The 112,283-nt window shown below is 70.1% G+C and carries 112 protein-coding genes and 5 pseudogenes (2 of these 117 cut by a window edge); 58 read left to right on the forward strand and 59 right to left on the reverse strand.

Features of this window, described 5'->3' with window-relative positions; all coding sequences use genetic code 11:
* Both NLX86_RS12745 and NLX86_RS12750 read left to right on the forward strand, forming a co-directional pair.
* Positions 1-1,179 carry the 3' portion of a thymidine phosphorylase gene (locus tag NLX86_RS12745; protein ID WP_254371765.1) on the forward strand. The gene continues 99 nt to the left of window position 1, outside the view, so 1,179 of the gene's 1,278 nt are visible here — the last part of the coding sequence; its start codon lies off the left edge, out of view; the stop codon is at positions 1,177-1,179.
* 77 nt (positions 1,180-1,256) lie between these two features.
* Positions 1,257-1,619, forward strand: a complete 363-nt coding sequence (locus tag NLX86_RS12750; protein WP_254371766.1) for an STAS domain-containing protein — start codon at positions 1,257-1,259, stop codon at positions 1,617-1,619.
* On the opposite strand, the gene NLX86_RS12755 is transcribed toward NLX86_RS12750, so the two are convergent.
* The 3 genes from NLX86_RS12755 to NLX86_RS12765 all read right to left on the reverse strand — a co-directional run bounded on the left by NLX86_RS12755 (position 1,515) and on the right by NLX86_RS12765 (position 4,693).
* Positions 1,515-2,510, reverse strand: a complete 996-nt coding sequence (locus NLX86_RS12755) for a sigma-70 family RNA polymerase sigma factor (protein WP_254371767.1) — start codon at positions 2,508-2,510, stop codon at positions 1,515-1,517. The two genes, NLX86_RS12750 and NLX86_RS12755, sit on opposite strands and share 105 nt — an antisense overlap.
* Positions 2,511-2,606: 96 nt before the next feature.
* Positions 2,607-3,302, reverse strand: coding sequence for a L,D-transpeptidase family protein (locus NLX86_RS12760; protein WP_254371768.1), 696 nt, complete (start codon positions 3,300-3,302; stop codon positions 2,607-2,609).
* Between the two features lie 110 nt (positions 3,303-3,412).
* Positions 3,413-4,693 carry an MFS transporter gene (locus tag NLX86_RS12765; protein ID WP_254371769.1) on the reverse strand — a complete coding sequence of 427 codons (1,281 nt, stop codon included), beginning with the start codon at positions 4,691-4,693 and terminating at the stop codon, positions 3,413-3,415.
* Between the two features lie 62 nt (positions 4,694-4,755).
* Between NLX86_RS12765 and NLX86_RS12770 the strand changes: the two genes are divergently transcribed.
* Entirely contained in the window at positions 4,756-5,709 is a 954-nt protein-coding gene (locus tag NLX86_RS12770; RefSeq protein WP_254371770.1) for a LysR family transcriptional regulator, read from the forward strand.
* A 37-nt stretch (positions 5,710-5,746) separates the two neighbouring features.
* On the opposite strand, the gene NLX86_RS12775 is transcribed toward NLX86_RS12770, so the two are convergent.
* Positions 5,747-6,511 (reverse strand): dienelactone hydrolase family protein, encoded by a 765-nt coding sequence (locus NLX86_RS12775; RefSeq protein WP_254371771.1) that lies wholly within the window; start codon positions 6,509-6,511, stop codon positions 5,747-5,749.
* Positions 6,512-6,613: 102 nt separating this feature from the next.
* Between NLX86_RS12775 and NLX86_RS12780 the strand changes: the two genes are divergently transcribed.
* The 3 genes from NLX86_RS12780 (at position 6,614) to NLX86_RS12790 (ending at position 8,689) form a co-directional block, all read left to right on the forward strand.
* Positions 6,614-7,768: an adenosine deaminase gene (locus NLX86_RS12780; RefSeq protein ID WP_254371772.1), complete on the forward strand. Its 1,155-nt coding sequence runs from the start codon at positions 6,614-6,616 to the stop codon at positions 7,766-7,768.
* Positions 7,769-7,891: 123 nt separating this feature from the next.
* On the forward strand, positions 7,892-8,137 hold the full coding sequence (locus NLX86_RS12785) for a hypothetical protein (protein WP_254371773.1): 246 nt from the start codon (positions 7,892-7,894) through the stop codon (positions 8,135-8,137).
* 255 nt (positions 8,138-8,392) lie between these two features.
* Positions 8,393-8,689 carry a hypothetical protein gene (locus tag NLX86_RS12790; protein WP_254371774.1) on the forward strand — a complete coding sequence of 99 codons (297 nt, stop codon included), beginning with the start codon at positions 8,393-8,395 and terminating at the stop codon, positions 8,687-8,689.
* Positions 8,690-8,701: 12 nt separating this feature from the next.
* Here the strand turns inward: NLX86_RS12790 and NLX86_RS12795 are convergent, their stop codons facing one another.
* Both NLX86_RS12795 and NLX86_RS12800 read right to left on the reverse strand, forming a co-directional pair.
* Positions 8,702-8,914: a PspC domain-containing protein gene (locus tag NLX86_RS12795; RefSeq protein WP_254371775.1), complete on the reverse strand. Its 213-nt coding sequence runs from the start codon at positions 8,912-8,914 to the stop codon at positions 8,702-8,704.
* Positions 8,915-9,004: 90 nt separating this feature from the next.
* Positions 9,005-9,559 carry a VanZ family protein gene (locus NLX86_RS12800; RefSeq protein WP_302061278.1) on the reverse strand — a complete coding sequence of 185 codons (555 nt, stop codon included), beginning with the start codon at positions 9,557-9,559 and terminating at the stop codon, positions 9,005-9,007.
* An 86-nt stretch (positions 9,560-9,645) separates the two neighbouring features.
* Here NLX86_RS12800 and NLX86_RS12805 point away from each other — a divergent pair, with 86 nt between their 5' ends.
* Entirely contained in the window at positions 9,646-9,960 is a 315-nt protein-coding gene (locus tag NLX86_RS12805) for a hypothetical protein (protein ID WP_254371777.1), read from the forward strand.
* Positions 9,961-9,979: 19 nt separating this feature from the next.
* Here the strand turns inward: NLX86_RS12805 and NLX86_RS12810 are convergent, their stop codons facing one another.
* Positions 9,980-11,371 carry a sporulation protein gene (locus tag NLX86_RS12810; protein ID WP_254371778.1) on the reverse strand — a complete coding sequence of 464 codons (1,392 nt, stop codon included), beginning with the start codon at positions 11,369-11,371 and terminating at the stop codon, positions 9,980-9,982.
* A gap of 299 nt (positions 11,372-11,670) precedes the next feature.
* On the opposite strand from NLX86_RS12810, the gene NLX86_RS12815 reads away from it, so the two are divergent.
* The 3 genes from NLX86_RS12815 (at position 11,671) to NLX86_RS12825 (ending at position 15,294) form a co-directional block, all read left to right on the forward strand.
* Positions 11,671-13,437, forward strand: a complete 1,767-nt coding sequence (locus NLX86_RS12815; RefSeq protein ID WP_254371779.1) for an asparagine synthetase B — start codon at positions 11,671-11,673, stop codon at positions 13,435-13,437.
* Positions 13,438-13,465: 28 nt separating this feature from the next.
* Positions 13,466-13,903 (forward strand): NUDIX domain-containing protein, encoded by a 438-nt coding sequence (locus tag NLX86_RS12820; protein WP_254371780.1) that lies wholly within the window; start codon positions 13,466-13,468, stop codon positions 13,901-13,903.
* A 71-nt stretch (positions 13,904-13,974) separates the two neighbouring features.
* Positions 13,975-15,294 (forward strand): UDP-glucose/GDP-mannose dehydrogenase family protein, encoded by a 1,320-nt coding sequence (locus NLX86_RS12825; protein WP_308409587.1) that lies wholly within the window; start codon positions 13,975-13,977, stop codon positions 15,292-15,294.
* Positions 15,295-15,573: 279 nt separating this feature from the next.
* On the opposite strand, the gene NLX86_RS12830 is transcribed toward NLX86_RS12825, so the two are convergent.
* From NLX86_RS12830 to afsQ1, 3 genes are all read right to left on the reverse strand, one after another.
* Complete coding sequence (locus tag NLX86_RS12830) at positions 15,574-16,188, reverse strand: hypothetical protein (RefSeq protein ID WP_254371781.1); 615 nt, start codon at positions 16,186-16,188, stop codon at positions 15,574-15,576.
* A complete protein-coding gene (locus NLX86_RS12835) occupies positions 16,185-17,672 on the reverse strand; it encodes a HAMP domain-containing sensor histidine kinase (protein WP_254371782.1) in 1,488 nt (495 codons plus the stop codon). The genes NLX86_RS12830 and NLX86_RS12835 overlap by 4 nt, the downstream gene beginning before the upstream one ends.
* A 112-nt stretch (positions 17,673-17,784) precedes the next feature.
* Positions 17,785-18,462, reverse strand: a complete 678-nt coding sequence (gene afsQ1 / locus NLX86_RS12840) for a two-component system response regulator AfsQ1 (protein WP_254371783.1) — start codon at positions 18,460-18,462, stop codon at positions 17,785-17,787.
* Positions 18,463-18,686: 224 nt separating this feature from the next.
* Here afsQ1 and NLX86_RS12845 point away from each other — a divergent pair, with 224 nt between their 5' ends.
* Positions 18,687-19,445, forward strand: coding sequence for a SigE family RNA polymerase sigma factor (locus tag NLX86_RS12845; RefSeq protein WP_254371784.1), 759 nt, complete (start codon positions 18,687-18,689; stop codon positions 19,443-19,445).
* 306 nt (positions 19,446-19,751) lie between these two features.
* Here the strand turns inward: NLX86_RS12845 and NLX86_RS12850 are convergent, their stop codons facing one another.
* Positions 19,752-20,450 carry a uridine kinase gene (locus NLX86_RS12850; protein ID WP_254371785.1) on the reverse strand — a complete coding sequence of 233 codons (699 nt, stop codon included), beginning with the start codon at positions 20,448-20,450 and terminating at the stop codon, positions 19,752-19,754.
* Between the two features lie 54 nt (positions 20,451-20,504).
* On the opposite strand from NLX86_RS12850, the gene NLX86_RS12855 reads away from it, so the two are divergent.
* Positions 20,505-20,897, forward strand: coding sequence for a hypothetical protein (locus tag NLX86_RS12855; RefSeq protein ID WP_254371786.1), 393 nt, complete (start codon positions 20,505-20,507; stop codon positions 20,895-20,897).
* Between the two features lie 50 nt (positions 20,898-20,947).
* Here NLX86_RS12855 and NLX86_RS12860 read toward each other — a convergent pair whose 3' ends face one another.
* From NLX86_RS12860 to deoC, 3 genes are read right to left on the reverse strand one after another with little or no spacing between them, the layout of a single operon-like run.
* Positions 20,948-21,835 carry an aldehyde dehydrogenase family protein gene (locus NLX86_RS12860; protein ID WP_254371787.1) on the reverse strand — a complete coding sequence of 296 codons (888 nt, stop codon included), beginning with the start codon at positions 21,833-21,835 and terminating at the stop codon, positions 20,948-20,950.
* On the reverse strand, positions 21,828-23,264 hold the full coding sequence (locus NLX86_RS12865; RefSeq protein ID WP_254371788.1) for an aldehyde dehydrogenase family protein: 1,437 nt from the start codon (positions 23,262-23,264) through the stop codon (positions 21,828-21,830). Before NLX86_RS12865 ends, NLX86_RS12860 begins: the two co-directional genes overlap by 8 nt.
* A gap of 5 nt (positions 23,265-23,269) precedes the next feature.
* Complete coding sequence (gene deoC / locus NLX86_RS12870) at positions 23,270-24,259, reverse strand: deoxyribose-phosphate aldolase (protein ID WP_254371887.1); 990 nt, start codon at positions 24,257-24,259, stop codon at positions 23,270-23,272.
* Positions 24,260-24,390: 131 nt separating this feature from the next.
* On the opposite strand from deoC, the pseudogene NLX86_RS12875 reads away from it, so the two are divergent.
* Together NLX86_RS12875 and NLX86_RS12880 are read left to right on the forward strand one after the other, a co-directional pair.
* Positions 24,391-24,504 (forward strand): annotated as a pseudogene (locus tag NLX86_RS12875) (class F sortase); the annotation flags it as partial.
* Positions 24,505-24,519: 15 nt separating this feature from the next.
* Positions 24,520-25,164 carry a PH domain-containing protein gene (locus NLX86_RS12880; RefSeq protein WP_254371789.1) on the forward strand — a complete coding sequence of 215 codons (645 nt, stop codon included), beginning with the start codon at positions 24,520-24,522 and terminating at the stop codon, positions 25,162-25,164.
* Positions 25,165-25,182: 18 nt separating this feature from the next.
* On the opposite strand, the gene NLX86_RS12885 is transcribed toward NLX86_RS12880, so the two are convergent.
* The 4 genes from NLX86_RS12885 to NLX86_RS12900 all read right to left on the reverse strand — a co-directional run bounded on the left by NLX86_RS12885 (position 25,183) and on the right by NLX86_RS12900 (position 29,787).
* A complete protein-coding gene (locus NLX86_RS12885; protein WP_374213873.1) occupies positions 25,183-26,430 on the reverse strand; it encodes a hypothetical protein in 1,248 nt (415 codons plus the stop codon).
* 213 nt (positions 26,431-26,643) lie between these two features.
* Positions 26,644-28,302 (reverse strand): phospho-sugar mutase, encoded by a 1,659-nt coding sequence (locus NLX86_RS12890; RefSeq protein ID WP_254371790.1) that lies wholly within the window; start codon positions 28,300-28,302, stop codon positions 26,644-26,646.
* 107 nt (positions 28,303-28,409) lie between these two features.
* The gene (locus NLX86_RS12895; protein ID WP_254371791.1) at positions 28,410-29,234 is read right to left on the reverse strand and encodes a purine-nucleoside phosphorylase; all 825 of its coding nucleotides are present in this window, start codon (positions 29,232-29,234) and stop codon (positions 28,410-28,412) included.
* Positions 29,235-29,349: 115 nt separating this feature from the next.
* On the reverse strand, positions 29,350-29,787 hold the full coding sequence (locus tag NLX86_RS12900) for a gamma-glutamylcyclotransferase (protein WP_254371792.1): 438 nt from the start codon (positions 29,785-29,787) through the stop codon (positions 29,350-29,352).
* 130 nt (positions 29,788-29,917) lie between these two features.
* Here NLX86_RS12900 and NLX86_RS12905 point away from each other — a divergent pair, with 130 nt between their 5' ends.
* Positions 29,918-31,357 carry an NAD(P)H-quinone dehydrogenase gene (locus NLX86_RS12905; protein ID WP_254371889.1) on the forward strand — a complete coding sequence of 480 codons (1,440 nt, stop codon included), beginning with the start codon at positions 29,918-29,920 and terminating at the stop codon, positions 31,355-31,357.
* 145 nt (positions 31,358-31,502) lie between these two features.
* Positions 31,503-32,471 carry a DeoR/GlpR family DNA-binding transcription regulator gene (locus NLX86_RS12910; RefSeq protein ID WP_308409588.1) on the forward strand — a complete coding sequence of 323 codons (969 nt, stop codon included), beginning with the start codon at positions 31,503-31,505 and terminating at the stop codon, positions 32,469-32,471.
* A 14-nt stretch (positions 32,472-32,485) separates the two neighbouring features.
* On the opposite strand, the gene NLX86_RS12915 is transcribed toward NLX86_RS12910, so the two are convergent.
* Both NLX86_RS12915 and NLX86_RS12920 read right to left on the reverse strand, forming a co-directional pair.
* Entirely contained in the window at positions 32,486-33,070 is a 585-nt protein-coding gene (locus NLX86_RS12915) for a TetR/AcrR family transcriptional regulator (RefSeq protein ID WP_254371793.1), read from the reverse strand.
* Between the two features lie 168 nt (positions 33,071-33,238).
* The gene (locus NLX86_RS12920; RefSeq protein ID WP_254371794.1) at positions 33,239-34,993 is read right to left on the reverse strand and encodes a biotin carboxylase N-terminal domain-containing protein; all 1,755 of its coding nucleotides are present in this window, start codon (positions 34,991-34,993) and stop codon (positions 33,239-33,241) included.
* Between the two features lie 402 nt (positions 34,994-35,395).
* Here NLX86_RS12920 and NLX86_RS12925 point away from each other — a divergent pair, with 402 nt between their 5' ends.
* Positions 35,396-35,824 carry a hypothetical protein gene (locus NLX86_RS12925; protein ID WP_254371891.1) on the forward strand — a complete coding sequence of 143 codons (429 nt, stop codon included), beginning with the start codon at positions 35,396-35,398 and terminating at the stop codon, positions 35,822-35,824.
* A 39-nt stretch (positions 35,825-35,863) separates the two neighbouring features.
* Here the strand turns inward: NLX86_RS12925 and NLX86_RS12930 are convergent, their stop codons facing one another.
* The 6 genes from NLX86_RS12930 to NLX86_RS12950 form a co-directional block, all read right to left on the reverse strand.
* Positions 35,864-36,466: a nucleoside triphosphate pyrophosphatase gene (locus NLX86_RS12930; protein WP_254371795.1), complete on the reverse strand. Its 603-nt coding sequence runs from the start codon at positions 36,464-36,466 to the stop codon at positions 35,864-35,866.
* Between the two features lie 36 nt (positions 36,467-36,502).
* Positions 36,503-36,937: a PIN domain-containing protein gene (locus NLX86_RS12935; RefSeq protein WP_254371796.1), complete on the reverse strand. Its 435-nt coding sequence runs from the start codon at positions 36,935-36,937 to the stop codon at positions 36,503-36,505.
* The gene (locus tag NLX86_RS12940; protein ID WP_254371797.1) at positions 36,934-37,176 is read right to left on the reverse strand and encodes a ribbon-helix-helix domain-containing protein; all 243 of its coding nucleotides are present in this window, start codon (positions 37,174-37,176) and stop codon (positions 36,934-36,936) included. The genes NLX86_RS12935 and NLX86_RS12940 overlap by 4 nt, the downstream gene beginning before the upstream one ends.
* A gap of 44 nt (positions 37,177-37,220) precedes the next feature.
* Positions 37,221-37,349: a morphogenic membrane protein MmpB gene (gene mmpB / locus NLX86_RS34425; protein ID WP_302061281.1), complete on the reverse strand. Its 129-nt coding sequence runs from the start codon at positions 37,347-37,349 to the stop codon at positions 37,221-37,223.
* Between the two features lie 135 nt (positions 37,350-37,484).
* Positions 37,485-37,691 (reverse strand): acyl-CoA carboxylase epsilon subunit, encoded by a 207-nt coding sequence (locus NLX86_RS12945; protein ID WP_254371798.1) that lies wholly within the window; start codon positions 37,689-37,691, stop codon positions 37,485-37,487.
* A gap of 14 nt (positions 37,692-37,705) precedes the next feature.
* Positions 37,706-39,301, reverse strand: coding sequence for an acyl-CoA carboxylase subunit beta (locus NLX86_RS12950; RefSeq protein ID WP_254371799.1), 1,596 nt, complete (start codon positions 39,299-39,301; stop codon positions 37,706-37,708).
* A gap of 106 nt (positions 39,302-39,407) precedes the next feature.
* On the opposite strand from NLX86_RS12950, the gene NLX86_RS12955 reads away from it, so the two are divergent.
* From NLX86_RS12955 to hutH, 5 genes are all read left to right on the forward strand, one after another.
* On the forward strand, positions 39,408-40,271 hold the full coding sequence (locus NLX86_RS12955; RefSeq protein WP_254371800.1) for a biotin--[acetyl-CoA-carboxylase] ligase: 864 nt from the start codon (positions 39,408-39,410) through the stop codon (positions 40,269-40,271).
* A 107-nt stretch (positions 40,272-40,378) separates the two neighbouring features.
* The gene (locus tag NLX86_RS12960) at positions 40,379-41,554 is read left to right on the forward strand and encodes an adenylate/guanylate cyclase domain-containing protein (RefSeq protein ID WP_254371801.1); all 1,176 of its coding nucleotides are present in this window, start codon (positions 40,379-40,381) and stop codon (positions 41,552-41,554) included.
* Between the two features lie 259 nt (positions 41,555-41,813).
* A complete protein-coding gene (locus NLX86_RS12965; RefSeq protein WP_254371802.1) occupies positions 41,814-42,614 on the forward strand; it encodes an enoyl-CoA hydratase/isomerase family protein in 801 nt (266 codons plus the stop codon).
* A gap of 252 nt (positions 42,615-42,866) precedes the next feature.
* On the forward strand, positions 42,867-44,015 hold the full coding sequence (locus NLX86_RS12970; protein WP_254371803.1) for a sensor domain-containing diguanylate cyclase: 1,149 nt from the start codon (positions 42,867-42,869) through the stop codon (positions 44,013-44,015).
* An 83-nt stretch (positions 44,016-44,098) separates the two neighbouring features.
* Positions 44,099-45,667 (forward strand): histidine ammonia-lyase, encoded by a 1,569-nt coding sequence (gene hutH / locus NLX86_RS12975; protein ID WP_254371892.1) that lies wholly within the window; start codon positions 44,099-44,101, stop codon positions 45,665-45,667.
* A gap of 4 nt (positions 45,668-45,671) precedes the next feature.
* On the opposite strand, the gene NLX86_RS12980 is transcribed toward hutH, so the two are convergent.
* Positions 45,672-45,941 (reverse strand): hypothetical protein, encoded by a 270-nt coding sequence (locus NLX86_RS12980; protein WP_254371804.1) that lies wholly within the window; start codon positions 45,939-45,941, stop codon positions 45,672-45,674.
* A 108-nt stretch (positions 45,942-46,049) separates the two neighbouring features.
* Between NLX86_RS12980 and NLX86_RS12985 the strand changes: the two genes are divergently transcribed.
* The 6 genes from NLX86_RS12985 to NLX86_RS13010 all read left to right on the forward strand — a co-directional run bounded on the left by NLX86_RS12985 (position 46,050) and on the right by NLX86_RS13010 (position 54,492).
* A complete protein-coding gene (locus tag NLX86_RS12985) occupies positions 46,050-46,373 on the forward strand; it encodes a hypothetical protein (protein ID WP_254371805.1) in 324 nt (107 codons plus the stop codon).
* A gap of 120 nt (positions 46,374-46,493) precedes the next feature.
* A complete protein-coding gene (locus NLX86_RS12990; protein ID WP_254371806.1) occupies positions 46,494-47,756 on the forward strand; it encodes an Ig-like domain-containing protein in 1,263 nt (420 codons plus the stop codon).
* Between the two features lie 148 nt (positions 47,757-47,904).
* Entirely contained in the window at positions 47,905-49,362 is a 1,458-nt protein-coding gene (locus NLX86_RS12995) for an ABC transporter permease (protein WP_254371807.1), read from the forward strand.
* Positions 49,363-49,409: 47 nt separating this feature from the next.
* Positions 49,410-50,093: an ABC transporter ATP-binding protein gene (locus tag NLX86_RS13000; protein ID WP_254371808.1), complete on the forward strand. Its 684-nt coding sequence runs from the start codon at positions 49,410-49,412 to the stop codon at positions 50,091-50,093.
* 142 nt (positions 50,094-50,235) lie between these two features.
* Positions 50,236-53,595: a S8 family serine peptidase gene (locus tag NLX86_RS13005; protein WP_254371893.1), complete on the forward strand. Its 3,360-nt coding sequence runs from the start codon at positions 50,236-50,238 to the stop codon at positions 53,593-53,595.
* 114 nt (positions 53,596-53,709) lie between these two features.
* Positions 53,710-54,492 carry an antibiotic biosynthesis monooxygenase gene (locus NLX86_RS13010; protein WP_254371809.1) on the forward strand — a complete coding sequence of 261 codons (783 nt, stop codon included), beginning with the start codon at positions 53,710-53,712 and terminating at the stop codon, positions 54,490-54,492.
* Positions 54,493-55,144: 652 nt separating this feature from the next.
* Here NLX86_RS13010 and NLX86_RS13015 read toward each other — a convergent pair.
* The 8 genes from NLX86_RS13015 to NLX86_RS13050 all read right to left on the reverse strand — a co-directional run bounded on the left by NLX86_RS13015 (position 55,145) and on the right by NLX86_RS13050 (position 60,131).
* On the reverse strand, positions 55,145-55,609 hold the full coding sequence (locus NLX86_RS13015; RefSeq protein WP_254371810.1) for a hypothetical protein: 465 nt from the start codon (positions 55,607-55,609) through the stop codon (positions 55,145-55,147).
* Between the two features lie 81 nt (positions 55,610-55,690).
* Positions 55,691-55,915 carry a DUF397 domain-containing protein gene (locus NLX86_RS13020; RefSeq protein WP_254371811.1) on the reverse strand — a complete coding sequence of 75 codons (225 nt, stop codon included), beginning with the start codon at positions 55,913-55,915 and terminating at the stop codon, positions 55,691-55,693.
* Between the two features lie 263 nt (positions 55,916-56,178).
* Positions 56,179-56,382: a hypothetical protein gene (locus tag NLX86_RS13025; RefSeq protein ID WP_308409589.1), complete on the reverse strand. Its 204-nt coding sequence runs from the start codon at positions 56,380-56,382 to the stop codon at positions 56,179-56,181.
* A gap of 59 nt (positions 56,383-56,441) precedes the next feature.
* Positions 56,442-57,290: a helix-turn-helix transcriptional regulator gene (locus NLX86_RS13030; RefSeq protein ID WP_308409591.1), complete on the reverse strand. Its 849-nt coding sequence runs from the start codon at positions 57,288-57,290 to the stop codon at positions 56,442-56,444.
* Positions 57,272-57,781: a DUF6879 family protein gene (locus NLX86_RS13035; RefSeq protein ID WP_254371812.1), complete on the reverse strand. Its 510-nt coding sequence runs from the start codon at positions 57,779-57,781 to the stop codon at positions 57,272-57,274. Before NLX86_RS13035 ends, NLX86_RS13030 begins: the two co-directional genes overlap by 19 nt.
* Complete coding sequence (locus tag NLX86_RS13040; RefSeq protein WP_060178883.1) at positions 57,768-57,974, reverse strand: hypothetical protein; 207 nt, start codon at positions 57,972-57,974, stop codon at positions 57,768-57,770. Before NLX86_RS13040 ends, NLX86_RS13035 begins: the two co-directional genes overlap by 14 nt.
* Positions 57,975-58,251: 277 nt before the next feature.
* Positions 58,252-58,926: a peptide-methionine (S)-S-oxide reductase MsrA gene (gene msrA, locus NLX86_RS13045; protein WP_254371896.1), complete on the reverse strand. Its 675-nt coding sequence runs from the start codon at positions 58,924-58,926 to the stop codon at positions 58,252-58,254.
* A gap of 98 nt (positions 58,927-59,024) precedes the next feature.
* A complete protein-coding gene (locus tag NLX86_RS13050; RefSeq protein ID WP_254371813.1) occupies positions 59,025-60,131 on the reverse strand; it encodes a hypothetical protein in 1,107 nt (368 codons plus the stop codon).
* Positions 60,132-60,182: 51 nt separating this feature from the next.
* Between NLX86_RS13050 and NLX86_RS13055 the strand changes: the two genes are divergently transcribed.
* The gene (locus NLX86_RS13055; RefSeq protein ID WP_254371814.1) at positions 60,183-61,328 is read left to right on the forward strand and encodes a cystathionine gamma-synthase; all 1,146 of its coding nucleotides are present in this window, start codon (positions 60,183-60,185) and stop codon (positions 61,326-61,328) included.
* Positions 61,329-61,792: 464 nt separating this feature from the next.
* On the opposite strand, the gene NLX86_RS13060 is transcribed toward NLX86_RS13055, so the two are convergent.
* The 4 genes from NLX86_RS13060 to NLX86_RS13075 all read right to left on the reverse strand — a co-directional run bounded on the left by NLX86_RS13060 (position 61,793) and on the right by NLX86_RS13075 (position 63,415).
* Entirely contained in the window at positions 61,793-61,984 is a 192-nt protein-coding gene (locus NLX86_RS13060; RefSeq protein ID WP_254371815.1) for a DUF1059 domain-containing protein, read from the reverse strand.
* 84 nt (positions 61,985-62,068) lie between these two features.
* On the reverse strand, positions 62,069-62,320 hold the full coding sequence (locus NLX86_RS13065) for a hypothetical protein (protein ID WP_254371816.1): 252 nt from the start codon (positions 62,318-62,320) through the stop codon (positions 62,069-62,071).
* On the reverse strand, positions 62,317-62,808 hold the full coding sequence (locus tag NLX86_RS13070; protein WP_254371817.1) for a sigma factor-like helix-turn-helix DNA-binding protein: 492 nt from the start codon (positions 62,806-62,808) through the stop codon (positions 62,317-62,319). Before NLX86_RS13070 ends, NLX86_RS13065 begins: the two co-directional genes overlap by 4 nt.
* 43 nt (positions 62,809-62,851) lie before the next feature.
* A complete protein-coding gene (locus NLX86_RS13075; RefSeq protein WP_374213877.1) occupies positions 62,852-63,415 on the reverse strand; it encodes a MarR family winged helix-turn-helix transcriptional regulator in 564 nt (187 codons plus the stop codon).
* 164 nt (positions 63,416-63,579) lie between these two features.
* Between NLX86_RS13075 and ilvA the strand changes: the two genes are divergently transcribed.
* The 3 genes from ilvA to NLX86_RS13090 all read left to right on the forward strand — a co-directional run bounded on the left by ilvA (position 63,580) and on the right by NLX86_RS13090 (position 66,965).
* The gene (gene ilvA, locus NLX86_RS13080) at positions 63,580-64,809 is read left to right on the forward strand and encodes a threonine ammonia-lyase (RefSeq protein WP_254371819.1); all 1,230 of its coding nucleotides are present in this window, start codon (positions 63,580-63,582) and stop codon (positions 64,807-64,809) included.
* 336 nt (positions 64,810-65,145) lie between these two features.
* Complete coding sequence (locus NLX86_RS13085; protein ID WP_254371820.1) at positions 65,146-66,111, forward strand: ATP-binding cassette domain-containing protein; 966 nt, start codon at positions 65,146-65,148, stop codon at positions 66,109-66,111.
* Positions 66,108-66,965 (forward strand): ABC transporter permease, encoded by an 858-nt coding sequence (locus tag NLX86_RS13090; protein WP_254371821.1) that lies wholly within the window; start codon positions 66,108-66,110, stop codon positions 66,963-66,965. The genes NLX86_RS13085 and NLX86_RS13090 overlap by 4 nt, the downstream gene beginning before the upstream one ends.
* A 75-nt stretch (positions 66,966-67,040) precedes the next feature.
* Here NLX86_RS13090 and greA read toward each other — a convergent pair whose 3' ends face one another.
* Complete coding sequence (gene greA, locus NLX86_RS13095) at positions 67,041-67,535, reverse strand: transcription elongation factor GreA (protein ID WP_254371822.1); 495 nt, start codon at positions 67,533-67,535, stop codon at positions 67,041-67,043.
* Between the two features lie 142 nt (positions 67,536-67,677).
* Complete coding sequence (locus tag NLX86_RS13100; RefSeq protein ID WP_254371823.1) at positions 67,678-68,088, reverse strand: DUF4307 domain-containing protein; 411 nt, start codon at positions 68,086-68,088, stop codon at positions 67,678-67,680.
* A 108-nt stretch (positions 68,089-68,196) separates the two neighbouring features.
* Here NLX86_RS13100 and mca point away from each other — a divergent pair, with 108 nt between their 5' ends.
* Entirely contained in the window at positions 68,197-69,072 is an 876-nt protein-coding gene (mca, locus tag NLX86_RS13105) for a mycothiol conjugate amidase Mca (RefSeq protein ID WP_254371824.1), read from the forward strand.
* Positions 69,065-69,331 (forward strand): hypothetical protein, encoded by a 267-nt coding sequence (locus NLX86_RS13110; protein ID WP_254371825.1) that lies wholly within the window; start codon positions 69,065-69,067, stop codon positions 69,329-69,331. Before mca ends, NLX86_RS13110 begins: the two co-directional genes overlap by 8 nt.
* A 379-nt stretch (positions 69,332-69,710) precedes the next feature.
* Here NLX86_RS13110 and NLX86_RS13115 read toward each other — a convergent pair whose 3' ends face one another.
* Complete coding sequence (locus NLX86_RS13115) at positions 69,711-72,950, reverse strand: tetratricopeptide repeat protein (protein ID WP_254371826.1); 3,240 nt, start codon at positions 72,948-72,950, stop codon at positions 69,711-69,713.
* A gap of 343 nt (positions 72,951-73,293) precedes the next feature.
* Here NLX86_RS13115 and NLX86_RS13120 point away from each other — a divergent pair.
* From NLX86_RS13120 to NLX86_RS13165, 10 genes and pseudogenes are all read left to right on the forward strand, one after another.
* A pseudogene (locus NLX86_RS13120) lies at positions 73,294-73,833 on the forward strand (DUF255 domain-containing protein); the annotation flags it as partial.
* 56 nt (positions 73,834-73,889) lie between these two features.
* A complete protein-coding gene (locus NLX86_RS13125; RefSeq protein WP_254371827.1) occupies positions 73,890-75,548 on the forward strand; it encodes a recombinase family protein in 1,659 nt (552 codons plus the stop codon).
* Positions 75,549-75,709: 161 nt separating this feature from the next.
* Positions 75,710-75,952, forward strand: coding sequence for a hypothetical protein (locus tag NLX86_RS13130; protein ID WP_254371828.1), 243 nt, complete (start codon positions 75,710-75,712; stop codon positions 75,950-75,952).
* Positions 75,953-75,962: 10 nt separating this feature from the next.
* The gene (locus NLX86_RS13135; RefSeq protein WP_374213874.1) at positions 75,963-76,481 is read left to right on the forward strand and encodes a DUF6879 family protein; all 519 of its coding nucleotides are present in this window, start codon (positions 75,963-75,965) and stop codon (positions 76,479-76,481) included.
* A gap of 12 nt (positions 76,482-76,493) precedes the next feature.
* Positions 76,494-77,342 (forward strand): helix-turn-helix transcriptional regulator, encoded by an 849-nt coding sequence (locus tag NLX86_RS13140; RefSeq protein WP_254371830.1) that lies wholly within the window; start codon positions 76,494-76,496, stop codon positions 77,340-77,342.
* A gap of 552 nt (positions 77,343-77,894) precedes the next feature.
* Positions 77,895-79,985, forward strand: coding sequence for a thioredoxin domain-containing protein (locus NLX86_RS13145; RefSeq protein ID WP_254371831.1), 2,091 nt, complete (start codon positions 77,895-77,897; stop codon positions 79,983-79,985).
* 285 nt (positions 79,986-80,270) lie between these two features.
* Positions 80,271-81,533 (forward strand): glycosyltransferase, encoded by a 1,263-nt coding sequence (locus tag NLX86_RS13150; RefSeq protein WP_254371832.1) that lies wholly within the window; start codon positions 80,271-80,273, stop codon positions 81,531-81,533.
* The gene (locus NLX86_RS13155) at positions 81,530-83,179 is read left to right on the forward strand and encodes a glycosyltransferase family 39 protein (RefSeq protein WP_254371833.1); all 1,650 of its coding nucleotides are present in this window, start codon (positions 81,530-81,532) and stop codon (positions 83,177-83,179) included. Before NLX86_RS13150 ends, NLX86_RS13155 begins: the two co-directional genes overlap by 4 nt.
* A gap of 59 nt (positions 83,180-83,238) precedes the next feature.
* Positions 83,239-84,408 (forward strand): glycosyltransferase, encoded by a 1,170-nt coding sequence (locus NLX86_RS13160; protein WP_254371897.1) that lies wholly within the window; start codon positions 83,239-83,241, stop codon positions 84,406-84,408.
* 65 nt (positions 84,409-84,473) lie between these two features.
* The gene (locus tag NLX86_RS13165) at positions 84,474-86,846 is read left to right on the forward strand and encodes a galactose oxidase-like domain-containing protein (protein ID WP_254371898.1); all 2,373 of its coding nucleotides are present in this window, start codon (positions 84,474-84,476) and stop codon (positions 86,844-86,846) included.
* Positions 86,847-86,934: 88 nt separating this feature from the next.
* On the opposite strand, the gene NLX86_RS13170 is transcribed toward NLX86_RS13165, so the two are convergent.
* Positions 86,935-87,552 (reverse strand): TetR/AcrR family transcriptional regulator, encoded by a 618-nt coding sequence (locus NLX86_RS13170; RefSeq protein WP_254371834.1) that lies wholly within the window; start codon positions 87,550-87,552, stop codon positions 86,935-86,937.
* A 17-nt stretch (positions 87,553-87,569) separates the two neighbouring features.
* Entirely contained in the window at positions 87,570-88,259 is a 690-nt protein-coding gene (locus NLX86_RS13175; protein ID WP_254371835.1) for a hemolysin III family protein, read from the reverse strand.
* Between the two features lie 219 nt (positions 88,260-88,478).
* Between NLX86_RS13175 and NLX86_RS13180 the strand changes: the two genes are divergently transcribed.
* The 3 genes from NLX86_RS13180 (at position 88,479) to NLX86_RS13190 (ending at position 91,107) form a co-directional block, all read left to right on the forward strand.
* On the forward strand, positions 88,479-90,302 hold the full coding sequence (locus NLX86_RS13180; protein ID WP_254371836.1) for a phosphoenolpyruvate carboxykinase (GTP): 1,824 nt from the start codon (positions 88,479-88,481) through the stop codon (positions 90,300-90,302).
* A 122-nt stretch (positions 90,303-90,424) separates the two neighbouring features.
* A complete protein-coding gene (locus tag NLX86_RS13185; protein ID WP_254371837.1) occupies positions 90,425-90,700 on the forward strand; it encodes a hypothetical protein in 276 nt (91 codons plus the stop codon).
* Positions 90,697-91,107 carry a PIN domain-containing protein gene (locus NLX86_RS13190; protein WP_254371838.1) on the forward strand — a complete coding sequence of 137 codons (411 nt, stop codon included), beginning with the start codon at positions 90,697-90,699 and terminating at the stop codon, positions 91,105-91,107. Before NLX86_RS13185 ends, NLX86_RS13190 begins: the two co-directional genes overlap by 4 nt.
* A gap of 79 nt (positions 91,108-91,186) precedes the next feature.
* Here NLX86_RS13190 and NLX86_RS13195 read toward each other — a convergent pair whose 3' ends face one another.
* Entirely contained in the window at positions 91,187-91,567 is a 381-nt protein-coding gene (locus NLX86_RS13195) for a hypothetical protein (RefSeq protein ID WP_254371839.1), read from the reverse strand.
* A gap of 74 nt (positions 91,568-91,641) precedes the next feature.
* Entirely contained in the window at positions 91,642-92,853 is a 1,212-nt protein-coding gene (locus tag NLX86_RS13200) for a pyridoxal phosphate-dependent aminotransferase (RefSeq protein ID WP_254371840.1), read from the reverse strand.
* Between the two features lie 1,148 nt (positions 92,854-94,001).
* On the opposite strand from NLX86_RS13200, the gene NLX86_RS13205 reads away from it, so the two are divergent.
* Together NLX86_RS13205 and NLX86_RS13210 are read left to right on the forward strand one after the other, a co-directional pair.
* The gene (locus NLX86_RS13205; protein WP_254371841.1) at positions 94,002-94,427 is read left to right on the forward strand and encodes a hypothetical protein; all 426 of its coding nucleotides are present in this window, start codon (positions 94,002-94,004) and stop codon (positions 94,425-94,427) included.
* A gap of 101 nt (positions 94,428-94,528) precedes the next feature.
* Positions 94,529-94,819, forward strand: coding sequence for a hypothetical protein (locus NLX86_RS13210; RefSeq protein ID WP_254371842.1), 291 nt, complete (start codon positions 94,529-94,531; stop codon positions 94,817-94,819).
* A gap of 155 nt (positions 94,820-94,974) precedes the next feature.
* Here NLX86_RS13210 and NLX86_RS13215 read toward each other — a convergent pair.
* From NLX86_RS13215 to NLX86_RS13235, 5 genes and pseudogenes are all read right to left on the reverse strand, one after another.
* Positions 94,975-95,196: pseudogene (locus NLX86_RS13215) on the reverse strand (toxin Doc); the annotation flags it as partial.
* A complete protein-coding gene (locus tag NLX86_RS13220; protein ID WP_254371843.1) occupies positions 95,197-95,478 on the reverse strand; it encodes a hypothetical protein in 282 nt (93 codons plus the stop codon).
* Positions 95,466-96,401: a hypothetical protein gene (locus tag NLX86_RS13225; RefSeq protein WP_254371844.1), complete on the reverse strand. Its 936-nt coding sequence runs from the start codon at positions 96,399-96,401 to the stop codon at positions 95,466-95,468. Before NLX86_RS13225 ends, NLX86_RS13220 begins: the two co-directional genes overlap by 13 nt.
* A 186-nt stretch (positions 96,402-96,587) precedes the next feature.
* A complete protein-coding gene (locus NLX86_RS13230; RefSeq protein ID WP_254371845.1) occupies positions 96,588-96,851 on the reverse strand; it encodes a DUF397 domain-containing protein in 264 nt (87 codons plus the stop codon).
* A complete protein-coding gene (locus NLX86_RS13235) occupies positions 96,848-97,642 on the reverse strand; it encodes a helix-turn-helix transcriptional regulator (RefSeq protein WP_254371846.1) in 795 nt (264 codons plus the stop codon). The genes NLX86_RS13230 and NLX86_RS13235 overlap by 4 nt, the downstream gene beginning before the upstream one ends.
* Positions 97,643-97,735: 93 nt before the next feature.
* Between NLX86_RS13235 and NLX86_RS13240 the strand changes: the two genes are divergently transcribed.
* Entirely contained in the window at positions 97,736-98,137 is a 402-nt protein-coding gene (locus tag NLX86_RS13240) for an ATP-binding protein (RefSeq protein WP_254371847.1), read from the forward strand.
* A 4-nt stretch (positions 98,138-98,141) separates the two neighbouring features.
* On the opposite strand, the gene NLX86_RS13245 is transcribed toward NLX86_RS13240, so the two are convergent.
* Together NLX86_RS13245 and NLX86_RS13250 are read right to left on the reverse strand one after the other, a co-directional pair.
* Positions 98,142-98,972 carry an arylamine N-acetyltransferase gene (locus tag NLX86_RS13245; RefSeq protein ID WP_254371848.1) on the reverse strand — a complete coding sequence of 277 codons (831 nt, stop codon included), beginning with the start codon at positions 98,970-98,972 and terminating at the stop codon, positions 98,142-98,144.
* Positions 98,973-99,159: 187 nt separating this feature from the next.
* Entirely contained in the window at positions 99,160-99,531 is a 372-nt protein-coding gene (locus tag NLX86_RS13250; protein WP_254371849.1) for a DUF3703 domain-containing protein, read from the reverse strand.
* Between the two features lie 60 nt (positions 99,532-99,591).
* On the opposite strand from NLX86_RS13250, the gene NLX86_RS13255 reads away from it, so the two are divergent.
* Positions 99,592-99,927, forward strand: a complete 336-nt coding sequence (locus tag NLX86_RS13255; RefSeq protein ID WP_254371850.1) for a helix-turn-helix transcriptional regulator — start codon at positions 99,592-99,594, stop codon at positions 99,925-99,927.
* Positions 99,927-100,646 carry a cation transporter gene (locus NLX86_RS13260; RefSeq protein WP_254371851.1) on the forward strand — a complete coding sequence of 240 codons (720 nt, stop codon included), beginning with the start codon at positions 99,927-99,929 and terminating at the stop codon, positions 100,644-100,646. Before NLX86_RS13255 ends, NLX86_RS13260 begins: the two co-directional genes overlap by 1 nt.
* Positions 100,647-100,729: 83 nt before the next feature.
* Here NLX86_RS13260 and NLX86_RS13265 read toward each other — a convergent pair.
* Positions 100,730-101,844 (reverse strand): annotated as a pseudogene (locus NLX86_RS13265) (amidohydrolase family protein).
* A gap of 11 nt (positions 101,845-101,855) precedes the next feature.
* The gene (locus NLX86_RS13270) at positions 101,856-103,154 is read right to left on the reverse strand and encodes an alanine racemase (protein ID WP_254371852.1); all 1,299 of its coding nucleotides are present in this window, start codon (positions 103,152-103,154) and stop codon (positions 101,856-101,858) included.
* 244 nt (positions 103,155-103,398) lie between these two features.
* On the opposite strand from NLX86_RS13270, the gene NLX86_RS13275 reads away from it, so the two are divergent.
* Positions 103,399-104,160 (forward strand): IclR family transcriptional regulator, encoded by a 762-nt coding sequence (locus tag NLX86_RS13275; RefSeq protein ID WP_254371853.1) that lies wholly within the window; start codon positions 103,399-103,401, stop codon positions 104,158-104,160.
* Positions 104,161-104,360: 200 nt separating this feature from the next.
* On the opposite strand, the gene NLX86_RS13280 is transcribed toward NLX86_RS13275, so the two are convergent.
* Entirely contained in the window at positions 104,361-105,707 is a 1,347-nt protein-coding gene (locus NLX86_RS13280) for a M14 family metallopeptidase (protein WP_254371854.1), read from the reverse strand.
* 152 nt (positions 105,708-105,859) lie between these two features.
* Here NLX86_RS13280 and NLX86_RS13285 point away from each other — a divergent pair, with 152 nt between their 5' ends.
* Positions 105,860-107,224, forward strand: a complete 1,365-nt coding sequence (locus tag NLX86_RS13285; protein ID WP_254371855.1) for an Nramp family divalent metal transporter — start codon at positions 105,860-105,862, stop codon at positions 107,222-107,224.
* On the opposite strand, the gene NLX86_RS13290 is transcribed toward NLX86_RS13285, so the two are convergent.
* The 3 genes and pseudogenes from NLX86_RS13290 to NLX86_RS13300 all read right to left on the reverse strand — a co-directional run bounded on the left by NLX86_RS13290 (position 107,181) and on the right by NLX86_RS13300 (position 110,016).
* Positions 107,181-108,269, reverse strand: a complete 1,089-nt coding sequence (locus NLX86_RS13290; protein WP_254371856.1) for a PDDEXK nuclease domain-containing protein — start codon at positions 108,267-108,269, stop codon at positions 107,181-107,183. The two genes, NLX86_RS13285 and NLX86_RS13290, sit on opposite strands and share 44 nt — an antisense overlap.
* Before the next feature lie 146 nt (positions 108,270-108,415).
* Positions 108,416-108,664: pseudogene (locus NLX86_RS13295) on the reverse strand (chitinase); the annotation flags it as partial.
* Positions 108,665-108,729: 65 nt separating this feature from the next.
* The gene (locus tag NLX86_RS13300; protein WP_254371857.1) at positions 108,730-110,016 is read right to left on the reverse strand and encodes a transposase; all 1,287 of its coding nucleotides are present in this window, start codon (positions 110,014-110,016) and stop codon (positions 108,730-108,732) included.
* A 92-nt stretch (positions 110,017-110,108) separates the two neighbouring features.
* Here NLX86_RS13300 and NLX86_RS13305 point away from each other — a divergent pair, with 92 nt between their 5' ends.
* The 4 genes from NLX86_RS13305 to NLX86_RS13320 form a co-directional block, all read left to right on the forward strand.
* Complete coding sequence (locus tag NLX86_RS13305; RefSeq protein ID WP_254371904.1) at positions 110,109-110,252, forward strand: hypothetical protein; 144 nt, start codon at positions 110,109-110,111, stop codon at positions 110,250-110,252.
* A gap of 352 nt (positions 110,253-110,604) precedes the next feature.
* Positions 110,605-111,459 (forward strand): hypothetical protein, encoded by an 855-nt coding sequence (locus tag NLX86_RS13310; protein ID WP_254371858.1) that lies wholly within the window; start codon positions 110,605-110,607, stop codon positions 111,457-111,459.
* Positions 111,460-111,467: 8 nt separating this feature from the next.
* On the forward strand, positions 111,468-112,178 hold the full coding sequence (gene cpaB / locus NLX86_RS13315; RefSeq protein WP_254371859.1) for a Flp pilus assembly protein CpaB: 711 nt from the start codon (positions 111,468-111,470) through the stop codon (positions 112,176-112,178).
* Positions 112,179-112,185: 7 nt separating this feature from the next.
* Positions 112,186-112,283, forward strand: the 5' end (the start) of a protein-coding gene (locus NLX86_RS13320; protein WP_254371860.1) for an AAA family ATPase. 1,183 nt of this gene lie beyond the right edge of the window; the window shows 98 of its 1,281 coding nt (coding positions 1-98); the start codon lies at positions 112,186-112,188; the stop codon falls past the right edge of the window.

Consider the following 112,283-nt stretch of genomic DNA (forward strand, 5'->3'; position numbering starts at 1 on the left):
GCCGACGAGCAGATGTCGGCGCTGGCGATGGCGATCCTGCTCAACGGCATGAACCGCGTCGAGATCGCCCGCTGGACCGCCGCGATGATCAACTCCGGTGAGCGGATGAACTTCTCGGCCCTCTCCCGCCCCACCGCCGACAAGCACTCCACCGGCGGCGTCGGCGACAAGATCACCCTCCCGCTGGCGCCGCTGGTCGCCGCCTGCGGCGCCGCGGTACCGCAGCTGAGCGGCCGCGGCCTCGGCCACACCGGCGGCACGCTCGACAAGCTGGAGTCCATCCCCGGCTGGCGCGCGCTGCTCTCCAACGCCGAGATGCTCGACGTACTGGAGTCCACCGGCGCGGTCATCTGCGCGGCGGGCGACGGGCTGGCTCCCGCCGACAAGAAGCTCTACGCGCTGCGCGACGTCACCGGCACCGTCGAGGCCATCCCGCTGATCGCCTCGTCCATCATGTCCAAGAAGATCGCCGAGGGGACCGGCTCGCTCGTCCTGGACGTCAAGGTCGGCACCGGCGCCTTCATGAAGAACATCGAGGACGCCCGCGAACTCGCCGCCACCATGGTCGGCCTCGGCACCGACCACGGGGTGAAGACGGTCGCGCTGCTCACCGACATGTCCACGCCGCTCGGCCTCACCGCCGGCAACGCCCTCGAAGTACGCGAGTCCGTCGAGGTGCTGGCGGGCGGCGGCCCCGCCGACGTCGTCGAGCTGACCCTCGCGCTCGCCCGCGAAATGCTGGACGCGGCCGGCCTGAAGGACGCCGACCCCGCCAAGGCGCTGGCCGACGGCTCCGCCATGGACGTCTGGCGCCGGATGATCGCCGCCCAGGGCGGCGACCCGGACGCGGCCCTGCCGGTCGCCCGCGAGCAGCACGTCGTCCACGCCTCGTCCACCGGCGTGCTCACCACCCTGGACGCGTACGCCGTCGGCGTGGCGGCCTGGCGGCTCGGCGCGGGCCGGGCCCGCAAGGAGGACCGGGTGCAGGCGGGTGCGGGCATCGAGCTGCACGTCAAGCCCGGTGCCACCGTCACAGCCGGCCAGCGCCTGATGACCCTGCACACGGACACCCCGGAGAAGTTCGAGTACGCCCTCGAAGCTCTGGACGGCGGTGTGCTGGTAGCCCCCGAGGGCACGGCCTTCACGCCGAACCCGGTCCTGCTGGAGCGCGTCTCCTGACGCTTCCTGCGCACGCCCTCCGGGCGGGACTCGTCACAGTGCGATGAGTTCCGCCCGCCCCGCGGGTCTCCCCTCATGTGGATCCCACCCGACGAGGATTCCTCGTCATCACCGGCCCGGTGACCCGCGCCGATGTGCCGCACCTGTGCGCCCAGCTCCTGGCCCTGCTCGACGACACCGGCGGCCGCGGCGCCAGGGTGGTGGACTGCGACGTCGGGGCGCTCACCGCGCCCGACCTCGCCGCCGTCGATGTCCTGGCCAGGCTGCAGCTCACCGCCCGTCGGGCGGGGTGCCGGATCAGGCTCCGGCACCCCAGCGGGCGGCTGCGGGCGCTGCTAGCCCTGGTCGGGCTGGGCGTCGAGGTGCTCGGGGAGGCCGAAGAGCGGGAACCACCGCTCGGTGTCCAGGAAGGCGTTGAGCCCGACGATCTTCCCCCCTGAGATCTCGATGACCTGGAGCGCCCACGGGTCGTGGCCGTCGCCCGACTCGCTGACCCGGTACTGGCCGAAGGCCGGCAGGCCGTTCGCCACGGTCGCAACGAGCCGGGAGCCCTTGCAGCCGATGCCCTGATTGAGGTGCCAGGCACGGATGTCGGCCGGGCCGCGCAGCCACAGCTCGAACGGCGGCATGGACAGCGTGGCGTCCTCGTGCAGCAGTGCGGCGAGCTGGTCCATGTCGTACCCCTCGAAGGCGGCGACATAGCGCGCCAGCAGCTTCTGCTGGTCCTCGTCGAGGGGGTCGGCGGTGTCGCTCTCGCGGATCTCGTTCGCCGCGAGGGTGGCGCGGGCCCGCTGCAGTGCGCTGTTCACCGAGGCGACCGAGGTGTCGAGCAGCTCGGCGACCTCGTTCGCCTTCCAGGCCAGCACCTCGCGCAGGATCAGCACCGCACGCTGCTTCGACGGCAGATGCTGAAGCGCGGCGACGAAGGCGAGCCGGACCGACTCCTTCGCCACGGCCAGGTCGGCCGGGTCGGCGGTGGCCGGTAGCACCCGGCCGTCCGGCACCGGCTCCAGCCAGGTGACCTCGGGCAGGCTGTTGAACACGGCCGTGGCCTGCGCCTGCGGGGCCGACAGATCCATCGGACGGGCCCGGCGGTTCCCGGCGTTCAGCATGTCCAGACAGACATTGGTCGCGATGCGGTAGAGCCACGACCGCAGCGAGGAGCGGCCCTCGAAGCGGTCGTAACTCCGCCAGGCGCGGACGAGCGTGTCCTGGACGGCGTCCTCCGCCTCGAAGGCGGAGCCCAGCATCCGGTAGCAGTAGCCCGTCAGCTCGACCCGGTGCTTCTCCAGACTGGAGTCGAGGTCCGGTTTCGTTGCGAGATCACTCATGGAGGTCCACCCCTGTAACCCATTGGCACCAGCGATTCGGAACCTACACGAGGGCTCTGACAACGGCAGCCGGAACAGGCTTCAGCCTCTACAGCCTCACGTACCGGGCTTGCGTCCGTACACGAAGACGTCGTCGCCGTTCTTCAGCAGGTTCCAGTACGCCTTCGCGTCGGCCGGCCGCATGTTCACGCAGCCACCCGAGCCGGGCGGGTTCCACATGCTCTTGTTCGTGGCGTGGAAGGCCTGCCCGCCGTCGAAGAACTGCGAGTGCGGCATCCACACCTTGTAGATCGTCGACCAGTGGTTGAGGCTGCGGTAGTAGATCTTCTTCGCGCCGGTCCGGGTCTCGGTGCCGTTCTTCCCGGTCCGTACCGGCACCGGCCCGTACTTCAGGGTCTTGCCGTCCTGGATCCAGCTCAGCTGCCGGGTCAGGTCGACGCAGGCGATGCGGCCCTTGTTCACCGGGCAGGTGCCGGCCTTGTTGGGGTTGGTGCCCGCCGCCCGCTGGGCGAGCATCGTGCTCATCGTGCGCCAGGTCACGGGACCCGCGTAGCCGATGGTGGGCGTGATCCCGTGGGTGGCCTGGAAGGAACGTATCGCCTTGCAGTCAGCGGCCGACTGCTTGCCGTCCACCGGCCGGCCCAGGAACTTCTCGACCTGCTGCTGGTGCGGCCCGGTGCTGGTGGTGCACGTCGCGGCCTGGGCCGGCGTGCTGCTGATGGCCACCGTCACCGGCACGACCAGTGCGGCGATCCCGGCCGCCACTGTCCCTCTCCTGCGCATATGTCCCATTTCGCCCCGTCCCTCCCGCGCATGCATGACGTCCTGCGAGCTAGACATACGAAACGCAGGTGGAGTTGCACGGAAAGCCAGGGCAATTTCCCGGGATTCGTGGTATTTGATCAGCGCTGCGCGGCGGCAAGCACCAGCCGGCGCTCCGCCCGCGCGGACCGCGTGCCGTACAGGGTGATCGAGACCACGCCCAGGACGGCCAGCAGGCCGAGCAGCACCGTGGCCTCCCAGCCGCCCGCATGGAAGGCGACCGCGCCGAGCGTGCCACCCGCGCTGGAGCCCAGGTAGTACGCGGACTGGTAGAGGGCGGAGGCCTGGGCGCGGCCGGTCTTGGCCGTACGGCTGACGGACGACGAGGCGACCGCGTGCCCCGCGAAGAAGCCCGCGGTGATCAGCACCAGGCCCAGCAGTACGGCCGCCAGCGCGTCGGCGAGCGAGAGCAGCAGGCCGGCCGCGGTGGTGGTGACCGCGAGGTACAGCGCGCCCCGGCGGCCGGTGCGGGCGACGAGCTTGCCGGCCGCGGCCGACGAGACAGTACCGACCAGGTAGACCAGGAAGATCGAGCCCACGATGCCCTGCGGCAGCGAGAACGGCTCCTCCACGAGCCGGTAGCCGATCACCGTGTACACCGCGCCGAACACGGTCATGAACAGCGCGCCGATCGCGTACAGCCGGCACAGCAGCGGGTCGGCCAGGTGACCGCGCACCGTCCGGGCCAGCGTGCGCGGGCTCAGCGAACCCGGCGTGAAGTGCCGGGCCCTCGGCAGCAGCAGCCGGAAGACCACCGCGCACAGCACGGCCAGCAGTCCCACCGCCGCCAGCGCCGCGCGCCAGCCCCATGCCTGGGCCACCCAGCCGGTCAGCACCCGGCCGCTCATCCCGCCGATGCTGTTGCCCGCCACAAACAGGCCGATCGCGGCGACCAGCGCCTTGGGCCGTACCTCCTCCGCCAGGTACGCCATCGCGGACGCCGGCAGTCCGGCGAGCGCCGCGCCCTGCACGGCGCGCAGCGCCACCAGCCAGCCGAGGTCCGGCGCGAAGGGCACCAGCAGGCCGACCACGACCGCCACCGTCAGGGACACCGTCATCATCCGGGCCCGCCCGAACCGCTCGGACAGCGCGCTCAGCGGCAGGACACACAGCGCCAGCGCGCCCGTCGCCGCGGACACGGTCCAGCTCGCCTGGCCGGCCGTCACCGCGAAGTCGGCGGAGACGGCGGGCAGCAGGGCCTGAGTGGAGTAGAGGAGGACGAAGGTCGCGACCCCGGCGGCGAAGAGCGCGAAGCTCATCCGGCGGTAGCCGGTGATGCCCGGGGCGAGTCGCGGTGAGTCGGTGGACGGTGAGCCGGAGGCACTCACGGTGGTGAGTGCCCCGGTACTGGCAGGAGGCATACGTCGAAGGTAGGCTGCGCGGTTTTATGCGTCCAATGCATGGAACGGCGATAATCGTTCCCATGGTGCATGATCACAGCTCACAGGCGCGCGTGTCACTGAGTAGTTACGAAGAAGACATTGTCGCGGTCCTCGCGCCACGCCTCGCGTACTTCGCCGGCGTCGCCCGTCACGAGCACGTCACCCGCGCCGCGCAGGAGATGTCCGTACCGCAGTCGACGCTCTCCCGGGCGATGGTCAGGCTCGAACAGGACCTGGGCGTCGACCTGTTCGCCCGGCACGGCCGCACGGTCTCGCTGACCCCCGCCGGCCGTACGTTCCTGAAGTCCGTACAGCGGGCGCTCGCCGAGGTGGAGCGAGCCGCCGAGACCGTACGCGCCGACGCCGACCCGGCGGCCGGCAAGGTCGCCTTCGGCTTCCTGCACACCATGGGCTCCGAGACCGTCCCGGGCCTGATCCGCGCCTTCCGCGTCGACCATCCCAGGGTCCGTTTCCAGCTCGTACAGAACTACGGCGAGGCGATGATCGAGCGCCTCCGGGCCGGGGACCTCGACCTCTGCCTGACCTCACCCGTCCCGGACGCGCCCGACCTCGTGGCCCGCCGCCTCGACGAACAGCGGCTGCGGCTGGTCGTACCCGACGACCACCGGCTCGCGACACGCAAGCGCGTCCGGCTGGCGGAGGCCGCCGAGGAGACGTTCGTGACCCTGGAGCCGGGCTACGGCCTGCGCCGCATCACCGACGACCTGTGCGCCGAGGCCGGCTTCAAGCCGCGGGTCGCGTTCGAGGGCGAGGAGGCGGAGACCCTGCGCGGCCTGGTGGCGGCCGGCCTGGGCGTGGCGCTGCTGCCTCCGCCCGCGGTGGCCCGCCCGGGAGTGGTCGAGCTGACGGTGACGGCCCCACGGGCGGTACGGGAGATCGGCGTCGCCTGGCTGGACGGCCACCCGGACACCGCCCCCGTGGCGGCCTTCAAGCGCTTCCTGCTCTCGCGCCGGGGCCATCTGCTCCCGGAGTGACCGGCGTACGCGGTGACCGCCGTGCGGCATACGTCTCTCAGCCCCGCAGAGAGCGGCCGAACCCGCCGGCCAGCGGCATCCGCAGGCCGAGCGGCGGCGGCGCGGCCAGCGCGTCCGCGACGGGCCGCGAGTACGAGCGGGAGTACACCGCGCCGAGCACGAAGTCGGCAGCCAGCGCCAGGACTTCGGCGCGGTGCTGGTACAGGCTGTGGCCGTCGGAGTGGACCTCGAAGCGGCAGATGTCCCGGCCGGCCTTCTTGGCGCGCTCGGCCAGCCGGTAGGAGAGTTCGGGGTCGGTACGGGCGTCGTTCGTCCCGTGCACGATCAGCACCTGGCGGTCCGAGAGCTGCTTCACCGGTTCGGGCGAGGCGGCGACATCGTCCTCCGGCAGCCAAGGGGCCAGTGCCAGCGCCGAGTTGACGGCCGGGTGGCCGGCGGCGTGCAGCGCGGCCCGGCCGCCCATGTCGTATCCGGCGAGGCAGACGGGCACGTCCCCGTACCGCCGTACGACCTCGTCGGCCGCCCACTCCGCGTCCCGGGCGAGCTGCGCCCCGGGCCCGTTCCAGCCGCGCGAGCGGTAGCGGACGACGTGCGCGACGAGCCCCTCGGAGCGGCCCGCGCGGGCCAGGGCGCGTGCCAGCGGGCGTACGTAGGCGTGGGAGAGGGGGGAAGGGCGACGGCTCGACTCGGGCTCGCCCCCGGGGAGCAGCAGGGCCACCCCGGTGACGGTGGAACCGGTGCCGGCCGCGCTGATGGCCCGCCCCAGGCGGGCCCCGCGCGCCGACGGCGCAAGCAGTGCCATGACAGAACAGTCTCAGAAGCGCAGGTGTACTCCACCCGTCCGCAGGGTCACTGTTACGTATCGACAAGAGCGCTCTACGCGCGTAGGCGGTAGAGTGCCGAGATGACGAGCGAGACCCCGAACCTCCCCACCGCGGACCAGATCCGCCGTTCCCCCAAGGTGCTGCTGCACGACCACCTCGACGGCGGGCTGCGCCCCGGCACGATCATCGAGCTGGCCCGCGAGACGGGCTACGAAGGACTCCCCGAGACCGACGCCGACAAGCTCGGCATCTGGTTCCGCGAAGCCGCCGACTCCGGATCGCTGGAGCGCTACCTGGAGACCTTCGCGCACACCTGCGCCGTCATGCAGACCCGCGACGCGCTCGTCCGGGTCGCGGCCGAGTGCGCCGAGGACCTCGCCGAGGACGGCGTCGTCTACGCAGAGGTGCGGTACGCCCCCGAGCAGCACCTGGAAGCCGGCCTGACCCTCGAAGAGGTCGTCGAGGCCGTCAACGAGGGCTTCCGTGAAGGCGAGCGCCGGGCGAAGGCGAACGGCCACCGCATCCGCGTCGGCGCCCTCCTCACCGCGATGCGGCACGCCGCCCGCGCGCTGGAGATCGCCGAACTCGCCAACCGCTACCGCGACAACGGTGTGGTCGGCTTCGACATCGCGGGCGCCGAGGCGGGCTTCCCGCCCACCCGGCACCTCGACGCGTTCGAGTACCTCAAGCGCGAGAACAACCACTTCACCATCCACGCGGGCGAGGCCTTCGGCCTGCCGTCGATCTGGCAGGCGCTGCAGTGGTGCGGCGCCGACCGCCTCGGCCACGGCGTGAAGATCATCGACGACATCGAGGTCGCCGCCGACGGCAGCGTCAAGCTCGGCCGCCTCGCCTCGTACGTACGGGACAAGCGCATCCCCCTGGAGATGTGCCCCAGCTCCAACCTCCAGACGGGCGCCGCGGCCTCGTACGCCGAGCACCCGATCGGCCTGCTGCGCAGGCTGCACTTCCGGACCACCGTGAACACCGACAACCGGCTGATGAGCGGCACCAGCATGAGCCGCGAATTCGAGCACCTGGTCGGGGCTTTCGGCTACACGCTCGACGACATGCAGTGGTTCACCGTCAATGCGATGAAGTCCGCGTTCATTCCTTTTGACGAACGACTCGCGATGATCAATGACGTGATCAAGCCCGGCTATGCCGAGCTGAAGTCCGAATGGCTGTTCAGGCAGACCGCTTCGACCAGCGGTTCTGTCGCCGCTCAGGGCTGAGCCTTACGCAATATGAGCGGCCGGGAACGTCAATTCCCGGCCGCTTTCCCGTTTTGCGGGCGGTGCTCGGGGCTGGCTACGTTTCGGAGCCGCTCAAATTCCCCGTCGCAAGGACGAGATTCGATGAAGCAGTCAGCCGCCAAGACCCTCGGTGTCGCCGCTCTCGGCGTCGCCTTCGCCGCAGCCGCCGCCGGTACCGCCTCCGCCGCCCCGGCGCTCCCGGACGCCACCGGCCTCCTGGGCGGCGTCACCTCGACGCTGCCCATGCAGACCGCCAACCTGCCCACCGACGACGCCCTCGGCGGGGGCACCGACCCCCTCAAGAGTCTGCTGGGCGGGGTGCCGGTGGCCGGTGGCCTGACCGGCTGAGCGGTTCCGCGTTCGTACGCGGGTTCCGTACGCGGGTTTCGCACGCAAATGCGGTGGGGCGTGCACCTCGACGAGGTGTGCGCCCTGCTGTGTCGTGTGCCAGGATCGCCGCTCAAGCAGGGGCAGACACACGGGCTGTGAGGCTCTCCAACGAGAGCAAGGCGCCGTCGGCACCCGACGGCCAGCCCCGGGCGGACAAGGACGGCCGGCCCCGGGCGGACAAGAAGGACTGCCAGCCAGCCGCTCGCCGACATCATGGGCGACAAGCCGGACCCGGCCGCGCGCGAGACCGTCAACCGGGGCCTCGGCTCCCAGAAGCAGCTCGGCCTCGCCATCTCCGCCTCGCTCAGCGCGTACGGCGAGGCCGGTGCGAGGAAGCTCATCGCCGGCCTCAAGTCGGCGGTGGCGGCGTGCGGTTCGGGATTCACCGCCACCGTGCAGAAGCGGACCGGTACGTACACGGCCGCCAAGGCCAGGGACTTGGACGTCGCGGGCGACGAGTCGGTCAGCTACACCCTCTCGGCCTCCGCCTACGCCAAGACCCTCGGCTGAGCCTGCGCCCGGTTACCACGCCGCCTTGGTGGCGGTCTTCCCGGTCCTCTCGGACGGCAGCAGCGCCCACAGCGCGAGGTAGACGAGGAACTGCGGTCCCGGCAGCAGGCACGAGACCAGGAAGATCACGCGCATCGTGGTCGCGGAGGTGCCGAAGCGCCTGGCCAGCGCTGCGCACACGCCGCCGATCATGCGTCCGTCGCGGGGGCGAACAAGAGCGGTCATGGTGGGCTCCTTACGCGAGCTTCGCGGGAGCCGCTCGGTGTGCTCCCGATGCCTCCATCCTGGCGGTCGCGAAGCGGGCAAAGCGTCGCTCTACGGGGCGATCCCGACCCTGGGAATCGTCGGGGTCGCCCCCTGAGGTGAGTCCCCCCGGGGGACGGCGGCCGAGGGGTGCCGCTGCTGCCTGCGGCGGAGCCTGGCCCGCATCGCCGGTACGACGGCCAGGTGGGCCAGGGCCACTCCGGCGGTGTTCAGCAGCAGCGAGTCCACGTCGACGACCTGCCCCGGCACCCCGGTCTGCAGCAGTTCGATGCCGAGCGAGATCAGGGCACCGGCCGCGACGGTACGGGCCAGCGAAGCCAGCGGCGAGACGGTGAGCCTCCCCCCGGCCAGCGGAAGCAGCACCCCGAGCGGGGCGAGCAGCAGCAGCCCCTCACCGATGCGACGCGCGGCCTCCAGCGGCCCGTAGGCGAGGTCGGCCTTGATCCCGGCGAGCGGAGTCAGATTCGCCGCGGTCATCCACGGCACGTCCAGCGGGCGCAGCGTGAGCCACCCGACCATCACCAGATGCGCGGAGAGGAGTACGACCCCCGCCGCGCGGAAGCGGATGACGGCACTGCCGCCCGAAGCACGCTGCACGCCCCCCAAGACGCACCGACCGGCGGGATCGGTTCCGCCTGGCGCGCCCCGGGGCCGGTGTTATCTGTAGGAGGTGCTCTACGCACTGCAACAGCATGACCTGCGGCATCAGAAGATGGAGCTGTCGGCGATCCGTCCGATCGTCAAGCGGCTGGCGGGGACGGAGTGCCGGACTGTCCTCGAGCACGACAAGTCTGCGGACGGACCTGGAACTTGCCAGGCAGCAGATCACCGCGCTGCGGGCCGAACGGGACCAGCTGAAGGCCGCTCTGCAGCGGCACCTGGGCCAGCAGCTCGACCAGATCGCGGCCGCCGACCTCGTAGCACGGGTGAACGAGCTCACCCGTCAGCACGAGGAACTGACCACCGACGGGGACACACTGCGGCAGGAGAAAGCGACCGGCAGATGAGTCCTGATCCTCGAAACCGTCAGGCGGCGACGCCGAGTTCCTTCCTGGTCCGCTGGACGAACTCGCGGACGGCCGGCTCACGCCACCAGGGGGCGAGGGCGGCGTTGAATTCGCGGACGTAGTCCAGGGCCCGGCTTGACTGGACGCGGGTGAGGATGCCGACGGAGCGGTGGCCCAGTTCCAGGCCGTGGTCGAGGTCGCGGTCCTGAAGGTGGGCGGTTCCGACGATGGCGAGCCGCATGCCGACGGAGCGGGTGAACACTCCGGGCGGCATGGCAGCGGCCTGCTGGTTCCAGGCGAAGGCGGCCTTGGGATTCTTCAGGTCCCGGAAGACCTCGGCGGCATCGGCCGACAGGCGGGCGTGGTGATAGAAGTCGATCCAAGCGGGTTCAGATCCGATGCCGGCGTCCGCCTGGCCCAGGAGGTCCTCGGAGGCGGCCAGAGCCCGTGAGGCCGCCCTGGGATCGTTCTCACGCGCATGGGCTCGGGCCTCGATGAGCTTGGTGAACGCCAGCACCCTCGGGGCGGCATGGCCCTTGGCCCGTTCGAAGGCGCCCTGGGCCATGTCGATCGCTTCGCTGGCGAACCCTCGCAGCAGCGACTGCATCGCCATGGTGGTGAGCACATAGCAGCCCAGCTGGATGTCCCCACCCGCGCGGGCCAGGCGGAGGGCCTGGATGAAGTGCCGCTGGGCGGCTTCGTGCTCGCCGACGTCGAACGCGGTCCAACCTGCCAGCCGGGAGAGCTCAGCGGTCACGGAGAACAGCTCCCGGCCGACCTCGTCGGTGAAGGAGCCTTGCAGCATCAGGGCGGCGCGTTCTTGCAGACAAGTGGTGACGGAGTTGGCCTTCCAGTTCCCGCCGCCATACTTCGAGTCCCAGCGTCGGGCGTCATCTGCGGCATCCCGCAGTTCGTCGAGGTCCGCCCGGCCGACCTGTTTCCCACCACGGTGGTGGGCGGTGTCGTCGGCGGGTGTGACCAGCCACCGGGTGACGGGGATGGTGAAGGCGGACACGGCGAAGCCGGATCCGGTGAGGAAGTCGCGGCGGTTCACGGAGCTCCAGAACGAAGTGGCAGCGCGGACTGCGTCGGCGGGATCTCGCGGGAAATCCAACCCCATGTTCGTGTCCGGTGTCTCCGCCTCGCCCATACCGATCTCCGCGAGGCTGACCGGACGACCGAGCCGTTCGGCGAGGGCCTGCGTGATCAGCTTCGGCACCGGCCACTTCGGAGTCATGCCGCGGCGGCACCAGTTCGCGACGGAGGTATGCGAGTAGTCCGTCTCCAGGCCGGCTGCCTGGGCGAGCTGGTTGACACGCAGAGCCAGGGACTTGTGGCTTGCGCCAGAGGCTTCGATGAGCCGGGCCAGGTCCATGTTGGGCGGACGAGTCCGGCGGGCGGTCGACGCCACGACCTTCTCCCTTGACCGGGTACTGGAGCGTTACGCACACGAACCCGTGTTTGAGCACGGAGTCGTACGTGACTGAGCACGAAGAGCCGTACGCAACACGTGTGTTGGGTCACCGAGGGTATTGCCTGGCGGGCCCGCAGTGAACCGCGTCTGTGAGTTGTGAGCCCCCTTGCGAGCCCTCCCCCGGCTTCCCCCGGCCCGCTGAGATGAGAGCCCAGGCCGCCGCCGGGACGGACAGGGATTCCTCCCGGCGGCTGCCGCCGCCAAGGCACCACCACTCACACTCGGGGGTGAACCAGATGTGCGGAATCGCAGGACTGGCCGGAGGCGACGCCATCCGGCACCAGACCACAGTCCAGGCCATGGGGCTGTCCCAGCACTACCGCGGCCCGGACGGCACCATGCACGCCGCCGCCTCGGACGGTCGGGCAGTGCTGGCCATGAACACGCTGCTGATCGTCGACCCGCAGGCCCATCCCGGGCCCTACCTCGACCGCGAGAGCGGGATCCTGCTGGCCTTCAACGGCGAGATCTACAACTTCCGCCAGCAAGCCGCCGCCTGGGGCATCCGGCTCGCGGCCCGGGAGTCGGACGCCCACTTCCTGCTGCGGGCCTGGGCCAAACTCGGCCCGGCCTGCCTGGACGGGCTGGACGGCATGTTCGCCCTCGCCGTCTATGACCCACAGGCCGGCCGACTGTTCCTCGCGCGGGACCGGCTCGGCGAGAAGCCCCTTTACTGGCGCCTCGACGGCGGCCGGCTCGCGTTCGCCTCCGAGGTCACCACCCTGACCGGCTACGGGACGGCCCCGCTGGTCCTGCGGCCGGAGGTCGTGGCAATCGAGACCCCGGTCGGCGTCGACACCCCGTTCCAGGGCATCCAGCTGCTGGCCCCCGCCACACTGCTGGCCTTTGACGTCGCCAGCGGATCACTCGACCAGCAGACCTGGTGGCGGCTGGAAGACCGCCAGCCTTTCGAAGGCGACTACACGGCCGCGCTCGCGAAGTACTCCGTCGTGCTCGCCGAGCAGATCCCGCTGCGGGCCCCGGCCTGTGACTTCGCGCTGCTGCTGTCGGGCGGGCTGGACTCCTCGGTGCTGGCCTACCTGATGCGGCCGCCGGTCTGCGTCACCGTCCGCTACCGCGGGCAGGACCGGCTCGACGAATCCAAGATCGCCGCCCGGATCGCGAAAGACATCGGCGCCGAGCTCGTGGTGGTCGAGCCGGACCACGTCGACTTCACCACCGTCCTACCGCACATGATGTCCGCCCTGGACTACCCGATGGGCAACGCGTCGACATTCTCCGAGCACATGGCCTACCGGAAGGTCTCCGACCTGGGCCTGAAGGTCGTGATCGGAGGGCTGGGACCGGACGAATTCCTGATGGGCTACGTCCGCCAGGCCCTCGTCCTGTTCGGTCCGGACACCGTGCTGGACGCGGGCTTGGAGGCATACCGGCCCCTGGCCGCGAAGCTGATGCACACCGCCGGCGAACCGCTCGATCCCGCCGAGGCCGTCACCCGGCTCGTTCTTCGCGGCCCGGACCCCGAAGGGCGGATCCAAGAGCTGGTCGCCGACGCGATGAGCCGGGCCGGCGGGGACCTCGCCCGCGCTCTCACCCTCGCCGACCTGGCGACCGCATGGCGTCCGCTGGTGATGACCAGCGACAAGCTCGCCTCCGCCTACGCGTTAGAGCGCCGGTCGCCTTACCTCGCACGCGAGTTGGTGGAGCTGTCCTACCGCCTCCCGGCCGAGCACAAGATCACCGACCCCGCCGAGGGGAAGCGGATCCTGCGGGACGCCGCGAAGGCCCTGGGCCTGCCCAGGGAGGTTTGGGCCAGCCGGGACAAGCTCGGCTTCGCCAGCCCCGTCCCCGCCTGGCTCAACGGCCCGCTCGCCACCTGGACGGACGCCCAGATCAACACCGCGCTGACCGACGCGCCGCCCGCCTGGCGGCCGCTGCTGGAGAACGGGCTGAAGCCCGGCGGCCGGTTCGACCGCACCAGGATGCAGGCCCTGATGGCAGCCGCCTGGTTTTCGGACCAGACGGTGAGGGCCGCGGCATGACGATTCCGTCCGTCACTACCGTGTCGGCATGCACTCCGACACCACCGCCACCGAGGAGTCGGCCACCGCCCGCGGAGCGGTCGCCATCATCGCCAACCGCCGCGGCGAACTCCTGATGCACCTGCGCGACGACCTGCCGAACATCGCCTGCCCCGCCCACTGGAGCCTGCTGGGCGGCGGCACCGACGACGGCGAGACCTCCGCCGAGGCGATCCTCCGCGAGCTGGACGAGGAAGCCGGACTTGCCGTCGACCACGTCGAAGAGCTCTTCGACATCCGTGACGTTCGCGGCTCCGGGCAGTTGATCACCTTCTTCGCCGCCACCTGGGATGGCGACGAGGCCACCCTGCCCCTCGCGGAGGGCGTCAAGCTCCAGTTCTTCGCCCCCGAGCACCTCTGCATCCTCACGATCCCGCCGTTCATCCGGGACGGGATCCACCGCTATCTGGCCGCCCGGCCCACCTGACCACCCGCCCTTCAGGGCGAGGGGAGGGTGGGGCCGCCGACGGCGGCCCCACCCGAAGGGAAGACCCGCTCGTGAAGCTCACCGTCATCGGCTGCGGCTACCTCGGCGCCACCCACGCCGCCTGCATGGCCGAACTCGGCCACGAAGTCCTCGGCATGGAAGCCGACATGGACAAAGTCGCCACCCTCAACTCCGGCAAGGCCCCGTTCTTCGAACGCGACCTTGATGAGCTGCTGGCCAAGCACACCGCGTCGGGCCGGCTGAAGTTCACTGCCTCCTACGCGGAGGCCGCCGCCTTCGGCGAACTGCACTTCATCGGAGTCGGCACCCCGCAGCGGCCCGGAGAGCACGCCTACGACCTCACCCAGCTGTTCACTGCCGTCCGGCAGCTCGCACCCCGCCTCACCAACCCGGCTGTGATCGCGGTCAAGTGCACCGTTCCGGTCGGCACCGCACCCCGCGTCGCTGAACTCCTGCGTGACTTCGCCCCCGCCGGCGACGCGATTGAGGTCACCTGGAACCCGGAGTTCCTGCGCGAGTCGTTCGCAGTCGAGGACACCCTCCGCCCCGACCGGCTCGTCCTCGGCTTCAACACCGAGCACTCCTGGGCCGAGGCCCTCCTGCGGCAGTGCTTCGCGAAGATCATCGAGGCCGGAACGCCGACGATCGTCACCGACTGGGCCACCGCCGAGCTCGTGAAGTCGTCTGCGAACGCCTTCCTGGCCACGAAGATCTCGTTCATCAACGCGATGGCCGAGGTCTGCGAGATTGCCGGCGCCGACGTCTTCCAGCTCGCCGACGCCCTGGGGCACGACGTCCGCATCGGGCGGCGCGGGATGCGGCCCGGCCTCGGCTTCGGCGGCGGCTGCCTGCCCAAGGACATCCGCGGCTTCATGGCGCGGGCCGGCGAGCTCGGCGCTGACCAGGCCCTGACCTTCCTCCGCGAGGTCGACGCAATCAACAACCGCCGCCGCGGCCGGATGATCGACCTCGCCCGCGAACAGCTGGACGGCGATTTCATGGGCAAGCGGATCACCGTCTGGGGCGCCGCCTTCAAGCCCGAGACCGACGACATCCGTGACTCGCCCGCCCTCGCCGTCGCCCAGAAGATCCACGAACTCGGCGCCACGGTCACCGTCACCGACCCCAAGGCCCTCGACAATGCCCGCAAGGCACACCCCGAACTCGACTACGTCGACGACCCGATCGCCGCAGCCGAGGACGCCGACCTGCTGCTGCACCTGACGGAGTGGTCCCAGTTCAGCCACGTTGACCCGCACCGGCTGGCCCAGCGGGTCGCCAGCCCGAAGGTCATCGACGGCCGCGGCACCCTCAACCCCGACCGCTGGCGCGAAGCCGGATGGGCCTACCGAGCTCTTGGCCGCCCCTGATCGTCCCGGGCAAGCAGGTCCCGGCAGCCCCGCTCCAGAGGCAGCCGGGACCTTCGCCGTTCAGCCTCGCCGACGCACTCCTGACGCGGTGAGCGTGATCAACGACAGTCGCGTCCATGGACGCAGGACTTGCAGGGCTTCTCGGCGGTGTCATCGGCGCCGCCGTCGGCGGATAGTCCTCGTGATGTGCGCCGCGTCTGGCGGACGGAGTCCGCCGCAGCGGGTGGCGCGCGGCGGAGCGGCAGGGGCGGGTTCGCGGCGTGGGGCTGGCGGGTGGGGTCAGGAGGGGGTGGGGCGGACTACTTCGCCCAGGGTTGGGACCGCCTCCGGGCGGGCGCGGAGGGATTCCGTGCACTCCCACTCCCGTGGCGGGTCCTCGTCCGGGCCGCCCAGCACCACCGGTCCGTCCGCGGCGATCGCCTCGCTGCCCGCCAGGGTGCACACGATCTGCGCCAGGGCCAGCGGCGGCAGGTCCTCGGGGCGGCGGCTGAGCCGCAGCGTCTCCTTCGGGTCGCCGGGCCGGCGGCCCGCGGCTACCGTCAGCGTCTCCGGTACCTCCGTCGAGAACCCCGCATCCCGCTCCGCCGATGACGGCACCCGCTCCAGCTCGCCGAGGAGCTCCTGCGCGACCGTCGCCGACGTACTGCCGGGCTTGTTCTCCGCGAGCGGTACCACCCGCTTCACCGCCACCAGCTGTGATCCGCAGACCAGCTGCACTTCCACCCGGACACCGTCCGAGGGCTGCGCCCCGCCGTCCTCCGGCGGGCTGTCGCAGGACACCCGCGAGGGAGCGGGCCCGGCGTCGACGGGTACCGACGTGGCCCGGATCCCGCAGCCGGTGATCCCGCTGCCGACCAGCAGCAGAAGGCACGCCAGCCCCAGCCGTGTCCTCATCGCACACCGCCTTCCCCGGTCAGACCCGACGCGTCCATCGGCAGCCGCAGGACGAACACCGCGCCGCCCTCCGGCGAGTTCGCCGCTGTGATGTCGCCCCCGTGGATGTGCGCGTTCTCCATCGCGATCGACAGGCCGAGCCCGCTGCCCTCGGACCGCGGCCGCGACGCGCTCGCCTTGTAGAAGCGGTCGAACACGTGCGGCAGGACGTCCTCCGGGATACCCGGACCGTGGTCCTGCACCTCGATGACCAGCTCCGCGTCCACCGTCCGTACCGACACCCGGACCGGCGAGCCGCCGTGCTTGAGCGCGTTGCCGATCAGGTTCGCCAGGATCACGTCGAGCCGGCGCGGATCGAGCCGCGCCACGATCCCGCGCTCCGCGTCCAGTTCGACCGCGTCCAGCCACGCGCGCGCGTCGATGCAGGCGGTCACCTGGTCGGCGACGTCGACGTCGTCGAGGACCAGCCGGGCCGTACCCGCGTCAAAGCGGGTGACCTCCATCAGGTTCTCCACCAGGTCGTTCAGCCGACGGGTCTCGCTCACCACCAGAGTCACCGCGGGGGCGATCATCGGGTCGAGGTCCTCGACCTCCTCCTCCAGCACCTCCGCCACGGCGGTGAGCGCGGTGAGCGGAGTGCGCAGCTCGTGCGACATGTCGGCGACGAAGCGGCGGCTGGACTCCTCCCGCGCGCTCATGTCCGCGACCTTCTTCTCCAGCGCTTCCGCGGTCCGGTTGAACGTACGGGAGAGATCGGCGAGTTCGTCCGTCCCGGACACGTGCAGCCGGGTGTCCAGCTTCCCCTCCCCGAGCCGCCGGGCCGCGTCACCGAGCCGCTGCACCGGCTTCAGTACGGTCGTGGCGGCGGCCTGCGCCAGCAGCGCCGAACCCAGCAGCGCGAGCGCGGTGGCGATCCCGAGGGACCAGGCGAGCGAGTTGAGGTCGTCGCGCTCCTGGGCCAGGGACTTGAGCATGTAGCCGGTCGGCCCGCCGCCGATGATCCGCGTCCCGCCGACCAGGTACGGGTTGCCCTTCGGCTTCGTCCGCTGCCAGTACACGTGGTACTCGACATCATTGGCCGCGGTGACCTTCTGCCGGTCGTTCACCGCTTCCTGAAGGGACGTCGGCACGTTCTCCAGGGTGAACGAATCCAGGTCGGAGGAGCCGATCACGGTCCGCCCGCCGGCCTGCTCGTCCACCAGCAGCACGCTGTAGCCGGGGCTGCTGTTCGCCATCAGCTCGGCGGTCCGCTTGAGCTCCTCCGGCGTCGGATCCTGCGGCAGCGCGGCGGCGCGGTTCTGCATCTCCTGCTTGAAGTCGCCCAGCGCGGCGTCCTGGGTACGGGTCAGGACCGCTTCGCGGTTGAGCCAGTACGCGATCCCGGACGCGGAGACCGCGGCGGTGAGCGCCACGAGGGCGAAGACGACGACGAGACGGAGCCGCAGGCTGGTCCAGCGCAGACCGGCGTGTATCGCTTTCTTCACACCATCTTCCCGTTCGCCCCGCCGCGGCAGCTGCTGGTGTCACGGTCGCCCGCGCGGCGCAGAGGTGCGGCCATCGCTGCTGTCTGCAGCCCGGCGGCCGCGCGTGCGTCGCTCACGATGGCGAGTCCAGCCGGTACCCCACGCCACGCACCGTACGGATCAGCGTCGGGGACGACGGAATGTCCTCGACCTTCGCCCGCAGCCGCTGGACGCACGCGTCCACCAGACGTGAGTCGCCCAGGTAGTCGTGCTCCCACACCAGCCGGAGCAACTGCTGCCGCGACAGCGCCTGTCCGGGCCTGCGGCTGAGCTCCAGCAGCAGCCGCAGCTCGGTCGGCGTGAGTTGCAGGTCCTCGCCGTTCTTGGTGACGGTCATCGCCGAGCGGTCGATCACGAGGGAACCGAAGCTGGCCGAGTCACTGGCCTCGCGCTCACCGCGCCTGAGCACGGCACGGATCCTGGCGTCGAGGACTCGTCCCTGTACCGGCTTGACCACGTAGTCGTCCGCGCCGGACTCAAGTCCGACCACCACGTCGATGTCGTCGTTGCGCGCGGTCAGCAGGATGATCGGCAGCTGGTCCGTGCGCCTGATGCGCCGGCACACCTCGAAACCGTCGATCCCGGGCAGCATCACATCCAGCACGATCAGGTCCGGCCGCTGCTCGCGCAGCAGCTTCAGGCCGTCCTCGCCCGTCGCCGCGGTGGCCACACGGTGGCCCTGGCGGGACAGGGAGAGTTCGAGGGCCGTGCGGATGGCGTCGTCGTCCTCGATCAGCAACAGGAAAGGCACGGAGGTCATTCTGTCCCATGGGGGCGGGGGAGTTCGACAAGTCGGACCGCTCCCCTCGCTCCGTACCCGGAGCAGAACGGCCCGTGACGACCACCGGGCGCCTCGCCCGTCGCGCCGGAGCCCCTGTGACGCGCCTGTGACAGTCGGCGGACAGCGCCATGAAACTGCCCGGGCAAGCTTTTTGGCACACGGACCGAAGCAGACTCCACGACGGGGGGCGCGAGATGAACACGCTGCAAGGAACCACCACCAGCGCAGTTGTCACGCGGCTCCACGGCGGCACACGGAGCGCCGAGAAGTCCGGTGCCGTGAGCGGGCGGGGGTGCGCTCGCGGCATCGGGCGTCAGCGGCAGGCCTTCATGGTCGCCATTGACGCACCTGTGGGGCCCGCGGCGGTTGCCGGGGGGAACGGGGGAAGCGGGGACGCGTACCGGGAGGCCGAGGGGGAGCGGCAGTCCCTGTCCGAGGCGGAGTTCACCGCCTACGTACGGGAACGTCGTGCCTCCCTGTACGCGACCGCCTACCACCTGACCGGCGACCGGTTCGAGGCGGAGGACCTGCTCCAGAGCGCGCTGTTCTCGACGTACCGGGCATGGGACCGGATCAGTGACAAGGCCGCGGTCGGCGGCTATCTGCGCCGCACGATGACGAACCTGCACATCAGCGCGTGGCGCCGGCGCAAGCTCAACGAGTACCCGACCGAGGAACTGCCGGAGACGGCGGGCGACACCGACGCGATGCGCGGCACCGAGCTGCGCGCCGTGCTCTGGCAGGCGCTCGCCCGGCTTCCGGAACTGCAGCGCACAATGCTGGTTCTCCGCTACTACGAGGGCCGTACGGACCCGGAGATCGCGGAGATCCTGGACATCAGTGTCGGCACGGTGAAGTCGAGCATCTGGCGGTCGCTCCGCCGGCTGCGCGAGGACGAGGTCCTCAGCTTCGGCCGTGACGAGGAGGAGTCCTTCGGCGAGCTGGTGGCCTGAGGGAACGGGGGTCCTGCCTCTTGGGGGAGGGGCAGGAAGCACGGGGGCACGGGGGAGAGAGCGGGACCAGGCGGCCGGGGGGGCCACCGGGTCCCGCTCTCGCGCATGCCCAACCCGGCGCGGCACCTACGCGCGGTGCGGCCAAATGGCAGCGCGGCTGTGCAACCGCGGCGCGGCTCAGCGCCCCAGCCCGGCTGTGCCGCGAAGGCTCTACGCCGAGGCGCGGCTCTGCGTCTGCGGTGCCGTTGTGCGTCGAGGCGCGGCTTCCACACCGAAGTGCGGCGCCACGCGCAGTGCCGCTTCGCTCTACGCCGTGCTGCGTGCCTTGACGCGGCGGCCCGCTGCCGCGGCTGCCAGGCGGCCCAGGGCCTCGTCCTTGGCACACGGGTGGGCGCCGAGCGATGCGTGGCGCTCCACGATGCCGCGCTCCGCGCGCATCAGCCGCCAGCCGCGGCGCAGCAGGAACGGTACGGACTTGCGGCCCTCGCGCAGGTCGCGCAGCAGCCGCCGGCGGAACGTGGTGGTTGGCCGGCCGCGCAGACAGATCGCGTCCGCGAGCACGCCGAGCTCCTGGCAGCGCTCCACGATGTCCGCGGCGAAGATCCCCTCCGCGATGAACAGGGGCGTGCGCGCGATGTCGAGCGCCTCCCGGTTCACCCGCGCGCTGGTGGCGATGTCGTAGACGGGGACGGTCGTACGTCCCGTACGGCACAGCTCCTCCACCGCCGCGACGGCGGCGTCCGCGTCCCACGACAGCGGCGAGTCCCAGTCGATGTCCGGGCTGCCCGCGACCTGCGGAAGGGTGGGGTCGTCGCCCTCCTTGTAGAAGTCGTCCAGGCGCAGCACGGGCAGGCCCGAGCGGGCGGCCAGCGACGACTTTCCGGATCCGGAGGGACCCGCGAGCAGCACTACGCGGGTGGGAAGAGGGGAGGAGTTCACGGGACACCAGTGTGAGGCATTGACCCGTGAAGGGGACCCCTCGGGGCGGACGTTGGTATTGAGCATCACACCTCAACTACGCTGCGTGCCCGTACGATTACCCAGTCAGGCAGGAATCCCATGGCACGTCACACAGCTCCCGCTCCCCAGTCCCGGCGGCTCGCCCTGCGCGCGGGGCTGACCGTCGCGGCGGTGGCCGCAGCCCTCGGCGCGGGCGAGGTCGCCCACGCGGCGCCGGCGGCACCCCTGGGCGTCGACACGCTCGACGGTGCGCAGGCCCAGGCCCTTACCGGCGTAGTCACGAACTCGGTGACCGGTGTCGGGCAGCTCAAGAGCCTCCAGCTCAACCCGCTGGCCAAGACGGGGGTTGACCCGCTCGACAACGCGGTGGCCCCACAGGTCGCGGACTTCAAGCCGGTCAGCACGGAAATGGCCACCGGACCGCTGGCGGCCGGCGCCGCTCTCAAGGACCTCCCGGTGGTGGGCGCCGCCTCGGGGATGCTGCCGCTCTGAGTGCGGGTATGCAGAAGCCCCCGCCGCGCGGTTGCGACGGGGGCTTTCGCTCAATACGCCGAGCCGGACGCGCCCAGCGAGCCCGTCGGGTGCCAGACCGTCTTCGTCTCCAGGAAGGCCGTCAGGCGGTGCGTGCCCGGGTCGGCCGACCAGTCCACAGGCTGTGGACGCAGCACGCGCTTCAGGTTGTCCGCGGCGGCGATCTCCAGCTCCTTGGTCAGTACCTCGTCCGCACCAGCGAGGTCGAGCGCGTTCACATCCTGATGCGCGGCCAGCGGGGCCGCGATCTCCGAGGTACGGCCCGAGAGGACGTTGACGACGCCGCCCGGCAGGTCGGAGGTCGCCAGCACCTCGCCCAGCGAGAGGGCCGGGAGCGGAGAGTTCTCGGAGGCGATGACGACCGCCGTGTTGCCGGTGGCGATCACCGGGGCGATCACCGAAACCAGGCCGAGGAAGGACGACTCCTGCGGGGCGAGGATCGTCACGACGCCCGTAGGTTCGGGGGTGGAGAGGTTGAAGTACGGGCCCGCGACCGGGTTCGCCCCGCCGGCGACCTGGCCGATCTTGTCGGTCCAGCCCGCGTACCAGACCCAGCGGTCGATCGCCGCGTCGACGAGCGCGGCCGCTTTCGGCTTCGAAAGGCCCTCCGCCTCGGCGACCTCGCGCACGAACTGGTCCCGGCGGCCCTCCAGCATCTCCGCGATGCGGTAGAGGATCTGACCGCGGTTGTACGCGGTCGCGCCCGACCAGCCGCCGAACGCCTTGCGGGCCGCCACGACCGCGTCGCGCGCGTCCTTGCGGGACGAGAGCGGCGCGTTGGCCAGCCAGTTGCCCTTGGAGTCCGTCACCTCGTACACCCGGCCGCTCTCGCTCCGGGGGAACTTGCCCCCGACGTACAGCTTGTAGGTCTTGAAGACGCTCAGTCGCCCATCAGACATCGAGGTAGGCCTCCAGACCGTGGCGGCCGCCTTCGCGGCCGAAGCCCGACTCCTTGTAGCCGCCGAACGGCGAGGTCGGGTCGAACTTGTTGAACGTGTTGGCCCAGACGACGCCCGCCCGGAGCTTGCCCGCGACCGCCAGGATGCGCGAGCCCTTCTCCGTCCAGATGCCGGCGGACAGGCCGTACTGGCTGTTGTTGGCCTTGGCGACGGCCTCGTCGGGCGTACGGAAGGTCAGCACCGACAGCACCGGGCCGAAGATCTCGTCACGCGCGATCGTGTGCGCCTGGGTGACATTCGTGAAGAGCGTCGGCGCGAACCAGTAGCCGGAGGACGGCAGCTCGCAGGGCGCGGACCAGCGCTCGGCGCCCTCCGCCTCGCCGGTCGCGGTGAGTTCGGTGATCCGGGCCAGCTGCTCGGCGGAGTTGATCGCGCCGATGTCGGTGTTCTTGTCCAGCGGGTCGCCGAGGCGCAGCGTGGACAGCCGGCGCTTGAGCGAGTCCAGCAGCTCGTCCTGGATCGACTCCTGCACCAGGAGGCGGGAGCCCGCGCAGCAGACCTGGCCCTGGTTGAAGAAGATGCCGCCGACGATGCCCTCGACGGCCTGGTCGATGGGAGCGTCGTCGAAGACGATGTTCGCGCCCTTGCCGCCCAGTTCGAGGGTGACCTTCTTGTCGGTACCGGCGATCTGGCGGGCGATGGCCTTGCCTACCGCGGTCGAGCCGGTGAAGGCGACCTTGTTGACGTCCGGGTGCTCGACGAGTGCCGCGCCCGCGTCGCCGTACCCGGTGAGGATGTTGACGACGCCCTTGGGCAGACCGGCCTGGCGGCAGATGTCCGCGAAGAAGAGGGCGGAGAGCGGAGTCGTCTCGGCCGGCTTCAGTACGACGGTGTTGCCGGTGGCCAGCGCCGGGGCGATCTTCCACGCCAGCATCAGCAGCGGGAAGTTCCACGGGATGACCTGGCCGGCGACGCCCAGCGGCCGCGGGTTCGGTCCGTACCCGGCGTGGTCGAGCTTGTCGGCCCAGCCCGCGTAGTAGAAGAAGTGCGCCGCGACCAGCGGGAGGTCCGCGTCGCGGGTCTCCTTGATCGGCTTGCCGTTGTCGAGGGTCTCCAGGACGGCCAGCTCGCGCGAGCGCTCCTGGATGATCCGCGCGATACGGAACAGGTACTTGCCGCGCTCCGAACCCGGCAGCGCCGACCACTTCTCGAACGCCTTGCGTGCCGCCTTCACGGCCCTGTCCACGTCCGCGGCGCCCGCCTGGGCGACCTCGGAGAGGACTTCCTCGCTTGAGGGGGAGACGGTCTTGAAGACCCTGCCGTCGGCCGCCTCGGTGAACTCGCCGTCGATGAAGAGCCCGTAGGAGGGCGCGATGTCGACGACCGACCGCGACTCGGGAGCCGGTGCGTATTCGAATACAGATGCCATGGTGATCAGTCCACCGTCACGTAGTCGGGACCGGAGTAACGGCCGGTGCTCAGCTTCTGGCGCTGCATCAGCAGGTCGTTGAGCAGGCTGGAGGCGCCGAAGCGGAACCACTCGTTGCTGAGCCAGTCCTCGCCCGCGGTCTCGTTGACCAGGACCAGGAACTTGATCGCGTCCTTGGTGGTCCGGATGCCGCCGGCCGGCTTCACACCCACCTGGATTCCAGTCTGCGCCCGGAAGTCGCGGACGGCCTCCAGCATCAGCAGGGTGTTCGCCGGAGTGGCGTTGACGCCGACCTTGCCGGTCGAGGTCTTGATGAAGTCGGCGCCCGCCAGCATGCCGATCCAGGAGGCGCGGCGGATGTTGTCGTACGTCGACAGCTCGCCGGTCTCGAAGATCACCTTGAGCCGTGCGGCGCTCCCTCCCCCAGCCTCCGGCCGGGAGGTGCCCCCAGCACGCAGGCACTCTGCCTTGACGGCCTGGATCAGCTCGAATGTCTCCAGGTAGCGGCCGGCCAGGAAGGCGCCACGGTCGATGACCATGTCGATCTCGTCGGCTCCGGCGGCGACGGCGTCGCGGGTGTCCGCGAGCTTCACCGGCAGGGCCGCGCGGCCGGCCGGGAAGGCGGTGGCGACCGAGGCGACCTTGATGCCCGTCCCGGCCAGGGCCTCCTTGGCGGTGGCCACCATGTCCGGATAGACGCAGATGGCGGCCGTGCGCGGGGTCGTACGGTCGGTCGGGTCGGGATTGGCGCCCTTGGCGCAGAGCGCCCGGACCTTGCCCGGGGTGTCCGCGCCTTCGAGCGTGGTCAGGTCGATCATTGAGATGGCCAGGTCGATGGCGTACGCCTTCGCCGTGGTCTTGATCGAGCGGGTGCCGAGGGACGCGGCGCGCGCTTCGAGGCCGACGGCGTCTACGCCGGGCAGCCCGTGCAGGAAGCGGCGCAGCGCGCTGTCGGACGCGGTCACGTCAGCGATTGCGGGAACTGTGGTGGGCATGGTCACCAGATGAGCATATCTACGCGCGTAGCGGCCTGTCACCCCCCGGGCCGAAATCGTTGTGAACTAGCCATTCCGGTTACTGCGTGCCTGCGCTCTGTCACGCGCCTGTGGCACGCCGCGGACCGATCGACACCGACCGGCCCGAGCTGCGGCTCATCACGTGCGGCGGAGAACTCAGGGACGGCCACCGGCCGGACAACATCATCGTGTACGCGGACCTGGTGGCCGGCTCCGGCGCGTGAGGCAGAATCGGGCTCATGACGAGCCCGAGCCCCCAGCAGCCCGAAGAACCGGCGCCGGCCTACGCCGACCGCGTCTACCGCTCTCCCGCGTCCCTCGCCGGAGGCGTCCTGCTGCTCGCGCTCGCCGCCTGGCTCGGCGGCGCCGCCCTGATCCGCGGCGAGGGCCGCACCCCTTGGCTGGCGCTCGCCGGGCTGCTGTTCGCCGTTCCGCTCGTCGTGGCCTTCACCGTGCGGCCGGCCGTCTTCGCGAGCGAGGACCGGCTCCGCATCCGTAACCCGTTCCGGACCATCACGCTGCCGTGGGCCTCGGTCGACGCGATCCGGGCGACCTACTCCAGCGAGGTGCTCGCGGCCGGGAAGAAGTACCAGCTGTGGTCGGTGCCCGTCTCGCTGCGCGAGCGCAAGCGGGCCGCCCGGAGCCAGGCCCGGGCCGCGGGCGACGACCCGTACGGCAGGACGACCGCGACGGCCGACGTCTCCGACTCGGCAGCGCGCAGGGCCCTGGCGGACCGGACCGTGGAGGAGCTGAACGGACTCGCCGAGCGCTGCGCCGCCCGCCCGACGGCCCAGGGCACCCCGTCGGTGCGCTGGGCGTACGAAATCATCGCGCCGAGCGTGGCCGGGGCGGTCGTACTCGCGGTTCTGCTGGCCACCGGCTGAGATCGTCGAGAGACCGGCCTACGGGGCGCTCGGCCAGACCAGGGCCATGTAGCCCCCGAAGTACACCGACGACAGGGCCGCAGCCCCCAGTACCACCAGCGCGACGTGGCCGCGGGCGCGGGCGACGCCCAGGGCCAGCGGCAGCAGCAGGGGGAAGCCCGGCAGCAGGAAGCGGGCGCGCGGGAAGTAGACGCCGCCGCTGCCGAGGACGATCACCAGCAGCACGCCCGTGAAGACCAGCAGCGGCAGCGGCTGGCGGTCGGCCAGGGACAGCAGGAACAGCCCGGCGGAGGCGATCAGCACCACCGTGACGACCACCAGGAACAGCTGCGGCATCGACTCGTACGCGAGGTGCCGCCGCATCGCGCGCAAGGTGTCCGCGCCGCCGTCCCACTCGTTGAACCACAGCTTCTGTACGGCGAAGTAGCCGTCCCAGCGGCCGACCCGCAGGCCCACCCAGACGACGTAGCCGAGCCAGCCCAGCGGAGCGAGCAGCCCGCCGGCCAGGATCGTGGACGGGACCGTGCGCTCGGTGCGCCACCGGCGCCACACCACCACCGCCGCCGTCACCGACACCGCCGCCGCGACCGCGATCCCGGTCGGCCGGGTCAGTCCCGCCAGCGCGGCGAGCGTGCCGGCCCACAGCCAGCGGCCGGTCAGCACCGCGTACAGGGACCAGGCGGCCAGCGCGGTGAACAACGACTCGGTGTAGCCCATCCACTGGACGAGCGCGACGGGCATCGAGCCCCACAGCACCACGAGCACGGTGCCGGCCCGGCGGCCGTACAGCCGCTCGCCGACCGCGAAGACGCCCCACGCGGCGAGCAGCGAGCAGCCGATGGCGACCAGCAGCCCGATCGTGGCCCGCGAGCCCGGGGTGACTGCGGCGACGGCCTTCACCAGAGCGGGGTAGAGCGGGAAGAAGGCCAGGTTGTTGGCGTTGTACTCGGTGCCGAGCGAGTCGGTATAGCCGTGCTCGGCGATGCCGAGGTACCAGTCGGAGTCCCAGGACGTGGCGAGCGTCGTCCAGAGGCCGTGGTGTTTGAGGTGGGCCCACTTGGCGACGACGAGCACTCCGAGCAGCCGGACCGTGACATAGCCGGCCAGCGCGGGCCCCGCCCTGCGCAGTGACCGCAGCGCCCGGTTCCTGGTCCGGGCGGAGGTTGTCGCCCGTGGCTGGGCCGGGCGTCTTCTGGAGGCGGGGACGAGGGTACGGCGGTCGCGGGCCGGTGCTTGGCGGGACACCCGGGAAGCGGTCGGGGGCACTGAGGCAGCTCCTGGACTCGGCGGACTCGGCGGAACTCGGCGGGGACGCTCGTCTCGGCGTGGGATACCGGGACACCCTTTCTCGGATGATCGGGAAAGGGTGGGCGCCGCTGCGTCAACTGCCGTACTGAATTCATCCGAACGTGCAGTCCGAACGTGCAGTGGGCCCCCAGGACCGGTCGGTCCTGGGGGCCCACTTCACGTACAAGCCGCTCAGATGCCGGCCGCCGCCGACAGGTCCGCCTTGATCCCGGCCAGGACCTCCGCGGCCCGTGCGCGAGCCGGCTCCAGGTCGCCCGCCTCGGCGACCGGAACCACGACCTCCAGGTAGCACTTCAGCTTCGGCTCGGTGCCGCTCGGGCGGACGATCACCCGCGCGTCGAACTCACCGTCCAGGTAGTACCGCAGGCCGTCCGTGGGCGGCAGCGTCGCGGTCCCCTGGGTCAGGTCCTCGGCCGAGGCGACCCGCAGCCCGGCCAGCATGGCCGGCGGCCGCTCGCGCAGCCGGCGCATCGCGTCGGCGATCAGCGACAGGTCCTGGACACGGACGGAGAGCTGGTCGGTGGCGTGCAGCCCGTGCTCCATCGCCAGGTCGTCCAGCAGATCCGTCAGCGTACGGCCCTGCTCCTTCAGTTCCGAGGCCAGCTCGGCGACGAGCAGCGCGGCCGTGATGCCGTCCTTGTCGCGGACGCCCTCGGGGTCGACGCAGTAGCCGAGCGCCTCCTCGTAGCCGTACCGCAGACCCTCCACGCGGGCGATCCACTTGAAGCCGGTCAGCGTCTCCTCGTACGCGACCCCGGCCGCCTCGGCGATCCGGCCGAGCAGCGAGGACGACACGATCGACTCGGCGAAGGTGCTGTCCTTGCCCGACACGCCCTTGTGCACCAGGTGTTCGGCGAGCAGCGCGCCCACCTCGTCGCCCCGCAGCATCCGCCAGCCGCCCTCGACCGCCTCGTCGGGCACCGCGACGGCGCAGCGGTCCGCGTCCGGGTCGTTGGCGATGACGAGGTCGGGACCGGCGCGGCGCGCGGTCGCGAAGGCCAGGTCCATCGCGCCCGGCTCCTCCGGGTTGGGGAACGCGACCGTCGGGAAGTCCGGGTCCGGCTCGGCCTGCTCGGCGACCAGAACCGGCGCGGGGAATCCCGCCCGGTCGAAGGCGGCCGTCAGGACGTCCTTGCCGACGCCGTGCATGGCCGTGTAGACGACCCGCGCGCTGCGGGGCGACCCGTTGGTCAGTACGGCGTCCGTACGCGCCAGATAGGCATCCAGGACCTCGTCCCCGAGAACGTCCCAGCCGTTCTCCGGACGCGGTACGCCGGCCAGTGCGGCGACCGCCGCGATCTCGGCGGCGATCTCCGCGTCCGAGGGCGGCACGATCTGCGAGCCGTCACCGAGGTAGACCTTGTAGCCGTTGTCGCGCGGCGGGTTGTGGCTGGCGGTGACCTCGACTCCGGCGACGGCGCCCAGGTGCCTTATGGCGTACGCGAGGACGGGCGTCGGCAGCGGCCGCGGCAGCAGGGCCGCGCGCAGCCCGGCCCCGGTCATCACGGCGGCGGTGTCCCGGGCGAAGTCCGCCGACTTGTGCCGCGCGTCGTAGCCGATGACGACGAGGCCGTCGGTCGACCCCTGCTTCTTCAGGTACGCCGCGAGCCCGGCCGCCGCCCGGATGACGACGGACCGGTTCATCCGCATGGGCCCGGCCCCCAGCTCGCCGCGCAGTCCGGCCGTACCGAACTGGAGGGTGCCGGCGAAGCGCTCGGCGAGCCCCGCGAGCTCCTGCGAGTCGATGAGCTTGGCGAGCTCCTCGCGGGTCTCCTCGTCCGGGTCCTCGGCCAGCCAGGTCCTGGCCCGCGCGATCAGGTCGTCCTGCACGGTGTTCCGCCTCTCGGGTGTGTCACGATTCGCCCGCCTCCGGCGACGGGGTCGCCCGTACCGGCAGCACGTGCCCGTACCGGCTCAGGGCCTGTGCCCGTACCCGCTCAGAGCTTGCCCAGTACCTGCGTCAGCAGCGCGCCCATCCGGGCGGCCGAGTCGCGGCCCGCCTGCAGGACCTCTTCGTGGTTCAGCGGCTCACCCGACAGGCCCGCAGCCAGATTGGTGACCAGGGAGATGCCGAGGACCTCGGCGCCCGCCTCGCGGGCCGCGATGGCCTCCAGGACGGTGGACATGCCGACCAGGTCGCCGCCCATCACGCGGACCATGTTGATCTCGGCCGGGGTCTCGTAATGCGGGCCGGGGAACTGCACGTACACGCCCTCTTCGAGCGTCGCGTCGACCTCCTTGCACAGCGCGCGCAGCCGCGGCGAGTACAGGTCGGTCAGGTCCACGAAGTTCGCGCCCACGATCGGCGAGGTGCCCGTCAGGTTGATGTGGTCACTGATCAGGACCGGCTGGCCGGGGCGCATGCCCGGGCGCAGTCCGCCGCAGCCGTTGGTGAGCACGACGGTCTTGCAGCCGGCGGCCACGGCGGTGCGGACCCCGTGGGCGACGGCGGCGACGCCGCGGCCCTCGTAGTAGTGCGTACGGCCCAGGAAGAGCAGCGCGCGCTTGTCGCCGATCCGGTACGAGCGGATCTTGCCGCCGTGGCCTTCGACGGCCGGCGGCGGGAAGCCGGGCAGCTCGGTGACGGGGAACTCGGCCTCGGGCGCGCCGAGCGCGTCGGAGGCGGGCGCCCAGCCGGAGCCCATCACGAGGGCGACGTCGTGGGTCTCGGCGCCGGTGAGCTCGCGCAGACGCGCGGCGGCAGCGTCGGCGGCGGCGTGCGGGTCGCCCTGGATGTTGTCCGGAATAACAGATGCGTTCACGCCGACGAGGGTAGCTGAGCAATGCCTACGCGCGTAGATGGCACAGCTCACGGTCTTGCGATCGTTGTGTTGTCGTTTCCGACGAAGTGATCCGACCGCTCCGGCTCCACAGCCGTCAGCAGGGGCGCTTGCGCAGCTCCATGACGTAGTCGTGCGGCGCGCCCGCCGACTCCGCCGCGTCCGCGATCTCGCCCAGGTAGCGCGCGGACGGCAGCCCGCCCTCGTACCCGTTGAGCACGTACACCCAGGCGGCCTCCTCGCCGTCCAGGGTGTGGACGCGGACCCGCATCCGGCGGTAGATGTCGAGGCCGACACCCTCCCAGCGGTCCATGGAGTCCTCGTCCATCGGGGCGATGTCGTAAAGCGCCACGAAGACCTGCGAGCGCGGCGCCTCCACGATGGTGGCGAGCGCGCCCTCCCAGCCCATCTGCTCCCCGCCGAAGGTCAGCCGCCAGCCGTTGAGCCACCCGGTGCCGCGCAGCGGGGAGTGCGGGGCGCGGCGCGTCATCAGCCGCGCGTCGAGGTTGCCGGCGTACCCGGCGTAGAGCGACATGGTGACGAGGGTACGACAGTGGCATTTGCGGCCCCGCCGCACGAGCCCCCCAGGGCCAGTGCGGCCTGTCCGGCCCCGACCGGGGTACCCGGGGCGAAGCGCGTGGGAAAGGTGCGGGACAATGGAGCACGTGACTCGGATCGTGATCATCGGTGGCGGACCCGGCGGATACGAGGCGGCCCTGGTGGGCGCCCAGCTCGGCGCGGAGGTGACCGTCGTCGACTGTGACGGTCTGGGCGGGGCGTCGGTGCTCACCGACTGCGTACCGTCGAAGACTCTTATCGCGACGGCAGAGGTGATGACGACCTTCGACTCTTCGTACGAGGAGTTGGGGATCATCGTCGCCGACGACACGCCGCACATCGAACAGGCCGCCCGCGTCGTCGGCGTCGACCTGGGCAAGGTCAACCGCCGGGTGAAGCGCCTCGCGCTCGCCCAGTCCCACGACATCACCGCCTCGGTGACCCGGTCCGGCGCCCGCGTCATGCGCGGCCGCGGCCGGCTCGACGGCCGCCAGGCCATGGACGGCTCGCGCACGGTCGTCGTGACCGCCGCCGACGGGAGCGAGCAGCGGCTCACCGCAGACGCCGTACTGATCGCGACCGGGGGGCACCCGCGTGAGATCCCCGACGCGCTGCCGGACGGCGAGCGGATCCTGAACTGGACCCAGGTGTACGACCTCACCGAGCTCCCCGAGGAGCTCATCGTGGTCGGCTCCGGTGTCACCGGAGCCGAGTTCGCGGGCGCCTACCAGGCGCTGGGCTCGCGCGTCACGCTCGTCTCGTCGCGCGACCGGGTGCTGCCCGGTGAGGACCCGGACGCCGCCGCCGTCCTGGAGGACGTCTTCCGCCGCCGCGGCATGAACGTCATGTCCCGCTCCCGCGCCGAGTCCGCCAAGCGCGTGGGCGACCGGGTCGAGGTCACGCTCTCCGACGGCCGGGTCATCTCCGGCACGCACTGCCTGATGGCCGTCGGCGCGATCCCCAACTCGGCCGGCATGGGCCTGGAGGAGGCCGGGGTCCGGCTGAAGGACTCGGGCCACATCTGGACCGACCGGGTCTCGCGTACATCCGCCCCCGGTGTGTACGCGGCCGGTGACGTCACCGGGATCTTCGCGCTCGCGTCGGTCGCGGCCATGCAGGGGCGGATCGCGATGTACCACTTCCTCGGCGACACGGTCGCGCCGCTCAACCTCAAGACCGTCTCGTCGAACGTCTTCACCGACCCCGAGATTGCCACCGTCGGTTACAGCCAGGCCGACGTGGACGCGGGCAAGATCGAAGCCCGGGTGGTGAAGCTGCCGCTGCTGCGCAACCCGCGGGCCAAGATGCAGGGCATCCGGGACGGCTTCGTGAAGCTCTTCTGCCGGCCCGGCACCGGCATCGTGGTGGGCGGCGTGGTCGTCTCCCCGCGTGCGAGTGAACTGATCCACCCCATCTCGATCGCGGTCGACAACAACCTGACGGTCGAACAGATCGCCAACGCGTTCACGGTGTACCCGTCCCTCTCGGGCTCGATCGCCGAGGTGGCGCGGCAGTTGCACACCCGCAAGGCGGCGGGCGAGGCGTAGGGCTGTCCGGCCGCGAGCGTGGGCGTACGGCATAGTCGCCCGGCGTACGCCGCGTATACCACTTGTCGGCCTTGTCTGCGAACATCTTCTGTTATTCGGCGCAAACTGCTGAAAGCAGACGGTCGTTGGGGTTACTGTCAGTTTCGTGTTCGCTGCAGAACGTCGCCAATTGATCCTCGAAATGGTGCGAGCCAACGGGGCTGTATCGCTCCGCGAGCTCGCCCGCGTCGTCCAGACCTCCGAAGTGACCGTCCGGCGGGACGTGCGGGCACTTGAGGCCGAAGGACTCCTCGACCGCCGGCATGGCGGTGCGGTACTGCCGGGCGGCTTCACGCGGGAGTCCGGCTTTCCGCAAAAGTCCCATCTCGCAACCGCGGAGAAGACGGCCATCGCCGATCTCGCGGCCGGCCTCGTCGAAGAGGGCGAGGCCGTCGTCGTCGGCGCGGGGACCACCACGCAGGAGCTGGCCCGCCGGCTCGCGCGGGTGCCGGGTCTGACCGTGGTCACCAACTCACTGCTGGTGGCGCAGGCGTTGGCGCACGCCAACCGGGTCGAGGTCGTGATGACCGGCGGCACCCTTCGCGGCTCCAACTACGCACTCGTGGGCAGCGGAGCCGAGCAGTCCCTCCAGGGGCTGCGGGTCTCCCGCGCCTTCCTCTCCGGGAGCGGACTGACCGCCGAGCGCGGGCTGTCCACCTCCAACATGCTGTCGGCCAGCGTCGACCGGGCACTGGTGCAGGCGGCGGCGGAGGTCGTGGTCCTCGCGGACCACACCAAGCTCGGCACCGACACCATGTTCCAGACGGTGCCCACGGATGTGATCACCCGGCTGGTCACCGACGAGCCCCCGGCCCACGACGAACGTGCGGCCACCGAACTGCAGGCCCTTGCCGATCAAGGGGTGCAGATCGCGGTCGCGGGCTCGGGCGGGGCGGGCGCGGGCAGTGACAACGTCCCGACGGGCCGCCGCCCCCGCCCGGACATGCCGCTGCCGGGCCAGCGCCGCAGCCACGTGGCGGGAGCGGGCCCGCAGTTGCGCAGCGCCGCCGCACTGGCGGAGCAGCCGCCGGGGGAACGGGAACGCGCACGGGTGGCGGACCTCCGCCGCCGCTAGCGGATGGCCACCCCCTAGCGGGTGTCCGGCCGCAGGCCCTTGAGGGTGAGCGTGAGCAGACGGTCGGCCAGGTCCGGGTCGGCCGGGGTCTCCTCGACCGCCAGCGCGATCGCGTTCGTGAGCTGCATCAGGTCCGCGATCGACACATCGGGCCGTACGGACCCCGACTCCTGGGCTCGTGCGAGGAGTTGGCGGCCCGCCTCGCGCATCGGCACGCTGCACGACGACAGGGCCGAACTGTCGTCGTTCGAGGCCGACATGAGCGCCCTGGCCAGCCCCCGGTACTCACCCGCATGGGTGATGATGGCGCGCAGCCACTCCACCAGCGCCCAGCACGGCTCGGGGTCCTCCAGCAGCTCGCGCGAGCGCGCGAGCAGAGCGCTCACCGCGTCCTCGAAGACCGCGCTCATCAGGGCGTGCCGGTTCGGGAAGTGCCGGTACAGGGTGCCGATTCCCACGCCCGCGCGGCGCGCGACATGCTCCAGCGAGGCATCCGTGCCGTGCTCCGCGAAGGCCGCGCGGGCCTCCTTGAGCAGCCGCGCGTAGTTGCGGCGCGCGTCGGCGCGCATCGGCCGTGCTGGGGTGGTGCCGGTCGTCATCGCCGCCGCCGCCCTTCCTGCCGCGCCGCTTCGTGTCGTGCCGCGTCGTGCTTTCAGGATGCCACCGGCAGGCCCGTACGCCTGTACGCCCGTACGACGGAAGACCCCGCCCGGAACGGAACCGGGCGGGGCCTTCACCTGACCTGCAGCACGTACGGCTGCGAGCCGTCAGTCCTTGATTTCGCAGATCGTCGCACCGGAGGTGACGGACGCGCCCACCTCGGCGGACAGGCCCTTGATGGTGCCGGAGCGGTGTGCGTTGAGCGGCTGTTCCATCTTCATGGCTTCGAGTACGACGACGAGGTCGCCTTCGTTGACCTCTTGGCCTTCTTCGACCGCGATTTTGACGATGGTGCCCTGCATGGGGGAGGCGAGGGTGTCGCCGGAGGCGGCGGAGCCGGCTTTCTTGGCCACTCGGCGCTTGGGCTTGGCGCCGCCGGCGGCGGCGGTGCGGGCCAGTGTCATGCCGAGCGAGGAGGGCAGGGAGACTTCCAGGCGCTTGCCGCCGACTTCGACGACGACGGTCTCGCGGCCGGGCTCCTCGTCGGTGTCGACGTCCGCGGGTGCGGTGAAGGCGGGGATGTCGTTGACGAACTCGGTCTCGATCCAGCGGGTGTGGACCGTGAACGGGTCGGAAGTGAACGCCGGGTCGGTGACGACGGCGCGGTGGAAGGGGATGGCGGTGGCCATGCCCTCGACGGTGAACTCGGCCAGCGCACGGGCGGCGCGCTGCAGGGCCTGCTCGCGGGTGGCGCCGGTGACGATCAGCTTGGCGAGCAGGGAGTCCCAGGCGGGGCCGATGACCGAGCCGGACTCCACGCCGGCGTCGAGGCGGACACCGGGGCCGGTGGGCGGGGCGAAGACGGTGACGGTGCCGGGGGCGGGGAGGAAGCCCCGGCCGGGGTCTTCGCCGTTGATGCGGAACTCGATGGAGTGGCCGCGCAGTTCGGGGTCGCCGTAGCCGAGTGCTTCGCCCTCGGCGATGCGGAACATCTCCCGTACCAGGTCGATGCCGGTGACCTCTTCGGTGACCGGGTGTTCGACCTGGAGGCGGGTGTTGACCTCCAGGAAGGAGATGGTGCCGTCGGTGCCGACGAGGAACTCCACCGTGCCGGCGCCGACGTAGCCGGCCTCCTTCAGGATGGCCTTGGACGCCGCGTACAGCTCGGCGTTCTGCGCGTCCGACAGGAACGGCGCGGGGGCTTCCTCCACCAGCTTCTGGTGGCGGCGCTGCAGGGAGCAGTCACGCGTGGAGACGACGACGACGTTGCCGTGGGAGTCGGCCAGGCACTGGGTCTCGACGTGGCGGGGCTTGTCGAGGTAGCGCTCGACGAAGCATTCACCGCGGCCGAACGCGGCGACGGCCTCGCGGACGGCGGAGTCGTACAGCTCCGGTACCTCTTCGAGGGTACGGGCGACCTTCAGACCGCGGCCGCCACCGCCGAACGCGGCCTTGATGGCGATCGGCAGCCCGTGCTCCTTGGCGAACGCGACGACCTCTTCCGCGCCGGAGACCGGGTCGGGGGTGCCGGCGACCAGCGGCGCGCCGGCGCGCTGGGCGATGTGACGGGCGGCGACCTTGTCGCCGAGGTCGCGGATCGCCTGCGGCGGCGGGCCGATCCAGGTCAGACCGGCATCCAGCACCGCCTGGGCGAAGTCGGCGTTCTCGGAGAGGAATCCGTAGCCGGGGTGGATGGCGTCCGCACCCGAGTCCTTCGCGGCCTGCAACACCTTGGCCATGTCCAGATAGCTGGCAGCCGGGGTGTCACCGCCCAGCGCGAACGCCTCGTCGGCCGCGCGGACGTGCAATGCGTCCCGGTCCGGATCGGCGTAGACGGCTACGCTCGCGATCCCGGCGTCCCGGCAGGCCCGGGCAACGCGGACAGCGATTTCGCCTCGGTTGGCGATGAGCACCTTGCGCACGATGGCTCCCTCCTTGAAACAAGCTGAGTTTAGGGACTGCCGACACGGCCTTTCGACCCGTCCCCAATGGTGAGCTTGCCCACACGGAGTGTGATCCGAGGCCCACTCGAGTGGCGAATTCCCTTGTCGCACCACGGTACGCCGGGTTCTCCAACTGCACAGTAACCCTCGGGTGTGGCCAAGGTCTCTGTCAGGCGGCTCCGCGGCGACTCACGATTCTTTGTGGAGTCCCTACGAATGGCCGAATGATTCTTTGCCTCGCGCAGACCCCTTGTCCCGAGGTTTACCCGTTAGTAGCGTGCGCGATGTCGAACGTACTGGCAGTAACGGTAGGAGGGGTGGGGCGTGGTCGCACGCAGACCGGTGGCTGTCGTGGCCGCGATCGTTCTCTTCGGCGAGGCCATGGGCCTCGCCTTCGTCAACTGGATCCTCGGCCGGGTCGTCGACGGTCAGTCGATGTCGATGGCCGGCCTCGACTCCGATGTCATGTCTGCGTCCACCTGGGCGCTCGGCGGGGTCATGGGCTTCTTCCTGGCCGGCTGCGGACTGGTCCTGCTCCTCACCGGGGTGCGGGACCGGGCCCCGGGCCGGTTCGGCAGGGTGCTGCTGATCAGTTGCGCCATCACGCACGGGGTGCTGGGCGCGCTGACGGTCGGTCTGGTCGGCTGGCCCGCGTTCGCCTTCATGATGGTGGTGCTGGGCCTGGTCGTGCTGTCACTGCTGGCGTACGGGAAGCCGGACGCGGCCGGGAGCCGTGTCCAGGACTCGCCCCCGCTGGTCCCGGGAGAGCAGCCGCCGCCGGGCCCGCCGGCCGCACCCGCCTCTGCCTGACCGGTCGCCCGGGCGAACCGGTCGGCAGGTCGCGGCGCCTCAGGCCCACAAGTCGGTGATCGACACGCCCAGTTCGCCCAGCAGCCTGCGCAGCAGTGGCAGCGACAGGCCGATGACGTTGCCGTGGTCGCCCTCGATCCCCTCCACGAAGGGCGCCGAGCGGCCGTCGAGGGTGAACGCGCCCGCGACATGGAGCGGTTCGCCGCTCGCGACGTAGGCGGTGATCTCGGCGTCCGTCGGCTCACCGAAGCGGACGGTGGTGGATGCGGTCGCGGAGACGTGGCGGCCGGTGGCCGTGTCGACCACGCTGTGCCCCGTCCGCAGTACGCCGGCCCGCCCGCGCATCGACTTCCAGCGGGCGGTGGCCTCTTCGGCGTCGGCCGGCTTGCCCAGCGCCTCTCCGTCCAGCTCCAGCACCGAGTCGCAGCCGATCACCAGTGCCCCGGCGGCCTCGGGCCTGGCGGCGACAACCGCGGCCTTCGCCTCGGCGAGCACCCGGGCGAGTTCGCCGGGGGTGGCTGCGGTGAGCGCGTCCTCGTCCACACCGCTGACGATCACCTCGGGCGCGAGCCCGGCCTGGCGCAGCAGGTTGAGACGGGCGGGCGAAGCGGAGGCGAGCACGAGGCGGCGGGCGTCAGTCATGCGGGAAGGGTAGCCAGCGGGCGGCTGCGGGCCGAATCAGAGGTCGGCGGGCAGGATTCGGAAGGCTCTGAAAGTCTTAGTGAGCGGGGTGACGGCCCGGAAGTCCCGCTGATCAAGCGTAAGGATCTGATTGGTCCGGTACCGGTCGGCCAGGACCACCCCGACTGCGTCGGCCAGATCGAGCTTCAGTCCCTCGTGCTTCAGCCGTACCTCGTGAGCCGTGACGAGGTCTGTCGGACGGAGCGTGGCCAGCTTGTACTGACCGTCGGTCAGTCGGTCGTTCAGTGCTTCCATGACGACGAGTGCCTGACGGAAGCCGAGGTCCCGGTGCACGAGGTGATCGAGTTCGGTGATGACCAGCGGCGAGATCGCAAGGACCTCACGATTCATCACCCCGGCGGCTCCCTCGTGTGCCGGGTGCTCCGCATCGAAAGCCGCGTAGAGGGCCGAAGTGTCGGCGACGATGATCAACGACGGTTGGTCCGTTCCTTGATGTGCTCGTAGATGGCCTCGTCCATGTCCTCGGACGTGATGAGGCGGCCGCTCCTGAACACAGGGAGCGGTCGACTCTGCTTGGGCCGGCTGGAGTTGTCGAGCAGCAGGGCGATCCCTTGGCGGATGAGTTCCGCCTTGCTGACTCCGGTGGCCGCAGACTCGGCATCCAGCCGAGTCTCGAGTTCCTCGGGGAGATAGACCGTCGTCTTTATCATGGACATAGGGTACCAGTCGTATGGTGCCACCCGCAGCGGTCCGCTCAGTGCAGGCCCACCGCCAGCATCGCCACCAGCATCGCCAGAGCCAGCAGCAGGCCCATGCGCCGCAGCATGGCCTGCGCGTCGCGCATCTCCTTGGGCGGCTCGTTCTCCGGGTCGGACCACAGCATGGATCGATCCTGCTGCGGAAGCGGCGATGGCGCCTGAGTACGGGTACTCAAGCGCCATCCTGCTGACTGACTAGGCGGTGTCCGGCCGATCAGGCCGGACACCCCCTGGTTACGCGGAGATGAACGCCCCGCGCGCTACTCCGGCCAGTACGTACGGCCCCAGGCCCTGGGGCCCGGCAGCGGCATCCGGCGGCGTGCGACCCGCGTCGGGGCCGCCCACTCGTCCGGGATCCGGGGCGCGCCGACGGTCGAACTTGCCAGCACCGCGGCGCGCGCCTGGACCACCGCCAGGGCGGCGGCCAGCTCCTCCGGGGTGGGGTTGCCCTTGACGACCTTGATCATGTGAGCGCCCCTTCCTAGAGCGGAATGTTGCCGTGCTTCTTCGGAGGCAAGGATTCCCGCTTTGTACGGAGCTGACGCAGCCCCCGCACAATGTGGCGCCGCGTCTCCGACGGCATGATCACGGCGTCGACGTAGCCGCGCTCGGCCGCCGTGTACGGGTTGAGCAGGGTGTCCTCGTAGTCCGCGATCAGCTCGGCGCGGGTGGCCTCCTGATCCTCGGCGGCCGCGATGGTCCGCCGGTGCAGGATGTTCACCGCACCCTGCGCGCCCATCACCGCGATCTGCGCGGTCGGCCAGGCCAGGTTCAGGTCGGCGCCCAGGTGCTTGGAGCCCATGACGTCGTACGCGCCGCCGAACGCCTTGCGCGTGATCACGGTGATCAGCGGCACGGTCGCCTCGGCGTACGCGTAGATCAGCTTCGCGCCGCGCCGGATGATGCCGCCGTACTCCTGGTCCACGCCGGGCAGGAAGCCGGGGACGTCCACGAACGTGAGCACCGGGACGTTGAACGCGTCGCACGTACGGACGAAACGTGCCGCCTTCTCCGAGGCGTCGATGTCCAGGCAGCCGGCGAACTGCATCGGCTGATTGGCGACGATGCCCACCGGGTGGCCCTCGACCCGCCCGAAGCCGGTGACCATGTTCGGCGCGAACAGGGCCTGGGTTTCGAGGAACTCGCCCTCGTCCAGGATGTGCTCGAGCACCGTGTGCATGCCGTACGGCTGGTTGGCGCTGTCCGGGATGAGCGTGTCCAGCTCACGGTCGAGGTCGGAGAGTTCGAGGTCCGCCTCCTCAGGGAAGGCCGGCGGCTCGGAGAGGTTGTTCGAAGGCAGGTAGGACAGCAGCGACTTGACGTACTCGATCGCGTCCTTCTCGTCACCCGCCATGTGGTGCGCCACCCCGGAGGTGGTGTTGTGCGTGCGGGCTCCGCCCAGCTCCTCGAAGCCCACGTCCTCGCCGGTGACCGTCTTGATGACGTCCGGACCGGTGATGAACATGTGCGAGGTCTGGTCCACCATCACCGTGAAGTCGGTGATCGCGGGGGAGTAGACCGCGCCGCCCGCGCACGGGCCCACGACCAGCGAAATCTGCGGGATCACGCCGGAGGCATGGGTGTTGCGGCGGAAGATCTCGCCGTACATGCCGAGGGCCATGACGCCCTCCTGGATACGGGCGCCGCCGGAGTCGTTGATGCCGATGACGGGACAGCCGGTCTTCAGGGCGAAGTCCATCACCTTGATGATCTTCTGGCCGAAGACCTCGCCCAGCGCGCCGCCGAAGACCGTGAAGTCCTGCGAGAAGACGGCGATCGGGCGGCCGTCGACCGTGCCGTAGCCGGTGACCACGCCGTCTCCGTACGGCCGGGTCTTCTCCAGCCCGAAGGCGGTGGAGCGGTGCCGGGCGAACTCGTCCATCTCTACGAACGAACCCTCGTCCAGGAGCAGCGCGACCCGCTCACGGGCCGTCAGCTTTCCCTTGGCATGCTGCTTCTCCACGGCGCGCTCGGAGCCCGCGTGCGTCGCTTCGTCAATGCGGCGTTGCAGATCCGCGAGTTTTCCCGCGGTCGTGTGAATGTCTACATCGCGCTTGGCGATCTCGGGCTCTGACATCGGGATGCGGCTCCCTGCCTGGTCAACCGGATGGCTACTGACACGTAGCGTATCGGCGCGCATGGCGCTCGGCAGTGCGTCGTTTGCCACACCTAATGTGGCTTGCATGACGCCCCAGGATGCTCCAGACAACCGCTGGTCCAACCTCGACCGGCCGCCCCTGAACACCACCGCGCTGCGTCGCGGCCTGCTGCGGCCGGGCGGGCTGTGGACCTCCCTGGACGTCGTCCAGGTCACCGGCTCCACCAACGCCGACCTGGCGGCGCGGGCGGCGGAGACCCCGGAGGGGGCCGTCCTCGTCGCCGAGGAGCAGACCGAGGGCCGCGGCCGCCTGGGCCGCAACTGGTCGGCGCCCGCCCGGTCGGGGCTGTTCTTCTCCATCCTGCTGAAGCCCATGGACGTACCCGTCGAGCGGTGGGGCTGGCTGCCGTTGCTTGCCGGAGTCGCCACCGCGACGGCCCTCTCGCGCACCGCGGGCGTCGACACGGCCCTCAAGTGGCCCAACGACCTTCTTGTCGCCGTCGGGGGGGAGGAGCGCAAGGCCGGCGGCATCCTCGCCGAGCGGGCCGGCGGCACCGGGGGAGGCGTCGTCGTCGGCATCGGCCTCAATGTCTCGCTGACGAAGGAGGAGCTGCCGGTGCCCGGCGCGGGCTCGCTGGCACTGGCCGGCGCGGTCTCGGTGGACCGCGACCCTCTGCTGCGGGCGGTGCTGCGGTCGCTGGAGGAGTGGTACGGAGAGTGGCGCGCGGCCGGGGGCGATCCCGACCTCAGCCGGTTGCAGGAGTCGTACGCGGCGGGCTGCGCGACGCTCGGCCGGACCGTACGGGCCGAGCTGCCGGGCGGGCGGTCGCTGACCGGTGAGGCGGTGGCCGTGGACGCGGACGGGCGGCTTGTCCTGGCGACCGGCGACGGGGTGCAGGAACCGGTCGGGGCGGGGGACATTGTGCACCTGCGGTCCGTTGACTCATGAGAAGGCCGTGAGATGGAGGAGTGAGCTACGGCACACCTGTCGTATGGTTTAGACGATCCGCGACAGATCGGCAGTGCAGTGCGCAGGGAACGGGCAGGAGGCGGTAGGTGACCGTCGATGACACGGGTTCCGGCGCGGGCACGCCCTTTCCCAGCGGAGGCGGCAGCGGCAGTGGCAGCAGTAGCGGCAGCGATCAGCACCCGCCGCACCACGCCGTCGACCACACGGTCGAGCCGACCGCCGACCCGCTCGCCATCCGGCTCGAACAGCTGATCCTCGGCGCCGAGCGCCGCTACACCGCCTTCCAGGCCGCCCGCACGGCCGGCGTCTCGATGGAGCTCGCGTCCCGCTTCTGGCGGGCCATGGGCTTCGCCGACATCGGCCAGGCCAAGGCGCTCACCGAGGCGGACGTACTCGCCCTGCGGCGGCTCGCCGGTCTGGTGGAGGCGGGGCTGCTGAGTGAGCCGATGGCGGTACAGGTCGCCCGGTCCACCGGGCAGACCACCGCCCGGCTGGCGGAATGGCAGATCGATTCCTTCCTGGAGGGGCTGACCGAGCCGCCCGAGCCCGGCATGACCCGCACCGAAGTCACGTACCCGCTGGTCGAGCTGCTGCTGCCGGAGCTGGAGGAGTTCCTGGTCTACGTCTGGCGGCGGCAGCTGGCGGCGGCGACCGGCCGCGTCGTCCAGGCCGCCGACGACGAGGAGATGGTCGACCGCCGGCTCGCGGTCGGATTCGCCGACCTGGTCGGCTTCACCCGGCTGACCCGGCGGCTGGAGGAGGAGGAGCTCGGCGAACTGGTCGAGGCGTTCGAGACCACGGCCGCCGACCTGGTCGCCGCGCACGGCGGCCGGCTGATCAAGACCCTCGGGGACGAGGTGCTGTACGCGGCGGACGACCCGGGGACGGCGGCGGAGATAGCGCTCCGGCTCATCGAGACCATGCGGCACGACGAGACCATGCCGGAGCTGCGCGTCGGCATAGCGTTCGGCACGGTCACGACCCGGATGGGCGACGTATTCGGCACGACCGTGAACCTGGCCAGCAGGCTGACCTCGATAGCGCCGAAGAACGCGGTGCTGGTGGACGGCGCGCTCGCGGAGGAACTGGGCCGTACGGGAGACGCGCCGGTCTCCGAGGCGGAGGCCGCGGCGGCGGCGGAGCTGGCGGAGAAGGCGGGCGAGGACGCGCCCACGTACCGCTTCGCGCTTCAGCCGATGTGGCAGCGCCCGGTACGTGGCCTGGGCGTGGTGGAGCCCTGGCTGCTGACGCGGCGCACCTAGGGCCTGTCCGGCGGATCAGGGCCGGATAGGACGCGGCGTCCGGTGCGGTGCATCGCAAGGCGCCGCACCGGACGCCGTGGCCCCGGCCAGGATCCGCCGGACAGGCCCTGGCCCTGGCCCGGTGCTGCCCGCCCGCACCGCACTCCGCCGGCGGCCGGGGGTGCCTCGCACCCCCGGCTCCAGGGCGGGTGGGTGGGAGAGGCCCCGCCGCGGGGGCGGCCTATGATCCCGGTCAACGATCGTTAACCGGGAGGGCGTCATGAGCGAGCAGCGGTTCGGGGAGTTCGTCGTCGTGCGGCGGCACGAGCAGGAGCATGTCGCCGAGCTCGTGCTCGACCGGCCCAAGGCCATGAACGCGGTGTCCACCGAGATGGCACGGTCGATCGGGGCCGCGTGCGACGCGCTCGGCGCCGACCGGGACGTGCGTGTCACCGTGCTGACCTCCACCCATGAGCGGGCCTTCTGCGTCGGCGCCGACCTCAAGGAGCGCAACTCCTTCAGCGACGCCGAGCTGGTGCGGCAGCGGCCCACGGCCCGGGGCGCCTACACCGGCGTACTCGAACTGCCGATGCCGACCGTCGCCGCCGTACACGGGTTCGCCCTCGGCGGCGGTTTCGAGCTGGCGCTGGCCTGCGATCTGATCGTCGCGGACCGTACGGCCGTCGTCGGGCTGCCCGAGGTGTCGGTCGGCGTGATCCCCGGCGGCGGCGGTACGCAACTGCTGCCGAGGCGCGTCGGAGCGGCCCGGGCGGCCGAGCTGGTCTTCACCGCGCGCCGGGTGGCGGCGGACGAGGCGCGCGAGCTGGGCCTGGTCGACCAGCTGGTGGAGGAGGGCCGGGACCGGGAAGAGGCGCTGGCCCTCGCCGCGCGGATCGCCGGGAACTCCCCGGTCGGGCTGCGGGCCGCGAAGCGCGCGCTGCGGCTCGGCCACGGGCTGGACCTGCGGGCCGGTCTGGAGGTCGAGGACGCGGCGTGGCGGTCGGTGGCGTTCTCCGGGGACCGGGCCGAGGGCGTGGCGGCGTTCAACGAGAAGCGGAAGCCGCAATGGCCGGGCGAGTGACGACCCGTCGCGGCAGCGCCGAACTGTCCACCGGGGCCGCGCCCACCGGGGCCGCGCGCCGGGGCTGCTCCACTGGGGCGGCCCCAGGCTGCGCGCCGGTGCGGCCCAGCAGGCCGTCGGAGATGCTCCGGGGTCCCCGGAGGCCACTGGGGCAGGTGTGGCCTGAGTGACTGAGGGTGACGGTGTTCACGGTTGGAGACCGTATGGACCGTCAATCGTCCCAAACCCGGAAAAACTCCCTAACCTGGGGTGATGGGTGTTGACGGGCGGCTGCGAGCGGTGGTGGGTCTCGCGCAGGCCATGGCGGCGGCGCACACTCCGCGTGAGGCCGTGCACGCGGCCGCGCGCGGGGCCCGCCTCGCCATGGATGGCTCCTTCGCCGCCATTTCCACCTGGGAGCGGGAGCGCGGGCGGTTGCGCGTCCTGGTCAACGAGGGCGAGCGGACCCCGGGGGAGGAGGAGTTCCCCCAGGAGGAGTCGTACCCCGTACACGACTTCCCCGAGATCACCGAGTTCCTGCACGAGAAGTGGGCGGGCGGCGGCGGGCCGCACGCCTGGGTGGAGACCGCCGAGGGCGAGCGGATCGGCGCCGGTCCGTACTGCCATCAGCGCGTCGCCGCCCTGCGCCGGCGCGGGCGCGGCAGCTGCGTGGTGGCGCCGATCGTGCTGCACGGACGGGCGTGGGGCGAGCTGTACGTCGCCCGCCCCACCGGGAGACCGGTCTTCGGGACCGACGACGCCGACTTCGCGACCGTCCTGGCCGCTGTCATCGCGGCCGGGCTCGCCCAGACGGAGCGCCTGGAGGAAGCGCGCAGGCTCGCCTTCACCGATCCCCTGACGGGGCTCGCCAACCGGCGGGCGGTCGACATAAGGCTCGACGAGTCGCTGGAGCTGCACCGTGTGCACGGCACGGTGGTCAGCCTGATGGTGTGCGACCTCAACGGGCTCAAGCGCGTCAACGACTCCCTCGGGCACGCCACGGGCGACCGCCTCCTCGAGCGCTTCGGCTCGGTTCTCTCGCTGTGCGGCGCGCGGCTGCCTGGCGCGCTGGCGGCGCGCCTGGGCGGCGACGAGTTCTGCCTGCTGTCCGCCGGGCCTCCGGCCGACGAGGTCGTCGCGGTCGCCGAGGAGCTGTGCACCCGCGCGGCCGATCTGGAGCTGGGCGAGGGGGTCGCCTGTGGGGTCGCCTCGACGGGGGACCCGATCGGGCCGGTGCACTCGGCCCGCCGGCTGTTCCGCCTGGCCGACGCCGCCCAGTACAAGGCGAAGGCCGCGCGCTCGGAGAAGCCGGTGGTGGCGGGCCGCGACGGCGCGGTCATCCGCCTCGCGGACGCGCCGCCGAACGGCACCCAGGACCGCCGCCGCTTCCGTGGCCGGGGCTCGCCGCCCACCCGGCCCTGACGGGTTTGCCGACAGGTAAGGGGTAAGCCCGGCGTCCGCTAGTGACAGGTCGCGATTCAATCCGTACGCTGCTGAATATGGATATGCACACTGTCGTGGTGGGGACGTCCGGAACCACCGCTGAGGACGTCATCGCCGTGGCCCGGGGCAACGCTCGTATCGAGCTGTCCGAGGGGGCCCTGGCCGCGCTCGCAGCGGCCCGCGAGATCGTTGAGGCGCTCGCCGCCAAGCCCGACCCCGTCTACGGGGTCTCGACCGGATTCGGCGCCCTCGCCACCCGGCACATCAGCCCCGACCTCCGCGCCCAGCTGCAGCGCAACATCGTGCGCTCGCACGCTGCCGGCATGGGCCCGCGCGTGGAGCGCGAGGTCGTGCGCGCGCTGATGTTCCTGCGGCTGAAGACCGTGGCCTCGGGCCACACCGGCGTACGGCCGCACGTCGCCCAGACCATGGCGGACATCCTCAACGCGGGCATCACCCCCGTCGTGCACGAGTACGGCTCGCTCGGCTGCTCCGGCGACCTCGCGCCCCTCTCGCACTGCGCCCTGACCCTCATGGGCGAGGGCGACGCCGAGGGCCCCGACGGCGTCGTCCGGCCGGCCGGCGAGCTGCTGGCCGCCCACGGCATCGAGCCGGTCGAGCTGCGCGAGAAGGAGGGCCTCGCCCTCCTCAACGGCACCGACGGCATGCTCGGCATGCTGGTCATGGCCCTCGCCGACCTGCACCGGCTCTACACCTCCGCCGACATCACCGCCGCGCTCTCGCTGGAGGCGCTGCTCGGTACGGACAGGGTCCTCGCCCCGGAACTGCACGCCATCCGCCCGCACCCCGGCCAGGGCGCCAGTGCCGACAACATGCTGCGGGTGCTGGCCGGTTCCGGGCTCACCGGCCACCACCAGGACGACGCGCCGCGCGTCCAGGACGCGTACTCGGTGCGCTGCGCCCCGCAGGTCGCGGGCGCCGGCCGGGACACCCTCGCGCACGCCCGCCTCGTCGCGGACCGCGAGCTGGCGTCGGCCGTCGACAACCCGGTGGTCCTGCCTGGGGGTACCTCCCAGGCCGAAGGCTCTGGGGGAGGGCGGGTGGAGTCCAACGGCAACTTCCACGGCGCGCCCGTCGCGTACGTCCTGGACTTCCTCGCCATCGTCGCCGCCGACCTCGGGTCCATCGCCGAGCGCCGCACCGACCGCCTGCTCGACAAGAACCGCTCGCACGGGCTGCCGGCCTTCCTGGCGGACGACGCCGGCGTCGACTCCGGGCTGATGATCGCCCAGTACACGCAGGCCGCGCTGGTCAGCGAGATGAAGCGGCTCGCCGTCCCGGCGTCCGCCGACTCCATCCCGTCCTCCGCGATGCAGGAGGACCACGTCTCCATGGGCTGGTCGGCGGCGCGCAAACTGCGCACGTCGATCGACAACCTGACCCGGATCGTGGCGGTCGAGCTGTACGCGGCGACGCGCGCCGTCGAACTGCGTACGGGCCTGACCCCCTCGCCCGCGACCCAGGCCGTCATCAAGGCGGTCCGCGCGGCCGGTGTCGAGGGCCCCGGCCCGGACCGCTTCCTCGCCCCCGACCTGGCGGCCGCCGACGCGTTCGTACGCGCCGGAAAGCTCGTCGAGGCCGTGGAGCCGGTGACGGGTCCGCTGGCCTAGCGGGTCACGCCAGGCGCGCGCGGCGCATTGAGAAGGCCACGAAGCCGGCGCCGACCCCCAGGAAGGCCGTGCCGCCGATCAGATACGGCGTGGTGTCCACGCTGCCCGTGTCGGCGAGGGAGAGATGCTCCTCGGAGGACGCGGCCGCTGCCTTCCCGGCGGCGGCCTCGTCCTTCTCCGCCTCCGCCGTGGCGTTCGCCGACGGGACGAACCACAGGGCGCACAGAAGCGTGCCCGCGGCAGTGGCGGTCAGCAGCGGTCGGCGTGCGGACACGGATCGATCCCCCTTGTGGCAGCAGCGAATTGGCCGTGTGCGCCGATGCTAATGAAGGCAGCGGGTCGCGGGAAAGCCGGGGGGCCGCAGAGCCTTACGCTCCGTCGTATGAGCACTTCTGAGACATCACGGTTCGTACGGCTTCGGGTTGATTTGGTACTGGAGGTTTCCGACTCGGACGCACTCACCGGCGCCGCGCTCGAACGCATCGCGCAGGACGAGTACATGCCGGACGAGGAACGGGCGCATGCCGGGGCGGCCGTCAGGGAAGACGAGGCGGAAGCCCTCGCGTACCTCGTGGACCCCTTCGATCTGGTCAGCGACGTGCCGGGAGTGGAGCTCGCACAGGCTTCGTGGAGCAGCGAGCCGATCGAGTACGACCCCGACTCCGTCGAGTGGGACCTCGACGAGGAGGATGGCGAAGAGCGGTGAGTGGCGTTCCCCACATCTTTGCCGGATGCGGAACGGGCGGAACCATATTTGTGTTGTTAAGGCATTGCAGGGACGCGCTGTCCAGGCGAGCCTGCTAGGGGCCTTGGGGATTCGGCAACGATGGAGAAGCGTGTGATCACGGACAGCAAGCGGCGCAAGGGCCTGATGGCCGCGTCCGCACTGCTCGGCGGCGTCCTGGTGCTGTCGGCGTGCAGCGGCGGCGACGACAAGGGCAGCGGCGACGGCTCGAAGAAATCACAGGCTCAGGTGGACGAGGCGGCCGCCAAGGACGCCTCCCAGGCCCGAATAGCGATCACCCCCAAGGACGGCGCCACCAACGTCGGCATCAACACTTCCACCAAGGTCACCGTCAGCGACGGCACCCTCACCAAGGTCGAGCTCAAGACCTCGGCCGGCGCGGCCGTGGCCGGCACCCTCGCTGCGGACGGCAAGAGCTGGGCGCCGGACGGCAAGCTGGAGCGGGCCACCAAGTACGTGCTGTCCGCCACGGCCAAGGACGCCAAGGGCCGCGAGGCCCACGAGAACGGCTCCTTCACCACCGTCTCGCCCGCCAACAGCTTCATCGGCAACTTCACGCCCGAGGACGGCTCCCAGGTCGGCGTGGGCATGCCGGTGTCGATCAACTTCGACAAGGCGATCACCGACAAGGCGGCCGTGCAGTCCGCGATCACCGTGAGCTCCAGCGCCGGCCAGGAGGTCGTCGGGCACTGGTTCAACGCGCAGCGCCTGGACTTCCGCCCCGAGCAGTACTGGCAGGAGAACTCGACCGTCACCCTGAAGCTGGCGCTCGACGGCGTCGAGGGCGCCGACGGCGTCTTCGGTGTGCAGCAGAAGACGGTCACCTTCCAGATCGGCCGCAACCAGGTCTCCACCGTCGACGCCAAGGCGAAGACGATGACCGTCACGCAGGACGGCAAGACGGTCAAGACCATCCCGATCTCGGCCGGCTCCCCGGACACCCCGACGTACAACGGCCAGATGGTGATCTCCGAGAAGTTCAAGGAGACCCGGATGAACGGCGCCACCGTCGGCTTCACGGACGACGACGGCAAGGGCGAGTACGACATCAAGGACGTGCCGCACGCCATGCGGCTGTCCACCTCGGGCACGTTCATCCACGGCAACTACTGGGGACCGGACTCGATCTTCGGCAGCGCCAACACCAGCCACGGCTGCGTGGGCCTGAACGACGTCAAGGGCGCGGGTGATCCGGGCCAGCCGGGAGCCTGGTTCTACAACAACTCGATCGTCGGTGACGTGGTCGTCGTGCAGAACTCCAACGACACCACCATCAAGCCGGACAACGGCCTCAACGGCTGGAACTTGGGCTGGGCGGAGTGGAAGGCCGGCTCGGCGGTCTGACCCGCCCCCGGCTCCCCAACTCCCGGTACGGAAACTCCTCGTAACGCCGAACGGCGGCACCTCTCGAAGGTGCCGCCGTTCGGCGTTCTCACCCCGCTCTCACCCGGGCCTTATCTCCTCATCACGGGGGGCTCCTAGCTTCACGCCCATGTTCTTCACGTATCTCAGGCGCGAGTTGCGCCGCCGCCGGAAGGCGGCCCTCGTCGTCGCCTCGGGGCTTGCCCTGGGCATCGCCCTGGTCATCGTCGTCAGTTCGGTCTCGTCCGGCATGGAGCAGGCGCAGGGCAAGGTGCTCCAGTCGCTGTACGGGCTCGGTACGGACATGACCGTCACCAAGGCCGCCGCCCCGCCCGGCGAGAACGACACCGCACGCAGGCCGCGTTTCGAGTTCGACGCCAAGGACAGCGACGACGACGCGGAACAGAGCAGCGACATGGTGATGGTGCAGGGCTTCCAGACCCTGGCCGTCGCAACCGTCGCGCAGGTCGGCAGGCAGGACGGCGTCGCGGACGCGGTCGGCGGGCTGAGTCTGCAGGTGATGAAGGTCAACGGGCAGTTCAAGCGCGGCGAGTTCCAGCAGGCACAGCCCGCCCCCGGCGGCAAGCCGGGCCAGACCGGCGGCGGGAGCGGCGAAGTGCGGGGCGGCGGCGCCGCGTTCGACGTCAACTCCTACTCCGTGTACGGAACCGATGTTGCCAGGCTCGGCCTCGGCCCGCTCACCTCGTCCAAGATCACTTCGGGGCGGACGTTCGAGAGTACGGAGACCAACGCCAAGGTCGCGGTCGTCGACAGCGCCTACGCCAAGGAGAAGGACCTCAAAGTCGGCTCCACGGTCACGGTCAAGGGCACCAAGCTCAAGGTGATCGGCATCGCGACGGCCGACAGCGGCGACGCGGCCGCCAACCTCTATATCCCGCTGGGGCAGGCCCAGACCCTCGCCGGCGCCAAGGACAAGGTCACCACGGTCTACGTCAAGGCGGCCGGCTCGCAGCGGATCGAAAGTGTCAAGTCGGCCATCCAGAAGAACATTTCGGGGACCACGGTCACCACGTCCGCCGACCTCGCCGACACGGTCTCCGGCTCCCTCTCCACCGCCTCCGACCTGGCCGCCAACGTCGGCAAGTGGCTGTCCTTCGCAGTACTGGCCGCCGCCTTCCTGGTGGCCGGACTCCTCACCTCCGCCGCGGTCAGCCGCCGGGTGCGGGAGTTCGGCACGCTGAAGGCGCTGGGCTGGAAGAGCGGCCGGGTCACCCGTCAGGTCGTCGGCGAGGCCCTGGTCAACGGGCTGCTCGGTGGCGCGCTCGGTATCGCCGTCGGTCTGGGCGGCGCGTACGCCATCACGGCCCTCAGCCCCACCCTCACCGCCGAGATCGGCTCCTCGGGCGGGGGCCCGGGCGGCTCCGGACCCGGCGGCCTGGCCATGACCGGCCCCGGCCGGGAGGCCGCCACCAAGGCGCTGGACATCGCGCTCAGCGCGCCCGTGTCGGTCACCACCATCGCCTTGGCGGTCGCCCTCGCGGTCGCGGGCGGACTCATCGCCGGCGCGTTCGGCGGCTGGCGCGCGTCCCGGCTGCGCCCCGCGGACGCCCTGCGGCGCGTCGAATAGCTGTCCCGGGTCCCCAATTTCTTCACGTACAGCAGGAGTTGACCACCATGTACCAGCTCAGCGGCGTCACCAAGCGCTACCGGCGCGGCAAGGAGACCGTCGACGCCCTCGCCGGTGTGGATCTGACCATTGAGGACGGTGGCCGGCTCGTTATCCAGGGCCCCACCGGCGGCGGCAAGTCCACCCTCCTTCAGATGCTCGGCGGCCTCGACCGGCCGACCGCCGGCAGCGTCGAATTCGACGGGGTCGACCTCGCCCGGCTCAGCGAGGCCCGGCTCACCAAGGTCCGTGCGCAGAACATCGGATTCGTCTTCCAGAGCTTCAACCTCATCCCGACCCTGACCGCGCAGGAGAACGTCGAGACGGCTCTCGTGCCGCTCGGGGTCAAAGCCGCGGCGCGCCGCGAGCGGGCGGCCGAGGCGCTCGGCTCGGTCGGGCTGGGAGAGCGTTTGAGTCATCTTCCCGGCGAGATGTCCGGCGGCCAGCAGCAGCGGGTCGCGATCGCCAGGGCGTTGGTCAAGCGGCCCAAGGTGCTGCTCGCCGACGAACCGACCGGCAACCTCGACGAGTCGATGCGCGACGAGATCGTGGAGCTGCTGGAAGGGCTGTGGAAGGAGTACGGGCTGACCTTCGTCATGGTCACCCACGACAGTGCGATCGCGCGCCGCGCACCTCGCCTCGCAACCATCCGCAAGGGCAAAGTGAGCATTACGGACAACGTGGACGCCTGACATCAGCCACCACAACCAGTCGCTCCCGACCCCCTATTGAGCAACAGTTCGCCCCTCGACATACTGCGTATGCCGGGGGGCGGTCCGCGTTCCTCGCGCGAGAGGCTTCTTTCATCTCCAGGGGGATGACTTGCGCAGACAACTGAAGAGGGCGGGTGCGGCCACCGTCGCCGCAGCCGCCGCGGTGGCGCTGGCGGCGGGCATGACCACCCCGTCCGCGGCGGCGCCGTCGTCGGAGTCAGCAGCGAAGGCGACCGGTGACCGGGCCGCGCTCGCGGGCAAGCAGCAGCAGCGCATCACGCTGATCACCGGTGACCGCGTCGTCATCGACGCCAAGGGCCGGCCCATCGGCCTCGAACGCGCCAAGGGGCGCGAGCACATACCGGTCAAGGTCCAGCGCACGGGCGGGCACACCAGCGTCGTTCCGTTCGACGCCCAGCGTCTGATCAGCAGCGGCAAGCTCGACGCGCGGCTCTTCGACATCACCGAGCTGTCCAAGCCCGAGAACCGCAAGGCCCAGCGCGGCAGCCTCAAGCTGATCGTCGGCTACCAGGGCGCTGCCGCCCCGGCCGCGAAGGCCGAGGTCCACGACGCCGGCGCCACCTTGGTCCGCAGGACCCTGAAGTCGCTGAACGCCGAGGCCCTCAGCACGCCCCACCGGGACGCCGGCGCCGTCTGGGAGGCACTCACCAGCGAGCAGCGCGGCACTGGTTCCCGTACCACCGCCTCCGGCGTCGCCCGGGTGTGGCTGGACGGTGTCCGCAAGGCCAGCCTCGACAAGAGCGTCAAGCAGATCGGCGCCGACAAGGCCTGGGCCGCCGGATACGACGGCAAGGGCGTGAAGATCGCCGTCCTCGACACCGGGGTCGACGCCACCCACGCCGACCTCGCGGGCCAGGTGGTCGGTGAGAAGAACTTCACCCCCGCCGCCGACGCCAAGGACCGCTTCGGCCACGGCACCCACGTCGCCTCCATCGCCGCCGGCACCGGCGCCAAGTCCGGCGGCAAGTACAAGGGAGTCGCCCCGGGCGCCACGCTGCTCAACGGCAAGGTGCTCGACGACAGCGGCTCCGGCGACGACTCCGGCATCCTCGCCGGCATGGAATGGGCCGTCGCCCAGGGCGCCGACATCGTCAACCTCAGCCTCGGCGGCCTCGACACCCCCGAGACCGACCCCCTCGAAGCGGGCGTCAACAAGCTCTCCGCCGAGAAGGGCGTCCTGTTCGCCATCGCGGCAGGCAACGACGGCGAGTTCGGGCCCGGCACGGTCGGCTCCCCGGGCAGCGCGGACGCCGCGCTCACCGTCGGCGCCGTCGACGACAGCGACAAGCTGGCCGAATTCTCCAGCACCGGCCCGCGCGTCGGCGACAGCGCGATCAAGCCGGACGTCACCGCGCCCGGCGTGGACACCACCGCGGCCGCCGCGCCCGGCAGTGTCATCGACCAGGAGGTCGGCCAGAACCCGCCGGGGTACCTGACCATCTCCGGTACGTCGATGGCGACCCCGCACGTCGCGGGCGCCGCGGCCCTGCTCAAGCAGCAGCACCCGGCGTGGAAGGGCGCGGAGCTCAAGGGCGCGCTGGCCGCTTCCACCAAGCCCGGCGCCTACACGCCGTTCCAGCAGGGCAGCGGCCGTATCGCGGTCGACAAGGCCCTGACCCAGACGGTCGTCGCCGAGCCGGTGTCGGTCGGTTTCGGCCTGCAGCAGTGGCCGCACACCGACGACACCCCGGTCACCAAGAAGGTCACGTACCGCAACCTCGGCACGGAGGCCGTCACCCTCGACCTCGCGGTCACGGGCCTCGGCCCGGGCGGCAGCCCCGCGCCCGCGGGCTTCTTCACCCTCGGCACCCAGCAGGTCACCGTCCCGGCGGGCGGCACCGCCGACGCCGAGCTGACCACGAACACCAAGCTGGGCACGCTCGACGGTTCCTACAGCGCCTACGTGGTGGCGACCGGCGGCGGCCAGACCGTCCGCACGGCGGCCGCGGTAGAGCGCGAGGCCGAGTCGTACGACGTGACGCTCAAGCACATCGGGCGAGACGGCAAGCCGGCCAAGTTCTACGGCACTTCCCTGGCCGGCCTCTCGGGCGCGGCCGCCGGCAAGCGGTTCGACCCGTACAACGAGTCCGGCACGGTCAAGGTCCGCGCCCCCAAGGGCGGTTACCTGCTCGACACCGGCATCGTCGTGGACCCGGAGGACGCCAAGAAGGGCGCGGACTGGATCGCCCAGCCCAAGCTCGCCATCGCGGCGAACACCACGATCACGATCGACGCCCGGACGGCCAAGCCCGTGAACATCACCGTTCCGGACGCCGCCGCCAAGTCCGACTTCGCGGCGCCGTTCTACTCGCTCGAGACGGGGGAGGGCGCGTACGGCTTCGGCTGGTGGCTCGACACGTACGAGAACTTCCGCACCAGGCACCTCGGCCCGCAGATCACCGACGGGTCGCTCTTCCAGCAGTGGGACGGCCACTGGTCGAAGGGCGCCGCGGTCGAGTACCACGCGGTCCTCGGCGGTCCGGTGAACCAGCTGGCCACCGGCTACACCCGGCACCTCAAGGCGGCCGACCTGGCCAAGGTGAAGGTCGTGCAGGGCGAGCCGGCCCCGGGCAAGAAGGGCAGCTTCTCCACGAACGGCTGGCTGCCGGGCAGCTTCTCCGGCTCGGCGACAAGCCTGGTGCGCAACCTGCCCAGCACCCCGACGGCGTACGTCTCCACCGCCGACAAGGTGAAGTGGGACCTGAACGTCGAGCAGCACTCGGGCCAACTTGACCCCGAGGGCTTCCCCATCATCGAGGCGGGCTACGGGTCCGGTGCTTCGCGCACCTACCTGCCGGGCAAGAGCTACACGGAGACGTTCAACGTCGGTGTCTTCGGGCCGCGGATCGACTCCGAGTACGGACTGTTCCGCGAGGGCAACGCGATCTGGGGCTACCTGCCCGTGTTTGCCGACGGCAGCAACCACGCCGGCGGCTCGAACTACACCGCCGTCAGCACGGTGCTGTACCGCAACGGCGCGAAGATCGGCGAGAACAAGGACCCGCTGCAGGGCGAGGAGCAGTTCATGGTGCCGGCCGGTGACGCCGGCTACCGACTGGTCTCGTCGGTCACCCGCAGCCCCGCGCTCTCCAAGGTCTCCACCCGCATCATCTCCAGCTGGGCGTTCCGCTCGAAGAACGTGAACGACCTGGCCCAGCTCCCGGCCTCCACGGTCCGCTTCGGCCCGAAGCTGGGCCTGGACAGCACCTCCGCGGCGGGCAAGACGGTCGTGGTACCGCTGACCGTGCAGGGCGCGGCCAAGGGGTCCAACCTCAAGTCGCTGGCCGCGTACGTCTCGTACGACAACGGGGCCACCTGGAAGGTACTGACCGTCACGAGCGGCAAGGTCAGCGTCAAGAACCCCGCGGCGGGCAAGGGTGTGTCCCTGCGCGCCGTGGTCACGGACAAGAAGGGCAACAAGGCGGACCTGAAGATCCTGGGCGCCTACCTCGCGAAGTAGCCGTTGAAGGGTGAGTGAACAGTGGCCCGTCGGAGCGCACGCTCCGGCGGGCCACTGCGTACGCTGACGCTCACCCAGGCGTGAAGAGGCCATGACCGTCGACGAGGAGAGGCCATGACCGTCGAGTACATCCGCTACCGCATTCCCGAGGACCGCTCCGCCGACTTCGAGGCCGCCTACGCCCGCGCGGCCGGCCCGCTCGCCGGGTCCCCGTACTGCGTGGACTACGAGCTCACGCGCTGCGAGGAGGAGCCCGCGAGCTACATCCTGCGCATCACCTGGACATCCGTCCGCGACCATCTCGAGGGCTTCCGCTCCAGCGAGCAGTTCCGGGAGTTCTTCGCCGAGATTCGCCCGTACGTCGAGCAGATCGAGGAAATGCGCCACTACGCGCCCACGGCGGTGCGCGGCACGGGTGCGTCGACCGGTGCCTCCGTCCCGACCCTGTACGAGTGGGCCGGCGGGGCCGAAGCGATGCGGCGTCTCACCGAGGCGTTCTACGTCCACGTACGCAAGGACGAACTCCTCGCCCCCATGTTCGCCGGCATGTCCCCCGACCACGCCCCCCATGTCGCCATCTGGCTGGGCGAGGTCTTCGGCGGGCCCGCGGAGTACACGGAGCAGCACGGCGGGTACCCGGCGATGCTCTCCCACCACCTCGGCAAGGCCATCTCCGAGCCCCAGCGCCGCCGTTGGGTCTCGCTGCTGACGGACGCGGCCGACGAGGCGGAGCTCCCCGCCGACCCCGAATTCCGCTCGGCGTTCGCCGCGTACATCGAATGGGGCACCCGCCTGGCCGTCGCCAACTCCCAGCCGGGCGCCGAGCCCCCGAGCCGCGCGCCGGTTCCCCGCTGGGGCTGGGGCGTGGCTCCGCCGTACGTACCGGGGAAGGACTGACCCGCGACGCGCAGCGTTTGCGGTCCGTTCAGCCCTTAGGGACGCCAGACGTAGGCTGTGTTCGGAAGTCCGTTCCGGACTGCCAAGCGCACAAGCTCGGCGCGATGTCGCCGAACACACTCCTGTCATGAGGGCCGTGTCACCCCTGGCCGTCCCGCCTACCCCGTACAGAGAGGAGCACATGACCCCCGCTCGACGGGGATGGATGGCGCTCACGCGCCTCACAAGGAGGACTTTCGCTTGCCCATCAAGCTCAAGGAGTGGGCGGCCATCTCGCGCCCGGAGTATCGGCGCATGGCCCGTGACACTCGCTTCGACCTCGCTTCCGCGTTCACTTCACTGCCCTCGGGAAGGCCAACCAACTGGGCCACGCCGAACTGGCATCCGGGGAACTCGCGGCGATCCTCACGCGCAAGGATGGGCAGCCTCAGCCCAAGCAGGGGGTAAGCCGCGCGATCAAGTCGGCCAAGGATCTCGGTTTGGTCAGTCCGTCATCCGACGCTCGGTGTCTCGTGCTCCCCGGCCACCTGTACGACACAGCAAGGGGTCGGCCGTACCACTTTGTACCGCCACCTTGGAGAGACCGCTTGAGACAGGCACACAGGCGTTCTGGCAGGCCCTCCGTACTTGCCGGGGCTTGCCATGTGCCGTCCTATCGAATGGGGCAGGGCAGGTCGGTTCCGGTGCGGTTGGGGGAGCACGTCACGAGCGCAATCGAGTGGAAGAGCGTGCCCTTGAGGTAGTGGCCGAGGGACACGTCTCCACCCCATGTCAGCCGCTCCACGGCGGCCTTCGCCATAAGCATCAGACGGGTTGCGTCCCGCTCCTGCTCGCTGGAGAAGCGAGATGCGGCCTCTGCGAGCTCAAGACCCAGCCACTCCCCGGCCTCCTTCGGTTCCTGCCACGTGCCCCGGACCATCGACGCCGGTTTCATCAGCCAGTGTGCTGTCTGAAGCGGTGGCACGTCCGTCATGGGAAACTCCGCCACCGCTGAGCGGTACCGCTCGATCACATCCGATGGGCTGCCTGCCGTTGGCGGAGCACCCGGCGGTCGCCGCATGCTCTCCTTGTCGAACGACTTCTTCTCACCCAGCCAGGCGTACCCGTGGATGTGCACTACGTGCTCCGTTCCTGGGGAATGCGACGGCCCCGCCCGTCGGCATGTGGGCGAGGCCGTCAGTGAGGGGTGATCAGGGCGTCAGGCGGAGAGCCCGAACCGCGCGGGGTCGATGTCGGCCGCGTCCAGCTCGGCCGTGGTGAAGCGCAGCGGCTCGGCAGCCGGCCGCTTGCTGTCACCCAGGGCCCACGAGTCCGGGCCGATCTTGGAGAGGATCACGCACGCCTCGCCGTCCGGGTGCGTGTTGCCTCCGCACGCCTTACTGAAGTGGGTTCCGGTGATGTCGAGGCTGTACAGATCGGTCATCTGGTCCTCCTTGATTCAGATGGGAAGGGCACCGCTGTCCCGCTCACGGTGTGTCCGAGTGCCTCGTAGTGCCTCTGCGATCCGCTCGACGTGAGCAGCGGGTATCGAGCCCAGGTGCACGAGCGGCTGACCTCTGGGGGTCACCTGCGGTCGTATCGCCGAGTAGGCACTCTCAGGCAGGCCCAGGGAGGCGAGAACCTCGCGCATGGCCTCGGAGGCGTTCAGAGCCGCTGTGCGCCCGTCTCTCCAGGTCTGCATGTCCACTACCGCACCCCGGGGTGCTTCTTGGGGTGCGCGGCCAACTCGACGTTGCAGTCCGAGACGGCGGACAGGTCCCCGGCGCCGTGTGCCGCTGTGCGCTGCTTCGCGAGGGCGGCGCAGACACCACAACCCGGCGCAGGTGCAGGGGGCGTACGAGGAAGGGACAGCTGAACCGGCGGGTCCATCGTGGTCCTGGGGCTGCTCACTGGGATTCCCTCCCTCGGGTGTCGGCACCTCTGATGCTTCACCCGCTGAGCAGCTCGTTCTAGGACCTTTCCTGTTGGGGCAAGAATCCGTCCCGGATGCCCTCGACCAGGGCTCTCATGGCATCGTCGTAGACCGCCACTGCCGCGAACCGTTCGAAGGTGTCGAGGTAGAGCTGGACGTCCTTCGGGTCGCGGGTGGTGACCTCGGAGTGGAACGTTTCCACGATGACGAGCCGGTCGTCGTGGAGGCTGAAGCAGGTCATGGGGAAGTCGGGCATTCGACGGTCGGACGGCACGACACCCAGCGAGACGTTGGGCAGACGGGACAGGGACACGAGCCGGTCCAGCTGAAGAGCCAGGACTACGGGCTCGCTGATGCGCCACCTGAGTACGTGCTCGCAGATCAGGAACCGGAACGACCTGCCTGGCTCGTACAGGACCGATTGCCGTTCGAGGCGGGCAGCCACGGTCCTGGCTCTGGTCTCCTCCGGCAAGGCCGGAGGCAGAGAGAACATGGCAGAGGCGTACTCGGGGGTCTGGAGGAGTCCGGGGACGAGCTGGCCCTGGAAGAGCCTGAGTGCGGTGGTGCCGGCCTCGATGGCCCGGATGGTCTTCTGGTGCTTCCACGGGCCCATGCGGCGCAGGAGACGCCAGGCGGTGGCCTCGGTGGCTTCCGCGCGGGCTGTCGCCAGGAACTCTTCCTTGACCTCCTGGCTCACGCCTATGGCGGTGAGGACCAGGTCCACGTCCTGGACGGTCGGACGCACCTTGCCGGTCTCGATCTTCGACAGCTTGCCGGCAGACATGGAAGCCCTGCGGGCCACCGAGTCACCCGTGAGTCCGGATGCGTCGCGTAGCGCCCGCAGCGCTTTTCCGATCGAGTCGGCGGTCAGTGGTGCCGCTCCCAGTACTCCGCGAACGGCACCGCTTCGGTCAGGGCGCGATCCCGGTAACCCTGATACTCGGCAAGTTTGTGGGCAGGGAGCAGTTCGGCGCCGATGAACGCACCTTCGGGTGTGTAGTTCATCCGGTACACGTCCTGGTCGTCGAACAACCAGAAGTCGTGATTAGGCAGGTCGGTGGCGTCCTGCTCAGCCTGATCGACGATGCCGATGGTCTCGCCGGCCGTGACGTTGCCCGGGTAGGCGGCCAGTTCGTACCGCAGGTAGTCGGTCAGCGGAGACCGGAGCACGTGGACGCGCGAGACTTCCTTGCCCTTGTCGGTCATCGACCGCACCCACGGGTTGTCGTCCCAGTCAGGGCCCATGTCCCCGCCAGCCAGGAAGCGTTCGAACTCCTCGCGTTCCTCCTCCACGTCGTAGACGCTGAGCGTCTCCAGCCGGAACGCGGTCCGCTCGAAGGTCTCGAAGAGCCGGCCGAACTCCTCACCGCTGAGCACGGAAGTATTCCTCCAGCACTGCGGCCGGAACCACGACGGCGGTCTCGCCCTCTGGCAGGTCCAGCTGCGCCAGCCGCTCGGGGTCGGTGATGACGTAGCCCTGGACCACATAGTCCTTGGCGTCCTCCGTGCCCCACAGCGTCGGGCACGTTCCGTTCCTGCACTCCGGGTCACCGGACAGCTTCCGCAGCATCTTCGCCCCCACATGTCGGCGTACGCCTGTCGCGTTCGATGCTCCCGAGCTGGTCGTGATGAGGTCAAGTACCGAGACTTTCCAGAACGGGAAAGTGCTGGAGAGCTGGGTGGCCAGAGTGTTGCCATCGGCGTGGACAGGCCGCTACGGCGTGCTGTCCGCCGACGCGCGCCTATACGCTGATGCGCTGCCCGCTTTCCCAGGGACTCGTTCAATTTGCCCTGTGGAGCCCCAAGGGCTCCCACGGGGCTCCGGCGTTAGCGGCGGTGTATGTGTGTCAGGCGTCCGTCGACGGAGCTTCGGCGACGCCGATCGGGCAGGCCACGCCCGTGCCGCCGATGCCGCAGTAGCCGTTAATGTTGCGGTCGAGGTACTGCTGGTGGTACGGCTCCGCCGGCCAGAACTGGCGGGGTTCCGCCGGGAGGATTGTGGTGGTGATCTCGCCGTGGCCCGCGCGGGTCAGTACCGGCTGGTACGCGTCGCGGGACGCCTCCGCCGCCGTTGCCTGCTCCGGGGAGTGGGTGTAGATCGCCGAGCGGTACTGGGTGCCCACGTCGTTGCCCTGGCGGAAGCCCTGGGTCGGGTCGTGGGATTCCCAGAACAGCTTCAGGAGCGCGGGGTACGAGACGAGAGCCGGGTCGAAGACGACGCGGACCGCCTCCGTGTGGCCGGTGAGGCCCGAGCAGACCTCCTCGTACGCCGGGTTCTCGGTGTAGCCGCCCTGGTAGCCGACCAGCGTCGTCCAGACGCCCGGCGTCTGCCAGAACTTGCGCTCCGCGCCCCAGAAGCAGCCCAGGCCGAAGTCCGCGACCTCCAGGCCGTCGGGGTACGGGCCCAGGAGCGGGTTGCCGAGGACCGTGTGGCGGGAGGGGACCTGGAATTCCGGGTCGGGGCGGCCCTTCAGGGCCTCCTCGGGGGTGGGGAGCTCGGGTGTGCGGCGGTGCAGGAACATCTGGTTCTCCTCCGGGGCGGGCGTCACCCCGCACAACGTACGGCCGGCCCGGAGGATTCCGGCCGGCCCAGCCCCCAGCCCCGCGCCCCCGCCCCGCCTCAGCGTGGCAGCGTGGCCGGGTTGCCGCCGTTCGCCTCGTAGCCTGCCACCGCCAGCGCCCGGTAGACCGCGTACTCGGCCGCCGGGTCGCCACCGTGCGACCACGGCTGCGCGCCCACGTAACCGTCCACGTGGCGCAGTTGGTCCATGGCCTCCGCCCACCGCTCGGAGCGGACCAGGAAGAACACCAGCAGGTGGCGTACGTGCGCGAGCATCGGGTCGTCGGGGCGGGCCGCGTGCACCGCGAACAGCGCGCCCTCGACCGCGCGGGTCACCACCGCGCTCTGGTAGAAGCCCTGCACCAGGTTCACCTCGGGCAGGTGCTCGTACACCGCGAAGAGCGGGAGTGCGGCGAGCAGCGAGCCGTGCGGCGCGCGCGCCGCGGCCGCGTGCGTGAAGGCGTCGGACAGCTCGCGCGAGCCGTGCCACTTCTCGCACCAGTAGTGCAGCGCCGCCAGGTGCGCGCCCATGTGGGCCGGCGCGCGGTCGGCGATCTTCGCCCACAGCGCCTCGAACTCCTCGCGGGAGTAGCCCAGTCCGCGCGCGACGGCGAGTTCGATGATGTACGGGACGGGGTCGCCCGGCGCGAGCAGCGTCGCCTCGCGGCACACCGTACGGGCCTCTTCGAGGATGATCCGGTGGTCGTCCGCGCCGACGCCGCCCGAGGCACGCCACGCCTGCTGCACCAGGAACTCCGCGTGCACCTGCGCCCCGCCCGCGTCCTTCGGCGCCTCCGAGCGCCAGGTCTGCAGCCAGCGGCCTCCGACGCCCGGCTGCTGCGCCAGCTCGAACGCCGCCGCGCCCGCGAACGCCTGCACCCGCTGCCAGCGCACCTCGCCGTCCTTGTCGGTGCCGGCCAGCAGCTGCGAGGCGGCCCGCCAGTCCTGCGTGCGCTGGACCAGTTCCAGGACGTCCATCAGGTCCTGGTCGGGTCCGGGCACCCGGATGTCGAGGAGTTCCTGGCGTACGAAGCCGTAGTTCGCGGGGTCGGCGGCGTCGGGCGTGCCGGGGGCGACCTGCCGCAGACCGGCGCGCCGGCGCATGACGTACGGACCTATGACGGCGGCCAGCATGCCCATCGCGATCAGGAACCAGAGAATCTCCATGCCTCAAGCGAACCAGACGCGTGAGCGTTTCGACGAACTAGGCTCTGGTTCATGAGCGACCAGCACAGTTTCGAGACTCTCGCGATCCATGCGGGCAACACCGCAGACCCTCTGACCGGCGCCGTCGTCCCGCCGATCTACCAGGTCTCCACCTATAAGCAGGACGGCGTGGGCGGGCTGCGCGGCGGCTATGAGTACAGCCGTTCCGCGAACCCGACCCGTACCGCGCTGGAGGAGAACCTCGCGGCGCTGGAGGGCGGCCGGCGCGGACTCGCCTTCGCTTCCGGCCTGGCGGCCGAGGACTGCCTGCTGCGCACGGTGCTCGTGCCCGGCGACCATGTCGTCATCCCGAACGACGCCTACGGCGGCACGTTTCGCCTCTTCGCGAAGGTCGTATCGCGGTGGGGCGTGGAGTGGTCCGTCGCGGACACGTCGGACCCGGCGTCGGTGCGGGCCGCGCTGACCCCGAAGACGAAGGTGATCTGGGTCGAGACCCCGTCGAACCCGCTGCTCGGCATCACGGACATCGCGGCCGTCGCGGACATCGCGCGCACGGCCGGCGCGAAGCTCGTCGTCGACAACACGTTCGCCAGCCCGTATCTCCAGCAGCCGCTGTCGCTCGGGGCGGACATCGTCGTGCACTCGCTCACCAAGTACATGGGCGGTCACTCCGACGTCGTCGGTGGCGCGCTGATCGCGGCGGACGCGGCGCTGGGCGAGGAGCTGGCGTACCACCAGAACGCGATGGGCGCGGTCGCCGGGCCCTTCGACTCCTGGCTGGTGCTGCGCGGTATCAAGACGCTGCCCGTCCGGATGGACCGGCACAGCGAGAACGCCGGGCGTATCGCCGAGATGCTCACCAAGCACCCGAAGGTCACCAAGGTCCTTTACCCGGGCCTGCCGGAGCACGCGGGGCACGAGGTCGCCGCCAAGCAGATGAGGGCGTTCGGCGGCATGGTGTCGTTCCAGGTCGAGGGCGGCGAGGAGGCGGCGGTCGGCGTCTGCAACCGGGCCAAGGTCTTCACGCTGGGCGAGTCCCTGGGTGGCGTCGAGTCGCTGATCGAGCACCCGGGCCGGATGACGCATGCCTCGGTGGCGGGGTCGGCGTTGGAGGTTCCCGCCGACCTGGTCCGCCTGTCGGTGGGCATCGAGGCGGTCGACGACCTGCTGGCGGACCTGACCCAGGCCTTGGGCTGACCGCCGGGCCGGTCCTGGGTTGCCGGGTTGCCGTGTTGCCGTGTTCCCGGGTTGCCGTGTTCCCGGGTTGCCGTGTTCCCGGGTTCCCGACCCGGGTTCCCGACCCGGGTTCCCGTGTTTCCGTCCCAGGTTCCCGCGTTCCCAGGTTCCCGGGTCCCAGGTTCCCGTGTTCCGGGTTCCCGTGTTCCGGGTTCCCGTGATCCTGGGTTCCCGCGTTCCCGCGTGCCCGTGCCCGTGTACGGTGCGCCGTCGCCCGGTCCCGGCCGGGCCGTTGTCCTGCCGTCCCGGTCCGGTCCGGGCTGTTCCTGCCGGCTCATTCCGGGCCGGGCGGCGCGCCCGCGTCGGGCCCGGGGCGGTCGAAGTTCGCTCGGCCGGGCGGGCCCCGCCGGCGCCGGCCCCGCCGGCGCCGGGCCCGACGGGGACCCCGACGAGCCCGTCGGGGACGAGCCCGCAGAGCGGAGCTGTCAGGCGCTGACCTTCTCGTCCTGGAGTGAGTCGCGGACCATCTGGCGCAGCTCGGCGTTGTCCTCGTGGCCATGGACGGAGATCGCGTGTTCGCTGGCGGCCCGGACGACTTCCTCCTCCTCACCGGAGATGGTGAGGCTGCAGTTCATCACGCTCGGCGAGTTGCGGCAGTCGGCAACTTTTCTGGTCATGACGGCCTCCTCGGCTCGTGCTGCTCACGCTTTACGCCGCTCATACCAGCATAGAACTGAACAAAGCTGCCGCCCTCCCGAGGCCTACCACCCCTCCAGCGGCGGCGCGATGTCCGTCGACGGCTCCAGCCAGGGCTCGGCCAGGGCCGCCCAAACCGAGAACGCGATCGCGGCCGCCACCAGCAGCAGCCACAGCAGCCGACGCGCCGCCCGGTGGCGGCGCAGGATGCGGTGGCCGCGTTCCGCAGCGGTGGCGGCGAGCTCCGCCGGTACCGCCGGGTGCGGGCCTTCCAGCATCCGCCGGACCTCGTCCTCCTTGCGGTCCGGCGGGCTCACGGCGCCACCTCCCCGGTCCGGGCGGCCGTCGGCCGCGGGCGTTCGGGGCGGCCCCCGCTGCGCATGGCGGCCATCGCGCGGGTGCAGATCGCCCGGACCCGTTCTGCCGGCAGCCCGAGCAGCGCCGCGGTCTGTTCCTCGGCGACCCCCTCGTACAGCCGCAGCACGAGGACGAGGCGCTCCTGCGGGGACAGCCGGGCCAGCACGCCCCCGCGCGCCCTGTGGTGATGACGCCAGGCGGTGCGGGCGAAGCGGGTGGCCAGTTCCTGGCGTGCGTGGTCGTACGGGTCCTCGCCGCGCAGCCGGTCCCACTCCGCGTACGTATGGGCGAGGGCAGCCGTCAGCAGCCGCTGCGCTTCGTCGTTCGCCTCGTCGGTCTCCGCGGTGAGCAGTGTCGCCGCATGCAGCAGCCGGCCTGCCGCGCCCGCGACGAATGCCTCGAACTCCCGGGCGCGGCGGCTGCCGTGGTTCGCCGCCCGTTCTCGCACCGTTCCTCCTGGCACTCATATGAGGCCAGGTTCGGCGCCCGGGTCAAGAGGTCGGAACGCCCCCGGTGCCGGAGACAACGCCCCCGGCGGCGGCGACGGCGTCCGCCTCGGCCGCGGCGGCCATCCTCGCGGACAGCGAGGAGTTGAAACGCGTGAGCAGGGTGCAGAACGACTCCCGCTCTTCCGGAGTCCAGCCCTCCGTCACCTGCGCCATCAGCTCGCGCCGCGAGGACCGCACCTCCTCCAGCCGGGCCAGGCCGCGCGGCGAGAGCTGGAGTACGACCGCACGGCCGTCCTCCGGGTGCGAGGTGCGCTTGACGAGGCCGGTGTCGACGAGCGGCGCGACCTGCCGGGTCACGGTGGAGGAGTCGATTCCCATGCCGGCCGCGAGTGCCTTGACGCCCATCGGCCCGTCCTGGTCGAGCCGGTTGAGCAGCAGATAGGCGGCGCGGTCCATGGAGTTGCGGACCTGGCCGACACCGCCGAGCCGGGTCTGCTCGGCCCGGCGTGCGAACACGGCCACCTGGTGCTGGAGGGCATCGAGGAGGCCGGGGGCAGCCGGGGGCTCGGGGGTTGTCCCCCGGGAATTAAGAGCAGTGGTCGTCATGTCCTCAGTGGTGGGCATGGCCTGGGGCTCTCTTCGTGCGGTGGTCGGTGGGTTGGGGGACAGAGTACGCGGCCACAAGCCGCCCCGTACCTGCGCTGAGCAAAACCGTACCCACGCCTTCTCCGGGGCGGCCGGGACGCCTGTGAGCTGCGAGACTGGCGGTCATGAGCTTCCGTACGTCACACCCCTTGCCTGCCCTGATCCTCGATGACATCCGTGGTGCTCAGAAGATGCTGTCCGGGGTGGCGAGGATGACCGCGATGGAAGGCAGCAGGCACCTGTCGCACTTGGTGGGAGCCCCGGTCCACCTCAAGTGCGAGAACCTCCAGCGCACCGGCTCCTTCAAGCTGCGCGGCGCGTACGTCCGGATCGCCGGACTCTCCCCCGAGGAGAAGGCGGCGGGGGTCGTCGCCGCGAGCGCGGGCAACCACGCGCAGGGCGTCGCACTCGCCTCCTCCCTCCTCGGCGTCCGGTCGACGGTCTTCATGCCGGCCGGGGCCCCGCTGCCGAAGGTCGCCGCGACCCGCGAGTACGGGGCCGAGGTGCGGCTGCACGGTCAGGTGGTGGACGAGACCCTGGCCGCGGCGCAGGAGTACGCGGAGAAGACGGGCGCCGTCTTCATCCACCCCTTCGACCACCGCGACATCATCGCGGGGCAGGGCACGGTCGGCCTGGAGATCCTGGAGCAGTGCCCGGAGGTACGGACGATCGTCGTCGGCATCGGCGGCGGCGGGCTCGCGGCGGGCATCGCGGTGGCGGTCAAGGCCGTACGGCCCGATGTGAAGATCGTCGGCGTGCAGGCGGCGGGGGCGGCCGCGTATCCGCCCTCGCTGGCGGCCGGGCACCCGGTGTCGATCGACGCGCCGCAGACCATGGCGGACGGCATCAACGTCGGCCGGCCGGGCGATGTCCCGTTCAAAATCATTGGCGATCTGGTCGACGAGGTCCGTACGGTCTCCGAGGACGCGCTCTCCAGCGCGCTGCTGCTGTGCCTGGAGCGGGCCAAGCTCGTCGTCGAGCCGGCCGGCGCCAGCCCGGTGGCGGCGCTGCTGAGCGAGCCCCGGTCGTTCGACGGGCCGGTGGTGGCGGTGCTCTCCGGCGGCAACGTCGATCCGCTGCTGATGCAGCGGATCCTGCGCCACGGCATGGCGGCGGCGGGACGGTATCTCTCGCTCCGCCTGCGGCTGACGGACCGGCCGGGGGCGCTGGCGAACCTGCTGGGGGTGTTGTCAGTGGTGGATGCGAACGTTCTCGATGTGGGCCATGTACGGACCGATCCGCGGCTCGGGCTCACGGAGGTGGAGGTGGAGCTCCACCTGGAGACGAAGGGCCCGGAGCACTGCGCCGAGGTCGGTGCGGCGCTGCGCGAGGCGGGTTACACGGTCATCGCGTAGGCCGTGACATCAGTCGCTGCCGCGACGGGCGACGCGGTGGGGGGGCCTCTGGGGGTAGCCCCTGGGGAGGTAGCTGGGGGACGTCGGCGACCGACGGCAACGCGGCGAGGCGCGGCCCGCCGCGGAGCGGCTGATGTCACTGCACGCAGCCCGGCATGATCGGCCGGACAGGGCCCAGGGCACTACGCAGGACGTCGCGTCGGCCATCGCGTCGGCCATCGCCCATGCCACCGCGCAGCCCGTCGCGCATGAGTCGTGTCCCACCCCTTGAGTAACGCGATATAACGCGATACCCTCTCCGGGAAATCACCCAAAATAACAACTGGGAGAACCCACATGCCAGGCGCCATCTACGCCGAAGGCCTCGTGAAGACCTTCGGCGACGTAAGGGCTCTGGACGGCGTCGACCTCGATGTCCCCGAGGGCACAGTTCTGGGCCTGCTCGGTCCCAACGGCGCGGGCAAGACCACCGCCGTACGCGTACTGACCACCCTGCTGCAGCCCGACAGCGGCAAGGCGGTCGTCGCCGGGATCGACGTGCTCAAGCACCCCAACGAGGTCCGCCGCTCCATCGGCCTCTCCGGCCAGTTCGCCGCCGTCGACGAGTACCTGACCGGCCGCGAGAACCTCCAGATGGTCGGTCAGCTCTACCAGATGAGCGGCAAGGACGCGAAGGCCCGCGCGGGCGAACTGCTCGACCGCTTCAACCTCGCCGACGCCGCCGACCGGCCCGCCAAGACCTACTCCGGCGGCATGCGCCGCCGGCTCGACCTCGCGGCCGCCCTGGTCGTCAGCCCGCCGGTGATGTTCATGGACGAGCCGACCACCGGACTCGACCCGCGCAACCGGATGGCCCTCTGGGAGGTCATCGAGGAACTGGTCGCCGGCGGAACGACACTGCTGCTCACCACCCAGTACCTCGAAGAGGCGGACCGGCTGGCCCACGACATCTGCGTCATCGACCACGGCAAGGTCATCGCCCGCGGCACCTCCGACCAGCTCAAGGCCCAGACGGGCGGCGAGCGCGTCGAGGTCGTCGTCCACCAGCGCGAGCAGATAGAGCCCGCCGGAGAGGTGCTGCGCGGCTTCAGTAAGGGCGAGGTGGCCGTCGAGGACCACACCCGCAAGCTCACGGCCCCCGTCGCGGGCGGCGCGAAGCTGCTCGCCGAGGTCATCCGCGAGCTGGACACCCGAGGCGTCGAGATCGACGACATCGGCCTGCGCCGCCCGACCCTCGACGACGTTTTCATCTCGCTGACCGGCCACGCGGCCGACAAGGCCGACGAGGAGGCCGCACAGTGACTGCCGTACAGGACGCCGTGAAGGTCGCGGCACCCCGGCCGCGCGGCGGCATCGTCCAGTCGGTCAACGACTCGCTGGTCGTCGCCAAGCGCAACCTGATCCGGATGACCCGCATCCCGGAAATGATCATCTTCGGGATGATCCAGCCGGTCATGTTCGTCGTGCTGTTCAGCTACGTCTTCGGCGGCTCGATCTCCGTCGAGGGCAACACCTCGCCCGCCGCCTACCGCGAATTCCTGATGGCCGGCATCTTCGCCCAGACCGTCACCTTCGCCACGGCGGGCGCGGGCGCAGGCATCGCCGACGACATGCACAAGGGCCTCATCGACCGGTTCCGGTCGCTGCCCATGGCCCGGGGCGCGGTGCTCACCGGACGCACCCTCGCCGACCTGGTCCAGACGGCACTGACCCTGGTGGTGCTCGCGATCGTCGCCCTGATCGTCGGCTGGCGTGCCCACGAGAACGTCGGCAAGGTGCTGGCGGGCTTCGCCCTGCTGCTCCTGCTCGGCTACGCCTTCTCGTGGATCGGCGCCCTGATCGGCCTCTCGGTCCGCACCCCCGAGGCGGCCACGTCCGGCGGGCTGATCTGGCTCTTCCCGCTGACGTTCATCTCCAACGCCTTCGTGCCGTCGGACAACATGCCGACGTTCCTGCGGCACATCGCGGAATGGAACCCGTTCAGCGCCACCGTGCAGGCCGCCCGCGAACTCTTCGGCAACCTGCCGCCGGGTTACCAGGCGCCCGAGGCGTGGCCCATGCAGCACCCCGTGTGGGCCTCGGTCCTGTGGTCGGTCCTGATCATCGTGGCCTTCCGGACCCTGGCCGTCCGCAAGTACCGCTCGGCGACCGCCTGACCGTACGAACGCAAAAGGAAGAGCCCCCGGCTGCCACATGGCGGCCGGGGGCTCCTCTGCGTACGTACGCTCCGGTCAGGAGTAGGGCTTGGCCTCGAGGATCTTCACCGAGGCCTTCTTGCCGTTCGGCAGCTCGTACTCGGCGTTCTCGCCGATCTTCTTGCCGTTGACGCCGGTCCCCAGCGGGGACTGCGGCGAGTACGTCTCGATGTCCGACGACGCGTACTCGCGCGACGCCAGCAGGAAGGTCATGGTGTCGTCCTCGTCGCCGTCGAAGGCGATCGTCACCACCGTGCCAGGCGCCACCACACCGGCGGTCGCAGGGGCCTCGCCGACCTTCGCGTGCTCGAGCAGCTGAGTCAGCTGGCGCACCCGGAGCTCCTGCTTGCCCTGCTCCTCCTTGGCCGCGTGGTAACCGCCGTTCTCCCGCAGGTCACCCTCCTCACGGGCCGCCGCGATCTTGGCAGCGATCTCCGTGCGTGCGGGACCCGACAGGTACGCCAGCTCGGCCTTGAGCTGGTCGTACGCCTCCTGGGTCAGCCAGGTGACGCTCTCAGTCGTCTGGGTCACAGGTGCTCCTCGTCGGTACTGGGATACAAAGCATCGCCCTACCCAAAGGATGTGCCGTCATGGGAGGGCGAAACCACGAGCCTAACAATTCAGGCGGAAAAGAGGGAGGACCTGCGACGTCAGAAGTACGTCAGGGGGTGGCTCAGCGGCCGGTGCCGGACTGGCATCCGACCAGTTCCACCATGGTCGCGCGGCCTGTTGTACGCAGCTTGACGATCTCGTCGACACGCTCCGCGCGCTGGTCGAACCGCACATCCTTGCGGCCGACTTCGGCGTGCTGCTCGTTCTGCGAACTGAGCGTACAGACGCCGGTCGCGCCGGCGTCCTTGCGGACCTCGAGGTGCACCCGCACCTCTGTGTCCGACACCACCTTGAACTTGATCATCTCGGCGCTGAGATCCTTGGCGACGACGTGGCTGTACCCGAACCAGCCGATCAGCGCGATCATCCCGGCGCCGAGGACCGCCCCCACGATCTTGAGCATGCGATCGGCGCGCGCGTCCGCGGAACGGCCGTACCGGCCCTCGGGCGGCTGCTCGCGCTCCGCACTCATGATCGTTCCTCCCGGTCAGGGGCTTTGGATCGGGCTCAGGAATTTTCCGCCCCCCGATTCGGTCACTATAGAAGCCGCCGATCGCGACGAATCACTGAGGATCGAGTCTTGACTGAGCAGCTTCGACTGATGGCCGTCCATGCCCACCCCGACGACGAGTCGAGCAAGGGCGCAGCCACCATGGCCAAGTACGTATCCGAGGGGGTGGACGTGCTGGTCGCGACCTGCACCGGCGGTGAGCGCGGCTCCATCCTCAACCCCAAGCTCCAGGGCGACACATACATCGAGGAGAACATCCACGAGGTCCGGGCCCGCGAGATGGACCAGGCCCGCGAGATCCTCGGCGTCAAGCAGGAGTGGCTCGGCTTCGTCGACTCCGGCCTCCCGGAGGGCGATCCGCTGCCGCCGCTGCCCCAGGGCTGCTTCGCGCTCCAGGACGTCGAGGAGGCGGCCGAGCCGCTGGTGCGGCTGATCCGCGAGTTCCGGCCGCAGGTCATCACGACGTACGACGAGAACGGCGGCTACCCGCACCCCGACCACATCATGACCCACAAGATCTCCATGGTGGCCTTCGACGCCGCGGGCGACCCGACGAAGTACCCCGGGGCGGGGCCGGCCTGGCAGCCGCAGAAGCTGTACTACAACCAGGGCTTCAACCGCCCGCGCACCGTCGCCCTGCACGAGGCGCTGCTGGCGCGCGGCATGGACTCCCCGTACGGGGAGTGGCTGGAGCGCTGGAAGGAGTTCCAGCGCGCCGACCGCACCCTGACGACGTACGTCCCGTGCGCCGAGTTCTTCGAGATCCGCGACAAGGCGCTCCTCGCGCACGCGACGCAGATCGACCCCGACGGCGGCTGGTTCCGGGTGCCGCTGGACCTCCAGAAGGAGGTCTGGCCGACCGAGGAGTACGAGCTCGCCAAGTCGCTCGTGGACACTTCCCTCCCCGAGGACGACCTCTTCGCGGGCATCCGGGACAATGCCTGACATGAGCGCTACTCACGCCGCTACTCAAGCACTGACCCAGTTCGTCCCGCTCGCCGCGGACTTCGACAAGAACAAGGTCACCCCCGGTGTCCTCGGCTTCCTCGTCTTCGCGGCGCTGGCCGTCGGCGTGTGGATGCTGATGAAGTCGATGAACCGCCACATGGGCCGGGTCAACTTCGAGGAAGCCCCGGATCCGGCGGAGGCGAAGTCGGCGGCGGCGCCGGCGGCGGCGCCGGGCGCGGACCCGAAGCGAAGCTGACCTGGGCGGGCGCCAGGGCCCTTGCGCCGGTCGCTCTTGCGGGGTGCGGGTGCGGTGCGGTGCGGGTGCCGCTGCGCGGGGCTGTCCCCTCCCCGCCCCTTCCCGAAACCGGGGGCAAGCCCCCGGCCCCCCGGGGCGCCGCGGTCCCGTCCGCGTCGCGCGGAACGGGCCCGCCGGCCCCGGCCTGCCGTTGCGCCGGGGCGCGCGGTCCGTCCGCTTCGCGTGGTACCGGCCGGCCCCGGCCTGCCGTCCGCCCCTCCCGGGCGTCGCGCGGAACGGGCTCGCCGGCCCCGGCTTGTCGTTGCGCCGGGGCGCGCGCGGTCCGTCCGCTTCGTGCGGTAGCGGTCCGCCGCCGGACAGCTGCCTGGCCCCCCGCGGGTCAGGGGGTCCGTACCGGTACTCCCATGACCTCCCGCGCGTGGCGGTTCGGGATCATGCCCAGGTGCCAGGCTTGCCAGCCTTCCTCCAGCTTTATGCCCCGCTCCAGCACCAGCGCGTACGCCTCCGCGCAGTCCTCCAGCTTGCCGTCCCGCGTGGGGTGCGGGGTCTGGAGGAGCTGGGACAGCTCCTCCAGGGCCACCGCCGTGCCGATCTCCGAGCCGCCCGCCGACGCGTACGGCAGCAGCGTGCAGCGCAGGAAGCGTGCCCAGTCCCCGCCGCGGAGATCGCCGTACGACGCGAACAGGCGCGCCGCCTCGTCGCACAGCTCCAGCGCCTGCGGGGCGCGCTGGTTCCCCGCGTCGATCACCGCCAGCTCCAGGCACGTCCACGCCTCCCCGTGCGCGACCCCGATCCGCCGGAAGTCCTGGCGGGCATCGACCAGGAGCTGCCGCGCGAACCCGCTGTTGCGCAGGTTCCCCGTCTGCGCCGCGCGCTGGTCACGGGTGGCCCGCCCCGAGTGGTGCCGGGCGCACGCCAGGCCGTACACATCCCGCATCCGGGAGAACATCGTCCGCGCGCGCTCCAGCTCCCGCACCGCCTGATCCGTCTCCCCGCGCTCCTCCAGCGCCTGGCCCAGGTAGTACAGCGTCCACGCCTCCCCGCGCGCGTCCTCCGCCTCCCGGTGCCGGGACAGCGCCTGCCGCAGCTGGTCCACGGCCGGCGCCGGGTCACCGTCCACCAGACGGGCCCGCGCCAGCTGCGTCAGTGCCCACGCCTCGCCGCGGCCGTCGCGCGTACGCCCGTACAGATCCAGCGCCTCGCGCAGCTCCGACTCGGCCCCCGGTACGTCGCCCATCCGCAGATACAGCTGCCCCAGCTGGAAGTGGGCCCACCCCTGCCCGTGCAGGCTCTCGCTGTTCCGGTGCAGGATGAGGGCCGTGGTCAGCAGGGTCATCGCCTCCGCCAGCTGCGCCCGGTCCCGCTCCACCGCCGCCAGCGCGTGCAGCGTCCACGCACGGTCGGCGGCCAGCTCGTCCGTGGACTGCAGCGCAAGCGCCTCCCGCAGCTTGACCGCCGCCTCCGTGAGGTTGCCCTGATGGTGCAGGGTGATACCGAGTGAGCACAGCGCCCGCGCCGCGCCCGCCTCGTGCCGGGCCTCGAAGTACAGGTCCACCACCGACGACAGCGTCGTACGCGCCTTGTCCAGCTCACCCAGCTGCCGGGCCGCGATGCCCGTACGCCACTGGACCGACCGGACCAGCAGCCCCTGGTCGACCGCCTGCGTCAGCTCGCTGATCTCGCCCAGCCGGTACAGATCGCCGCGCAGCAGGCAGTAGTCGCACAGCGCGCCCAGCAGATCCAGTACGGCCCGCTGGTCCACGCCCTCCGCGTGCCGCAGCGCCGCCGTGATGAAGCTCGACTCGTCGTCCAGCCAGCGCAGGGCCGCGTCCAGCGACGTGAAGCCGTGACCCCCGAACTGATCGGCCCGCGTCGACGTCTTGCCGTCCACCAGTCGGATCACCGAATCCGCCAGCTCCGCGTAACTGCGGATCAGCCGCTCCTGCGCGGCCGAGCGCTCCGCCGGATCCTCCTCATCGACCAGCCGCGCGTGCGCGAACGCCCGTACCGTGTCATGCAGCCGGTACCGGCTGCCCCGCACCCGGTCCAGCAGCCCCGCCCCCGCCAGTCCCGCCAGCCGGCGCTCCGCCTCCTCCTCGTCCGTGGCGAGCAGCGCGGCTGCCGCCGCCGTACCCAGACTCGCCCGCCCCGCCAGCGCCAGCCGCCGCAGTAGCCTGCGCGCCTCCTCCGACTGGTCCGTGTAACGCAGCCACAGCGCCCGCTCGACCGGCTCGACCGGCCCGTACGCACCAAGGTCCGCGGCCAGCGCCCGTGGCGTACGCGACCCCATCGACGACCCCATCGACGATCCCGCGATCCGCAGTGCCAGCGGCAGCCCGCCGCACAACTCCCGCACCAGCGAGGCCGCCTCGCCGTCGTAAGGCCCCTCCGTGTCCTCCGACACGGCTCGCAGCAGCTCCTCCGCCCCCGCCTCGTCGATCGCCTCCACGGGCAGCTGGTGCACCCACGCCGGAATGTCCGCCGGCAGCTCCAGCGGCCCGCGCGCGGTCACCAGCACCAGGCTCTCCGAACGCTCCGGCACCAGCGTCCGCACCTGCGCCGCGTCGCTCGCGTCATCCAGGACCACCGCCACCGGCAGACCGGTCAGCTGCTGGTGGTACAGCTCGCCCAGCCTGCGGACCTGCTGCTCCGCCGAGGACCGCTCCCGGAACAGCAGCTGCTCGCGCGGCGCGCCCAGCCGGTTCAGCAGATGCAGCAGCGCGTCCCGCGTCGACAGCGGCGCCTCGTCCCGGCTGCCGCCGCGCAGGTTCACCAGGCAGGCACCCCGGAACTGGTCCTTCAGGTGGTGCGCCGCGCGTATGGCGAGCGTCGTCCGCCCCACCCCCGGCGCACCGTGCAGCACCACGATCACCGGCTTAGTCTCGGTGCTCGCCCGCGCCGCCTGCACCCACTGCGCGATCCGCCCCATCTCCTGGCGCCGGCCCGCGAACGGCCCGGCCGGCTCCGGCAGATGCCCGAACGACTGCTCCAGCACACTGCGCCTGCGCGCCGCCGCACTCCGGTCGGTGCCACGCAGCGGCGGACCGGCCACGGCCTGCTTCTTCGCCGCACGCCCCGCCGCACCGGTACGGGTCGCCGCCGCCACCATCCGCTGCTGGTCCAGGAACGGGCGGATGCCCCGTACCTCCAGAGCCGTCAGCCACTGCAGCCGCAGCTGCTCGGCCCCGCCCGGCTGGGCCAGCGCGCCGGCCCGACGATGGGCGGCGGGCCAGTGCGAGGCGGTCACCTTCAGTACGGTCGCCGCCGCCCCGGCGACGGCGACCACCGCCCCGGCCCCGAGCGCCGGCCCGGCCCCGGTACCGAGCGCCAGGTCAGCCCCGACGGCGGCCGCCGCGGCAACCGCCGTGACCAGCACCGGGGTTCCCAGACTCTGCCTGCTGAGCCGCTCGCCGAGCGGCTGCTGCCCGGCCGCCGCCTCGTCGAGCGCGTGCAGGTACGCGGTGTACTCCTCGGCCGCCGCGGCGGCCATGGAATCCAGCCCCTCCCGGGCCCGCGCCAGCAGCACGGTCCGGTCCGCCTGCCCGCCGGTCCGCCGCACCTCTTCCTCCACGGCCCGTGCCAACAGCCTCTCGGCTTCCGCCCGATGGCTGTCCCGCATGTGGATCCCCCTCCGAGAGCTTCGGTTCGACGACCAGTGTCGTGCGTGCGGCGCGCGAGCGCGAGGGAGTCAGGAGAGCAAGTGATGGCGCTCGCACCGGAATTGGGCCACAGAGGCTGCCCCGAACACTCGAACGGGTGAGGTTCCTGGCCTGCGGTGACCCGTCACGGATTCGCGCGTTGGACTGACTGTCGGATGAATTCTCGAATGGGAACGGACCATGATGCAGCCCATATCAACAGCGACCGCCGGATCGGACCCCGTCCCGGTCGCCTCATACGCCCGTACGTCGGAGGACTTCCGCAAGCGCGATGCCCACGGGTGACCCCGGTCTGGAAGTGGACGGACCGAGCGCCCGCGCGTGCCGTCTGAGGCCACCGGGCAGGGTGGCTGGCCCATGACCGTTCTTCTGACGGCCGGCGCCGAGCCGTTCTACTTCGGTACGTACTTCCCGCCCGAGCCCCGGCACGGCATGCCCTCGTTCCAGCAGGTCCTGGAGGGGATCAGGGCCGCCTGGGCCGACCGGCGGGACCAGGTCGGGGAGGTGGCCGGGAAGGTTGTGCGGGATCTGGCCGGGCGGACGCTCTCGTACGGTGGGTCCGGCGTACCCGGTGAGGAGGAGCTCGCGCAGGCGTTGCTCGGGCTGACGCGGGAGTACGACGCGAACCATGCCGGTTTCGGCGGGGCGCCCAAGTTCCCGCCGTCGATGGCGCTCGAGTTCCTGCTGCGACACCACGCGCGTACCGGGGCCGAGGGTGCGCTGCAGATGGCGGCGGACACCTATGAGGCGATGGCGCGCGGCGGGATCTACGACCAGCTCGGGGGCGGGTTCGCTCGGTACTCGGTGGACCGGAAGTGGGTTGTACCGCACTTCGAGAAAGTCCATGTCTAAGGTCTATCCCTTCCGTACCCTTTTCCTTGACAGTGAAGGGGGTTGCGGTGCGCGAGGATCACGCGACGCTGGTCGGGTTGGGGCTCAGCCATGAGGAACTGGAAGCCATGGGGCTGGACAAGCCCGCCACGGCGGAACCGAACGGGCTCATGGATGCCTACCTGCGACGCAGCAACAAGAAGGAGGACCTGGCCACCCTCCGAGGGCATCTGCGAGACCTGGTGCGCTGGGCGCAGGTGGACGGGCTCCAGATCCGGCACGTCTGGTTCGAACAGCTCTCGGCATCCAAGACCTACGTACGACGGCAGGAGTTCGAGAAGGCCACACAAGCCATCATGGACGGCAGGTCCAAGACGCTCGGCGTGTGGAAGACGGACCGCTTCGACCGGCGGGGCATGGGGGCTGTCGGCCGGATGCTCGATGAGTTCGACCGTCGGCAATCCCGACTCGTGTCCGTCTCCGAGGGGCTGGACTCGTCCAAGGGCGGACGCATGGTCTTCGCCATCCTGAGCGAGCGCGCCAGGGAGGAAGCGAAGGACATCGCGAAGCGCGTGAAGATCGGCCACGACTCGCACAAGGCGGAGGGGCGACGCGGAACGGGTAGGCCCCCGTTCGGGCTCTACAGCGCTCCAGGGAGCGGCACGGTCGAACACCACAGGGACGAGTACGAGACCGCCCGTCGGCTCGCGGGTCTGTTGCTCGACAAGAAGACCACGAAGGACACGGCCCACAAGCTCAATGAGGAGGGCCACCGGACCCGAAGTGGGGCCACCTGGTCACCGACTGCTGTGAGCAAGCTCGCGCAGTCCCCGCTGTTCGCGGGCATGGTCCCGGTCCGCAGACGCAAGACGGACGAGCATGGCAATCCCCTGGACAGTTGGGAGGGCTACGGAGAGCCCCTGCGCAATGAAAGGGGCGAGATCGTCATGTGTGGCAAGGGAGTTGTGACTCCCACGGAGTGGTTCAGAATCAAGGCGCTCATTGCGGAACGGACCGATGACCGTTGGGCGAAGGGGAAGCCTGAGGCGAAGTATCTGGGCACCGGCAGCTACCAGTGTGGCCGGATGCGAGACAAGAAGGGCACGGGGGAGCTTGAGCGGTGTGGTGGCTCGATGAGTCACCGTGGAGGGCGCTACCGGTGCGAAGTCCGGCAAACGCGCGGCAAGTCCATCTGTGAGGGCGTTGTGACACTCGCCGACCGTATCGACCACGCGGTTGGGCAGGCGTGGGTCAACCACATCACCGCGCTTGAGCCGGATGACCCGGTGATCACGGAGATAGCCCGCCGGTGGCTCGCTTTTGCGGACCCTGAGACGCAGGCCAAGAAGGAAGAAGCTCAGAAGGCGCTTGAAGCCGCCCAGAAGCGTGTGAAGAAGCTCGAAGACGACTTCTACGTGTACGGGAAGATGGACGAAGAGCGCTTCGAGGAACTGAGTGAGGGGCAGCGCGCCGTCATCGAGAGCACGACCGCCACTCTGGAAGCCCTGGACGCTGAAGCTGACCTCACCCCTCTCATGCAGATCGAGAATCTGCGGGAGGCGTGGGTGGAGGCTGACATGGCGGACAAGCGCATGCTCTTGAAGTGCGCTCTTGGGAAGAAGGGCATCACGGTCAGGCCGGCAGCGCGACAGGGGGACCCCACGCCGATTCTTGAGAGGCTTGAGTTCGACTGGCTCTCGAAGAGGGCCGTAGCCGCCGAAATCTGAGGTGGCAATGTGGGCGGGGGGATCGCTCCGTCCACGTGGTGACGAAGTGACGGAATGACAATTAGTCCCGTTCCATGCTGGCGGAGGCCCTCTTGCGCAGCTCAGTTGCAAGGGTGAGGCTCGTGCACGCTGGTGCAACCCACTCGACGGCGGGAGCGATCGTGACCCTAAAGTTCCTCGGCATCATCCCGAACACGCCGACTGACGAGTCTCCGACGATCTGGCTCCACGTGGAGACCGGTGACCTTCTGATCCAGTCGTACAAGGCGACGGAGGAGGAAGTGAAGGCGTGCCAGGAGATCGGTTCGATCCCGGGCCACTCCACGGACGTGCCGGACCACGAGACGATCATCCGGGTTCCCGCGGTAATGCTGAAGTACATCCCCCGCCCGGACGACAACTGAGAGGCAGGAAGTGCAGCCACCCGCGCGTCATGCACTGGCACGAGCACAACACTCGGCAGTGCACCTTGAGTTGCGTGACAGCTACATGCTCGATGACCCCGAGTTCATCGCGTGGCAGCAGGGCAAGCGCCTTGACCCCGCTGACCGGTCTTCGTGGTGGGGCGGCTGGCACGACGCGGTGCGCGAAGCGACGGCCCGTGGGGTAGCGGTCCGTCGGGTCCGGATCGTGTCCGAGCCGATCAGCGACTACGTGCGCTACGAGTACGACTGCACCTTCACGAACATCGCAGCGGGTGAGCTGGTCGGATGGCTGCCGAGAAGGCAGACCACAGATCTGGCCCTGCCCGGTACGGACTTCTGGGTCTTCGACGGGGCACAGGCCCTGTTCCATCACTTCACCGGAGACGGGCAGCTCGACCAGGACGGGCGGGAGTACGTGGATGACCCTGAGCGGGTGAAGCTGTGCGCCGGCGCCTTCGAGGCCGTATGGCAAAGGGCCATCCCCCACGAGGAGTACCGACCGCGCTGACCTGTCACCACCATGGCTGTCTCACCATCTTCGAGCGCGCAGCAGGCCCGGCAAGCTCTGGCGAACCGACTCGCTGAGCTGTGCCGGGATGCCGGCCTGACCGGACGGGATATCGCCCGTCTGTGCTCCTGGCATCCGTCCAAGTCGTCACGGATCATGAACGCGCGTACGCCCCCGTCCGCTGACGACATCCGGGCGTGGTGCCGTGCCTGTGGCGCGGAGGATCAGACCGACGACCTGATTGCATCACTGCGCACTGCCGAAGGCATGTGGATCGGGTGGCGGCGCATGGAACGCGCCGGGCTCAAACAGGCACAGGAAGCCCGCTTGCCGCTGTTCGAGCGCACCCGCCGATTCCGCGCCTACTCGTCGTGGTTCGTTCCGGGACTGATCCAGACGTACGGCTACACCGAGGCCGTGTTGCGTGCTGTCCAGCGGAGACGGGTCGCAGTGGACGACGTGGCCGACGCGGTAGCTGTCCGCATGGAGCGGCAACGCGTGCTCTACGAGGGCGATCGACGGTTCGCGTTCCTGGTTGAGGAATCGGTCTTGCGGAACGGGATCGGCGGGGCGGAGGTGCAAGAGGAACAGCTCTGCCATCTCCTCACAGTCGGCGCGCTGCCCCGCGTGAGCCTGGGCGTGGTGCCCACACGAACCGATCGGTCACGGATGCCGGTGGAAGGATTCTGGATCTTCGACACCGCACAGGCCAACGTCGAGCTGGTCTCCGGCTATCTCACCCTCACGCAGCCCAGCGAGGTTGCCGCCTACGCCGAGACCTTCACGGAGCTGGCCGATCTGGCGGTCTACGGCGCGAAGGCCCGCGCGCTGATCACCGCGGCGAAGGACTCCCTCCGGTAATTGGCGTGCAACCGTGTGCAATCCCCTGGGTTCTGGGGTTCCACGGTTCCTAGCGTGTTCTCCATCGGGACGACACGAGGAGCGGGCCGTGCAGCTGACCACGTAATCGCAACCACCAGTAGAGCTGCCGTTGCGCGTGGCTCGCATGGCGGGCGAAGGTTCCAAGGTCAGCGACTGCAACGTGGAGCTTCGGAATCACCCGCACGGGAGACGGCGGGGCCGGGATGATCAGCGCCGCTGAGATCGGAAAGCGGGTCGAGGACAGCGCAGGCCGTGTCGGCATTCTCCGCGACGTGATCCCGGATTACGAAGACCCTGCCGACCCACCGGGCGCGCGACGCAAGCGCCCCACGGCGTTCCTACGGCCCGAACGCGGTTGGCAAGGAGTGGTCGGCCGCTCCGGGGGACGTGAGCCCTTCCTGAAGCTCCTGGTCGCCCGGGAGAGTGTCGCCCCCTGGCAGGTGCACACGTGATTCGCTCCGCTGATTGCGTCCGCTGCCATCCCCTCGTGGCACATCGGCGGCGTTTCGACGGGTGCGCAAGGATGGGGGTATGCCCAACCGACTTGCGCACGCCACGTCCCCGTACCTCCTCCAGCATGCGGACAATCCAGTGGACTGGTGGCCGTGGGAACCGGCGGCTTTCGAGGAGGCCCGTCAGCGCAATGTGCCCGTGTTCCTGAGTGTCGGCTATAGCTCCTGTCACTGGTGCCATGTGATGGCGCACGAGTCCTTCGAGGACGAGCTGACGGCCGCGTACATGAACGAGCACTTCGTGAGCATCAAGGTTGACCGGGAGGAGCGGCCGGACGTCGACGCCGTCTACATGGAGGCGGTGCAGGCGGCGACGGGGCAAGGGGGATGGCCGATGTCCGTCTTCATGACGGCCGATGGGGAGCCCTTCTACTTCGGTACCTATTTCCCGCCCGAGCCCCGGCCCGGGATGGCCTCGTTCACGCAGGTGCTCGAAGGCGTACGGACTGCCTGGGTCGGCCGGCGTGAGGAGGTGGCCGAGGTCGCGCAGAAGATCACCCGTGACCTGGCCGGCCGCGCACTCGGGGCAGGGGGTTCGGGACTGCCGACCGCCGAGTCCCAGGGCAACGCCCTGCTCCAGCTGACCCGGGACTACGACCCGGCGAGCGGCTGGTTCGGGGGAGGCGACACGAAGTTCCCGCCGAGCATGGTCGTGGAGTTTCTTCTCCGCCACCATGCCCGGACCGGGTCGGACGGCGCACGGGAGATGGCGGAAGGCGCCTGCGAGGCCATGGTGCGATCCAGCCTGTTCGACCAGGTGGGAGGCGGGTTCCATCGCTACGTGCTGCGCGGACCCAATGGATCTTTGGTACCGCACTTCGAGAAGATGCTGTATGACAATGCGCTGCTCTGTCGGGTGTATGCGCATGTGTGGCGCGCCACCGGTTCGGAGCTGGCCCGCAGGGTCGCTCTGGAGACCGCCGACTTCATGGTGCGGGAGCTGCGCACGCGTGAGGGCGGTTACGCCTCGGCGCTCGACGCCGACAGTGCAGTCGAAGACGGATGGGGGCACCCCCAGGCCGAAGGCTCTGGGGGAGGCAGCGGCAGGCATGTCGAGGGCGCGTTCTACGTGTGGACGCCGGCGCAGCTGCGCGAGGTGCTGGGGGAGGAGGACGGCGACTTCGCCGTCCGGTACTTCGGGGTGACGGAGGAGGGCACTTTCGAGGAGGGGGCCTCGGTCCTTCAGCTGCCGCAGGGTGATGGCGTGGTGGAGGCGGGCCGGGTGGCCTCCGTCAGGGAGCGGCTGCTGGCCGCCCGCGAGGAGCGGCCGCGCCCCGGTCGGGACGACAAGATCGTGGCGTCCTGGAACGGGCTGGCGATCGCCGCGCTCGCCGAGACGGGGGCGTACTTCGGCCGGCCGGACCTGGTGGAGCGGGCGACCGAGGCCGCCGATCTGCTCGTACGGGTGCACATGGACGGCAGGGCGCGGCTGGCCCGGACCTCCAAGGACGGTCACGTCGGTGCGAACGCCGGGGTCCTGGAGGACTACGCGAATGTCGCCGAGGGGTTCCTCGCGCTGGCCGCGGTGTCCGGGGAGGGCGTGTGGCTGGAGTTCGCGGGGTTCCTGACGGACATCGTGCTGGATCAGTTCAGGGGTGAGGACGGCGTCCTGTTCGACACGGCGCACGATGCCGAGCAGCTCATCCGCCGGCCGCAGGACCCGACCGACAGTGCCACGCCGTCGGGGTGGACGGCGGCGGCGGGCGCGTTGCTGTCGTACGCGGCGCACACCGGGTCGGAGGCGCACCGGACGGCCGCCGAGCGGGCGTTGGGTGTGGTGAAGGCGCTGGGTCCGCGTGCGCCGCGGTTCATCGGCTGGGGGCTCGCGGTGGCCGAGTCGCTGCTCGACGGGCCGCGTGAGGTGGCCGTGGTGGGTGGGCCGGACGACGTGCGGACGCAGGAGCTGCACCGCGCGGCGCTGTTGGCGACGGCTCCGGGTGCGGTGGTCGCGGTGGGGGAGCCGGGGAGCGACGAGATGCCGCTGCTGGCCGACCGGCCGCTGGTGGAGGGCCGGCCCGCCGCGTTCGTGTGCCGGCATTTCGTGTGTGCCGCGCCGACTTCCGATGTGGCGGTGCTGGCGGGGCAGTTGGGGGCGCGTTCCGGCGCGTGATCTGGCTCGGGTGGTGCGCCGTGGTGTGCGGGGGCACCGTACACGGCGTCAATGTTTCTTGATCGTACGCCAGTTCAGAAACACGCTTTTTATGTGTTCAGTGTCTGAGTTTCACCTTCTCCCCCTATTCTCTCCACGAGAGACTCGGACTCGCGTACTGGGGAGTACGCGGAGGGGGAAGACAGGGGCAGCGCCGGACAGGGGGTCCGGCCGCGATCCGCCCCTTGGGGGAATCACGCGATGTTGCGGCGCGCGGCGCCTCAGCAGGTCCAAGGGGGGACCTTTTTGTTCACTTCTGTGTTTATTGCTGCCGTTTCGCTGGCGCTGTTCTGGATGGCGGCGTTCACACTCTGGTGGCAGATGCATGCCTGGCGTACGCCGGAAACACTCGCCGCCACCAGCTTCGCCCGCCCGCACGGCGGCGTGGGGCTCTCCTTCTCCCTGCTGCTGCCGGCCCGGCATGAACAGGCCGTGCTGGAGCACACCATCGAGCGACTGCTCGAATCCAGCCACACCAACTACGAGATCATCGTGATCGTCGGGCACGACGACCCGGAGACCGCCGCCGTCGCCGAGCGCGCGGCGTCCCGCGACCCGGTCCGGGTACGGGTCATCACCGACACCCACGAGGTCAAGAACAAGCCCAAGGCGCTCAACACCGCCCTCCCGCACTGCCGCGGCGACATCGTGGGCGTCTTCGACGCCGAGGACCAGGTCCACCCCGAGCTGCTCGCGCATGTGGACCACGCCTTCACGTCCACCGGCGCCGATGTCGTCCAGGGCGGGGTCCAGCTGATCAACTTCCACTCCAGCTGGTACAGCCTGCGCAACTGCCTGGAGTACTTCTTCTGGTTCCGCTCCCGCCTGCACCTGCACGCGCAGAAGGGCTTCATCCCGCTCGGCGGCAACACCGTCTTCGTCCGTACGGACGTGCTGCGCGAGGCCGACGGCTGGGACCAGAACTGCCTGGCCGAGGACTGCGACCTCGGTGTGCGGCTGTCGAGTGTCGGCAAGAAGGTCGTCGTCGCGTACGACAGCGACATGGTCACCCGCGAGGAGACCCCCGGCACGCTGATGAGCCTGCTCAAGCAGCGGACCCGGTGGAATCAGGGCTTCCTCCAGGTCTACCGGAAGAGGGACTGGAAGCAACTCCCTGGCTTCGGGCAGCGGTTGCTCGCCCGCTACACCCTCATGACGCCGTTCCTGCAGGCATTCTCCGGCGTGATCATCCCGCTCAACGCGGGCATCGCGTTCTTCCTCGATGTCCCCGTCGGCGTCGCCATCGTGACCTTCCTGCCCCTGATCACGGCCATGGTCACGTTCGTCTTCGAGATCGTCGGACTGCACGACTTCGGCAAGCAGTATGGCCTCCGCGTCCGCTTCGTCCACTACCTGAAGCTCATCATCGGCGGCCCCTTCTACCAGATCCTCCTGGCCGGCGCCGCGATGCGCGCCGTCTGGCGGGAGCAGCGCGGCCGCAACGAGTGGGAGCTGACCAGCCATGTCGGCGCGCACCTCACTGAGACCCGAGAGGATGTCCACCGGTGACCGCAACTCTGCCTACGGCCACTGACACCGACACCGCCACCCTCCCCGCACAGCGGCCGGCGCCCGAGGCCGCGGCCCCGGGACACGTCCGGCCCGTCATCCGGTTCCGCAGCTCGCGGCCCGACCTGCTGCTCTGCTTCGGGCTGCTGGTCGTGATCATGCTCGTCCAGGGCTGGAACATCACCCACTTCCCGACGCTCAGCGACGACGAGGGCACCTACCTCGCGCAGGCGTGGGCCGTGCAGCAGGGCGACGGCCTCGCCCACTACACATACTGGTACGACCATCCGCCGCTCGGCTGGATCCAGATAGCCGGCCTCACCTGGCTGCCGTCGCTGATCGCGCCCGAGTCCATGACCGTGGCCACGATGCGCTTCGCGATGCTGCTGGTCAGCGCCGCGTGCGCGGTGCTGCTGTACGTACTGGCGCGCCGGCTGTTCCTGCCGCGCTGGGCGGCCGCGCTGGCCATGGTGCTGTTCGGGCTGTCGCCGCTCTCCGTCGTCCTCCAGCGGGAGATCTTCCTCGACAACATCGCGGTCATGTGGATGCTGCTGGCCTTCTGCCTGGCCGCTTCCCCCAACCGTCACCTGTGGCACCACTTCGGTGCGGGGCTCGCCGCCGCGGTCGGCGTGCTCACCAAGGAGACGATGCTGGTGGTGCTGCCGGCACTGCTGGTGACGATGTGGCGGCACAGCCACAAGGACACCCGCAAGTTCGCGGTACCCGGCGCGATCACCGCCTGCACCATGATCGGCCTGTCGTACCCGCTGTTCGCGCTGCTGAACAACGAGCTGTTCCCCGGGCCCGGCCATGTGTCGCTGATCGACGGCATCACGTACCAGATGGGCCGCGCGGGTTCCGGCTCCGTCTTCGACACCGCCTCCGGCTCGCACGGCGTCTTCCGGTCCTGGCTCTACTACGACCGGGTGCTGCCGCTCGGCGGCCTGGCCGGCGCGGCCCTGCTGCTGCTCACCACCCGCTGGTCGGTCACCGCACGGGCGCTCGCGGGCCCCGCGCTGGTGGTGGCCATCCTGGCGGTCGTGGCGATGCGCCCGTCCGGCTACCTGCCCGCGATGTACGTCATCCAGGCGCTGCCGTTCCTGGCGCTGGTACTGGCCGGCGGCGCGGCGAGCGTGGCCCACGCCGTACTGCGCAAGCGGCGGCGGGCGAACGAGGGGAAGGCGCTGTCGTACGGGCGCTGGACGGTGGCTGTCGTACTGGCGGCTTCCGCGGCCGTGTACGTCGTGCCGCGCTGGTACGACGGCAATCAGGCGGCGCTGACCACCGACGCCAACGGCCCCTACCGGCAGGCCGCGGCCTGGCTCGGCAAGGAGGTGCCGGACCCGGCGGATGCCCGGGTGCTCGTCGACGACGCGCTCTGGCTCGACCTGGTGCACCAGGGCTATCAGCCGGGGCTCGGCGCGATCTGGTTCTACAAGGCCGACCTCGACCCGGCGGTGACGAAGACGATGCCGCGCGGCTGGCAGGACATCGATTACGTCGTCTCGTCCCCGACCGTTCGCCGGGACGCCGTTGATCTGCCCAACGTCAAGGCTGCACTGGAGCATTCGACGCCGGTCGCCGTCTTCGGCGAGGGCGAGGACCGGATCGAGATCCGGCAGATCACGGGAGCTGATGAGCAGTGAGCAAAGGGGGTCTGGGGGGCTTCCCCCAGGAGAATGCTGTTCCCGAACGAGCTGAGGAACTGGGTGATCCGGATCTTCACGCCGCCGAGGTGGCCGAGCCCGGCGCCGTCACCGTCATCATCCCGACCTTCAACGAGTCGGCCAACGTGGCGGAGTTGCTGAGCCGGCTCACCGACTCCGTGCCCTCCCGGCTGCCCTGCGAGGTCGTCTTCGTCGACGACTCCACGGACGACACCCCGGAGGTGATCGGCAAGGCGGCGCAGGACTGCCCCTTTCCGGTTTCCGTCATCCACCGCGACACCCCGACGGGCGGCCTCGGCGGCGCGGTCGTCGAGGGCATCAAGGCGGCCGGCTCGGACTGGATCGTCGTCATGGACGCCGACCTCCAGCATCCGCCCGCGCTCGTGCCCGAACTGGTCGCGGCCGGCGAGCGGTCGGGCGCCGAACTCGTCGTCGCCAGCCGCTACATCCGCGGCGGCAGCCGGGCAGGGCTGGCCGGCGGCTACCGGATCGCCGTCTCGCGCGGCGCCACCTGGCTGACCAAGGCGCTCTTCCCGCGCCGGCTGCACGGCATCAGCGACCCGATGAGCGGCTTCTTCGCGATCCGGCGCTCCGCGGTGACCGCGGACGCGCTGCGGCCGCTGGGCTACAAGATCCTCCTCGAACTCGCGGTGCGCTGCCGGCCGGAGAAGGTCGCCGAGGTGCCGTTCGTCTTCCAGGACCGGTTCGCCGGTGAGTCCAAGTCGACGGCGAAGGAAGGGGTGCGCTTCCTTGGGCACCTCTCCGCGCTGCGTACGTCGTCGCCGCTGGCCCGGATGCTCGCCTTCGGCCTGATCGGGCTGACCGGGTTCGTACCGAACCTGGTCGTCCTCTCCTTCCTCACCTCCGCCGGGATGCACTTCCTGCCGGCGGAGGTCGTCGCCAACCAGTTCGGCGTCGTGTGGAACTTCCTCCTCATCGAGGTGCTGCTGTTCCGCGACCGCCGTGCGCACCGGCACTGGGTGGACCGGGTGGGCCGGTTCGCGCTGTTGGCCAACGCCGATCTGCTGCTGCGCATCCCGTTGATCGCCCTGTTCGTGGGCCAGTTCCAGTTGGCGGTTCTGCCCGCCACCACGCTCGCGCTGCTGACCACCTTCGTGCTGCGGTTCGCGGCCACCGAAGCCCTGGTCTATCTGCCGCGCAGGAGTAGCCGTAGCAGCCGAGGGAGCCGCACAGAAAGGACCGCGTAATGCCACCATCCACGATCCCGAAGGGACGAAGTCGCCGCAGACAGGCGATGCTGGCCGTCGGCGCCATGACGGCGGGGCTGTTGATATCTGTTCCGCAGCAGCAGGCTTCGGCAGGGCCGCCCAACCTGATCTCCAATCCGGGCTTCGAGACGGCGGGCACCGGGGACATGCCGGCCTGCTGGTCGAAGTCCGGCTGGGGCGACAACGACTTCACCTTCGCCACCGTCCCTGACGCGCACTCCGGCACCAAGGCGATGAAGGTGACGCTGACCCGGCGGCTGAGCGGTGACCGCAAGGCGCTGATCACCGAGAACACGGCGTGCGCGCCCAAGGTGACGCCGGACCGGCAGTACGACCTGTCGCTCTGGTACAAGAGCGACACCCCCGACACTTCGGTCACGCTCTTCCGGCACGACACGACCGCCGGCTGGCAGTACTGGACGGACCTCAAGACCCTCCCGATCAGCCCGGCCTACCAGCGCACGGAGGTCCGTACGCCCGTCGTCCCGGCCGGCACCGACCAGATCGCGTGGGGTGTGTCGGTGTACGGCACGGGCAGCGTCACCACCGACGACTACGTGATGGAGGAAGTCACCCCGCCCGCGCCCGAGCCGCAGTGCACGGCGACGCCGGTGGAGTGCGAGAAGGGCCGCTGGGATGTCCTTCCGGTGCAGAACCCGGTGCGTTCCATGCACTCCGTGGTGCTGCACAACGGCAAGGTGCTGCTGATCGCGGGCTCCGGCAACGACCCGACGCTGTTCGCGGCGGGCACGTTCACCTCCGCCGTGTACGACCCGGCGAACGGCAGCTTCAAGACCGTCCCCACACCCGTCGACATGTTCTGCGCCGGCCATGTGCAGCTCCAGGACGGCCGGGTGCTGATCATGAGCGGCAACAAGGGCTATCCGTCCGCCGACGGCAAGATCGGCTACCAGGGGCTGAAGGACTCGTACACCTTCGACCCGGCGACCGAGTCGTATACGAAGACGAACGACATGAACGGCGGGCACTGGTACCCGTCGGCGACCGTCCTCGGCAACGGTGACGTCATCTCCTTCGGCGGTCTGAAGGAGGACTCGACGGGCAATGTGACGGCGGAGAAGTTCTCCGCGGCGCAGAACAAGTGGCTGCCGTGGTACGAGGTCAACCAGACCTGGTCGTTCTGGGGCCTGTACCCGTCGATGATCCTGATGCAGGACGGCCGGCTGTTCTACTCCGGCAGCCACACCTTCGGCAACGGCACGCCGGGCACGGGCGCCTCCATCTACGACTACAACGCCAACACCGTCACCGACGTGCCCGGTCTGCAGAGCAAGGACCAGCGCGACGAGTCGGCGAGCGTGCTGCTTCCCCCGGCCCAGGACCAGCGGGTGCTGACCGTGGGCGGCGGCAACAACGAGAGCAACCCGGTCGCGAACCGGTACACGGACATCATCGACCTCAAGGCCCCCAACCCGGTCTACACCCCCGGCCCGCTGCTGCCGCAGGGCCAGGTCGACCAGGGGCTGGGCAAGCGCCCGCAGACGGGCGCCGAGGGCAAGATGTACGTCTCCGCCGTGCTGCTGCCGGACGGCAAGGTGCTGGAGACGGGCGGCGGTCTGCACGACCGGGCCGATCCGGTGTACGAGGCGTCGTTCTTCGACCCGACGACGAACACGTACCAGTCGGGCCTGGCGACGGACCCGATCCCGCGGACGTACCACTCGTCGGCGTTCCTGCTGCCGGACGGCCGGGTGATGGCGGCCGGTGACAACCCGGGCAACGGCACCTTCAACCACAACGTGTCGATCTACACGCCGCCGTATCTGCTCAAGGGCGCCCGCCCGCAGATCACTTCGGTCATCGACACGCAGTGGACGTACGGGGACACCCAGCGGATCACCGTCAACCGGCCCATCGCCAAGGCGGAGCTGATCCGTCCGGCCGCGGTGACCCACTCCTCCGACCCCAACCAGCGGTTCGTGGACCTGCCGCTGACGGTCGACGGGAACAACATCGACCTCAATGTCACCAGCAACCCGAACCTGGCTCCGCCCGGCTGGTACATGCTCTACGCGGTCGACGCGGGCGGCATCCCGTCGGTGGCGAAGTGGGTGCACCTCGGCGGGCCCGCGGCGCTGGCGAAGGACGCCCCTTCGGCGCACGTCCACGCGTTCGCGGACGATCCGGAGAAGGCGCCCAAGAAGCCGTTGAAGAAGCGCGCTTCGGCTCCGGTCGCGCCGACGATCGCGGGCTGCGACCGGCACTACGGCACGGCCAACGTCTGCGTCCCGACCGTCTTCCCGAAGTCGGTCAAGGCGACGACGAAGGCCCGCTGCGAGTGGCTCGCGACCCACGACTACGGCCGGCTGAAGGTCAACGGCAAGGACGATCCGCTGCGGCTGGACCCGGACCGGGACGGGCGCACGTGCGGGAAGGGAGACCTGCGCAGGCGGTGACCCGGCAGTGACCCGCCGGCAGTGACCCGCAGGCGGTGACCCGCCGGCAGGTGACTCGCTGATCAGCGGTGGAGGGGCGGCCGGGTGCTCAGAGCGCCAGGCCGCCCTTCATCGTGTCCAGGGCCCGTTCGACCAGTTCGATCAGGTCGTCCCGGAAGCCGCGCTCGCCCCAGTAGATGGTCACCTCGCGCAGCGCGCCCAGCACCGCCGCGGTGAAGATACGCAGCTCCAGGTCGTCGGGGGCCCGGCCGGTGCGGTCGGCGAGCGCGCGGGTCAGCAGGATCGCCGTCGCCGACATGGTCTCGGTCATCCGGGCCCGGACGGCGGGGATGTCCACCATCAGCCGGGTGCGCCGGATCATCTCGTCGCGTTCGCGGTCGAGGTACGTACGCAGCACCTCGGTGATGACGAACCGCAGGGACTCAAGGGGCGGCTCCCCGGCCGGCCGGCCCCGCAGCACCGCCTCCATCACCGGGTCGTACTCGTCGGTGAGGACGATGTCCTCCTTGGTGGGGAAGTACCGGAAGACGGTGGAGGAGGAGACCTCGGCCGCCTCCGCGATCTGCTCGATCGTGGTCGCGTCGTACCCCTGCTCGGCGATCAGCGCGTACGTGGCCCGGCGGATCGCGATCCGGGTCTTGAGCTTCTTGCGCTCGCGCAGCCCCAGCTGGGGGGTCTCGTCGGCAGGGGTATGTGGGGACGCCATGGGCCCATTGTCGCGACTCAGGCGTGCTGGTAGGCCACCAGCGAGATGCCGACGTAGTGCACGACGAAGGCGGCGAGGGTGAACGAGTGGAAGACCTCGTGGAACCCGAACCACCGCGGTGACGGGTTGGGGCGCTTGATGCCGTAGATCACGCCGCCGGCGCTGTAGAGCAGCCCGCCGACGATCACGCACACGAGTACGGCGATCCCGCCCGCGCGCATGAAGTCGGGCAGGAAGAAGACGGCGGCCCAGCCCATCGCGATGTAGCAGGGGGTGTAGAGCCAGCGCGGGGCGCCGACCCAGAAGACCCGGAAGGCGATGCCCGCCAGCGCCGCGGCCCAGACCGCCCACAGGAGCGTGCGTCCCGTGGAGGCGGGCAGGAGCAGCATGGTCAGCGGGGTGTAGGTACCCGCGATGATCAGGAAGATGTTGGCGTGGTCGAGCCTGCGCAGGACCGCCTCGCCGCGCGGGCCCCACGTACCGCGGTGGTAGAGCGCGCTCACGCCGAAGAGCAGGCATGCGGTGAGGATGTAGATCCCGCACGCTATCCGGGCGCGGGTGGAGTCCGTGAGGGCGAGCAGCACCACCCCCGCGATCAGCACCGCGGGGAACATACCGGCGTGCAGCCAGCCGCGCAGCTTCGGCTTGACCAGGGCGGGGAGCTGGATCTCGACCGGCCCGTCGTCGTCGGATGCGGGTGATGTCATAGGCCCCATGCTACCTACGCAACCGTAGGTTACGTATCGGTACGAAGCCGTCAAGTGGCGATGCTCACGTGAGACGTCCTCTGGACATATGGGCGAATGGCACCGATGATCAGATGAGTGCGGTCGGCACCGGATGAGCGCGAGGGCACCACAGTGAAGCATCCGGGTCGCAGCCCCCACGGGGCATACATCTAAAAAACCCCTCATCAAGGAGCAACCGTGGCGCGCGACATCGCGGCTCCCGCTACCGTCCCCACCAACCACCAGGAGCTGATCTCCTGGGTCGACGAGATCGCTGCCCTCACCGAGCCCGACCAGGTGGTCTGGTGCGACGGTTCCGAGGCCGAGTACGAGCGCCTGTGCGAGGAGCTCGTCGCCAAGGGCACGTTCAAGAAGCTCGACCCGATCAAGCGCCCGAACTCGTACTACGCCGCCTCCGACCCGACCGACGTCGCGCGCGTCGAGGACCGGACCTTCATCTGCTCCGAGAAGGAGGAGGACGCGGGCCCGACCAACCACTGGAAAGCCCCCGCCGAGATGAAGGACATCTTCGTCGGCGAGAAGGGCCTCTTCCGCGGCTCCATGCGCGGCCGCACCATGTACGTCGTGCCCTTCTGCATGGGCCCGGTCGGCTCGCCGCTGTCCGCGATCGGCGTCGAGATCACCGACTCCGCGTACGTCGCCGTCGCCATGCGCACCATGACCCGTATGGGACAGCTGGTCCTCGACGAGCTCGGCTCCGACGGGTTCTTCGTCAAGGCCGTACACACGCTCGGCGCGCCGCTCGCCGAGGGTGAGGCGGATGTGCCCTGGCCCTGCAACTCCACCAAGTACATCTCGCACTTCCCCGAGTCGCGTGAGATCTGGTCGTACGGTTCCGGCTACGGCGGCAACGCCCTGCTCGGCAAGAAGTGCTACGCCCTGCGCATCGCGTCCGTCATGGCCCGCGACGAGGGCTGGCTGGCCGAGCACATGCTCATCCTGAAGCTGACCCCGCCGCACGGTGAGTCGAAGTACGTCGCCGCCGCCTTCCCGAGCGCCTGCGGCAAGACGAACCTCGCCATGCTGGAGCCCACGATCTCCGGCTGGACGGTCGAGACCATCGGCGACGACATCGCCTGGATGCGGTTCGGCGAGGACGGCCGCCTCTACGCGATCAACCCCGAGGCCGGCTTCTTCGGCGTCGCGCCCGGCACCGGCGAGCACACCAACGCCAACGCCATGAAGACCATGTGGGGCAACTCCGTCTTCACCAACGTCGCGCTCACCGACGACAACGACGTGTGGTGGGAGGGCATGACCGAGGAACTGCCCGCGCACCTCACCGACTGGAAGGGCAACGACTGGACCCCGGAGTCGAAGACCCCGGCCGCCCACCCCAACGCCCGCTTCACCGTGCCGGCCGGCCAGTGCCCGATCATCGCCCCGGAGTGGGAGGACCCGAAGGGTGTGCCGATCTCGGCAATCCTCTTCGGCGGCCGCCGCGCCACCGCCGTGCCGCTGGTGACCGAGTCCTTCGACTGGCAGCACGGAGTCTTCCTCGGCGCGAACGTCGCGTCCGAGAAGACCGCCGCCGCCGAGGGCAAGGTCGGCGAGCTGCGCCGCGACCCGTTCGCCATGCTGCCGTTCTGCGGCTACAACATGGGCGACTACATGGGCCACTGGGTCAAGGTCGGCGCGGACAAGGACCCCGCCAAGCTCCCGAAGATCTACTACGTCAACTGGTTCCGCAAGAACGACGCGGGCAAGTTCGTGTGGCCGGGCTTCGGTGAGAACAGCCGCGTTCTGAAGTGGATCGTCGAGCGCCTGGAGGGCAAGGCCGAGGGCGTCGAGACCCCCATCGGCATCCTGCCGACCAAGGAGGCCCTGGACACCGACGGCCTCGACCTCTCCGAGTCCGACCTCGACTTCCTGCTCACGGTCGACAAGGAGGTCTGGCGCGAGGAAGCGGCGCTGGTGCCGGAGCACCTCAACACCTTCGGTGACCACACCCCGAAGGAGCTGTGGGACGAGTACCGCGCGCTGGTGAAGCGCCTGGGCTAGTCGCCGCCCTGCGTGTTTGCCGACGGCGGGCCCCCACGGCGGGGGCCCGCCGTCCGCGCGTGCGCGGAGCGGCTGGTCAGAGAGGCAGGACAGGGGGACTGGGAGGGTGCCAGACTTGGCCCATGACGGCAGCACACGACTATGAGCACCTGCATCATCTGGTCGACCGGCTCAGCCCGGCCCAGGCGCGGAGACTGCGGCTGATCATCACCCAGGACGAGGAGCTGTCCGAGGTCGACCGGGAAGCGCCGGAAGAGGCCGAGGCGACCAGCGACGACGGGCTGCCGGACGACTTCCTGGCGCTGTTCGGGACCATCAGCGCGCCCGCGGACTATGCCGAGCGCCACGACGACTACGTGCGCGAGCGTATGGAGCGGCGCTTCGGTGAGGCCGGGTGACCGTCACGGTCTTCGATACCGGCCCCCTGCTCGCGGCGTTCAACGCCAACGACAAGCACCATGCCCGCTGCGTGGACTTCCTCAAGGGGCTGAAGGGGCGCCGTCTGCTGCCCGGCACCGTACTGGCCGAGGTGTGCTGGAGTCTGGAGCGCTGGCCGAACATCGAGGCCAGCTTTATCGACCAGGTCGTCAAAGGGCGACTCGAACTCGTTCAGCTCACCCACGACGACCTACGGCGTATCAGCGAACTGGTCGTGAAATACGGCGACTTCCCGCTCGGCGCAGTCGACGCCTCCGTGATCGCCATCGCTGAACGCTACGAGACAGAGCGTATCGCCACCATCGATCACCGGCATTTCACCGTCGTCAAACCGAAGCACGTCTCGGCGCTGACCCTCCTGCCGTAACGCTGACGGCAACGGGCTCGCGCGCCGCAGGCGGGTGGCACCCGGTCCGCGCGCCTCCGCGGCACGCGGACCGGGGCCGTCAGTGGGCGCCGGCCAGTTCCAGCGCGGCGGCGTGTACGTCCATCCGCTCGGCCGCGAGGATCGCGGCCGCGGTGTCGGCACGGGAAGCGGCGACGAGCAGGGCGCGGGCCGCGATGTCGTGGGCGCGGCGGTGCAGGGCGCCGGTGCCGCCGGAGGTGAGGCCGGCGTGCCGGACGGGCGGGGCGCCGCGCAGCCTGGCCACCTGGCCGGCGATGCGCTCGGCGTCCTCGTCGAGGCCCAGCTCGTCGGTGACGGCGAGGAGCGCGGCCAGATGGCCCGCGAGCTGGATGTCCAGCTCCTCCTCGCGGCTGCGGTGCGGATAGTCGGCGGCGGCACGGTCCATGCGATGGACCGACTTGGTACGGATCGGCTCGTACATGGGGATGGCCTCCTGCGCGGGTCGTCAGGAGACCATCCTAGCTTGGATTGTGTCTAAGGTTGAGCCGAGTCGGGCTACGGCTGGCTGTAGCCGTCCAGGAAGTTCCCGATCCGGGTGACCGCGTCCGCGAGGTCCTCGGTGCTGGGCAGGGTGACGATCCGGAAGTGGTCCGGCTCCGGCCAGTTGAATCCCGTACCGTGCACGACCATGATCTTCTCGGCACGGAGGAGATCGAGGACCATGGCCCGGTCGTCCTTGATCTTGTAGACCGTGGGGTCGAGCCGCGGGAACAGGTACAGCGCGCCCTTCGGCTTCACGCACGTCACCCCCGGGATCTGCGTGAGCAGCTCGTACGCGGTGTTCCGCTGCTCCAGAATCCGGCCGCCCGGCAGCACCAGGTCCTCGATCGACTGGCGTCCGCCGAGCGCCGTGGCCACCGCGTGCTGCGAGGGCATATTTGCGCAGAGCCGCATATTGGCCAGGATCGTCAGACCCTCGATGTAAGACGCGGCGTGCGCCTTCGGTCCGCAGACCGCCATCCAGCCGCTGCGGTAGCCGGCCACCCGGTAGTTCTTGGACAGCCCATTGAAGGTGAGAGTGAGCAGGTCCGGGGCGATGGCGGCGGTCGGGGTGTGCGTGGTGCCGTCGTAGAGGATCTTGTCGTAGATCTCGTCGGAGCAGACGACCAGGTTGTGCCGGCGGGCGATCTCCGTGAGCGAGCGCAGCATCTCGTCGTCGTACACCGCACCCGTCGGGTTGTTCGGATTGATGATGACGATTGCCTTGGTGCGGTCGGTGATCTTCCGCTCGATGTCGGCGAGGTCGGGCATCCAGTCGGACTGCTCGTCGCAGCGGTAGTGCACGGCCGTGCCCCCCGCGAGCGAGACCGACGCGGTCCACAGCGGGTAGTCCGGCGCCGGTACGAGTACCTCGTCGCCGTCGTCCAGCAGCGCGTGCATCGACATCTGGATCAGCTCGGAGACGCCGTTGCCGAGGTAGATGTCCTCGACGTCAAGCTCGATGCCCTTGGTCTGGTAGTGCTGCATGACCGCGCGGCGTGCGGACAGCAGCCCCTTCGCGTCACCGTACCCGTGCGCGCTCCCGAGGTTGCGCAGCATGTCCTCGAGGATCTCGGGCGGGCACTCGAAACCGAAGGCGGCCGGGTTGCCGGTGTTGAGCTTGAGGATGCGGTGACCTGCTGCCTCGAGCCGCATCGCCTCCTCGAGCACAGGGCCCCGGATCTCGTAACAGACGTTGGCGAGCTTCGTTGACTGGATCACCTGCATGCGGGGAGCTTACGGGGCCGTCGGGCGGTCTGCCTCGCGTTTTGTGCCACAAGGATGTGACAACAATGTCCGGTTTGGTGCATCGCTCAGTGGGAGCGGCTCCGGTCCTTCGAAATCAGTGCCGTGACGGCGCGGACACCTGCGGTTTACGCAGCGGCGGGGGAGCGCGGTGCTCGGGGTGTTGTGCTCGTCACCCCGGGACGGGCGGGCCGGGCCGGGGAGGCGGTCAGATCCGCCAGGAACGGATCCGGGAGCCGGCGCCGAAGACGTCGGCCTCCTTCCGGCGAACCTCACTGACCAGCTCGGACAGGGCTCCGTACGGCGGGTCGATGCCCTCGCCCATGGCGGCCATGTAGTGCGTGGCGACCGAGCAGGTGTACAGGGCCCTGTAGTCCTAGCTCGGACACCAGGGAGCAAGTAACCCGCCGGGGTAGGTTCCGGAGGTTCACCGACGGGATCTCGGTGCCGACGAACAGCACCAGCATCATCGCGACGGCGCCGATGAGCACCACGCCCGTTCCGGCCGGCGGTCGCCACCATCTGTGATGCCCGGTGGTCAGCGCCATCCGGAGAAACGCCAAGGGGCGGGGCGCCGTGGGTCTAAGGGGAACGGCAGCGCCGAGCCGGGGACCGTCGTCTCACTCGTCATGGAACCAGGATTCCCGCAGCCCACCAGCTGATTGTCGCCCCGGAACACGACTCCGCCTCAGCCCTGAGATGTACGACAGGCAGATGGGTGTCCTGAAGTCCGAGACGCTGGTTGTCGTAAGCGGAACCGAGTCTTCGATGCGCCTTGCGACACGCAGGAAGCCGTGTTCGATGGTTTGGCTGGAAAGAGGTGGCCGCGCGGGGAATTGCGGAATGTATGGACGGATTTTAGGGGGGCTGATGGCTTCCGATGCGGCGGAAACGATTCACTTGTGATCATGCTCGCGATGTCAACCGTTTGAGTGAGATCACCGAACTGGGTTACGTTCCTGACGCAGCCGCACAAGGCCCCTGACCAGGCCAACTCGCTGGCTGTACATAACCATTCGCACGGGGGGCGAAGCCAGGCGCGGTTGCGGGCCGAAAGTGTCCAAGCCGCCGGCTCGGCGACCAGACACCTGGACTCCACCCCCCTGTGCCTTGACACAGGGGAACAATACGTGAATCGCAAAGCGATCCGCATCGGAGGGGCCGCCGTTGTTGCGGCCCTGGCTTTCGGACTCGGTGGCGGCGTTGCGCACGCCCGCACCACCACTCCCGCTCCGGCGGCCGCTGTCACCGCGCCGGCGGTGCAGGAGCAGCAGGTTCGGGATGTCGCGCGGGCACTGCTGAGCTCTCCGATCGAGCTCAACGCGGCCGAGCGTGCCGAGCTGCAGGCCATCGCTAACGGCGAGTTGGCCGCTGCGAACAGGTGGGACGGGATCGTCAAGCTGTTCAAGAAGATCCCCGGCTTCGCCAAGGCCGTGGGCGGTAAGTTCAGCGACTTCAACAAGTGGTACAAGGCCCTCGACTGGAAGTGGAAGGCCCCGCTGTGGGCCATGGGCTTCGGCAGCGACCTGTACAGCATCTGGGTGCTGTTCCACTGAGACGTAGAGCCGTGACGGAGGGCGCGCCGCACCCCGCTGGTGGGGGCGCGCGCCCTCCGCCATGCCCGACAAAGCGGTCCCCAGCCGAAAGGTCGTCAGCCATGAACAACTCCTTCACCGCCGAGCACTCCAACGACACACAGCAGACGCCTGCCTGGTCCCTGACGGTGTTGCTCACCGGCGCAGCGTGCGCCGTGCTCCGCTTCGGCGACGTCTGGTCCTGGTGGACTCTGCTCTGGGCCCCGCTGCTCGCCACCGCCGTCGGATTCATGGTCCACGAGTGGCGGGTACTGGCGCGCAATCACTGGCGCATGAGAATCATCGAATGGCTCCTGCTCACCGTCGCCCACCTCGGCTGCGTCGCCGCAGTGGCACTGATCCTCGGGCTGTAGCGTCCCAGGCTGAAGCCGATCGGTGAGGTGCTTCGGCCAGGGGCGCCCGGTCAGCCCGACGAGGCGCTCCAGCGCCAGGAAACGGCAGACGCCCCCCTCGGGGCCTACCGGTGGTTACTTGCTCCCTGGTGTCCGAGCTAGGACTACCAGGTCTACAGCGAATTGCGGAACGGCAGCGGCGACAGGCTGACGACCGTGTGCAGCAGCGCCGCCGCCTTCCAGGCGGTGTCGGGGTCGGCCTCTGCGAGCACGGGCACGCGGGTCTTGTGACGGGCGACGGCGGCGACGAGCGCCGAGTAGTCCGACACGGTGAGGTCTTCCGGGACGGCCCGCTCCTGGACATCCAGAAGCCAGGGCACGTCGATGTACGGACTCACTCAGGCTGCCTGGCTCTTCCCTTGGTCTTCCCCGTCGTGCTGCTGCTCTTCCGGCACGACAGGCTTGCGGTCCCGTGGCGGTACCTCGTCGGGGAACGCCTCGTCGAACTCCGCCTTGTGGTCGTTGAACCACTTGACGGCACCGTCGACGAACGTCCGCCGGAAGTGCTCGCGTACGGCCGCGTCGTGGACGTACGCCTTCACGCTCTTGCCTTCGGCGGCGGCCAGGTCGCGGACACCCGCGAGCTCTTCCTCGGTGAATTCGATGTTCAAGGCAGGCATGCCTCCACGGTAGGGGTGCCGGTACCGGATCGGTACCCGGACGAGTTGACGGCTCTGAGCTCCGCCACCCGGCGGCGTACCTCCTGGGGCGGGAGGAGGTACGGGTCCACGGGGCCGGGGACCTTCCGACAGCCCCGGCACAGCCCGCCCGGCAGCGCGTCCGGCATGCCCGGTACGCCGCACTCGGTGCACTCCATCAGCGCCCGCCGGGCGGGCAGCACGGGAGCCACGGATACGGTTCGTACGGGCAGGGGCGCGGGCATCTTGTCCGTGAGCCGGCGACGGGCGAAAGCCCCCGGCGCGTGGACCTGTGGCGGCAGCCCTGCGGTCATGGCGCCGAGGAGCAGCTCGTGCGTGGCCCCGTTGGCCAGCCACTGCGCGGCCAGCCCTTCGAGGGCCGCGCACTCGGCGGCCGAGAGTGCCATCCGCGCATCGGTACGGCCGAGCCGGGCGAGGGTTTGGTACGCCTCGGAACGCGCGGGTGGGGTGGGTACGGGCTCCTCGGCCCGGAACTCCTCGGGCTGGACCTCTTCGGCCTGGATGCGCCCCTCCAGCAGCCGCTTCCACCACGCGTTGTCGCGCGCGGTCCGCGAGAAGTACGTCCGGAACACCCACTGGGTCAGCCGCTCGCCCAACGGCACCCGGATACGCCGCAGATGCCCGGCGGCGGAAAGCGCGTGAAGCGCGGTGCCCACGGCCATCTGCCCGAAGGGCAGCTCCTTGGCGAGCGTCTTCATGTCAATCGCGGCACCGTCGGGCAACCGGTCCAGGTACGACGCGATGTACGCCTCGCGCGGCGGGAGGTGGCTGAAGTTGCCCTGGTTGCGAGGGAGTTGGTCGGGCGCGGAGCGCTTGCCGTACCCCGGCTTGGCCATGGGGTGTGCGGGCGCGGGCAGGGCAGAGTTAAAGTCTTCGGAAGCCACGAGATCGCCTCTACAGATCTTGATGGTCAGACCCCGGTCGGTGTTGGTAGCACCTGGCCGGGGTTGTTTGTTGCTGCGAACGCTAGAGGGTCGCGACAGGGCGTGGCAAGCCGGTCACGAAAAGTGATGTGCGTTGGTAAGCGGGGGACTTGGGAGGGTGGGTGGGTTGTACCCACCGCCCATTCCTCAGAAAAGGCGCTCGGGTTCCGAATCCCGGATCTCGGCCACGAAAGCGGCCCAGGTGGGGGAGGAAACAGCGAACCGCGGGCTGCCGTCGCCGAGCTTCGAGTCCCGGACGTGGACGGTGTGGGGGCAGGTGGCGACCTCGACGCAGTTGCTGCCCTGGCTGTCGCTGTGGGTGGACTTCCGCCATTCCAGGGCGACTTCGATGCAGGCACTGCCCTCGCTGTCGCTGTAGCTGGACTTGAACCACCTGAGGCGTTCGCTCATAGCTCTTCCGCCACCTTCCCGATGAACTCCATCGATTCCGCGATGCTGAGGGCGTTCATGCGGATCATGCCATGCGCCTGCGTCAGGGCACTGACCTTGCCGGGCTCGGCGTAGAGCGCACTTGTCTTCTGGCCTTCGGCCCAGGCCCATTGTTCGTGGTCGGGGGTCTCCAGCAGGACCAGCGGGCCGTTGAGTGCCACGCCGCTGCACCGGCCCATGGGCAGCACCTGGATCGAGACGTTGCGCAGCTCGCCCACCTCCACCAGACGCAGCAACTGCCTCCGCATGACGCCCCGTCCGCCGACCATCGTGCGAAGCGCGGCCTCGTACACCACGAAGCCGAACACCGTGCTCGTCCTGCGCGTCAACGCTTCCTGCCTCCGCAGCCGCGCGCTCACCCGCTCCGTCACCGTCTCGTCATCCAGTGGCGGACAGCTTTCGCTGATCAACGCCCGCGCGTACTCCTCGGTTTGCAAGAGCCCCGGAATCAGCAGCGGCTCGTACCAGTTGAGAGCAATCGCCTCCGCCTCCGCAGCCATGAACTCCTGCGACCGCGCCGGAAACGGCTCCGGTTTCAGGAACTCCTGCGCCGCAACCAGCTTCCCCGTCGCCCCGCACATCTGGTCCGCGATCTGGAGCAGCCGGACGGTCGGGCGTCTGCGGCCCTGTTCCATCGACTTGACCGTCTCGTATTCGTAGCCGGCTTCCTTGCCCAGCTCCTCGCGGCTGACTCCCGCCTGCGTACGCCACAGCTTGACCTGGTTGCCGCAGTACCGCCACGTCTCCGTCACGGGCACCTCCCCTGGTACGCGCCTGGTACAACCACCCTGCGTACCCACGTCGTTACTGCACGAGGCTATGCCTGCACCAGCACCGTATGAGCCATGAATCAGCACATTGAGTGGCGGTTTCCGCGCACTCCCCGCAGCGTGGGCCGGGCCCGTGCGCTTCTCGGCGCGCAGGCGCGCGAGTGGAAGGTCTCCGACGAGCTGGCCGGCACGGCCGTCCTGCTGCTCAGCGAGCTGATGACGAACGCCTGCCGTCATGCGCGCGTCCCGCCGGGGCGGGAGGTGTGGGCGCGCTGCGGCCTCACCGACGGCACGCTGCGGGTCGAGGTGCTTGACGCCAACGACGTGCTGCCGCAGCCGAGATCCGCGGGCCCCGACGACGAGTCCGGGCGCGGGCTCGCTCTCGTCGGCGCCCTGGCCGACGCGTGGGGGGCGAGCCCGCGGGACTGCGGCATCGGCAAGACCGTGTGGTTTGAACTGGCGGTGCCGGCGGGCTGACCGCTCAGACCGACAGTTGGAGGCCCTCCGGGACAGCGATGCCGAAGTCGGCGGTGAGGACCTGCCGCGCCTCCTCGGCGTCGGCCAGGTCCCGTTCCTTGCGGGTGCCGTCCGCGTATGTCTCGACCAGGTGGCGGCCGGACAGTGCGCGATGGAGGTGCGGCAGGGTGCGCTGCACGTACAGCAGGTGCTGGAACGGCGAGCGGGGGTTCGTCGCGACGTGCCAGTTGATGACCTCGAAGTCGGGGGCCTCGAACGGCTCCAGGGTGAACGCGTACTGGTCCGTCCATGCGCCGTCCTCGTACGTCTGGAGCACCCACAGCTCCAGCGGCCCGTTGTGCGTCTCGTGTACCAGCCGGTGCCGGCGGCCCGCGTCCCGGAACTCGGTGTCCGCGACCAGCGGGACCGCTTCGAGCAGCGCGCCGGACGCGCCGAAGCCGACGTCCGCGATGTACGGGCCCGGCTCGCCCGGCACGTCGACCAGCAGCAGCATGTGCGTACGCGGCCGGATCGCCCCGTCGGCGCCGAGCCGGACGCGCGCGGCCAGGCGCGTGACGCCGAAGCCGAAGGCTTCCAGTACGGCGGTGAGGAGGGTGTTGTGCTCGTAGCAGTAGCCGCCCCGCCCGCCGCGGATCAGCTTCGCCTCCAGGTCGGGCAGGGCGAGGGAGGGCGCGGAGCCGGCGAGCGGGTCCAGGTTCTCGAACGGAATGCCGTACATATGGGCGAGGTGCAGCGATCGCAGCGTCTCCGCGTCCGCCCGGCGCTCCCCGGACCAGCCGGTCCGGTCCAGGTAGGCGTCGAGGTCCAGCTGCGGGGTGTTCTCTGTATCGGCCATGCGGCTGACCCTACGCACCCCCCCACGGGCCCCGCCTCGGCCCACGTGGTGACCCGCTTTCCTCCTTTGGTCCTAGGCCGGCTTCGATTGGGAACGCTTCCGGACCACCGGCAGTGGCCCCGGCAGCGTCGAGGTGCCCATCGACCGGCCGGAGCCCGGCCGCCTCGCCATGGCAGGCGCTGAGCTGTCACGGTCGCAGGACGATCCCCGCATCACGCAGCAGCGCGGCGAGGTCGTCGGGGATGGGCATGGGGGTCGTCAGCCCGGCCCGCGTGCGGCCGGTGTTGCCGTCGGGGTACTTCCCGGCCGCCGAACCGGGGGCGGCGACCGCCAGGCGCACGAGCTGCCCGAGGACTTCGCGCAGGTCGCGGTCCCGGACGGCGAGGCGGAGCATCACCGCGTGGGTGCGGGTATGGGGCCACGGCCAGGGCTGGGACAGGATGTGCGCGCGCTCGGCAGCCCGCCACCGCTGAGGTGCCGGCCCCGGGGTGCGGGCGGTGGTCATCTCAGCGGTGAACGCCTGGAGCAGGGGCACGGGCATGGGGGTGCGGCGGGACACGGCAAGCCTCCAAACAGTTCAGGATTTCGTGGATTCAAGCATCCATGTATCGTCTTGTCCATGCTGACCCTCGCCACCGACCTTGACGCCTTGACCCGGTTCGGCCGGGCGCTGGCCGACCCGATCCGCTGTCGGCTGCTGCTCGCGCTGCGCGAGGCCCCGGCCCACCCGTCCGATCTCGCCGACACCCTCGGTATCTCGCGCACCCGGTTGTCGAACCACCTGGCGTGCCTGCGTGACTGCGGCCTGGTCGTGGCCGTGCCCGAGGGCCGCCGCACCCGCTACGAGCTGGCCGACGAGCGCCTCGGGCACGCGCTGGACGACCTGCGCACCGCAGTGCTGGCGGTCGAGGCCGACAAGAGCTGTGTCGATGCCGACGAGAAGGGGTGCTGCTGATGACCGCGATATCGCTGGAGCCCGCCCCGGCCCGCGACGACGTGCTGGCCCGTCGGATACGGCTGCTGGTCGCCGCAACCATCACCTACAACGTCATCGAGGCGGTCGTTGCCATCACCGCCGGCACGATCGCCTCCTCCACCGCGCTGATCGGCTTCGGTCTGGACTCGGTCATCGAGGTCTCCTCCGCCGCGGCGGTCGCCTGGCAGTTCTCGGCCCGCGACCACGCGGTGCGCGAGGCGAGGGAGAAGACCACCCTGCGGATCATCGCGCTCTCCTTCCTCGCGCTCGCCGCCTACGTGGGCGTCGACGCCGTGCGGGCGCTGACGGGCGCCGGCGAGGCCGAGCGGTCGGTACCCGGCATCGTGATCGCCGCCCTGTCCCTGGCGATCATGCCGTTCCTGTCCGCCGCCCAGCGCAGGGCCGGACGCGAACTCGGCTCAGCCTCGGCCGTGGCGGACTCCAAGCAGACCCTGCTCTGCACCTACCTCTCTGCCGTCCTGCTGGTGGGCCTGGTCCTCAACGCCACCCTCGGCTGGTCCTGGGCAGACCCGATCGCCGCCCTGGTCATCGCCGCCGTCGCGGTCAAGGAAGGCCGCGACGCCTGGCAGGGCAAGGGCTGCTGCGCACCCACCACCACCACCGCGGCGGCGGTGCCGTCCGCCGGCACCGAGGCGGACGCGTGCGGCTGCCGCCCCGGCTGTACCTGCTGCACCTGACCAGCACGCAGAGGGCGGGGCGGGAATGAGGCGAGGCCGACCGCCCGCCGGCCCCAGGATGGTCCTGTCCGGTGGAGAACCTGTCAGGTCCGTCCTGACGGCGTACGCCGGACCGACCGGCCCGCCAGGACATCCGTCCGCTTTCCGTCCTCGATCACGAAGCGGCCGTCGATCAGGACATGCGGGATCCCGGTCGGCAGGGTGCGAGGGTGGTCGAACGGCGAGCCCGCCGCGACCGTTTCCGGGTCGAACAGGACGAGGTCGGCCCGGTAGCCCTCCCGTACGAGACCCCGGTCGGGGAGGCGGAGCCGGGCGGCCGGGCGGGAGGTGAGGTGCGCGACCGTCTCCTCCAGGGAGAGGATGCCGAGTTCGCGCGCGTACCTGCCCAGGTACTGGGGGAAGGTGCCGTACGCGCGGGGGTGCGGCTTGTCGCCCTGGAGGATGCCGTCGCTGCCGCCCGTATGCACGCGATGCCGCATGATCGCGCGGACGTTCTCCTCGTGGCCGACGTGCTGGAGGATCGTCGACCCGAGCCGGTCGTCGAGGAGAAGGCGGCGGGCGGTGACCCAGCCGTCCAGCCGCCGGCCGACGTACGCCGAGAGCGCCGGGTCGCAGACGCCGGAGATCTCGACGGTGTCCCACTCGATGGGCACCCCGTGGCAGCCGTCCGCGCCGACCTCCTCCAGGACGTACCGGATCTTCTCGGCCGTCTCGTCGTCCCGCAGCCGGGCCAGGACCGCCTCCGGGCCGCCCTCGCTCGCCCAGCTGGGCAGCAGCGGCCGAAGTTCCGGTCCAGCCGGTCGAGATACTCCCCGACCGTCCGCCAGTCGAAGTCGATGTCGGACCCGTCGCCGTTCCAGCCGGTGATCTGCTTGCGCACCTCGGCGAGCGTACGGTCGTCGACCGGCGCGTACGACAGGCCGTCCTGGCCCAGCACTTCGAGGGTCACGCCCTGCGCGGCCTTCGCCGAGTGGTCGGGGTCGCGCAGCAGGGCGAGGTCGCTGTGCGCGTGCATGTCGATGAAGCCGGGCGCGAGCGCGAGGCTGGACGCGTCGAGGGTCTGTCTGCCGGAGAGGCGCGGACCGCTCCCCTCGTACCGGACGGCAGCGATGCGGCCACCGTCGAGTCCGACATCGGCGCGATAGGAAGGGCCGCCGGTGCCGTCGATGACGCGTACGTCGCGGATGAGGAGTTCCATGGCGGGACCCCTCAGAAGAACGTACGGACGAAGTCGGTGACCGTGCCGTCCGCCTCGACCAGCGGGATCAGCTGCCACTTGTCGAAGACCGTGCACGGGTGGGACAGGCCGAGGCCCACCCAGTCGCCGACCTCGAGCGTGGCCGACTCGTCCGTCCGTACCCAGGTGTGCTGGTCGGACAGGCCGGTGACGGTGATGCCGGTGGCGGGGCGGATCTCGCCGGTACGGGCGTCGCGCACCACCTGCGCCTCGGGCAGGCCGAGGTCGTACGCGGCGTCGCGCTTGCCCGCGTTGAGGAACGCCTGCTGGGGGGTGGGGCGGGAGATGACCTGGGCCCACAGCCGGAAGGCGGGCTCCAGGGCGCCCTCCTCGGGGACCCGGTTGAAGGGGGTGAGGTGCTTGTAGTGGCCGTTGTCGTGGGAGACGTACGCGCCGGAGCGCAGCAGCTTCAGTACGGGGAGGGAGAGCGCCGGGATCTCCGCGAAGACGTCCGCCACCGCGTCGAACCAGGCGCTGCCGCCCGCGCTGACGATGATCTCGTCGATCCCCGCGAATCGACTCGCCTTGTCGAAGTCCGCAGCGATCGCGGTGAGCCGGCGCAGCCACGCGTGGACGCGGGTGCTGTCGGCGTCCGGCACCTCGCCCTCGTAACCGGCCACACCGACCAGGCGCAGAGTGCCGGTCGCGGCGACCGCGTCGGCGACCGCGGCGCAGTCGGCGTCGGTGCGGGCGCCGGTACGGGCGCCGTCGCCCGCGGCCAGCTCGACGACCACGTCGACGGGGCGGCGGGCGTCGGCGTCGCGCAGGGCGGCGTCCATCAGCTCGACGCCGCGCACGGAGTCGACGTAACAGACGAACCGGAAGCCGGGGTCGGCGTCGAGCTCGCCGGCCAGCCAGCGCAGGGCGGCGGCGTCGACGAGCTCGTTGGCGAGGAAGATCCGCTGGATGCCGAACGCGCGGTAGACGCGCGCCTGGTGGGGGACGGCGGCGGTGATGCCCCAGGCGCCGCGCTCGAGCTGGCGCTCGAAGAGCTGCGGCGACATGGAGGTCTTGCCGTGCGGGGCGAAGGCGAGTCCGTGCTGCTCGGCGTACGTCTCCAGGGCCGCGAGGTTGTGTTCGAGCGACTCGGCGGAGAGGGCCAGTACGGGGGTGGTGAACCCGCCGGTGAACAGATTCCGGCGCTCGGCTGCGAGGGCGCCGATGGTCAGCCCGGCGGCTTCGGCGTCCGCGGGGAGGGCCTTGAAGCGGTGGTCCGCCGGTTCGAGGGCGAGTCGTCCTACGGGGGTTCCGGCCGGGGTGTCGGCAGCCATGGGGGTCCTCCAGGGAGTTGCATCGGCTGCGTTGCACTCTCTGCAACGCATATTGCGCATTTTGCAGACCGCTGTCTAACATCCGAGCCAACGGCGGGTCAATGGTGCCCGCGGCGGACCCGGACAGACCGGAAAGACGGGAAAGACCGGAAAGAGGAGCCTGAGGAACAGTGACCACCCCCGCCCTCGGCCCCGGCTGGACCGCGGCAGGGGCAGGGGAGGACCAGGTGGAGGTACGTACCGTATGAGCCAGACAGTCGACCGTGCGCTGAGCATCCTGCCGCTGCTGGCGGAAGGGCCCGCAGACCTCGGGCAGGTCGCCGACCGCCTCGGCGTGCACAAGTCAACCGCCCTGCGCCTGCTGCGCACCCTGCACGAGCACGGCCTCGTCTACCGCCAGCAGGACCAGCGCTACCGCCTCGGCGCCCGCCTCTTCGTCCTCGCCCAGGAGGCCGTCGAGAACCTCGACGTACGGGAGATCGCGCACCCGCACCTCACCGCGCTCAACGAGAGCTGCGGCCACACCGTCCACCTCGCGGTGTACGAGGAGAACGACGTCCTTTACATCGACAAGGTCGAGAGCCGCTACCCGGTCCGGATGTACTCCCGGATCGGCAAGCCCGTCGCGATCACCGTCGCCGCCGTCGCCAAGCTGCTGCTCGCCGACCTCCCGGATGCCGAGCGGCGCGCACTCGCCGAGAAGCTCGACTACCCCATGTACACGCCCCGTTCGATCCCGAACGCCGCCGCCTTCCTCAAGGAGCTGGCGACCGTACGCGAACAGGGCTGGGCCACCGACCTCGGTGGCCACGAGGAGTCCATCAACTGCATCGGGGCCCCCATCCGCGGTGCGGACGGCCGCGTCGTCGCCGCCATGTCGGTCTGCGCGCCGAACGTCGTCGTCACCGCCGAGGAACTCCTCACCCTCCTCCCCCTCGTGCGCCGCACCGCCGACGCGATCAGCCGGGAGTACTCAGGAACCGCACCACAGAAGGACACCGCATGACCGAGAAGCTCGCGAAGACCGCGCTCGCCCCGGCCACCCACACCGTCCCGCCGGCCAGGTTCTCCCTCGGCTGACTTACCGGCGTACCGGCGTACCGGCGTACCCACGTACTGACTTGCCGACGTGCATGCGCACAGACGGGCGCCCCAGGATGAACAGCATCCCGGGGCGCCCCTCACGCACGTACGGACCATCGGACCTCAACCGGTGCAGTACTGCTGCTCCTTGCCGATGGACCTGTACATGCAGTCCGCGTTCTCGACCAGTTGCAGCACCGCGTCCCGGTTGCGGCTGGTCTCGCGCTCTATCACCTCGTCGGGCGGGTAGAAGCCGCCGCCCCCGAAGCCCTCCGGATACATCTCGAACGTATAGCCGAAGATCTTCTGGCTGCCCCACAGCCAGTCGTCGATCGACCCGTCCGTGATGTAGAGGTCGCTCGACTGCTCGGGCGTGTAGCCGTTGCTCGCCGCCATCTTCTGGCCGACGGCCGCGAAGGCGTCCCGGTCGTCCTGGGTCAGGCCGGGGGCGGTGTTGGCGGAGGTGTATCCGTACGGCCAGAGCACCAGTTCGCTGTACGTGTGGAAGTCGATGCCGGCCTTGATCTGCTGCTTCCCGCCGACGACCCGGCTGCGGACGAAGTCGGAGACGGCCTTCACCTCGGGCGTGGACTCGGGGGCGGCGCCCCGGTAGGTGTCGGAGCCCTTGCTGCCGGAGGAACCGCCGCAGCAGCCCCACTTGTAGTTCCAGTTGCGGTTCTCGTCCGTACCGACGTAGCTGGAACCGGCGTTGGGCTGCCGGTTCTTGCGCCAGCTGCGGTACGAGCCGGAGGCGATGTCGTACTCCCCGCCGTCCGGGTTGAGGTCCGGCACGATCCAGATCTCGCGGCTGTTGACGGCGTTCTTGATCCGCGTGTCGGTCGCGTAGTCCTCGCCGAACTCGCGCAGCAGGTACAGCGCCATCTCGACGGTGAGGTGCTCGCGCGCGTGCTGGTGATGGGTGAAGAGGACCTCGGGCTCGTTCTCGTCCGTGGCGACGTTGTCGCTGATCTTGATCGCGACGATGTCCCGGCCCTGGTACGACTTGCCGATCACCCGTTTGCTCATGATGCTCGGGTACTGCGCGACGCGCTGGTTGATCTCGGCCGCGGCCTCGGCGTAGTTGTGGTACCTCGAGTCGGCCGGCGGGAAGTCCAGCGGCGTGGCGGCGAGTCCGGCGCTGCGCTCCGGCGGTCCGGACAGCGCCTTCAGTACGTATCCGAGCGCGCGCAGCTTCCTGGCCTCCGCGGCGTCGGCGCTGACGACGACCGAGTGGTCGTCCACCTCGTCGATGGACACCCCGGTGGCGGCGAGAGCGGTGCGGGCGGCGACGGTGGACGGGCCGTGGATCTCGTACTGCCTGATGTCCTCGTCGGCGGTCGCCGTGGACGGCTGGGACGGGGGTGAGGCGGTGGCGGTGCCGGTGGATGTGGCGGTGAGCGGGGCGGCAACTGCGAGGGCCAGTAAGGCCGTAAGGGTGGCGGCTCTTCTTCCTCTGATGCGAAGGCGCATGGATTCTCCTGGAGTGTGGGGGTGGCTCCGCGCACAGCGTGCGCGCGTGGCATGCTCCGGTCAAGGGGGCATGCCCCCTTGCGTGTTCGGCCGCGCGACGCTTGGGTGACCCGAGTCACACCAGGGGGCGAGTGGGAAGGCGGCGGCCGGAGATGACGGACACCACGGAAGGCAGCGCGGAGGGAAGCGCGACAGGAGGGGTGCCAGGAGAGGCGCCAGGGGGGAAAAAGGACACGGGAGGGATCATCTCCCCGCCGCGCGCCTCCAGCTGGAAATACATCGGTCCCGGCATTGTCGTGGCGGCGACGGGCGTCGGCGCCGGGGACCTCGTCGCGACGCTCATCGCGGGCAGCAAGTTCGGCTACACCCTCATGTGGGCCGCCGTCATCGGATGCCTCGTCAAGATCTCCCTCGCCGAGGCGGCCGGCCGCTGGCACCTCGCCACCGGCCGCACCCTCTTCGAGGGCTGGCACAGCATCGGCAGGTGGACCACGGTCTACTTCGCGATCTACGTCGTCATCTGGGGCTTCGTGTACGGCGCGACGGCGATGTCGTCCAGCGCCCTGCCCATCGTCGCGCTGTTCCCCGACGGGCCCGGCCTCAAGACCTGGGCGATCATCGCCGGCCTGATCGGGCTCGTCTTCGTCTGGTTCAACCAGTACGCCGTCTTCGAGAAGGTCATGACGCTGCTGATCGGCGTGATGTTCGTGGTCGTCGTGTACGTCGCGATCCGCGTCGGCCCCGACCTGGGCGCCACCCTCGCGGGCCTGGTCCCCGTCCTGCCGGACGGCTCCCTGCTCTACACCCTCGGGCTGATCGGCGGGGTGGGCGGCACCATCACCATGGCGGCGTACGGGTACTGGGTGAACGCCAAGGGATGGACCAACTCCGGCTGGATGAAGGTGATGCGCCTGGACAACAGGGTCGCGTACATCACCACCGGCATCTTCGTCGTCGCCATGCTCATCGTCGGTGCCGAGCTGCTGCACTCCTCCGGTCTCGCGCTCACCAAGGGCGACCGGGGTCTGATCGACCTCGGCGTGATCCTCGAGGACCGCTACGGCACGGCCACCGCCAAGCTGTTCCTGATCGGCTTCTTCGCCACGTCCTTCTCCTCGCTCATCGGCGTCTGGCACGGCGTCAGCCTGATGTTCGCGGACTTTGTGGAGCGGGTCCGGCGGGACCGCCGGGGCGTCCCCGTGGACCGGGGCACGGTGGAGGAGGTAGCGGCTGGTACGAAGGAGCGTTCGCTGCCCTTCCGGGCATATCTGCTCTGGCTGACGTTCCCGCCGATGGCCCTGCTCTGGCTGGACCAGCCCTTCGGCCTGGTCGTCGTCTACGGGGTACTGGGCGCCTTCTTCATGCCCTTCCTGGCGCTGACCCTGATCTGGCTGCTCAACTCCACCCGTACTCCGCCGGAATGGCGCAACGGCATCCTGAGCAACGTCATGCTCGCGGCGGCGGGCCTGCTGTTCATTGTCCTCTGCGTCCAGCAGGTACGGGAGCTTCCGTGGTGACCGGCACGCCATAGGCGACGCGGGACAGATCCTCGGCACTGGGCAGCAGCGCGCGCATCTCCTCGGGCAGGGCGGCGTACGTACTGATGGCGAGTGGGGCGTTGTTGCTCTGCAGGGCGTACTCCGCCATGCCCGGATGCCGGCTCTTCGCGATGAGAATCCCGAGCGTGGGGTCGTCACGCTCCTTGTCGCGGACCAGGTCGTCGACGACGGTGACGTAGAAGCCGAGCTTGCCGATGTGCTCGGGCTCGGCCTTCGTGGTCTTGAGCTCGATCACGACGTACCGGTGCAGCCTGCAGTGATAGAAGAGCAGGTCGATCCGGTACTCCTGGTCGCCGACCTTGATGGGGTACTGGCGTCCCACGAACGCGAAGCCGACTCCCAGCTCGGTGAGGAACTGGACGAGGTTGGCGACGAGGGCATCCTCGAGGTCGCGCTCCGAGTGATCCTTGGTGAGCCGGGTGAAGTCGAGGTGGTACGGATCCTTGACCACCTCGGTAGCCGCTGCGGACTGCTCCGGCAAGGTGACGTCGAAATTGTTGGCCGCGGCGCCCTGGGTGAGGTGAAGCCGGCCGAGGATCTCGGTGTCGAGCCGGTTCCTCGACCAGCCGAAGTGGACGGCGTGCTGGGCGTAGAAATCCAGCTCGAAGCGGGTCTTGCACTTGTCCATCAGGAGCTGGAGGTGGCCCCAGGGCAATTGGCCAGCAACTTGCTGGCCAATTGACTCCGGCCAGAGCCGGGCCATCTGCTGCATGTACTTCAGGTTGGTGCGCGAGAAGCCCCGCTGGTTCGGGAACGCCGTCCTGAGCTCCACCGACACCCGATCGATGACCTTGGCGCCCCACCCCTCCCTCTCCCGTCGATCCAGCAGCGTCCGGCCGATGTCCCAGTACATGCAGATCATCTCTGTATTGACCTTGAGCTGGGCGCGGACGTGCGCCTGGCTGACGATCGCTTTGAGGTCGTCGATCAACTCAAAGAAGCCTGTCGGCAGTTCGCCGGCGGGTGCGGGGAGGGCGGGCTTGGCCGCATGTGCGTCTGTCACATGCACACATTCACACGGGTGCGCTCGGCCGTCGCTGTCCGTAATGGATCTTTCCGCCATACGAGTGAAGTCGGGGTCCGCGGGCTGACGCGGTCGCACGCTCGGCAGCGCCGCCGGGGGAGCGGCGGCGCTGCTGTGTGCGGGGGTTACGGGAGGTTGTGGACGTGCGGTCCGACCGCGTTGGACCAGGCGTTGCCCGCCTTCGCGTCCCAGTTCGTGGACCAGGTCATCGCGCCGCGCAGGCCCGGGTAGGTCTTGGCCGGCTTGAACGATCCGCAGTTCGTGCCGCGGGCCAGGCAGTCCAGCGCGTTGTTCACGACGGACGGGGAGACATAGCCGCTGCCCGCCCGGCTCGGTGAGGCCGGCAGGCCGAGTCCGACCTGCGACGGGGCGAGGCTCCGTTGTTGAAGTTCTGCCATTGACGATTCTCTCCCGGCTGGAGCCGGAAGATTCCCTTCGGCTACGAGTAAGTGGCCGGTTGGGTTTCACGCGTCCGCCTCCGCTGGTGGGCGGGACTCGGCACCGTGCGGCGCCTGCGCGTGCTGTTGATGTCCGAGCCACCCGTCCGGCGGGCTCGGGCCTCGATCTCCACCGAGGCATTGTGGTCCGCGTCGTCCTCGTGCCCGCAGCGCACACAAGCGAACAACCTGCCGCAGCCCTTGCGGGATTCCGGATCAACTCTCCCGCATGCCGCGCAGGTCTGCGAGGTTTGAAATGGCGGCACTGTGCGCAGCTCGGAGCCGTACAGGCGGCATTTATAGTCCAGTTGTCGCCTGCGTTCACCGGGGCAGTTGTCCAGGACCGAGCGGTTGAGTCCGGCCTTGGCCCGCACTTTGCGGCCTGGTTGTTGGGGGGTGCCTTTGGCGCTGGCGGTCATACTGGTCACGCGTAGGTCCTCGATACCGACGAAGCCGTGATTTTTGGCGAGATCGGTGGTGAGCTGGTGCGTGAAGTCCTGGCGCCGGTTGGCTTCCCGGGTCTTCAGTTTCGCGATCTGTGCGATGGTGCGGCGCAGCCGGTTGCCGTACTTGCCTGCGTTCTGTTTCTTGGCGTGGGTGAGCTGGCGGGCCTTGCGCTGCTCCAGGTGACGCAGTCGGGCCCGCTCGTGGTCGGTCAGGCCCGGGGGTTTGATGCGCGGCTTGGTCTCGGTGGACACATACGCGGAGGCGGCCACGCCGAAGTCGACGCCGCAGCCCGGCTTGCCGTTCGGTGCCGCCGCCTTGATCCCGGTCGCGACGCCGAAGGCGATGTGCCAGCTGGCCCCGTCCCGGGAGACGGTGGCGTTGCGGATGGTGCCGCCGAGCGGCCGAGAGAGGCGGAAGCGAACCCAGCCCAGTTTTGGCAGGCGCACCTCGGCCCAGTGTCGATTCAGCTTGCGCACCACGACCGCCTGCCCCGGCAGCGGGATGGACAGACGGCTCCCCCGCTTCTTGAACGCCGGGAATTTCGCCGCGTGTTCGGGATTGAAGAAGTTGTCGTATGCCGCGTCCAGACGCCGCAGTACCTGCTGGCCGGCCTGTGCGGGCAGCTCGGCCAGCCAGGCCAGCTCGCTCTCGGCGCGAGCTTCGGTGAGATACCGGCACTGCTCCACAGCCCGGACCGTCCGACCGCGCTGCTCATACACATGGACGCGCTGCGCGAGGGCCACATTCCATAGGGCGCGTGCCTTATGCCCCCACCCGGTCAGGACCTGCTCCTGATCCACCGTGGGATACAACCGGTACCGGCGCCCCATGTCTGCCTTCACGTGCCGGAATTTAGCATTGGTTTACGGCTGATGCGACCCGGATTCGGACAGGAAACCCCTGTGCTTTCCTGATGCACGCACACTTGGTCTTCGTGACCAGATACCGGCGTAACGTGTTCACCGATGTTCATCTCACCCGCCTGGAAGTCCCGCTCGACGGCCGGTTCGTGCGCCTGACCGTCGCGGAGATGGGGTGGAGGCGTGGGCCGCAGGCAAGTGGTGGCGCCGACCGCTGATCGGGTGCTGACGCGGGAGGGCAGTCAGGTGGATGTCGACCGGACGGAGGACGGGACATCGCGGGCCTCCCCGCTGCATACCGCCCCTCACCCTCTGTGGATCACGTTCGCACCGACCGTTATGCCGACCCTGCGTGTATATGGCCGTCGACCCCCGGCCAAGATCGCGTGAATACCGCAAAGTTGGGGGTTCTCCCTGCGTAAGACACGGATAAAGTGCAGGTGCAGGAGGACACCGCTGGGGCGACGGCGACGGCGACGGCGACGGCGGCGCGACCCGAGCCGACCCGACCACCGGCGCAGGTGTTCCCCTGATGGGCAGCGCCGCGACTACTTCCGGGGGGAACGAGACGTGCCGATCGCGATAGCCGTCACCAGTGCCGATCTGGTGCTGCCTCCCCAGGACCCGCACACGCCCCTGGCCGCCGTACTCAAGTCCCCCGACAAGCTGCCTCTCGAAGGCTCGCTCGCCGAAATGAACTCCCTGCTCGAACAGCACGGGTATGTGGTCGCCCTCTACCCGGCCGCACTCCCGGCGGCCGTTTCGCAACGACTGCACACCGTCCGCTGCATTCTGGAGAGCGACCGCGTCGCACTGCTGGAACTCGATCTCCCGCCGCTCGGAATCGCTTTGCTCGTACGGCAGTTGAGGCAGCTGTCGATCTGCGACTTCAGCCCCGGAGTAATCGCCTCCGCGGCCCGGCTGCTCTCGCACTACATCTACGCCGGCGCACTGCTCGGCTCGGTCGCCCGACTCGACCGCGTACCGGTCAGTCTCAAGTCCCACGCCAAGTCCTGGGTGCCCGGATCCCAGTTCGCCGTACTGGCCAATCCCACCCCCCAGCTGATCAAGCTGGGCGGCCCGGCCGCCGGCGTCCTCACAGGACCCGAATTCGGTACGCATCTGCTGTTCGCGCAGGGTCAGCTCCAGTCCGACTGGGTCACGGAGACGCTCGCCCCCGCCTGGCAGGTCCAGGGCGTACAGGAGACCCTGCTCCCCGCCGACTCGGCGGGCTGGTGGGCGACGCCCCGGCTGATCGAGTTCGCGGCGGCGATCCCCGACATCTCGGTCCTCTACCAGCTGGTGTCGTCCGTCAGGCGCGAGAAGTGCCGCTGGTGCGGTCTCGAACTCATAGGAGACCGCTGCGGGTTCTGCTCCTCACCACTTGCCCCGCCGCAGCCCCTGCCCGCCGTGAAATCGAGGTAGTCCGGTCCATGAACTCACGCCAGCGCCGCGGCATCATCCTGCTGCTCCTGTCGGTCCTCTGCGCCTTCGGCGCATTCGCCGGCGTTCTCTCGGTGATCAGCGATGTGAATTCGAAGGTCGGACCCGAGGTGTCCGCGTACCGGCTGAAGAGCGACATCCCGGCGTACGACAGTCTGGAGGAAGGGCAGTTCGAGAAAATCCGGATGCCCAAGCGGTGGCTTTCCGCGAATGCCGTGACCGACCTTTCCGTCGTCAACGGGAAGATCGCCGTCACCCCCCTGAAGAAGGGCTCCCTGCTCCAGACGGACATGATCGTCAAGGAGCCCGAACTCAAGGCGGGCGAGCAGGAAATCGCCATCATGATCGACGCGGCGACCGGAGTGGCAGGCAAGATCAGACCGGGCAACAAGGTCAACATCCTCGCCACCTTCCCGGGCGAGAAGGAGGGCCTGCCGTCCCGTTCGGTGATCATCGTGGCCAACGCCCGGGTCGTCGACGTCGGCCGGCTCACGCCTCTGGAGCCCGGCGACAGCGACCGGCGCCGCCAGCAGGCCACCGAGGCGGTGCCGATCACCTTCGCCCTCCCCACCAAGGACGTCCAGCGGGTCGCGTACGCGGAGTCCTTCGCCGAGCACGTGCGCCTCGCCCTGCTGGCCCCGGGATCGGACACCTCGCTCCTCCCGGGCGAACGCACCTACACCCTTGACGGGGACAAGTGAGGCTCGGATGACCACTCGCATCCTCCCGGCCGTCGGTGACCCCGACGCCGCCCGGTCCATCACCACCCTCCTCAGCCAGCTCCCGAACGCCGAGCCGGCCGCACC

It is taken from the genome of Streptomyces sp. A3M-1-3, assembly GCF_024213665.1.
Classification (GTDB): Bacteria; Actinomycetota; Actinomycetes; order Streptomycetales; family Streptomycetaceae; genus Streptomyces.

Coding starts and splice junctions, on each gene's coding strand:
- NLX86_RS13270 (WP_254371852.1), bottom strand. CDS start 103,154: ATGGCTGCCGACACCCCGGCCGGAACCCCCGTAGGACGACTCGCCCTC.
- ilvA (WP_254371819.1), top strand. CDS start 63,580: ATGAGCTTCCGTACGTCACACCCCTTGCCTGCCCTGATCCTCGATGAC.
- NLX86_RS12765 (WP_254371769.1), bottom strand. CDS start 4,693: ATGCCTCCTGCCAGTACCGGGGCACTCACCACCGTGAGTGCCTCCGGC.
- hutH (WP_254371892.1), top strand. CDS start 44,099: ATGCACACTGTCGTGGTGGGGACGTCCGGAACCACCGCTGAGGACGTC.
- NLX86_RS12785 (WP_254371773.1), top strand. CDS start 7,892: ATGAAGCAGTCAGCCGCCAAGACCCTCGGTGTCGCCGCTCTCGGCGTC.
- NLX86_RS12790 (WP_254371774.1), top strand. CDS start 8,393: ATGGGCGACAAGCCGGACCCGGCCGCGCGCGAGACCGTCAACCGGGGC.
- NLX86_RS13260 (WP_254371851.1), top strand. CDS start 99,927: ATGACCGCGATATCGCTGGAGCCCGCCCCGGCCCGCGACGACGTGCTG.
- NLX86_RS13020 (WP_254371811.1), bottom strand. CDS start 55,915: ATGACCGATCTGTACAGCCTCGACATCACCGGAACCCACTTCAGTAAG.
- NLX86_RS13145 (WP_254371831.1), top strand. CDS start 77,895: ATGCCCAACCGACTTGCGCACGCCACGTCCCCGTACCTCCTCCAGCAT.
- NLX86_RS12970 (WP_254371803.1), top strand. CDS start 42,867: ATGGGTGTTGACGGGCGGCTGCGAGCGGTGGTGGGTCTCGCGCAGGCC.
- NLX86_RS12855 (WP_254371786.1), top strand. CDS start 20,505: ATGGCACGTCACACAGCTCCCGCTCCCCAGTCCCGGCGGCTCGCCCTG.
- NLX86_RS13275 (WP_254371853.1), top strand. CDS start 103,399: ATGAGCCAGACAGTCGACCGTGCGCTGAGCATCCTGCCGCTGCTGGCG.
- NLX86_RS13100 (WP_254371823.1), bottom strand. CDS start 68,088: ATGAGTGCGGAGCGCGAGCAGCCGCCCGAGGGCCGGTACGGCCGTTCC.
- NLX86_RS12860 (WP_254371787.1), bottom strand. CDS start 21,835: ATGTCTGATGGGCGACTGAGCGTCTTCAAGACCTACAAGCTGTACGTC.
- NLX86_RS13185 (WP_254371837.1), top strand. CDS start 90,425: ATGACGGCAGCACACGACTATGAGCACCTGCATCATCTGGTCGACCGG.
- NLX86_RS12955 (WP_254371800.1), top strand. CDS start 39,408: ATGACGCCCCAGGATGCTCCAGACAACCGCTGGTCCAACCTCGACCGG.
- NLX86_RS13010 (WP_254371809.1), top strand. CDS start 53,710: ATGACCGTCGAGTACATCCGCTACCGCATTCCCGAGGACCGCTCCGCC.
- NLX86_RS12760 (WP_254371768.1), bottom strand. CDS start 3,302: ATGGGACATATGCGCAGGAGAGGGACAGTGGCGGCCGGGATCGCCGCA.
- NLX86_RS12925 (WP_254371891.1), top strand. CDS start 35,396: ATGGGCCTCGCCTTCGTCAACTGGATCCTCGGCCGGGTCGTCGACGGT.
- NLX86_RS12755 (WP_254371767.1), bottom strand. CDS start 2,510: ATGAGTGATCTCGCAACGAAACCGGACCTCGACTCCAGTCTGGAGAAG.
- NLX86_RS12845 (WP_254371784.1), top strand. CDS start 18,687: ATGAACACGCTGCAAGGAACCACCACCAGCGCAGTTGTCACGCGGCTC.
- msrA (WP_254371896.1), bottom strand. CDS start 58,926: ATGTTCCTGCACCGCCGCACACCCGAGCTCCCCACCCCCGAGGAGGCC.
- NLX86_RS12950 (WP_254371799.1), bottom strand. CDS start 39,301: ATGTCAGAGCCCGAGATCGCCAAGCGCGATGTAGACATTCACACGACC.
- NLX86_RS12805 (WP_254371777.1), top strand. CDS start 9,646: ATGACCTGCGGCATCAGAAGATGGAGCTGTCGGCGATCCGTCCGATCG.
- NLX86_RS13170 (WP_254371834.1), bottom strand. CDS start 87,552: ATGGCGTCCCCACATACCCCTGCCGACGAGACCCCCCAGCTGGGGCTG.
- NLX86_RS13075 (WP_374213877.1), bottom strand. CDS start 63,415: ATGACGACCACTGCTCTTAATTCCCGGGGGACAACCCCCGAGCCCCCG.
- NLX86_RS12965 (WP_254371802.1), top strand. CDS start 41,814: ATGAGCGAGCAGCGGTTCGGGGAGTTCGTCGTCGTGCGGCGGCACGAG.
- NLX86_RS12795 (WP_254371775.1), bottom strand. CDS start 8,914: ATGACCGCTCTTGTTCGCCCCCGCGACGGACGCATGATCGGCGGCGTG.
- mmpB (WP_302061281.1), bottom strand. CDS start 37,349: ATGCTGTGGTCCGACCCGGAGAACGAGCCGCCCAAGGAGATGCGCGAC.
- NLX86_RS12915 (WP_254371793.1), bottom strand. CDS start 33,070: ATGACGACCGGCACCACCCCAGCACGGCCGATGCGCGCCGACGCGCGC.
- NLX86_RS13050 (WP_254371813.1), bottom strand. CDS start 60,131: ATGGAGATTCTCTGGTTCCTGATCGCGATGGGCATGCTGGCCGCCGTC.
- NLX86_RS13240 (WP_254371847.1), top strand. CDS start 97,736: ATGAATCAGCACATTGAGTGGCGGTTTCCGCGCACTCCCCGCAGCGTG.
- NLX86_RS13230 (WP_254371845.1), bottom strand. CDS start 96,851: ATGAGCGAACGCCTCAGGTGGTTCAAGTCCAGCTACAGCGACAGCGAG.
- NLX86_RS13140 (WP_254371830.1), top strand. CDS start 76,494: ATGGCTGTCTCACCATCTTCGAGCGCGCAGCAGGCCCGGCAAGCTCTG.
- cpaB (WP_254371859.1), top strand. CDS start 111,468: ATGAACTCACGCCAGCGCCGCGGCATCATCCTGCTGCTCCTGTCGGTC.
- NLX86_RS12830 (WP_254371781.1), bottom strand. CDS start 16,188: ATGAGGACACGGCTGGGGCTGGCGTGCCTTCTGCTGCTGGTCGGCAGC.
- NLX86_RS13060 (WP_254371815.1), bottom strand. CDS start 61,984: ATGACCAGAAAAGTTGCCGACTGCCGCAACTCGCCGAGCGTGATGAAC.
- NLX86_RS13055 (WP_254371814.1), top strand. CDS start 60,183: ATGAGCGACCAGCACAGTTTCGAGACTCTCGCGATCCATGCGGGCAAC.
- NLX86_RS12995 (WP_254371807.1), top strand. CDS start 47,905: ATGTTCTTCACGTATCTCAGGCGCGAGTTGCGCCGCCGCCGGAAGGCG.
- NLX86_RS13175 (WP_254371835.1), bottom strand. CDS start 88,259: ATGACATCACCCGCATCCGACGACGACGGGCCGGTCGAGATCCAGCTC.
- NLX86_RS12900 (WP_254371792.1), bottom strand. CDS start 29,787: ATGTCGCTCTACGCCGGGTACGCCGGCAACCTCGACGCGCGGCTGATG.
- NLX86_RS13165 (WP_254371898.1), top strand. CDS start 84,474: ATGACGGCGGGGCTGTTGATATCTGTTCCGCAGCAGCAGGCTTCGGCA.
- NLX86_RS13285 (WP_254371855.1), top strand. CDS start 105,860: ATGACGGACACCACGGAAGGCAGCGCGGAGGGAAGCGCGACAGGAGGG.
- NLX86_RS12990 (WP_254371806.1), top strand. CDS start 46,494: ATGGAGAAGCGTGTGATCACGGACAGCAAGCGGCGCAAGGGCCTGATG.
- NLX86_RS12985 (WP_254371805.1), top strand. CDS start 46,050: ATGAGCACTTCTGAGACATCACGGTTCGTACGGCTTCGGGTTGATTTG.
- NLX86_RS12945 (WP_254371798.1), bottom strand. CDS start 37,691: ATGATCAAGGTCGTCAAGGGCAACCCCACCCCGGAGGAGCTGGCCGCC.
- NLX86_RS13195 (WP_254371839.1), bottom strand. CDS start 91,567: ATGTACGAGCCGATCCGTACCAAGTCGGTCCATCGCATGGACCGTGCC.
- NLX86_RS12930 (WP_254371795.1), bottom strand. CDS start 36,466: ATGACTGACGCCCGCCGCCTCGTGCTCGCCTCCGCTTCGCCCGCCCGT.
- NLX86_RS12820 (WP_254371780.1), top strand. CDS start 13,466: ATGCACTCCGACACCACCGCCACCGAGGAGTCGGCCACCGCCCGCGGA.
- NLX86_RS12775 (WP_254371771.1), bottom strand. CDS start 6,511: ATGGCACTGCTTGCGCCGTCGGCGCGCGGGGCCCGCCTGGGGCGGGCC.
- NLX86_RS13255 (WP_254371850.1), top strand. CDS start 99,592: ATGCTGACCCTCGCCACCGACCTTGACGCCTTGACCCGGTTCGGCCGG.
- NLX86_RS12780 (WP_254371772.1), top strand. CDS start 6,614: ATGACGAGCGAGACCCCGAACCTCCCCACCGCGGACCAGATCCGCCGT.
- NLX86_RS13040 (WP_060178883.1), bottom strand. CDS start 57,974: ATGCTGCGGAAGCTGTCCGGTGACCCGGAGTGCAGGAACGGAACGTGC.
- NLX86_RS13280 (WP_254371854.1), bottom strand. CDS start 105,707: ATGCGCCTTCGCATCAGAGGAAGAAGAGCCGCCACCCTTACGGCCTTA.
- NLX86_RS12865 (WP_254371788.1), bottom strand. CDS start 23,264: ATGGCATCTGTATTCGAATACGCACCGGCTCCCGAGTCGCGGTCGGTC.
- NLX86_RS13210 (WP_254371842.1), top strand. CDS start 94,529: ATGAACAACTCCTTCACCGCCGAGCACTCCAACGACACACAGCAGACG.
- NLX86_RS12850 (WP_254371785.1), bottom strand. CDS start 20,450: ATGCTCAATACCAACGTCCGCCCCGAGGGGTCCCCTTCACGGGTCAAT.
- NLX86_RS12880 (WP_254371789.1), top strand. CDS start 24,520: ATGACGAGCCCGAGCCCCCAGCAGCCCGAAGAACCGGCGCCGGCCTAC.
- NLX86_RS13200 (WP_254371840.1), bottom strand. CDS start 92,853: ATGCAGGTGATCCAGTCAACGAAGCTCGCCAACGTCTGTTACGAGATC.
- deoC (WP_254371887.1), bottom strand. CDS start 24,259: ATGCCCACCACAGTTCCCGCAATCGCTGACGTGACCGCGTCCGACAGC.
- NLX86_RS12770 (WP_254371770.1), top strand. CDS start 4,756: ATGGTGCATGATCACAGCTCACAGGCGCGCGTGTCACTGAGTAGTTAC.
- NLX86_RS12940 (WP_254371797.1), bottom strand. CDS start 37,176: ATGATAAAGACGACGGTCTATCTCCCCGAGGAACTCGAGACTCGGCTG.
- NLX86_RS12815 (WP_254371779.1), top strand. CDS start 11,671: ATGTGCGGAATCGCAGGACTGGCCGGAGGCGACGCCATCCGGCACCAG.
- NLX86_RS13115 (WP_254371826.1), bottom strand. CDS start 72,950: ATGCGGGACAGCCATCGGGCGGAAGCCGAGAGGCTGTTGGCACGGGCC.
- NLX86_RS13085 (WP_254371820.1), top strand. CDS start 65,146: ATGCCAGGCGCCATCTACGCCGAAGGCCTCGTGAAGACCTTCGGCGAC.
- NLX86_RS13245 (WP_254371848.1), bottom strand. CDS start 98,972: ATGGCCGATACAGAGAACACCCCGCAGCTGGACCTCGACGCCTACCTG.
- NLX86_RS13220 (WP_254371843.1), bottom strand. CDS start 95,478: ATGCCTGCCTTGAACATCGAATTCACCGAGGAAGAGCTCGCGGGTGTC.
- NLX86_RS13000 (WP_254371808.1), top strand. CDS start 49,410: ATGTACCAGCTCAGCGGCGTCACCAAGCGCTACCGGCGCGGCAAGGAG.
- NLX86_RS13110 (WP_254371825.1), top strand. CDS start 69,065: ATGCCTGACATGAGCGCTACTCACGCCGCTACTCAAGCACTGACCCAG.